The sequence below is a fragment of the Bifidobacterium sp. LH_512 genome (genome assembly GCF_056356435.1).
This window is the reverse complement of record NZ_JBKEUE010000001.1, coordinates 518,682-634,024: the sequence shown is the minus strand read 5'-3', so window position 1 is coordinate 634,024 and position 115,343 is coordinate 518,682. Positions and strand designations below refer to the sequence as shown.

Below are 115,343 nucleotides of genomic sequence, written 5' to 3'. Positions count from 1 at the left end.
ACGGCCGGCGCGCAGCTTGCCGCCGAGCTCGTCTCCTGCGATTTCAAGCAGGCCGCGTTCCAATGCCGTGGCTTCGTCCTCATCGTCTTCAATCGGCGCAAAGACACCGCTGTCCACACGACGCTGCAATTCGTCAAGCGCATCTTCCATGCGCTGCAATTCGTCGTCGGTCAGCAGGCCTGCGCGGCCCAACGCGCGGGCGTGCGCGCGAGAGCCGGCGATATCGTCATCGGCCAAGCGCCAATCGAATTGGGTGGATTTCGACAGCTTCGCCAGTTCGGGCGATGGACCGGAGGAGAAACGGCCTCCCCACAGCGCGAGATGTTCTTGTGTTTGCTCTTCGTTGCCTGTATTGCTCATACGTCATACTGTACGGGCCGGCATTGTCATGAAGCGAATCGGTCTCATTGTTCGTGCGCGGCGAATCGTTCCATGATGGCGTCGACGGCATTGACCATATCGTCGACAATGCGCTGGTTTTCCGGATTGGCGTCCAATAATTGCATGCCGGTCAAAGTCAGACTATTGGTTATCGCGATTCCCATATCGGCATGTTCCGGCGATAGCGCATTCCACGGCTGGCGCAGCATGCCGTCCAATGCGCGATACATCCATTTGAGATGATCCTGCGATTGTTCGGAAGACAGATCCTGCATCATCAACCGCATCAGCCACCCGTGCCCGTGCAGGGCGGATTGTTCGAGATTGATGCGAACCCATGCGTGGATGCGGTCACGCGGATCGTCAAGCCCTTCCATCGATTCTTCAAGGGCGGCGGTCCACTGCGGCATATGCTGATCAATAACCAGCCCCTTGAGTTCATTCACCGAAGACACATAGCGGTATATCGAATTGCGGGCGATACCTGCACGCTTGCTGACGGCAGCGGCGGTTAACACGCCGTCTTCCGAACGAAGAATATCGCTGGCTGCGGCAATCAGATCGTTGGTGATTCGTTCACGATGCTCTTTTACGGTCGCTTCTTCGATTTTCGGCATATCTGCACTCCCCTCTGTCACGCCATGTCCAACGATAGCGACACACTGTCTCATATGTTAAGGACATGGCGTCTCTAACCTGCTGGGCCCGTGTCGGGAACCGGTTGCACGTCAATCAGGCATCCCGGCGCCACCGCGGCAGGCTCACGGCAATTCAGAGAACGCCGCCACGCCAGAAACGGAGTGTCTGCTTATGCCAGAAGTCACGCAGCCCATCGGAAACGAACTTGGGCACAATACCATAAGCAACGGCAAAGCGCCATGGGGTGCATTGTGGATGCTTGCGGCCGGCCTTGCCTTGATCATCATCGACAGCTCCATCGTCAACGTTTCCCTGCCCGCCATTATCGACAGCCTCGGCATCGATCTGACCGACGCGCAGTGGGTGAACACGCTGTACAACATCGTTCTCGCGGCATTGCTGCTCCCCTTCGGCCATTCGGGTGATGTGCGCGGCCGCAAACGCTTTTTCGAAAGCGGAATCATCATATTCGCCTTCGGCTCGACGCTCGCCGCGGCATCGACCACCGCCGGAATGCTGCTCGCCGCACGCGCTGTTCAAGGCGTCGGCGCAGCAATGATCATGCCATCGACATTGTCCACCATTTCCGCTTCCTTCCGCGGCAAAGATCGAGCAGCCGCCTTCGGCGTGTGGGGCGCGGTGATGTCGGGCGCCGCGGCAGTCGGGCCATTGCTGGGCGGCGTGCTGACCACATACGCTTCCTGGCATTGGATCTTCCTGATCAGCTTGCCGTTGGGACTGCTTGTATTCCTTGCCGGCCTGCGTTTCGTTCCGGAAACGCGGCGCACTCATAGCGCTGCGGACGCAACCGCACAGCGCACCCGCGGCGATGTTCTCGGTGCGCTTCTTTCCGTTGCGGCTTCGGCCCTGCTGATGTTCGGCCTTATCGAAGGTGAAAGCCTGGGATGGTGGACACAGAAGACCACGTTTGCCATCGCCGGCCTGGCATGGCCGACGTCTTGGCCGTCGGCCGCTCCGCTGGCAATCGCCGCCGGCATTGTTTGCGCCATCGCATTTGCAGCGCACGAATCGCATCGCATCGCATCCGGCAAAACGCCGATGTTGGATGTCACCCTGTTCCGCATTCCCACATTCGCATGGGGCAATCTCACCGCTACGGCCGTGGCGGCCGGGCAGTTCGCTTTGATTTTCGCCCTGCCTCTGTTCATGGTCAACGCCGCAGACCTTTCCTCGTTCACGGCGGGACTGATTCTGGCGGCCATGGCGATCGGTGCTCTTATTTCCGGCGGCTCCGCGCGTTTTCTTGCGGCGCGCCTCGGCATCAGCAATACCGTGCTGGTCGGATTGCTGTTGGAAATCGTCGGCGCAATCGCAGCGATACCGCTGCTGCAATCTCATGTGAACATGCCGCTAATGGTCACCACGCTGATTATCTACGGAGTCGGTTTGGGATTGGCTTCCGCGCAGTTGACCAGCATCATTCTGTCCGACGTGCCGATTCGACAGTCCGGAGAAGCATCGGCCACGCAGTCCACGGTTCGTCAGCTGGGGTCCGCTCTTGGTGCGGCCATTTCGGGAACCGTCCTGGCCATTGCCGCCAATGTCGCGCTGCCGAAGCGTCTTGAAACACTACAGCTGCCGTCAGACAGCGTTGATTCATTGGCGACGGCGGTTTCGTCATCCGCCGGAAGCGCAATCGGTGCCATGCGCAACGGCCAAGTACCGGACGAATTGGTCAGCGCACTGGCCGCGGGATTCTCCGACGCCTCGAGATGGACCGTCGGCATCGCCGTCGTCATGCTGGCACTGGGATTCGTCGGAGCGTGCATCGTCGCCCGGTACACCAAGCATGTACACACGGAACAGGATCATCACGCATAGGTCTTTCGAATCCCCGCTCCTTAGCAACGGTTTGCGGAGAGCGTAAAAAACAGACTCCACAAACCGTTGTACGCAAACCCTCTGCATACAAAACCGCTGTATACAGAGAAATGCGAAGGTAATGTTTGTCGGGGCATGTGTGTGCACCGACAGAATCCGTACCAACAAAATCCATACCGACAAAAATGGGGTGCGACGAGTACTCGTCACACCCCGACGCGCTTTATTGGGACAAAGCGTTGAATGTTTATGCGATAACTGCCGTTATTACTCGACGGTGTTGTCCGGCACTTCGATGGCGTTGCCGAACTTGACGTCGCGAGCGGCCGCGACCTTGCTCGGCAGGCCGTAGATTTCGATGAAGCCGTTGGAAGCGTTCTGGTCGAATGCATCGCCGGAATCATAAGTGGCAAGGTTGTAGTCGTACAGCGAGGACTCGGAACGACGTCCGACCACGACTGCGCGGCCACCGTGCAGCACCATGCGGATTTCACCGGACACATACTGCTGGGTGTCTTCGATGAAGGCATTGAGGGACTTGACGGCCGGAGAGAACCACTGCGCATCGTAGACCAGCTCGGCCCAACGCTTGTCGATATCACGCTTGATGCGATGCTGCTCACGCTCCAAGCAGAAGTTTTCCAGCTCCTGGTGGGCGGCAATCAGCGCGATGGCGCCCGGAGCCTCATACAACTCACGGGACTTGATGCCAACCAGACGATCTTCAATCAAGTCGACACGACCAATGCCTTGAGCGCCGGCACGACGGTTCATTTCTTCGATGGCCTGCAGCGGGGTCACATCACGGCCGTCGATACGAACCGGCACGCCCTGCTTGAATTCGATGATGACCTCATCTTCGACCGGCGGGAAGGCCGGATCGTCGGTGTAAGAGTAGCAATCCTTGGTCGGAGCATTCCACGGATCCTCAAGGAAACCGGTTTCGATGGCGCGCCCCCACACGTTCTGGTCGATGGAGAACGGGCTCTTCTCAGTCTGGACGATCGGCAGCTTATGCTCGTTCGCATAGGCGATTTCCACGTCGCGGGTCAGCGACAGATCGCGAATCGGGCTGATGGCCTTCAGATTCGGGTCGATGGACTGGATGGACACTTCGAAACGAACCTGATCGTTGCCCTTGCCAGTGCAGCCATGCGCAATCGTGTCAGCACCGAACTGGTGTGCGGCGCGCACAAGATGCTTGGTGATCAACGGGCGAGAGATGGCGGAAACCAGCGGATACACGCCTTCGTACATGGCGTTCGCCTTCAATGCCATCATGCAGTATTCATCTGCGAATTCGTCGCGGGCGTCCACCACATAGGCCTCGACGGCACCGCAGTCCAGTGCGCGCTGCTTGATGGTCTCCAGGCTTTCGCCGCCCTGTCCAACATCAAGGGACACTGCAACAACGTCCTTGCCGGTGCGATCCTTCAGGTACGGGATGGCCACCGAAGTGTCCAAACCACCGGAATACGCCAGAACGATACGATTCTTTTCGCTCATGGTCAACCTTTCTTCAAGTCTGATATTCATCAGTATATGCAGATCTATGTATATTTATGCATTTATATCAGCGCAGCGTGTCGCATATGCGTCTATTCTTTTGTCACCAATCGCAAAAGCCATTCAGAACGCGACTTCGCCGTATCATCATCAGCGCAAATGATCATCACCGTATCATCGCCGGCGATAGTCCCCAACACGCCTTCGATTGGCTGCTTATCGATAACGCTGCCCACATATTGCGCGGCGCCGGACGGCGTATGTACGACGATGAGATTGCGGGCGAATGCCACTGACGTCATAAGACCGGACAGCACACGCGATATCTGTTGCTCGGCCTTGCCCGTCCCGTCCATCGGCATCGAAGCCGCTGCGGGATGCGATGCGGCGTGGGCTCCCTCCGAAGCCCCTACCGCATATGCCAACGTGCCATCCGCCAAGCGGGTTTTCGCCGCGCGAAGCTCATCCAGGTCACGACTCAACGTCGCCTGCGTCACCTCAATGCCTTGCGAAGAAAGAATCTCGGACAATTGCGATTGCGAGGTGATGACATGTGTCAACAGCGCCTGTTCGACGGCGCTAAGCCTGGCCGCCCTTGTGGACGGCCTTTGCAATGATGACGAAGCGTCAAACACATCCGTCATGTCAGACCAGCAAGCTTTCATCGCCACGCTGCTGGCCAATCAGCCAAGTCAGCAGCGCCTTCTGCGCATGCAGACGGTTCTCCGCTTCATCCCACACCACGGACTGCGGACCATCAATCACCGAAGAGGTGACCTCCTTGCCACGGTATGCGGGCAGGCAATGTTGGAACAACGCATCCGGCTTGGCCAGCGCCATCAATTCGTCATTGACCTGATACGGCCAGAACGGCTTAGAACGAATGGCATATTCGGCTTCCTCGCCCATCGAGACCCACGTGTCGGTGAACACGCAGTCGGCACCGGCGACGGCTTCCTTCGGGTCGGTGGTGACCAGAATGGACCCGCCGTTCTCGGAGGCGATCGCCTCGGCGTCGGCGACAATGGCCGGATCGGGCAGATAACCGTTCGGGCCTGCCACGCGCACATGCATGCCGGCAACGGCACCACCGAGCAGATACGAGTTGGACATGTTGTTCGCCGCATCACCCAGATAGGCGATGGTCATGCCCTTCAGAGCGTCGACGCCGCCGCGGAACTGCGCGATCGTCAGGAAGTCGGCCAGAATCTGGCAAGGATGGAATTCATCGGTCAGCGCATTAACTACCGGCACGGTGGAATACTTCGCCATTTCCTCGACACGATCCTGGCCGAAGGTACGCCATACGATGCCATAGGCCATACGGGTCAACACACGCGCGGTGTCCGCGACCGGTTCGCCACGGCCCAACTGGGAGCCGGACTTATCGATAACCAGCGGATAGCCACCCAGTTCAGCCACACCGATGGAAAAACTGGAACGGGTACGGGTGCTCGGCTTGTCGAAAATCACTGCAACACCCTGCGGGCCTGCGAAGGGCTGGTGATAGAAGCGGTTTTCGCGGAACTTCATGCCGAGTTCGAGAATCTGCTTCTGTTCCTCGTGGTTCACATCATCGTCGCGCAACATGTGACGCAGTTGTCCGGCCATAGTGTCTCCTTTATCAAACAAAAATTCAGTCGTCGGGATCAGTCATTCTTCAGGTCTTCGGGGATGCCGGCAAGAATTGCGATGGCATCGGAGACGTCCTGTTCGGTGACGTTCAGCGGCGGCGCGATGCGCAGCGCACTCGGGGCCACGGCATTGACGATCAGACCGTGTTCCAGAGCCCATTCCATTGCGGCATGCGCACATGGATGGCTCAGCTCGATGGCGTCCAGCAGACCACGGCCACGCACGGACTTGAACAGCGGCTTGTTCAATGCCATGATGCCATCACGCAGCTGCTGGCCTCGGGCTTCGGCGTTGGCAACCAAATTCTCGCGTTCAATCACGCCGATGGTGGCCATGCCGGCAACAGCGCCCAACGGATTGCCGGCGAAGGTCGAACCATGCGAGCCCGGCGTATACAGTGCGGAAAGTCCAGCGCCGAAGGAAATCATGCCGCCCATCGGGAAGCCGCCAGCGACGCCCTTGGCGAAAGTGACGATATCCGGAGTCACGCCACCGGACAGATCTTCACGCTGAAAGGCAAACCATTTACCGGTACGGCCCATGCCTGTCTGCACTTCATCGAAGATGAGCAGCGCATTGTTCACATCGCACATATGACGCGCTTGTCGCACGAATTCGGCGCCGACCGGCTGCACGCCGGCTTCACCCTGGATGAGTTCCATAATGACCGCGGCGACCGGGCCTTTGCCGTAAGGTCCCTGACCGGTCTGCGCGAAGGCGTCGAACAGGGCCTCGGAGTCCCCTGCTTCCACGAATTCGATATTCGGTACAAGCGGCTCGAACTTCATACGGATCGCCGGTTTCCATGTGGCCGACAGCGCACCCATGGTACGGCCATGGAAGCCGTGCGTCAGCGCGATGATCCGCGCGGGCTTGCCACCCATCGACGGACTGGCGCCGTCAAGCGTGCGGCCGTACAGCTTGGCAAGCTTCAGAGCGGCCTCATTGCCTTCGGCTCCGGAGTTGCCGAAGTACACGCGGGAGCCTTCCGGAGCGCCGGACAATTCGATCAGCTTGGCGGCCAGTTCGATTTGCGGCTCGGAGGCGAAATAATTGCTCACATGGGCGACTTTCGCAGCCTGCTCACTTACCGCCTTCACCCAATCCGGATGCGCATAACCAATGGAGTTCACCGCGATTCCGGCAAGGAAATCGAGGTATTCGTTACCGTCGACGTCCCAAATACGGCATCCTTGGCCGTGATCCATGACGCGTAGCGGCGTACCGAACACATTCATATGCACCTGGGAGTACTCCCCCAGCCACTTGGAATCCTCCGGACCCAAGTTTTCCAGTTTTTCAGCGCTCATACGAACTCCTCATTTCAATACCGTCTTCGGGCACCACCATGGTGCCGATACCGGCGGTGGTGAAAATCTCGTTCAGAATGGAATGCGGCTTGCGGCCGTCGATGATATGCGCCTGAGGCACGCCACCGTCAAGGGCGCGTACGCAGGCCTCCATCTTGGGGCGCATGCCGGTTTCCAGATCAGGCAGCATTTCCCTCAGCGCTTCCACGCCGATGCGGCCGATCAGGGAATTACGATCCGGCCAATCGGCGTACAAACCTTCGATATCAGTCAGCACGATCAGTTTGCTGGCGCCAAGAGCGGCGGCAAGAGCTGCCGCTGCCGAATCAGCGTTGACGTTCAGCACCTCGGTGGCGTCTTCCTCGTTCGGCGCCACGGAGGACACAACGGGAATGCGTCCGGCGCTGATCAGATCCTCGACGGCGGACGCATCGACGCTGACGACGTCGCCCACCAAACCGATATCGGTCGGCTTGCCGTCGATAATCGGTCGACGCTGCATTGCGGAGAACAATGCGCCATCCTCACCGGACAAACCGACCGCGAACGGGCCGTGTGCATTGATCAGGCCAACCAGTTCACGGGATACCTTGCCGGTCAGCACCATACGAACCACGTCCATGGCTTCCGGCGTGGTGACGCGCAATCCGCCTTTGAACTCGGACTTAATGCCCAAAGCCTTCAGCATGTGGGAAATCTGCGGACCACCGCCATGCACGACCACCGGATGCAGACCGACCTGGCGCAGGAACACCATGTCTTCGGCGAAGCACTGCTTCAGACGCTCATCGACCATCGCGTTGCCGCCGTATTTGATGACGATGCGCTGGCCTGCAAACTGCTCCAGCCACGGAAGTGCTTCAATAAGCACTTCCGCCTTCTGATCGGCCCTCAAATCGGTATGTACATCCAGATGGTAGCCAGGACCCTTCAATTCAGCCATTCCACTCAGCTTTCGTAATCAGCATTAATATGCACATATTCATGCGTCAGATCATCGGTCCACACCGTCGCCTCCGCATCACCCGCATGAAGGTCGACATCGATGCCGACCTCACGCGGCGTCATGTCGACTTCACTGCGATCGCGTCCAGGCTTGCCTCCGTCGCAAATACGCACACCGTTCACGTCGACGGTCACATCGTTCGGATCGTAAGGGGCAACGGTCTCGTCAACGGTGCCCAGCGAGCTGACGATGCGCCCCCAATTCGGATCGTTTCCGGAAATGGCGCACTTGAGCAGATTCGAAGCGGCGATGGCACGGCCGCAAGCCAATGCGGCGGCTTCGGTGGTGGCACCTGTAACAGTGATGCGCACGTCATGGCTCGAGCCTTCGCCGTCACCGATAATCTGACGTGCGAGGCTGGCGCAGGCCTTCTGCACAAACGCATTGAATTCGTCAGGGTCCGGTTCCACTCCGGAGGCACCGGAAGCCATCAGCAGCACAGTGTCATTGGTGGACATGCAGCCGTCCACATCGATTCGGTTGAACGACATTTCCGTGCCGTTGGCCAAAGCGGCCTGAATCTGGCCGGCGCTCACCACGGCATCCGTAGTGATGACGCACAACATGGTGGCCAACTGCGGGGCGATCATGCCGGACCCCTTCACCATACCGCCGATACGGTAGCCATTGCCTTCAAGAGCAACCGTCTTCGGCTTGGTGTCCGTGGTCATAATGGCGTAAGACGCATCGACACCGGCCTGTTCACCGTCGCTCAGCGCATCATATGCGGCTTTCGCTCCTGCCAGCACATTGTCAAGCGGCAGCAACTCGCCGATCAGACCTGTGGAGCACACGGCAACCGACTGCTCGTCGACGCCCAGCAGACCGGCCACGGCCTGGGCCGTTGCTTCAGACTGCGCGTAACCCGCACGGCCGGTACATGCATTGGCACCGCCGGAATTCAAAATAACAGCCTTGGCATGGCCGTCGGCCACCGCCTTACGGCTCCACTGCACAGGAGCCGCGCAAAAACGATTGGAAGTGAACACTCCGGCGACCACGTCAAGAGGACCATTATTGACGACCAGCGCCAAATCCTTCTTGTCTTCAACGGCGGAAATGCCGGCGGCAACACCAGCAGCCGAGAATCCTTGTGCAAACGTTACGCTCACGGCGCCACTCCAATCTTCGTCAATCCCGCATCTTCGGGAAGTCCCAACGCAATATTCAACGACTGCACTGCCTGGCCTGCCGTGCCACGGTTCAGATTGTCGATTGCGGCGAACGCCAGCAGACGGCCGGCCTTGTGGTCCACGACCACCTGCAGATGTGCCGCATTCGATCCGATGATATTGGCTGTCGCAGGCAGCGTTCCGGCAGGAAGCACGACCATGAAGTCCTGGCCTGCGTATGCCTTTTCCCATACCGAATGAATATCCTCATCGCTCATCGCCAAGGCCTTGTCGGTCATCTTGGCAGACACGCAAGCAAGGATGCCACGGGCCATAGGAGCCAGAATCGGAGTGAAGCCCATCGTGAAACGTGAAGCTTCAGCGGCTTCAAGACCTGCCGCATGAGCGAAATTCTGCAGGATTTCCGGAATATGGCGATGCGTGCCGCCGACCGAATACGGCACAGCGGAGCCAAGCGCCTCCGCAGCCAGCAGGTTGGCGCGTTTCAGATTCTTGCCCGCACCCGAATATCCGACAACCAGATCGGCCACGATATCGGTCGGTTCGATCAGTCCCTCGGCCACCGCCGGCTGCATCGCCAGCGTCGTTGCCGTGACATTGCATCCCGGCCCGGCAATGCGCTTGGCGCCGGGCAAAGCCTCACGCTGACGAATGTATTCGCCGTCGGCGTTCTTCCCGACGATAAGCTCCGGCATGCCGTACGTCCAATGCGGATAGAAGTCGCCGCCATAGAATTCGTCCCACGCGGACTGTTCTTCCAAGCGATGGTCTGCGCCAAGATCCACCACGATGGCGTCGTCGTCCAATTGCGCGGCCAAAGCGCCGGATGCACCGTGCGGCAATGCCAAGATAATAACGTCGTGTCCGTTCAGCGTTTCCGCAGTAGTGTCTTCCACCACCATATCGGCGAGCTGCGGAATATGCGGCATATGCTTGCCCAGCTTCTCCCCCACTGAGGAATGGCCTGCCACGCAGGTCACCTCGAAGTCTGGATGGGCGGCGAGTATGCGGAGCGCTTCTCCCCCCGCATACCCGGTCGCACCTGCCACGGCTACCGTGTATTTGGCCATCTCATGCCTCTTCCTGATTTCGGCGCATGACCATCATGCGCTTCAAGAACCATTTGAAGTATACATGATATGCAATACATTGCATAACTATGCAATGTCAAAAATGGACATAAGCATCACACAGGCCTGAGCAGCGGCAGACCTATGCATATGGCGTTACGTCTATTCAGCTATGCGCTGATTGACGAATCCGACGGGGTTCCGCCTTGCAGAGTCTGCACCGTATCGAACACCAGATCCGATGTGGATACGCCGTTCACCATCATCCAGATGATCGCGATGGTGTACAGGATGTTGATGATGATTGCCGCAATGGCCAATCCGCGGCCTTTCATATGAAAAACCTTGATGCGCCACAGCGATACCGCACCGAACAATGCCGGCAATACGGGAACAGGCAGGAACAGCGCAAAGATGAATGACAAAATCCCGTAGGAATCCCAGTGTCCATACATCGGATTTTGTGCGGGGTCGTCAAGATCGATGGGACCTTGCGGGCCGAAGACGACCGGTCCGTTCGCAGGATTGTGCGGCTGCTGGCGCTGTGACGGCTGAGCACCGTAAGACGGCTGGCCATACGGTTGTTGACCGTACGGATTCTGCGGACCGTTCTGACCGACATACGGACCGCCATATGGCTGACCGTACGCCCCACCTTGAGGTTGAGCATACTGCGGCATAGCCGGATTATTGTTCGGTTGTTCGCTGGTCGTCGAAGTCTGGGGCTCTTCGGGCCGACCATACTTGTACGGATCATATCCGACAGGATACTGGCTTGACCGTGCGCCATATTCCAAGGTGTCGTGCTGTCCATATTCCGGCATTGTCGGCTGAGGCGTACCGGTCCGCCCACCCTGTTCGGAATTGAAACGAGCCGGAGCGGCATCAGCTCCTTGCTCGGTTTGCTGCGAGGCGTTCTGCTGATACTGCTTCGGCTCATTCATAATATTTTTCCTTATCAGTCGAGTTGACCGGCGTCAGGCGCGCAGCTGCGCGTTAAGACGTTCGGCCGCTTGGTCGACGATGCGCTGGCGAATCGCTTCGCTGTCTTCTCCGGACAGCGTCTTATCCGGCGAACGGAAGGTGACGGCGAAGGCAAGGGACTTCAGCCCTTCTCCAAGCTGCTCACCGGTGAACACATCGAACAATTCGATGCTTTCAAGGGCATCGCCCGCGGCGTCCACGATTACCTGCTGCAGCTCCTGAGCGGTGACGCCATCGGTGACGGTGAACGCCAGATCCTGCTTGACGGGCGGGAAGGTGGAAATCGGACGGGCCTGAACCGGTTTGCCGGACAGGGTGGCGAACAGTGCGGTCAGATTCAGTTCGAAAGCGGCGCTGTGTGCGGGGAAGCCCAATGCTTCATTGACGTGCGGATGCAGTTCGCCAACCATGCCGACGAACACGCCCGCCGCCATAACACGGGCCGCGCGTCCCGGATGCCACTGCGCCGGAACATCTTCGGCAGCAGGCTGGTCAAGCTCGATGTCCGCACCCAAACGTTCGGCCACACGACGAACTGCTTCGACGGCGTCGCTCCAGTCAACGGCACGACGCTCACCCATCCAGCCGCTGTCAACGGCATTGCCGGTCAGGATGCCCGCAACATGCAGCGGCTGTTCCGGAAGACCCGCGTCCAGCGCGGCGAGCTGTTCGTCGGTCGGACGCACGCCGCCCGGCAATGCCGGAATGGCCGGGGATTCAGGATCCCACAGATAGACGTGGCCAAGCTCGTACAGCGACACGTTTTCCATACCGCGGCGCAGGTTGCGCTGCACGGTCTGCGCCAAAGTCGGCAGAATGGAACGACGCAGGAACGGACGGTCGCCGGCCAACGGATTGGCGATTTCCACGCTGACACGCTTCGTGGCTTCCGGATCATACGCAAAATTGCGATAATCCTCGTCACCGACGAACGGATAGCTCAGCGTTTCCACCAAACCGTATTCAGCCAACTCGTCGGCGACACGACGCTTGCGCAGCTGATCGGGGGTCAAACCGACCATGCCTTCGGTCGGAGCGGCCGGCACGGTGGTCGGGATCTCGTCGTAGCCAACCAGACGAGCCACTTCTTCGACCAAGTCGCACGGCTCGTTCAGGTCAGGACGCCACGTCGGCGCCGTGACGGAGAACTCACCGTTGCCGCCACCGGCCACAGAGCAGCCGATATCCGTCAGAATCTCGTTGATACGGTTCAGATCCGTATCAAGACCCGCAACGCGAGCCACTTCGCTGCCTTTGAAATGAATCGGACGACGAGCCACGGTGTTGTTCACATCGGTCGGCGTGAAGGAAGGCTCGCCGTTGCCGTACTTGACCAGCAGGTCAGCAGCCATTTGTGCGGCCGCCGGCTGCAGCTGATTGTCAACGCCACGCTCGAAACGACGGGACGCTTCGGACGGAATCTTGTGACGACGTGCGGAACGTGCGATGGAAACCTGATCGAAATGCGCGGATTCAAGCAGAATGTTACGTGTTTCTGCAGTGACTTCGCCGTACAGGCCGCCCATGACACCGGCGATACCGATGACGCGGGAGCCTCGCTCACCGTTCGGGGAATCAGTGATCAGCAGATCTTCGACGTTCAGCTCATGATTCTTGCCGTCCAACGTGGTCAGCGTCTCGCCCTCGTGGGCACGACGGACCACGATCGGACCTTCGATCTTGTCGAGATCATAGGCATGCATCGGCTGGCCGAGATCCATCATCACGTAATTGGTCACATCAACGGCCAGAGACAGCGAACGCATGCCGGCACGGATCAGACGGCGGCGCATCCAATTCGGGGTCTTCGCCGACGGGTCGAAGCCACGCACTGCACGCGCATAGTAGCGATCGCAGCCGATGACGCCATGAATCGGATTGTCGTCTTCGATGATCACTTCGATATCGCCCTGAGCGCCGGCCGCGCTTTCGATGACCGGAGCTTTCTCATTTAGTCCGGGCACCGGGTCGGTGAATGCGGCGCCGGTCGAATGATGGTATTCACGGCACACACCACGGTAGGAGAACGCATAGCCGCGGTCCGGAGTGATGTTGATTTCCAGCAGCGGCTCATCCAAATGCAGCAGGTGCATGGCATCCTGACCCGGTTTCAGCGCAACGTATTCCTCCGGGGTGAAGCCGTATTCACGCAGCAGGATGATGCCGTCATGGCTGTCACCCAAGCCCAGTTCACGTTCGGAAGCGCACATGCCATTGGAGATGTGACCGTAGGTCTTGCGCGGTTCGATCTTGAAATCGCCCGGCAACACGGCGCCCGGCAAGGTCACGACGACCTTCTCACCGGCGGCCATGTTCGGCGCGCCGCAGATGATGCCGCGAGGCACCTTATTGCCGTTTTCGTCGACCTCATTGTATTCGTCGCCGACATCGACATGGCACCAGTTGATGATCTTGCCGTTCTTCTGCGGTTCCGGCGTGGCGTCGACGACGTAGCCGACGACGATCGGACCGGTCACCTGGGAGGTGTGGATCTCTTCCTCCTCGAGGCCGACCTTCACCAAATCCTTGGCAAGCTGTTCATAAGTCAGGCCTTCAGGAACCTCGACATGGTCCTTGAGCCAGTCAATATCTACCATTGGCATGGGTCAATCACTCCCCCATCACAAACTGTTCGCTGAATCGCACGTCGCCTTCGACCAGGTCGTGCATGTCGTTGATGTCATGGCGCAGCAGCAGCGTGCGTTCCACCCCGACACCGAATGCGAAGCCGGTGTACACTTCCGGGTCAAGGCCGGCGGACTTCAGCACATTCGGGTTGACCATGCCGCAGCCGCCCCATTCGATCCAACCAGGACCGCCCTTCTTGTCGGGGAACCACAGGTCGAGCTCGGCGCTCGGCTCGGTGAACGGGAAGTAGCTGGGGCGCAGACGGCTCTTGGCTTCCGGACCGAACATGGCGACGGCAAGCTTGTCGAGCACACCCTTCAAATCGGCCATGGTCAGATGCTTGTCGACCGCAAGCGCCTCGACCTGATGGAACACCGGCGTATGGGTGGCATCAAGTTCATCGGTGCGGAACACTCGACCCGGACATGCGATATACAGCGGCACGCCGCGGGTGATCAACGCACGCACCTGATCGGACGAGGTCTGGGTACGCACCACCATGTTGGAGCCGACAAAGCCCGCAGCATCCTTGGCCTGATTGCCCTTGACGTAGAAGGTATCCTGCATCTGGCGTGCCGGATGGTCGGGGCCGAAGTTCAACGCATCGAAGTTGTACCATTCGGTTTCCACTTCGGGACCGTCGGAAATCTGCCAGCCCATCGAAATGAAGAAGTCTTCGACGTTTTCCATCACCTTGGACAGCGGATGGCGTGCACCAAGCGGCTTGCGGCGAACCGGAAGCGTCATGTCAACGGTTTCGGCGGCCAATGCGCGCGCTTCTTCCGCTTCCTTGACCTGCGCTTCCTTGGTGCCGTATGCACGACCGAAATCGGCACGCAGCTTGCCCATAAGCTTTCCGACTTCCTTCTTGAGGTCGGGGGCGAGCGCGCCGATGGCCTTGCTGGCCTGCGTCATCGCGGAATCCGCGCCGGCGTATTGCGTTTTAATGGCTTTCAATTCCTCCATGCTGGAGGCGTTTTCGATTTTCGCGATGCCTTCAGCGACCGCAGCGGTCACTGCTTCGGCGTCGAATACCGTACCTTCTGCCACGAGATACCTTTCCTGTTTCCGTTTGGCTGACGCGTGAAATCGCGTAATTCCAACGTTTACCGGTTTCACATTCTCCCAATATGACTAGACATGGCCATGCTGAGCAGCATGATAGCCGCGCTGGTGCCAAGGTTAAGTGATTCGGCTTTGCCATAAATCGGAATGGAGACGATTCGATTGGTTTTGTCCAAGATTTCGGCAGGCAGACCGCGCGCCTCATTGCCAAAGAGCACAATGCGTCCTTTGCGCAGCGCCTCATCGTCGGCCAGCACGTCAGGCAGGCTTTCCGGCTGGCGTGTTTCCGTGCCGTATACGTCGGCGGCGTAAACGTCGCACTGGCGGTTTTTGGCCCAGGCGAAGAATTCGTCCGTATCCATGCTGATAACAGGCAAATGGAACAGGGAGCCCGCGGTGGAGCGGATGACCTTGGGATTCAGGACGTCGACGCAGTCGTCCACGAAAACGACGGCGTCGCAGCCGGCGGCATCCGCCGATCGAATGACGGTGCCTGCATTGCCGGGGTCTCGCACCTGCCAGAATGCGGCGACGCTGATTGCCTGCTCATCATCACGGTCGGAAGTGATGTCGGAAGTCTCGTCGCTCATATCACGACGCAGTGTTTCGATGTCGCCGACGGCGACGACACCTTGCGCATCAGTGCTGATTTTCGCGATGACGTCGGCGGTGGCCTTATGCACATAGATGCCGGATTGCATGGCCTTGCCGGCGAGCTGCGCGACGACGGCGTTGATGAATGGGGCGTCATCGGAACGGTCGGCGACGGCGACATACAGATCGCTTACGATATCAGGATGCCACGTGAGGGCTTCGCGCACTGATTGCGGCCCTTCGATGAGGAAACGTCCGGAGCGTTCGCGCGCCTTGCGTGATGCAAGATCCGCCGCACGCCGAATGCGTTCGGCCTTCGGATTGGCTAAGACTGTCGATTGGATAGGCATAAGTCAGTAGCCTAACACCGCCCGGTCGTCATCGGCCCAATGCACAACGGTCTTCAAGAAAGTTTCCAGTTTCATATCGGGATTCTTTGAGGGCATTCCTCCACAAGCTTCAGACTCGCATTCTTATCATCAACATGGATAGGGGCCGCGCCGCTTCGATCATGGCCCGAATATCCGAACTGTTCAACACGTATCTTTTCCATATGAGGGGCCACACATATGTTCGTCATCAGCAATGCCTTGCGGAGCGTTATACGCGACAAAGGACGCAACATACTGATCATCATCATCGCCATCATCGCGACCGCAGCGACCATCGGTCTCGCCATCCGACAGGCCGCGCAGACCGCACGGGACACCGGTTTGGAGAATACGACGATCAGCGCGCAGATCAGTTTGGACCGCAGCGCTCTGATCGGTCAGTCGCGAGACCAAAACACAGGCGACGCTGGGACGAAGGATACAGCCCCGGATTTCGATGCCATGCGCAGTGCGTTAAGCGACAAAGAACTTACACTCAGTGATTACGAAATGTATGCGAAGGCATCCGACGCCGTAGAGTCCACGTATTACACGGAAACCACGGCATTGAATGGCACGGATTCCTTCCAGCCCGTTTCCGATTCCTCTTCGTCATCGTCAAGCGGTTCTTCCGACGCTGACACCGGCGACACGGATCAGCAGAACATGCCGGAAGGCATGCCGTCCGGCGGCATGAGCGGCGGCGCAGGCGGTGCATGATGATGACCTCCGGCGATTTTTCGTTGGTCGGCTTCTCTTCCGACGAAGCGGTGGCCAATGCGTCCAATGGCAGCTTCTCCATGGATTCCGGCGAAGTGCTCACCTATGACGACGCCGACGCGGGCAATGTCATCATCACGTCGACGCTCGCCGATTTCAACGGCCTTTCCGTCGGCGACACCATCGACGTGAAATCCGTCAGCGACGATGCGGACACGTATCAGCTCACCGTCGTCGGCATCTACGAGAACGACACCGAATCGAACGCCACGATGAGCGGACCCATGGCATCCACCTCCTCCGATCCGGCCAACGCAATTTACACATCCATTGCAACCCTTACGAAACTGGGATTGGATGCCGACGACACCATCACGACGACGGATGGCAACGGCAACGAAACGACCGGCGCCGCGGCGCAACTTTCCTACACCTATGTGTTCGCCGACAAGGATTCCTATGAGGCCTTCGCCGACGATGTGAAGGCCGCCGGACTTGACGATTCATACACTGTATCCTCAGCCGATATTGAAGCGTATGAATCCAGCCTTGTTCCGCTCGATAATCTTTCGCAATTCGCATTGACGCTGTTGCTTATCGTTTTGGCGGTCGGCGCTGTCGTACTGGTTGTGATCACCTTGTTCAACGTTCGCGAGCGCAAGTATGAGGTCGGCGTGTTGACCGCCATCGGTGTGCGTAAGGCCAAGGTCGCGGCGCAATTCACGATTGAGCTGCTGACGGTTACGGTTATCGGCTTGATTGTGGGCGCGATCATCGGCGCGGCGGCATCCGTGCCGGTATCGAATCAGCTGCTTGCCGCTCAGGTGGAGCAACAGCAGACGCAGCAGACCGATCAGATGGCGCAGTTCGGTCGTGAGATGCAGCAGCCTGGTGGCGGCGAAGCTTCTTCGGTGAATGCGACCGTCAATTTGGGGGTTGTCGGGCAATTGCTGCTGATTGGTTTGGCGTTGACGCTGGTTGCGGCATTGGTGGCGATTATTTTCGTCATGCGATATGAACCGCTGCAGATTCTCGCCGACCGGTCCTGAACGGTGAACGACATACGATCATTCGTTTCAGATTCAGATTGAGTTTCAGATATATCAATGAAGGACGTATCATGACAGCTTCCATCCAATCCGTTTCCGTTGGCGACGTGCAGAATTCGACCGCGAACCATGACAACGGCAATGCGATTTTGCAATTGCGTGATGTCAGCTACGCCTATACGAAAGGCGGCAAACGTGTTTTGCAGCATATCAATCACGATTTTCACTCGGGTGTCGTGCATGCGATTACCGGCCCGTCGGGCGCAGGCAAGACGACGCTGCTGTCGCTGATCAGCGGACTTACCACGCCCACCGAGGGGCAGGTGCTGTATGGCGGCGAGGATTTGTCGAAACGTAATCGCTATGACTATCGCAGCCACGATATCGGCGTGATTTTCCAAAGTTTCAACCTGCTGCCCGGCTTGACGGTCGCCGAAAACATCATTCTTTCTATGGATGCTTCCGGTAAGCATTTCGACCGCCCGAAGCGTGACATTGCGGCGGATATGCTGCCCAAGTGCATTTGCCGACTGAATATGCCAACGAACGCATTCTGCATTTGTCTGGCGGCGAGCAGCAGCGCGTCGCCATCGCGCGAGCCTTGAGCTACAACCCGTCGATCATTGTGGCGGATGAGCCTACCGGCAATCTTGATTTGGCCACGCAGGACGACATCATGAGTATTTTCCGTGATTTGGCGCACCGACAGAATCGCTGCGTCATCATCGTCACGCACAGTCCTGAAGTGGCGGCGGCATCCGATGAAGTGTTCGAATTGGCGCCGCTGCACAGGCATCGTCAATAATCGGCATTCAATATAATCTGCGCATTGACGCCTCATATCAATGCGACGCCAATGCACGTGCGGGGCGGCCACACATAAATTGTGGCCGCCCCGCACGTGCGTACCGATCTGAATCCCCCTACCACATCAGCATTGAGTAAATCATGCGCCAAATGGTGCGAAAGTCCCCCAATATACGGCACACAGCAATGCAACAACAGGTATTGCAAGGCATCCTGCAAGGAACAGCCAATCACGCTGCCCGACCACGCTGATGCGCGCATGCGAGCGCGGGCCGGTGCCGCCGAATCCGCGGGCTTCCATTGCCGTGGCCAATGTCGTCGAACGACGGATCGACAGCACCAGCAGTGCGAAAACCTGTGGGAAGAACGCCTTGATTTTGCTGTCGTCGCCAAGGCCACGTGAACGTCGTGAGGCGGTCAGGGCCGTCCAATCGTCTTGAAGCACGCTGAACAGTCGCATGCCGGCGAGTCCGCCGTAGACGAAGCGGTCAGGCAGACGCAGCACCTGGCTGAACGAATCGGCCAAATCGGTGGCGTCCAATCCCAACATCATGATGATGGCCGGTATGCCAATGGCAAGAATACGAAGTCCCGTGGCAAGCGCCAATTGTGCGGAACGGTCGGTAATCAGGATCAATCCCCACTGCCACCACACGTCACCGCCGGATTTACCGTACAGCAGCACCGCCAATGCGGAGCTGGGCGCGCCGATGAACACCGGCCATGTGGAGCGTAGTATGCGCCACGGGGTGAATCGCAACGCCATAAGCAATACCAGTTCGATTGCCAACGCCACCGATGCGGATACGACGTCAAGGCTGAGCAGCATTGGCAGCGATACCATGAATGCGCCGATCAGGCGGAACGATGGATTGATGGAAGCCAGTAACGGCGAACGGCTGGCGGCTTTAGGGTCTTCCTTACGTTCGTTGACGGAACTGACCGACAATGCCATGCTATTTGCCGTCTCGTCCATGGTCGCTTCGGCACGGGCATGCTCGTCATGCCATTCGGCTGCGGCCTGTTCCGGCAGCAGTTCGACGACTCGTGCGCCCAACGCCGTGACCAGATCTCGATCATGGGTGACGACGACGATGCTGACGCCATCGCTGCGAAGACTGTGGATCAGACGCACGATCTGCATCCAGGTGCGGCGGTCCTGACCGAAGGTCGGCTCATCCAAAATCAATACGCGCGGGGCCGCCGCCAAAGCGGAAGCCACGGTAAGGCGACGCTTTTCGCCGCCGGACAGCGTGTACGGATTCGTATTGGCATACTGGCTTAAGCGGAAACGCTTCAGCAGTTCCGTGGCTCGGTCGCGCGCTTCCTGCTCCCCCACGCCTGCGCGCAGGGGACCCAGCATCACTTCGTCCATAACGCTTCCGCATGCGAATTGATGCTCCGGGTTCTGGAATACGTAGGAGATACGGGAGGCCAGCTGCGTCGACTTCCAATTGATTGGCTCGTCGCCATCCGCGCCGATCGACAGCGACGCACCGGCATGCACATGACCGGCGACAGGCTCCAGCAAACCGGCAAGAGTCAACGACAATGTGGATTTTCCGGCGCCGTTCGCACCCACCAATGCGGTTATCTGGCCGGGATGAAAATCAAGATTGATATGTTCGGCAATGGCCTGCCCGTTGCGCCCTATGGATAGGCCGTCGACACTTAACACGGATTTGCCCGTACCTGTGGCCGGCGAATATTCGGGCTCGTCATCCGTACGAATGCGCGTGATGTCGTCTTCAGAACGACGGTAACGGTCCGGCACCCAGATGCCAAGTTCGGCGAAGTCCAAGGACGAATCATTGAACACTTCATCCGGCGTGCCGTCCGCCACGACCACGGTGCGTTGGAATCCGCTGCGGTCGACTTCCTCCTCGTCGCCTTCTTGGGATACGCGCGCGGTCTGCTGGTTTTCGGTCTGCAAGCCCAATACGATAACGCGGTCGATCATACCGATCCACGGACCCGCACGATGCTCGACCAACACCATCGTCGAATGCTGACGTTCAAGCACGTCACGCACCGCGCCCACCACCTGGTCGACGCCTTGCGGGTCAAGATTCGCGGTCGGCTCATCCAACAGCAGCACGCCTGGACGCATGGCAAGCGCTCCGGCCAAGGCCAGACGCTGCATCTGGCCACCGCTTAGATGCATGACGGAACGATGAAGCTGCACGCCGTGAAGTCCGACCGCGTTCATCGAATCGTCCACACGACGCCAAATCTCTTCGCGTTCGACATTGAGATTTTCCGGACCGAACGCCACGTTATCGCCCAAACGTTGGAAAATCGCCTGAGCATCCGGATCTTGCAACACCAAACCGACGCGTCCACGAGCCTGATGCACGTCGACGCCGTCCACCAGCACGCGACCTTCGGTGACGCCACCGTCAGCATCGATCAATGTTTGCGTGCCTTGTGAAGAGACGGTGGCCTGCTCGGCGTATTCCGCAGTGCCAAGCAGGCCGGCCGCACCGGCAAGAATGGTTGATTTTCCAATGCCTGAAGCTCCTAATAACAGCACGCGCTGCCCAGCTTCAATGGTGAGGTTCAGACCACGTACCGAAAACTGTTTTCGTGAAGCGTGTCGGTAGCCCCAATTCTTGAAACTCAAGGTTGCGTTATCAGACATTATTCCCCTTCAATCCTTTGCTTGCCGGTATGCCGCGTAATCAATCGAATAAACAGGGCTGAAATATCAGCGTTCGCGAATTTCCCGTCCGGATGCGAAAGCGTCAAGCGCGCCGGTTTTGGCGATGCCGATATACAGATACCACATCAGCAGACCGGCGAATACAGCGCCCGAAGCGATTGTGGTCAGCAGATACACGACGCCATAGCTGCCGGTCAGGTCGATGGCCTGCAGGTTGGTGAAGAAGGAGTACCCCCAGCATCCGATGCCGGACACTGCGCCGGAAAGCACGATCACCGGCAGATTCCACTTCTTGTACAGGAAGGCGAGCAATACGATTTCAGCGAACAGGCCCTGAATAAGTGCGATCATGAACGTTCCTGCGCCGCCCCACTGGTTGCCCAGCAACGCTTCCAACACGCCTGCGACCACTTCGGCGTATACCGCCGCGCCCGGCTTGCGTACGATAACCGCGGCCAAGGGGCCGGCGAACAGCCACATACCGTTGAATACGCCCGCCAGACCGGGAACGATCAGTTCCAAAGCGCTCCATGGTGCGGTGGTGATAATCGCCCACAGCCAATAGATCAGCGCCGAAGCCACACCGATCACGGATGCCACGGCGATATCCACAACGCGCCACTTCATGGAAATTTGTGCAGACATAATGCCTAGTGCCTTTCGTTTCGGTTCACAGGCATCGCACCCGTGAACATCTTCATTGAAGGCACGGGAAAAGAGAGACGTCCGTGCGCCAGCATTATCTGGTTTCACGTTCAATCGGTCGAGGTTTCCCTCATCTCAGCCGCATTCCGATCAGCATTCGGCATGCAGCCCCCGTGTCCATCCCAGCACTATAAAAAGGCCCTATGACATGTTGAGGGCGGCCGATTATTCGGCCGCCCTCAACATGTCATAGGGGAATCCGAAGCGCGGAATGCGAAACTACTTGGCAAGCTTGGCCAGCAGCAGGGCCTCGGTGACGATGTTCTTCTTCAGTCCCGGCAGGCTCAACGACTCGTTCGGGCTGTGCGCGTTCGCCTTCGGATCTTCCGGACCGGTGACCAGTACCTGCGCGTCCGGGAAGATGCGCTGCAGTTCCGGAATGAACGGGATGGAACCGCCTTCGCCCTTGTTGATCGGGGCGACGCCGAATGCTTCCTCCATGGCTTCAAGCGCGTCCTTCGTGGCTTCCGCGCTCGGGTCCATGGCCCAGCCCATGCCGTTCTCGCCCGGCTCGACGCTCACTTCGGCGCCGAACGGCGCATGTTCGATCAGGAACTTGGTCAACGCGGCCTGAGCCTCTTCCGGGCGCTGGTTCGGAGCGGTGCGCAGCGACAGGCGGAACGCGGTCTCCGGACTGACCACGTTGAAGGAGCCTTCCACCGGCTGAGCGTCGAATCCGATGACGGTGACGGAAGGCTTGGTCCACAGGCGTGCGGCCAAGGAACCGGTGCCGGCCAGACGATAGCCGTCGACGATGCCCGCGTCGGCACGTACGGTTGCCTCGTCCAGGTCCTGCTGCAAGCCACCGATCGGCTCTTCCGCGGCGACGCCCGGAACGGCCAGATCGCCGTTCTCGTCATACATGGAGGCGATCAGCATGGCCGCCAGCGTGTTCGCGTCGAGGATCGGACCGCCGTACTGGCCGGAATGCACCGGATGATGTAGCACTTTGACGTGAACATCGACACAGGTGTTGCCGCGCAATGACGTGGTCAGGCTCGGAATTTCCGGGGCCCAGTTGCCCGAATCGGCGACGATGATCACGTCGGAATCGAATTCGTCGCGATGTTCTTCGATGAACGGGATGAAGCTCGGCGAGCCCATTTCCTCCTCGCCCTCGATGAACACCTTGATGTTGACGCCCAAGTCGTCGCCCAACGCCTTCAAAGCGCCGGAGTGAATGGCGATGCCGCCGCCATCGTCGGCGGCGCCACGACCATAGAGACGGGTGTCGATTTCGGTGCCAACGAACGGGTCGGTGTTCCATTCGGCCGGATCCGGAACCGGCTGCACGTCATGATGCGCATACAGCAATACGGTCGGAGCGTTCGAATCGACGATCTTAGAGCCGATCACTTCCCAGGCGCCCGGGGTACCATCCTCATTGCGGGCCTGCGCGACGGTGGCGTCCACGCCGACCTTGCGCAGCTCTTCCGCCACGAATTCCGCGGAACGCTTCATATGCTCGCCGGTGATGCCGTGCGCGGAAATCGACTGCATCGCGATCTTGCGGTTGAGCAGGTCTACGATACGGTTCCAATCTTCCTCGACACGGGAGCGGATCTCGTCGGTAGTCACGACTGCCATATCTCTCCTTTTAACCATGTGACATCCAAATAGCGGTCACAAGCAAATACGTGTATCAACAAGCCATTGTACGGCCTATCGCCATACGCGGCAGGCCTTTGAGCGTCGCATTGACCGTCGTATGAACCGGTCATGAAGCGTCTAGGCATCACCGTACCCTCTATGGCATGAATCTGTTTAAGAAGGAAGACAAGGCACAGGAGCCCATCGAACAGGCGACCTCGCAAGCCTCCGGCAAGGGACACCCCACCCCGAAGCGCAAGCAGGCTCAGGAAGCCGGACTGCGTCCGCTGGTGCCTAAAGACCGTCAAGCCAGCGCGAAGGCGGCCAAGCAGCGTCGCCGCGAACGGGAAAACGCTGAATACGACGCAATGCAGCGTGGCGATATTTCCCACATGCCCAAGGCGGAACGTTTGCCGTGGCGTATCTATATTCGCGATTACGTCGATGCACGTTTCAACATCGCCGAATTCTTCCTTCCCGTCGCCTTCGTCATTATGATCTGCGCGATGATTACGATGACGATTGCGCCAGGAATCGGCATGATCATGACGCTTCTCCTGTACGTTTATCTGATCGTGGCCGTGATCGACGTGTTCGTCATGTGGCACAAGCTCAAGAAGAAGCTGATCGAAAAGTTCGGCGAGAAGGCCGTTGCCAAGGGCATGCGCTCCGGTTCCTATGCATGGAGCCGCGCCATTCAGCTGCGTCGTTGGCGTCTGCCGAAGCCTCGCGACCCCAAGCGTGGCCACTGGCCGGAGTGATCCACAGCACGTGTATCACGTGTGTCACACATCTCTTACATCCAAGGAGCGCCGTCAGCGAAATGCCGACGGCGCTCCTTTTCGTATCATGGACTCATCCAAATCGTCATGACGGTACTGTTATGACGAAACAAGAGCCAGCAGACCCCCAAACCTTCATATCAGCACTGATATGACAGTTCGGGAGACGGCCTGCGCTGTATTATGGGGACAGCTTAATCAACGGCGAGGAGGCGAATATGCAGCAACAATTCGACATCGCAATCATCGGAGCAGGGCCTGGCGGCTATTCCACGGCATTACGCGCCGCCGAACTGGGCAAAAGCGTGGCCCTGATTGAGCGCGACGCCACACTGGGCGGCACCTGCCTTAATCGCGGCTGCATTCCGTCGAAGGCCCTGATCACGGCAACGCATGCCGCCGATATCATCCGATACAGCGACACATTCGGCATCGAAGCCTCCATCACATCCATCGATTTCGGCAAATTGCGCGACTATCGCGTCGGCGTCGTCTTGACCATGACCAAAGGCCTCGCCTCACTTGTTTCCGCACGCGGCATCTGCGTTTTCCGTGGAAACGCCGCCCTCGACGCGCAACACGTCATCCATGTGACGCCTTCCGAAGGTAACGACGAAGTCTACCGATTCGACAAACCGGAAAAGCCGCAATCGCTCGGCGAGACCGTCGACATCATCGCCGATGACATCATCCTCGCAACAGGTTCAAGACCACGCCCGATTCCTGGCGAACCGTTCCGCGGCGCAATCATCGACTCCACGCAAGCGTTGGAAGCGGATACCTTCCCCGACAGCGCTGTCATCATCGGCGCAGGTGCCATCGCCGTTGAATTCGCGTCCATGTGGAATGCCGCAGGCTGCGAAGTGACATTGCTGATTCGCAAAGACCGCGTGCTGTCCGGCTGGGATCGCCGCACGGGCGTCGCGTTGACGCGCGAATTGAAAAAGAAAGGCGTCAATATCGTTACGAATACTCGTATCACGTCGATTGACACCGGCGATAATCTTGGCGTCACCGTGCATTACACGCGCGAAGGCGAAAACGGTGAATCCAGCGTGACCGGCGTCGTCGCGCTCGCCGCGATCGGACGCGATCCGAATACAGACGCCGCATGGTTCGACGAAGCGAATATCGAACGCGACGTGCACGGACTGGTGCCGACGGACGCCTATGGCCGTACCAATATCGATCACGTGTGGGCGCTTGGCGATATCACGCCCGGACCGGCGCTGGCGCATCGCGCATTCGAGCAAGGCATCGTCATCGCCGAAACCATCGCGGGACTCGCCCCTCGCCCTGTCGACAACAACACCGTTCCAGGCATCGTATTCAGCACACCGGAAGCTGCCACGGTCGGACTGACGATCGATCAGGCAAAGGCACGTGGAAACATCATCAACGCAAAGGAAACGGTGTATCCGATGCTATCGAACGCACGCATCATGATGAGCGGCACCGGCGGCTCGATGTCGGTGGTCAGCGGGGAAAAAACAGACCGTCCAGGCATACCTGTGGTACTTGGCGTGCATACCGTCGCGCCGACCGCAAGCGATCTAATCGCCGAAGCGCAACAAGTCGTCGGCAATGCGATTCCTCTTGCCGATGCGGCCCGTCTGATTCACGCACACCCCACCTTCGGAGAAACTTTCGGAGAAGCGCTACTTAAAGCGGACGGACGCCCGCTGCATACGAGATAACGACAAACGGCACAATAAAGCCGGTATTGCTGATAGACTAGCGCTCAGTGTGTTTAACCGCGTCAATCAAGTGAGGAAGCATGGCAGAGAAGGAAGAGAAACCGAAGAAGCAGCGTCTCATCAAGCAGATCATTCAGGTCTACAAGTACACGCACGAATCGGATAAGCAGCTGCCTTGGCTGCTGGCCGTCGCAGGCTTCGTCCCGATTGTCGTGGGCATTGTTTTGGGCATTGTGTTCCACTGGTCGTGGTTCACCTGGATTCTCACAATGATCACTTTCATTCTGATCGGCGCGTTGCTGGCAACAATTACGTTGACAAATCGCGCAGACAAGGTCGGCTATGCCAAGCTTGAAGGCCGCCCGGGCGCCGCCGTCAGCGTATTGGGCAATATCAGCAAAGCCGGCTATACCTTCCCGCAGGAACCGGTCTGGGTCGATCCGAAAACTAAGGACGTCATCTGGCGTGGCACCGGCTTCAACGGCATCTATCTGCTTGGCGAAGGCGATTATGGCCGACTCGCCCATGCAATGGATCGTCAGGAACAGCGTATCAAGGGCGTGACCGCAGGCTCCTCCATTCCGATCTACCGCATTTATGTCGGCACCGGCGACAAGCAGGTGCGTCTGCAGAAGCTTCGCAAGACCGTGCTCAAGTGCAAGTCGTATGAGCCCACTCATCACAAGAACAGGATCATGGCCACCATTCATCCCAAGCAACGTTTCCTGCTGACCAAGATGGAACTCGACACGCTGAACGGCCGCCTGCGCACGTTGCAAAACAAGAACGGCTTGGGCATTCCGAAGGGCATCGACCCGAATCGTCCGCAGAAAATCAGCCGTCGTGCCATGCGTGGACGTTAAAAAAAACTCAGCATACGGGCGCGGCATCAATCGTATGAACAATGATTTAACGCCTGTAAAACCTTGAAAAAGCCCCTTTTCGGGGCTTTTTTCGTACTCGCAACACCTGTGTTACCAATATCACGAAACATTCTCGTAACCCAAACCGCGAATGGGCGAAACGCATTTCTCTACACTTGAAGCTCGTAAGTTACTTTCTTCATGGAAATCACATGGAAAGGAGCGGTCCCGTGACTGCACTGGAAACCAAGGCCGATGCCGAGGCCCTCATCAACAAGGAAGGCGTGGAATACGTCTCCGTTCAATTCACCGATCTGATCGGCGTGCAGCAGCACTTCAACGTGCCGGCCAGCGAATTCCTGAAGGACGCCTTCGATGACGGCATGGCTTTCGACGGTTCCTCCGTGGAAGGCTTCCAGGCCATCAACGAGTCCGATATGAAGCTCATCCCGGACGTCACCACCGCCTACATCGACCCGTTCCGCAAGCACAAGACCTTGAACGTCTCCTTCTCCGTCGTCGACCCGCTGACCGATGAGCCGTATTCACGCGATCCGCGCCAGGTCGCGGCCAAGGCCGAGGCCTATCTGAAGTCCACCGGCATCGCCGACACCGCCTACTTCGCTCCGGAAGCTGAGTTCTTCCTGTTCGACAAGGTCCGTTTCGAAAACTCCATGCAGCGTTCCTTCTACGAGGTCGATTCCATCGAAGCCCCGTGGAACTCCGGCCGTGACGTCGAAGATGACGGCACCGCGAACATCGGCTTCAAGAACCGTGTCAAGCGCGGCTACTTCCCGTTACCGCCGCTCGACCACACCCAGGACCTGCGCGACGACATGGTCGCCAATCTGCAGAAGGTCGGCCTGGTACTCGAACGCGCGCACCATGAGGTCGGCGCCGCGGGCCAGGAAGAGATCAACTACCGCTTCAACTCCCTGCAGCATGCAGGCGACGATCTGATGAAGTACAAGTACGTCGTCCATGAGACCGCCGCTCAGGCCGGCAAGGCCGCGACCTTCATGCCGAAGCCGATCGCGGGCGACAACGGCACCGGCATGCACTGCCATCAGTCCCTGTGGAAGGACGGCAAGCCGCTGTTCTTCGATGAGAAGAACTACGGCGGCCTGTCCGACACGGCACGCTGGTACATCGGCGGTCTGATCAAGCACTCCTCCTCCGTGCTGGCCTTCACCAACCCGTCGCTGAACTCCTACCATCGTCTGGTTCCGGGCTTCGAAGCCCCGGTCAACCTGGTGTATTCGGCCCGTAATCGTTCCGCAGCAATCCGCATCCCGCTGGCCGGCACCTCCCCGGCCGCCAAGCGCATCGAATTCCGCGCTCCGGACCCGTCCTGCAACCCGTTCCTGGCATTCTCCGCTCAGCTGATGGCCGGCCTGGACGGCATCCTGAACCACATCGAACCTCCGGCACCGATCGACAAGGATCTTTACGAGCTGCCGCCGGAAGAGCATGCCGGTATCAAGCAAGTCCCGAGCTCCCTGGCCGAGGCCATGGACGCGCTGGAAGCCGATCACGACTTCCTGACCGCCGGCGACGTGTTCACCGATGACCTGATCGAGACCTGGATCGGTCTTAAGCGCGGCGAGATCGACCAGGCCCGTCTGTGCCCGACCCCGCTGGAATACGAGTTGTATTTCCACATCTGACCTATAAGGCTGTTTTTCCTTGAAATTAAGCCATTTTTAACTTCAAGGGTAGCCAAACGGTAGCCGAAGGTATGCAAGAAGACCCCGGATTTTTCCGGGGTCTTCTTGCGTTTCAGCACCAATCGGATGGCAGAGCCTTTACATATTCATCGAGGTCCGTCCGGCGAATGCGAATCGTGGAAGTATCGGCATAGCAGCACGGCAAAAGTCCTGCCTTGATTTGCGCTCGAATCACCTTGGCTGGAATACCCGACAATGCCGCCGCTTGCGGAACAGTCAAGGTGAGCAGGTCGCGCAACGGTACATCGTACATCACAGGACCTCACCGCCCTTCCAATCCCGGAAAAACGGCCTGCTTGTATACGACGTCCCGCACGCTCAATACGTCATTGATTGATTCAACCATCTGTGATGCGGAAGAGCCCAGAGGGATAGCGACTCCCCTAGTTACCAACCGACGCAAAGACTGTGGCAGCGCCGCTGCCGTAACAATAACGACCCTAGACCAAGACGCCCAGCAACTACGCCCGTACCCCTGAGCCACCTGCAACGGAGCACCCGAAGCGACACGAAACGCGGCCTGTATACTGGAGTCAGACCAAACGCTGGAAATCAACAGAACGGTATCCGTATCCGCAGTCACATGCGGCTGAGCAGCTAACGTCATATCCCACTCGCCCCACCGGAAACCGCACTCGTCCAGACAATTACGGACAACCCACTCCAAGATTTCCGGCTTGAATGACAATCTATCCGACGTCCGCTCGCAGGTAACCAGTAGCACATCCACGTCACGCTTATGCGGACGCTTTGACGCATGCACAGACAGCAGACGTTCCAAGGGCATGGCAAAATCCTTGGCATACATGCTCAAGGTGGGATCGCTCCAAATATCGTCCATGGTTTTGCCGGATTTGACGGCCTCCATCAACGCCGACCAGCGTAAGTCGCGCTTGGACAGGCTATCCGCATCTATATCACGCTCATCTTTGCGTGGATTGGCCATCAGCGGTTCACCGTCGTAGACAGGCTGCACCACCGTTTCGCCTTTCCCGGCGAAACGACCTCGTTTATTGAGGTAATCGTCAAGGTCCTGCACCGTGCCTTTGGCAACCTCGATATCGGCAGTCGGCCACAGGCGACAAACGGTTTCCGCCTTCCCGCCATTCCGCCCGGTAAAAGACAGCACGATATGAATATGGTCGGTATGTTCCTCTGAACCCCGCTCATAGCACACACCGACACCGCGCGACTTTCGAAGTTCGCCCTTCTTGTTTCTTACGCAGTGGTCAACCGCCCATTGCACGATTTCCTCCGGTGTCTTCCCTGCGCATTCTGCAAGATTTTTTTGCGGATTGTTTTGCGTGATGAACCATGCATGGACGCCTTGTCCCGGACGCAAGCCATTGCGGCGTTCGACGGCCTTCACTATCTTCGCCAAAGAAGACTCCGCGCCCATTGAGGCGCCTGCATCCAATACATTCCCCGGAAGCGTGGCACCCGCTTTCTCGGCATCGTTCGTTCCATTTGTTGTAGTCTCCGTATCGGTCGCATCGCCTGCAACAATCATGTCGGCCATGGCCGTATCCTTCCTGCGGCCCGCACATGCCCATCCTTTGACAGGCGACCTCTGTGCTGTCCGCAGCAGGCCCTATGCGTCCAAGTTGACGCGCCCTGAAAAATCAAGGAAAATGCATCATTTTTTGTTCGTCATTTTTTGAATGACACGGGAATGTAGGTATAAAGCCAATTTCAGAGTAATTTCAGAGTAAAAACGGAAAAATGCTGGAATGCGGGGTAATATCCGGTCCGCCAAGGCGGACCGCCCGCATTCCCACCTAATCAGATACGCCCACGCAGAACAGCGGAAGAGAGAGGGGCGGAAGCCTTCGATTGTACGGTTGTCAAAGAGGCCGTCAACGTGCCCACGCCTACGGTCGCGGCTAATGCCGCGAGTCCGCTTACGCGGACCGTGTTCACGCTGACGGCCTCTTTGACAGCCTACGGAACGTTGCCCGTTCCGCCCCCTCCTCCTTCAAATCCCTCTTTGCCCTATCGGGCCGCGACTACGATTCGTCACTTCCACCGAGTAGAGAATCGATCACCGATTCAGGCAGATGATCGAATTGGACGTACTCCAATCCCCCACCATCGGACGTGCCCACGGCCAGTCCTTTAGCCGCGAAAGGGATATCGACCGGAGACGGCCCATCGTCGGGAATAACGCCCAAGGCCGCGCGAGCCATGTCTGACGTCGACACGCGGAAACAGTAACGTTTAGCCATTTCATCACGCAAGCTCGAAGGCATGGCATCAATCGTCGGCTTTTGCGTCGCGCAAACGACCGCGACACAGGCGGACCTACCCTTCTTGATTATGTCCGTGAGCAGCCTGACGAATTCGGCCTGCAATTCCTTCGATTCCTTAGAGACCGCCCCCGTATAGGACTGCACCTCATCAATCACCATCACGACAAGCTTCAAATCACTCCGCCCATAAACATGCCATCCATTGCTGTCCCCATATCTTTGCCGATTCGTTTGCAACCGTTCCTTCATGAGAGCGTGAATTGACCGCAGCATGTCCAGCGATTCGGCGAAACCATCGTCATTGCTCCATCGTTTGCAAACAGGTTGAGCCCATTTAAGATCTTCGCCACCCTTACCGTCCAACACATACACGTCAGCCAAATCAGGCCGAGCGATCAGAGCGGACAAGATGATATTGACAGCATTCGTTTTGCCCATGCCCGGCTGCCCCGCGAGAAGAATTCCGGCGACGCCAGAAAAATCCAGCCAAGCATCACCAGACAGAACACGTCCGACACGGATAGATACGTGACCACCGTCCGCATCGATACGCCCCAAAGCTTCAGGCAATTCATCCAATACACGAGGAACGCGCAGCGAATCCAACCGTGGCACGTCATACAAACGGATAATCCATCCGGTACTCCCAGTACGCTCGATTTCATAATCCATCGCATGCCAATAAGACAGTGATTCCCGTACGGCTTTACGCACCCGTTCATCGGTCACACCGTATGCATCGAGGTCAAGAATCTCCACCTGATCGGGCCATTCATACACCTCATAGTTCACAGGGACAGCATCAGCTGAATCGTGCACCAAACCGGATTCACGCAGCCATTTGTTGCCTCGACGTCGAGCCTTCCTCTTCCGATAACGCAGCAAATCACCCCAGACCGGCAGTACCCACCGTGCGACAGTACGAGCCGACCCATCAGAAGAACATAATGCAAACGCGAGCAAAGCCAACAAGCAGCCAGCAAGTAGCAGCAAAGACCGCCAACTGGCATCCGCGAGCCCGACAATAAAACCAGCAACCAGCAACCATATGACGGTAATCGCGCATGCAATCACACAACGCGCAACAGCAGACAGCAAAGAATGAGAAGAATCATTGCGACGCATAATAAAATCCTTCAAAGAATGGGGACGAACAAAACGCCCGTCCCCTGTGTTTAACGAACCCTTTATAAAGCAGCCTCATCAATCGAATCGGCGCGGAAGGTCAGCCCAGAACGCCCATTGTCCAGGTGATAATCAGACGCCACAAGGTTCACAAAAGCAACAGAATCATCCTGAACAAGCGGAGGCTCCGCAGGAGACGGAATCGTGATGTTCACGAATTCCGAGCGACCAACCGGCGGCCGCCGAAGCACACGAACAACCCACAACGGCATACCGGTTTGACGATCACGCCGCTGCGTTCCATCAGCGGAAACCTTCGCCTGCACAGATTCAACGCGCAAAGCGCCGAAACGGGCTACATCTACGGGAACAGAAGCCATAATGGCCACCAACCTTTCATGAGGGAGCTTGGGCCAATCCCAAACTGCTAATCCGTCCCTATGCAACGGCGCACGCGCAAAAAAAACGAGAAACCAATCAGACAAATAAAAAAAGCGGCGCGTCTTACGACGCGCCGCTACACAAAGCGAACGGACTAATCCGTCATTTCACGGTATCGCCTGAACAGTACCTCCAACCGTTCATCTTCCGAACGACAAGGATTGGAAGCGCCAAAAGCGACGTCCACGACCTTGTCCAACGCTTCATGGGCCTTACGCAAATCGACCGGCATGTAGTCGGGGTCGTACAGGTCGGCTAATGATTGGCCGGGATGATTCGCGCGGGCTGACAACACAGCTTTTCCTGCTTCAATGATTTTGGTGCGCATGGCATCATCCACGGCAGGAAGCGGAAGCATATTCCAAACGACCGTGTTCGAGAAACCCGGATCACTTTTCAGCCTTCCTCCAACAGCTTTTTGCCATGCCATAAACATTGCAGACTCGATGACAGCGAAATTAAAACCGTCAGGATCGATACAGGTGTAAATCTTATTTCCCGCAATGATGTCAGGTCTATACCAATCACACGTCGTATATTCTCTTTTTCCGCTAAAGAAAGCGGGTATCGCAAGATAATGATTTTCAGGCTGATGATTCTCCCCAAGGCTCTGTCACAACAAATGGTTGATTTTTGACGAAATAGTAAGAAACAGTACCACCGAAGGAGGTAATTGGATATGCCTACTATCAAAGACGCATTAGATATTATCGGTAAGTTGACTGTCGCAGAGCAGGAAAGCCTTAAAACAATGCTTTTAAGTCCTGCCTTTGTAAAGTCTTTGAATATTGAAGATTTCGTAGCAAAGGAACGCTTTGCAAATGGTCGTGTATGCCCTCTTTGTGGCTGTATCCATGTGGTTCGCAATGGTCATCGTAAAGATGGCACACAGCGATATGTATGTAAGGATTGTGGCAAGTCCTTCGTGATTGCTACGAACTCCATTGTGTCTGGTACAAGAAAAGACTTGTCCGTGTGGGAGCAGTACATTGATTGTATGATGAATGGCTTATCCATTCGTAAGACTGCTGTTGCTTGTGGGATTCACAGAAACACCGCATTCCTTTGGAGACACAAGATTTTGGATGCACTTCAGAATATGGCAGACGATGTTACCCTTGACGGCATTATTGAGGCTGACGAAACTTTTTTCGCCATCTCGTACAAGGGCAATCATAGCAAGAGTAAGACATTTGCTATGCCACGCAAGGCTCATAAGCGTGGTCATTCTACACATATCAGAGGCTTGTCCCAAGAAAAGGTATGTGTTCCTTGTGCGGTTAATAGGAATGGCTTGTCTATCTCCAAGATTACGAATACTGGTAGAGTTTCTACAAGAGATTTACATCATATTTATGATGGTAGGATTAAGACCAATTCCACTCTTGTTACGGACAAGATGAACTCCTATGTGAGATTTACAAATGCCAATGGCATTGACCTTGTGCAGTTAAAGACTGGCAAAGCCAAGAAAGGCATTTATAATATCCAACATATCAATAGCTACCATAGCCAGCTAAAGAGGTTTATGCGTGGCTTTAACGGTGTTTCTACCAAGTATCTGAACAACTATCTTGTGTGGAATAACCTTGTAAATTACGCCAAAGAAAGCGACATGGAGAAAAGGAACATCTTCTTAACTTTTGTTTTGGCAACATTGAAAACTGCTAAATGCAGAGATTTATCAAACAGACCAGCAGTTCCTCTGGTCGCCTAATTAGAATTTGTGGAGATGATAAGATGGTCAATATAACAGATGTAAAACAGATTCTTCAATTTGCAATAGATGCGGAGATTAAAGTCTTTCTTGATGGTGGCTGGGGTGTAGATGCTCTTCTTGGATATCAGTCAAGAGCCCATAATGATATTGACATTTTTGTAGAAAAGAACGATTATCAGAACTTTATAGAAATAATGAAAGCTAATGGCTTTTATGAGATTAAGATGGAATATACAACATTGAACCATACTGTATGGGAAGATTTGAAAAACAGAATTATTGATTTGCATTGTTTTGAATATACGGACGAAGGTGAAATTCTTTATGATGGGGATTGTTTTCCGGTAGAAACTTTTTCGGGTAAAGGAAGAATTGAGGAAATAGAGGTTTCCTGTATTGAACCATATAGTCAAGTAATGTTCCATCTGGGATACGAGTTTGATGAAAATGATGCACATGATGTGAAGTTATTGTGTGAGACATTTCATATCGAAATTCCAAATGAGTATAGATAACTGCAAATAACAGTTTGTAGGGGAGTTCTGATACTCCCCTATAAAAATGGCTATTTATCAACTGTTTGTTGTGACATAGCCCTCCCCAAAAAGCCACGGAGTAGCAGCATGCTCACGGGTGGCTTTTCGTGTTGAAGATTCCCGAAATTCCTTGATTTCCGCCACTCGTTTACTGATAATTTTAGATCGACGCATATCCCCCGGCTCCGCATCAACCAACCACAGACACCAACGGTCGATACCGTTAATGAGTTCCTTTCCCATACGGAACGGACGCACATACCGAGCCGCAACCGGATCGGACATGACCTCATGATAAGCATCGCGATCATCAATCAGCAGATTCCCGCCATCCAACGGCATAGAACCGAATTTCGTCAGATTCAGCATCGGCGACAACGGACCGGTCTTCTGGCTCCGCGCCTCCACGAACACGTCGGGAGCGTCCAGCAGATAGCCGTTGATATGAGACGGCCGCGTTTCCACGGGTTCACCGTTGATGTCATCATACTCATACAATGCGGGCGCGCCTGTGCCTCTGTCAAAGCCGATGATGACGACGTGCACGTTCGCGTTATCCGTGGTCTGCGCGTCCCAGCGGAACGTGCGGTGAGCGAACCGGATACGCCATCCCCGTTCCGTCACATGCTTGAATAGCGGGGCGACCTGCTGGCCCTGGGTGATGCTGTTCGTGGATACGAACGCGAATTGCGCGGGGGGATTCCCGTCAAGGAAATCCAGAGCCTTGAAATACCATCCGGCCACATAATCCAGCGAGCCTCCGGCCTTGCCGCACACCAGTTCCATATCATCCTTGACCTGCTGTGTGCGCTGCTGATGGCCGATGAACGGCGGGTTGCCCATCACATACGAGCATTCATCGCCCGGCAGCAGTTCGTTCCAATCGTATTGCAGGGCGTTCGCCTGCACGATGTTGCCGGAGTCATGCAACGGCAGATGCGGCAAGGTCTGGCCGGCCACGGCCTCGGTATCGTCCAACGCCTGCTGTTCGGCGATCCACAACGCCGTCCTTGCCACGGACACGGCGAAATCGTTGATCTCGATGCCGTGGAACTGGTCGATGCGCACCTTCACCAATGAGCCCGCGTCCGTGTCCTGACCAAAGTCCATGTAGCCCTGGCCGTTCAGACGGTCGGCGATCACGCGGTTCTCCAACGCGCGAAGCTGGAGGAATGTCTCGGTCAGGAAGTTGCCCGAGCCGCAGGCCGGGTCGAGGAACTTCAGGCCGGCCAGCTTGTCCTGGAACTTCGCCAACCGATTGGCGCGGGCCTGATGGCCGAGCGACGTATCGTTCTCGATCGCGGTCAGTTCGGCCGTCAGATCGTTCAGGAACAGAGGGTCGATCAGACGGTGGATGTTCTTCACCGTCGTATAGTGCATGCCGCCCTTGCGCCGCTGGTCATGAGACAGGGCCTCCTCCATCAACGAGCCGAAGATGACCGGGCTGATGTCCTTCCAAGAGAAATGCTCGCCCGCATGAATCAACGCGCGCCGGATTTCCTCAGTAAACTGCGGAATCTCGATGGCATCGCGGAACAGGCCACCGTTCACGTACGGGAATCGCGCCAGTTCCTCTTCCAGATAAGGGTCTCGGTCGACGGGCGCGGTGTCCAACACCTTGAACAGATCGATGACCGCGCGGCGCAGGTGCGCCGCGTCATACGACTTCACGTAATCGCTGAACGCGTCCGTCGGGAACAGGCCCGCGTCCTCCGCGTACAGGGCGAACACCATGCGGACGGTCAGCACGGCCAGACTGTGATGCGACTGCGGATTGTCCGGATCAGCATACTGTGCAGCCAATGCATTATGCAGTTCGGCCACCAGCAGACCAGCATGTTCGGAGAGCTTCTGCTGGACGACAAGACGGGAATGTTCGGCGCTGAAGATCCGATGGAACGTGCCGATATGGTCGCCGAGCTCGCTCAGCGTGAACTCGTCGATGGGCGCGCCCGTGGCACGCGGATCTCGGTCGAGATCGTAGAAGCGGAAGCGGTCGAAGTTGCAGGTGCACAATACGGCTGGTTTCAGCGAGAACGGCAGGGAGTCCGCATAGCGCAACGCCTGTTGCACGGGAGTGACCGGCGTACCTTGACGAATCTCCGGCTTGTCCAAATCAATGCCGGCGCTCTTTTGTTCGACAAGCAGACGTGCCTCGGGGAACAGCACGTCGATGTAGCCGTTGCCCACGGTCTTGTACTCAAACAGCGTATGATTGATGGCATCTTTTTGATTCAACACGTTCTGAACTAAATCAAGCCAAAAACGTTGGGTCTCCTGCTTCTCGTCGCCATGCCCCCGCCACTGCTCGATGAACGACCACACCTTCGTCCGCTGTTCCACAACACTCATGGACCAATCATCTCACAGGTCGCACCGATTCCTCTAAATTCGCCGACTTCAACGCCAGCAGCGTTTCAATCCCGTTGACGGCCTTGGATGCATCAGCCGTACCAACATGCGTGTATACCCGGTTGGTAACGTTGATGTCGCTGTGCCCCATGATGGACTCACGCACCTTGTCGCTCATTCCCAACTGGGCCATCGCCGTCGCCGCCGTGTGCCGGGCGGAATGAGGAACGTAAGCGTCCGGCAGCCCGACACGTCGCAGCGCCTTCTTCCACGCCCGCGTCTCGATCATACGATTCAGTGGCGTTCCATCCGACTGAACGAAAACCAGATCATCGGGCTTTATCCGTCCAGTACCCTTGACGTACCGCCCCAGCTCAACCGACAACGATTCGGGCAATGGAATCACGCGACGCCCCGCATTCGTCTTAGGCGGTACCAAATAAGCCTTGCCCGCCACATGCCGGACACCGAGCGAACTGGGAATGTCCCGCATGTCTTTCACGTTGTTATAGACCTTCAGCTGCCATTCGACCACGATACATACCACGTTATCGATCAGCTGGATTTCGGAAATCGTCAACCCAAGACGCTCCCCCTGTCTCATGCCCGTCTCATAGGCAAGCCGCCACATCAAATGCCACATGGCATCGTCCTCGGCATTAATGAGCTGTCCCGCCTGAGCCGGCGTCAGAATCTTGCGCTCCGCATGCACGACGCGCGGAGCTTCGGCGCGGTCGCATGGGTTCGATTCGACGATTCCCTCCTTCACGGCATCGTCAAGGGCCTTGTGCAACGTTCGCCATGCGCTGCCCGCCGTCGCGCTGCTCCGGGGTTTTCTCGGCGGATCACACGTGTCATCGCCCTTGGTGATGTACTCCTCCATCATCCGGAAGTGCTTTGGTTCCAGCTTGCCCAATCGCACACCCCCGATCGCGGGCTTGATCAACGCCTCGACAACGCTCCTATATGTCGCCAGCGTCGAAGGACGTAAACGAGGTTTGACGATCTCGTCCAGCCACCTGTCCAGCCAATCCTTCAAGTATGGCGTCGTCTGACTCGGCATACGGCCGGAACGCTCATACTCCAGCTTCTTGTCCTTCAACCGTTTCAACGCTATGGCCTTAGTGCGCCCACGCGCCACCAGACGACGCCGCTTCCCCGTCGCCGGATCCGGAGGTAGCTCACACGTCGCCCGGTACCCTCCACTGCGTTCCGGGTAAACGCTGCCGCTTCCATGTGTTCTTCGTGCCATACGATCAGAATATTCCTTAGGGTAGCCAAAACGGTAGCCAATAATAGCAATCTAAAGAAATCTAAAGCCGTCTATAGCCACCTATGAAACATCTCAAAATCGGCTTAATAAAGCCATTTTTCGCATAATACCAACATTCCATCGGAACATAGTTAATCAGATTCCACATCTGAGCCTGCAATAGCTAGAGCGCAATAAGATGACGTCCCCCGGAAACCGGGGGACGTCATCTTATATCCGCTGGCGTTCGGCCCAAGCCGTCCGCTCCGAACTAGGCGAACTGGGAATTGTACAAGCGGGCATAGGCGCCATTGGCGCCCAGCAACTCGTGATGCGTTCCTTGTTCGATGATCGTGCCGTGATCCATGACCAGAATCAGATCGGCATCCACGATCGTGGACAGGCGGTGCGCGATGACGAAACTGGTCCGGCCATGCATCAGCGCATCCATTGCCTTGCCGATTTCCTGTTCGGTATGCGTGTCCACGGACGATGTGGCCTCGTCCAGAATCAGGATCTTCGGATCGCACAGAATGACGCGGGCGATCGTCAGCAACTGCCGTTGGCCCTGACTGATGTTTTCCGCATCGTTCGACAATCTGGTGTCGTAACCATCAGGCAATGTACGTACGAAATAGTCGACGCGGGCCATCTTCGCCGCAGCGATGATCTCCTCACGCGTGGCGTCCGGACGCCCGTAGGCGATGTTCTCGGCTATGGTGCCGTCGAATAGCCACGCGTCTTGCAGCACCATGCCGAATTCGCCACGCAGTTCTGTGCGGTTCATCCGCCGTGTGTCGACGCCGTCAAGCAGAATCCGCCCACCGTCGATCTCGTAGAACCGCATGAGCAGATTGATCAACGTGGTCTTGCCCGCACCCGTGGCTCCGACGATTGCGGTGCGATGCCCCGGTTCGGCGGTGAACGAAACGTCCTTCATCAGAGGATGTTCGGGATCGTAACCGAATTTGACATGCGAGAAATCGACACGGCCACGCATCGGCTCGGGTGCGTGCACGGGTTCGGCCGGTTCGGGTTCGATCTCCTCCTCGTCCAGGATGTCGAAGACACGTTCGACCGAGGCCAACGCAGACTGCAGGTTGTTGATGGTGAACGACATCTGCGTCAAAGGCTCCGAAGCCTGGTTGATGTATTGGAAAAAGGCTTGGAACACACCCACGCTGAGCTGCCCGGCGGCCAGCATCAGACCGGCCATCACCGCGATGACCACCTGCGAGAGACGAACGATCAGACGAATCGCGGGGTTGATCGCATTGGTCATGAAATCCACACGACGTGTCGCGTCCGCCACGTCCTGCGTAGCCCGATGGATACGCGCCGAACTGGAGTCTTCCCGGTTGAAGGCACGGATGATCGAACGGCCCGAATATGCCTCTTCCACATGTCCGGTGAGGATGCCGACCGCACGCTGACGCTCAGCGGCCAGCACCAAGGTCTTGGACGCCACGAACCGTGTTACGAAAGTCGATCCGACGGCAAATACGAGGAATATCAAAGCCAGCCATACATTGATCGTTATCATCAATATGACGGCGCCGGTCACCTGGCCGACGGCCACGAGCAGATGCAGCAGACCGGTCTGCAGCACTTCGCTCATCTTGTCGAGGTCGTTGGTGATGCGACTGATGATGCGACCCGGCTGATGCGCATCGTAATACTTGAGCGGAAGCCTGGTGAGTTTCTCCCCAAGCCGATTGCGCAGAATCAGATTGATGCGTTCGGCGAAGCTGGCCATCACGAAGGTCTGTGTCGAGTAGAACGCCCATTGCAACGTATACAGCACGAACAGGCCCAGGCATTGCATACCGCCGTTGTGCCAGGTGATGCGGAACGCTTCGCCGTTGCGCCAGGCGGCTTGGATTTCATTCCAGATCAGATCGATCAGATACGCGGTATACATTGGTCCGATCAATGTGACACCGACATACAGCACGATGCTGACGCACACGACGAAGATACGCCAGTGCTGCGATTTGGCCACGTTCCAAAGACGACGCACGGTGGCTTTAAGATCGCGCGGAACTTCCAGTTCCTCTTCGTCGTCGTGGATCGGCGTTGCGGTTGCATCACTCATCGAGTCACCTCCATCTGCTGTTCGCCGGTTTGTTCGCCACCGGCCGGTCGGTCTGTCGAGCCGGATGATTCCGTCGGCATCTGCGAGCGCGCGATCTCCTGATAGGTCGGGCAGACGCGCATGAGTTCCTCATGCGTGCCGCGCCCCTGTACTTTGCCGTCCGCCAATACGATGATCTGATCGGCGTTGACGATCGTGCTCACACGCTGGGCGATGATGAGCATGGCCGCATCTTTCATTTCATCTGCCAATGCGCGTCGCAGCGCCGCATCGGTGGCGAAATCAAGTGCGGAGAAAGAGTCGTCGAAGATATACAGGTCGGCCTTCTTCACCAATGCCCGGGCGATGGCGAGCCGCTGCCGCTGGCCACCGGAGAAGTTCGTGCCGCCTTGCGCCACGCGTGCTTCCAGTTTGTCGGGCAGCTCGTGCACGAACGAGCCTTGTGCCACGTCGAGCGCGTGCCATAGTTCCTCGTCGGTGGCGTCAGGGTTGCCGTAGCGCAGGTTCTCGGCGATGGTGCCGGAGAACAGCCATGCCTTCTGCGGCACGTAGGAGATTCGTTCGCGTAGTTCGTGTTGAGTCATGTCTTTGACGTTGCGTCCGTGTACAAGCACACGACCGTCGGTTGCATCGATCAGGCGCAGCATCAGACGCGCGATTGTTGATTTGCCGGAACCTGTCGGACCGATGATGGCTGTGGTCTGACCACGACGGCATGAGAACGTGAGATCCTGCAGCGTGTCTTCGGCGCCGTCCGCGAAGCGGAAGGTGAGGTGATTGAAGCATATGACTTTCTCGTTCGCAACCGGCCGGCCGTCGTCGGTCTGTCCGTTCCACGCCGACGCGGCCCCGCTGTCGGACGCGGTATCGGGAAGACCGTCCTCGATCGAGGGCTTATGGTCGATGACCTCTTGTGCGCGGCCGAGGCAGATGAAGGAACGCGGCAGCATGAACATCACGAAACCGGCCATCATGATATAGAAAAGAATCAGGATGGCATATTCGATCAATGCCGTGATGTCGCCTATCTGCATCGCATGCGCACCCACGCGATCGCCGCCGATCCAGATGACGACGACGATGACGATGTTGATGAAGAAGAACGAAAGACTGTCCAATCCGGCGAACATCAGATTCACCTTGATGGCGCTGTCGGCATAGTCGGAGAATGTTCCGCCCATGCGTTTGCGCTCGTAGCCGTCGCGTCCAAATGCGCGGATGACACGGATTCCGGTTATGTTTTCGCGCAGTACGGTGTTCATGCGGTCGATGAATCGTTGCAGCCTGTCGAAGATTGGGACGGCTTTGCGTACCACGAATACGGTGACCAGTACGACGACCGCTACGGTGAGCAACAGCACCCAACCCATCGTCATGTCGATCGCGAATGACAGTGCGATGCCCATCACGCAGATGATTGGCACGGGGACGAGCATCTGTAGGCTCATCATCAGCGTCTGCTGGATGACGTTGACGTCGTTCAGCGTACGTGTGATCATCGAGCCGGTGCCGAACTCCTTGAAATCGCCGTCAGCATAGCGCAGCGTCGAATCATAGATGGCATTGCGGATGTCGCGTCCCACGTTGGCGCATAATTTGGCACACAGATAGCTGCCGCCCAGCGCGCCGGCGCCGGAAAGCACGGTGACGACGAGCATCAGGATGCCGGTGGAGACGATATGGTCGACGCCGCCTTCGGTGGCGCCGATGTTGATCATCGAGGCGAGAATGGTCGGGATGAACAGTGCGCCCGCCACGTCAAGCAATAGTGCGAATACCGTTGCGGCCGCCAGTGCTTTATATGGTTTGAGGAATCGTAATAACAGTACCACGGCGTGGTTTCTCCTTCCCTTGTTCGTCCTTATTCATCGTTGTGCAATCGTTGTTATTCGTGGCGGTTGCCACCGCTGCTAGCGTTCATCGCATTGTTCAGCAGGTGCGCATAGCGGTCGATCAACGTGAACATCATGTCCCGCTCCTGTTCGTCGAGATCGGTGAGCGCCTGCTTCTCCATTTCCATCGCCGGATCGATGTGGGTTTGCGCGAACCGCGCACCGTCTTCGGTCAGATCGACCTGTTTCTCCCTTCGGCTGCCGGCCGCGTAGCCGACTGCGATCAGCCCGCGTTCCTCGAGCTGTCGGAGCGTGGACGATACGGTTTGTCTGCTGTACAGCCAGATCTGCGACAATTCGTTCTGCGGCATCGCGTTGCCGGCTTCGCGCAGGGCGTACAGTATCCAGAACGCACAGTCGGACAGGCCGCTTCGACGGGCGATTTCGTGATATACCCGGTCGATGCCCTTCCAGGAACGATTGAAACGTTCCAGCAGTATCGAAGCGTTATCGGTCATGGCTCCTCCTCCACAGTCGTTCAGCAATGCCACGAATGCCCAGACACTGCACGGCCGCCGAATATGGGACAGGCCACGCATCCTGATGACACGCGACTTTGTCAAAATTCAGACAATCCTATATTAGGATAATCCGATTTCGGACAATATCAACACGACAATGACGGCATCCGGGTGACTCACGCATTCGACTGCGATTGAACTTTCAAACCCCATCCCCATGCACCGCCGATATTCGTCCATCAGCGTCGCATTACCTGCCGCAAAAACCATTCGTCATGGCTGACCAGCACAAGGGCGCCCGGAAAATCGGCAAGGCATGCGGCCAACGCCTGTTTCGACGACAGATCCAGATGATTGGTCGGCTCATCCATGATGATGAGCTGCGGATTGTCAACCACACCCAGAGCCAGCAGCAGCTTGCGGCTCTCCCCCGGCGACGGCGCCCCTCCGGCAAGCAGCCGGTCCGAATCGGCGTTCAATCGGGCGTACGCACTCAACACCGCGGCGCGAGCTTCGGAAGAAAGCGCGGCCAGACGATCCAGCGCGGCGGAAACCGTCGCATCGTCCAGACATTGCCCGATCGTCAAAGTCGGCACGTCATCCGGCATGGCGGCTTCCAATGCGCGTATCACAGTGGTCTTGCCCGATCCGTTCGGACCCATCATGCCGATATGGTCGGTTGGGCCGACACTTAATGCAGGAATCTTGATGCCGGCAGTGGCGGTGTCGAGACCGGCCTGCGTATCGGCGCCCATCGCCTTCACCTGCCACATCATCCCGTCGATTTGCAATGACGACGACGCCGATTGCAGGCAGTCGGCGGATTCCTGCGATATGACGCCATCACCGCCGAATATCAATATGCCCGGCCCTATGCGCACCAGTTCGCGGCGTCTGCTGAGCCTCGCATCCAGCCAGATCGTGCCGTCATAGCGTTTCGCCGCAACCGTGATGCCGGCGGCTTTGCTTTTCGCTGCGGCCACGCGGGCATCCATCTGCGCGTACGCGCGCGACGCCGCCCCATCCACGCTGGTAGCCTTCGCAAGATGGCGCCGGCCGATTGCATCATGGTCTTTCGCGTTGATATGAGAACCCGACGTCATACTCGAATTCGCATGCTGCACGTTTTGGAAACGTTGCGCCTGCACCGCCTGAAGCCTTCCGACTTCAGATTTGGCGGTGGCCAGCATCTTATTGTCACGTGCGGCCGCGGCTTCAATCTGCGCCGCCGACTGCGTGTACCCGCCGGAATACGTGTTGACGACGGTGATATTGCGCGTGCCGACATGCCGTCGCTCAAAGACGACGCATCTCCTGCATGTCTCGTCGATAAGCGTGACGTCATGTGATATGACGATGCCGATGCCGTGATATTGGCGCATCGCTGCGATGATGGCGTCGCATGCGCGGGCATCGACATGATTCGTCGGCTCATCCAAAACGAGCAGGTCAGGCTGCATTGCCATCGCACAGGCGAGCTGCACGCGTTTCGCTTCGCCTCCCGACAGGCTTTCATAACGGTAAAGCCAGGTGTCATCGATGCGCAGCGCGTTCCGTACGGCCATGGCATACGGCGACCAATCTGAAGCGAAATCGTCGATGGTATCCGATTTGGCCGTCGTCTCCTGCGCGCAGTATGCGCTGACAAGCGTTCCCGGCGCAGGACCGATATTGCCTCGATCAGCCTTGAGCTTCCCGAGTGCGATGTTGATGAGCGTGGTTTTGCCGATGCCGTTATCGCCGAGAACGGCCGTCCATCCGGCGGGGAAGGTCGCCGAAACGTGTTCGAAAAGCGGTTCGGGAGATTCCGGATAGGTATAGGCGATATCGGATAGCGTCAGCATATTGGATGCCTTTCATACAAGGCGCACTGCTGTTGTGGTATGCATCTGATACGAACGACGAATACGGAACCGTATGTCGGGCCCTGAAGGCAACGCGCGGCAGTGCGCTCCGGCGCGCACGGTTCTGCCGACGGTATTCGTCGCCTTTCAGATAAGCACTATCCGCTGCCCTTTCTCGTGCGTCCTCCTTGGCATATGGGGAGAACGATTCCGCTCTATGTAAGAGGATACCATCAAACCGGTGCCATCGCCACGGAAACGCCTTGCACGAGAAACGTCCGCGGTTGATCGCACGACAACATGCAACGGCAAGGTACCATCGATGGACGAAGAGTTGTGAAATCTTGCGGAGGACACCATGCATCTAAGGCAGTATCGCCCGTCGGATTGCAATGAGATCATCGAGCTGTTCCGGACGACGGTCCATGCCATCAACGCGAAGGACTACACGACAGAGCAATTGGACGCCTGGGCCCCTCGGAACATCGACATGGGCCAATGGAACAGGTCCTTTCTGGAGCATCACACCATCGTGGCTTTGGACGACGACGAGGACCCGACCATTATCGGCTTCGGGTATATGGCCGCCAACGGATATCTGGACCGGCTGTACGTCCATGCGGCGCATCAAGGCGAAGGAATCGCCACCGCGATTTGCGACGAGCTGGAGCAACGCTGCGGTGGCGTCATCACCACGCATGCATCCATCGGCGCGAAACCGTTTTTCGAACATCGCGGATATAAGACGATACGCGCACAGGAAGTGATGCGGCGAGATGTGACGCTGACCAACTACGTCATGGAAAAGAAACGGCATATCACGCCGACATCATAGGGAAAACGTCGTACGGCAACGGCAGACGTACGAAAAATGGCGGGCCGTTCACGAAAAACAGCCCGCCATCATCGTTGTAATGCCATCGGCGTATTCAATCGTTCGAAGACGTTCCGGAGACACCCGCGTCCTATGATGCGATGACGCTCACTGGACAACGCCGGTCAGCGATGTTCCATGGTCTTATGCGCGTACGGCACGGCCGGATTCGAAGCGGTCGAGCGCACCGGTGCGAGCGATGACCAAGTGCAGATACCACATCAGGACGCCGGCGAGCACCGCACCGGAGACGATGGACGTGCCCAGATAGATGGAGGCGCGCAACGCGCCCCAGCCCGGATTGGTGAGCCAGTAGTAGATGCCGCACCCGATTCCGGACAACGCGCCGGACAGTACGGTGACGGGAAAGTTCCACTTGCGATATGCGAATACAAGGAATGCGAGTTCGGCTCCGACACCCTGCATGATGCCGACGACCAGGGATCCGCCGACGCCCCACTGGTTGCCCAGCGTCAGTTCCAGCAGCGCCGCGATGGTCTCCGCGAACAACGCAGCACCCGGACGACGCACGATGATTGCAGCCAAGGGGCCGGCGAACAGCCAGAATGCGTTCAGCAGGCCTTCGAAGCCAGGGGTCACCGCTTCGAACAGCGCGAGCGGCGCACCGCAGACGATATCCCACCACCAGAACACCACGCCGGATGCGACGGCGATGACGGCGGTGACCACGATATCGACCACACGCCATTTACGGGAATGCGCGACTGCGTTTTTTACGGTTTGCGACATGATATGTGCCTTTCCTCTTCGTTCAAGGCACGGGAAGAGAGACTCCGTATACCGGAATTGCCCGGTCACGTTCATACGGTCGAAGCGTTCGCTTCCTCTCAACCCTTTCGAGCTCCCGTGTCATCGTCACACTGTATACCGTGATGCGCATATTGCAAATTCGACATGGCAAGACCACGCCGCCCGACATAAGACCAGTTCGCCGTCATGCCGCATTCCGTCTGGTGTCAGCCCATGATTCACGGTAGGGTGGTGTGCATTGAAGGAGGTTGTATGGGCGACGTACGTCTGATTGAGCAAGCGATCCGTGAACGGCTGGGCAGGGTCATCGATCCGGAATTGGGCCGTTCCATCACCGATTTGGGCATGGTGCCCAGCATCGCAATCACGCCGACCAACGACGCCGCCGGCAATGAGGCCTATGACGTGACGGTGCACGTCGAGCTGACCGTGGAAGGATGTCCACTGTCACAGACGATCGCACAACAAATCGAGCAGGCCGTGACCACCTATCCGGATGCGACGTTGACGCCGCATATTGAGATTTCGTCGATGAGTCAGGACAAATTGGCTGATCTGGTGGGGCGTTTGAAGGCGGAACGCCATCAGAATCCGTTTACGAAACCGGGCGTCAAAACGCGTATTTTCGCCATCGCCTCCGGCAAGGGCGGCGTGGGCAAGTCGTCGGTGACCGCGAATTTGGCTGCGACGTTCGCCGCGCTGGGCTTGGATACCGCGGTCATCGACGCCGATATCTACGGCTTTTCGATCCCCCGCCTGTTCGGTGTGCATTCACAGCCGACGAATCTCAACGGCATGCTGATGCCGGTGACGGCGTGGGGCGTGAAGATGATTTCAATCGGCATGTTCGCGGGCGCGGATCGCGCGATCCTCTGGCGAGGCCCACGCCTGCAGCGTTCGCTGGAGCAATTCCTGTCTGACGTATGGTGGGGCGAGCCGGACGTGCTGCTGCTCGATTTGGCGCCCGGCACCGGCGATATGGCGATTTCGGTGGCGCAGGCGCTGCCGAATGCGGAATTGGTGGTGGTGACGACGCCGCAGCCTTCCGCTTCCGATATTGCGGTGCGTTCCGGTTTGGTGGCCTTGCAGGTGCCGATGCATGTGCGTGGCGTCGTCGAGAACATGAGCTATTTCGAGCATAAGGGCGAACGATTGGAGATTTTCGGCGCTGGCGGCGGACAGCGTGTTTCCGATCAGTTGACGCATGCATTGGGCTATGACGTGCCGTTGATGGCGCAGCTGCCGTTGGAACCGCAGCTGCGTGAAACAGGCGAAGCGGGCCGTCCTGCAGTGTTGACTGCGGAGGGCGCGCTTCGCACCGATGGATTAGGGCGTACGTTTAAAGCGCTGGCTGAACGTCTGATGCAGCGTCCGAATCGTCCGGCGCATCCGACTCAGGCGTAGGGTCGCCGGTTTCCAGCAATCGTTTGAAGGCGTCTTCGTCAAGTACGGGGACGCCTAATTCTTCGGCCTTTGTAACCTTAGAGCCGGCGTTCGCACCGACGACGACCCAATCGGTTTTCCTGCTGACCGATCCTGCAGCCTTGCCGCCACGCAGCATAATCGCCTCTTTGGCGGAATCTCGCGAAAAATCAACCAGCGTGCCGGTGACGACAACGGTTTTGCCGGCTAGTGTCTGCGGCAGATCACTGGCTTCGGCTTCTCCGACCCCCACTCCGGCGGCCTTCCATGCGGCAAGCACGTCCGCACGCCAATCCCCCGGCGTGTGTGCCGCGGCGAACCAACCGGCCACGGATTCGGCGATTTCCGGCCCGATGCCGTCGATCTGCGAGAGCTCTTCGACACTAGCGTGTTCAATGGCTTCCAATGAACCGAATGCGGTGGCAATCAGGCGCGCGGTGGGCGGGCCAAGCCTGCGAATCGACAATGCTACGAGCACGCGCCACAAGTCGACATGCCGTGCCTTGTCCATTTCGTCCAGCATTTTGCGCGTGTTTTCCCCCGGCCTGACATACACGGGCTGTACGCTGACGCTGCCGTCACGTGAAGTTTTGCGTAGTTCATCGATGACCACGGCGTCCGCAGGCACTTCATAATCCTGATATCCTTCACGCTTTGCGTCATCGGAGGTACGCACTCCAGCTTTTTTCGCTTTGGTGGCCGCAGTCCAGAATGCCGGAACGCGATGCCACAGGCCGGAGCCGCCGATACGTTTGCGTGCCTTGTGCTTACGCCCGTCCGCACCGATACGCTCCTGCACTTCAATGATTGATGATTCGCGCCATACATACACGTCTTTGAGATCATCGGCCGTCAACGTGAACAGGCCCGCTTCGCTGGACAGCACGGGTGTTTGCGGCGCCGGCAATTGCAGTCCGGCAACCGGCTCGTACGGCTCAGGCTCCTCACCGGGGGCCACCAGAATTTCAGTACGGTTCGGATCATAGGTTTCCACGCTTGCCGGACGGTTTTCCTCCGGATTGGTCAACGCGATGGCTGATTGGTCGCCCAAATGCTCGATATCGAAGGCTTTGCGCGATGCCAAGTTGATAATGCGTTCGGTCAGCTGCGCCGGGCAGGATTCGACATTCAGGCAGCGAATATCCTTATCTCCTTCTTTTGCAGGAGCCAAAACGGCGCCGCAGGACGGGCAGTTCGTCGGCATGACGAATTCGCGCAGCTTGTCTTCTCGACCCTTGCGACGTTCCAATACAGGACCTACCAGTTCGGGAATCACATCGCCGGCCTTACGCACGATGACGGTGTCGCCGATAAGCACACCCTTGCGCGCCACTTCAAACGGATTATGCAAGGTGGTACGCGCGACGGTGGAGCCTGCGACGTAGACAGGCTTCAGCACGGCGACCGGCGTGACACGACCAGTACGCCCCACCTGCACGGTGATGTCAAGCAGTTCAGTGTTGACTTCTTCCGGCGGATACTTGTAAGCGATCGCCCAACGAGGGGCGCGCGATGTGGCGCCGAGCGAGCGCTGCAATGCCAGATCGTCGACTTTGATGACGATGCCGTCAAGAGCATGTTCGATGTCGCCGCGATGTTCGCCGTAATAGTCGATCATGTCGAGCACTTCGGCGAAGGATTGCACGGTGCGATTATGCGGAGAAACGGGCACTCCCCACTTTTCGTACAATGCGTAGGCTTCGGACTGGTCGTTGATTTCGTCGTGTCCTTCACGGCCCGCTCCCCACCGTAGGGAGCCGATGCCGTGCGCATAGAAGCTGAGTCGACGCGTTGCGGTGATGCGCGGATCCTTTTGACGAAGCGATCCTGCGGCGGCATTGCGCGGATTAGCGAAAGGCACGCGTCCGGCGTCTTCATTGGCTTCGTTCAATGCGTGGAAATCATCCCAACGCATGAACACTTCGCCGCGAATTTCCACGAATTCGGGAATATCTTCGGCGGGCCCCTGCAAATTTTGCGGAATGGACGCAATGGTGCGCACATTCAAGGTGATGTCTTCGCCGGTGACGCCGTCGCCACGCGTCAGACCTTGTTCGAGCACGCCGTTGCGGTAGATCAGGTTCAACGCGAGTCCGTCGATTTTCACTTCGCACGACATGGGCATCGGCTTGGATTCCGGCCAGTCAAGATCGCGCAGCACGGAATCATACCAGGCTCGCAATTCCTCCAATGAGAACACGTCGTCAAGGCTCATCATGCGCGAGGGATGCGCCACCGACACGAAAACATTGGAAAATGTTCCGCCGACACGATGTGTGGGTGACTGCGGCGTATCAAGTGAGGGAAAAGCCCGCTCTAACGATTGCAGGCAACGCAGGCGTGCATCGTAGGCGGCATCCGACGACACCGGCACGTCGTCGATATAGTAGGCGATCTGATCTGATTCGACCCATGCGGCGATGCGCGCCCACAGGCGTGCCGCCGCTTCGGCCGAAAGACCGTTCACGTCAAGGCGATCAAGTTTCATCGCATCGGCGTCGTTGGCCTGCAATCCAGCGATCCACGCATCGGAGCCGACGTTTTCATCCTGCTGAACGACCGCGGGCGTGTCGTCCGTCGCGTCGAAATTCCACGCCAACTGTTCGGATTGGGCGTCATGCTTCGATGCCATTGATTCCTCCACTCACCTGATGTGGCCACACGTTCATACGACCACACGTATGCCGATTAATTGTTCAACGACCGCAGGAACTGCGATTGCACCACGTCGGTGCCATCATGCGCGTTGTCGTGAATACGCGATGAAGCGACGGTAAGCGTACGTGCCGGCACGAACATGCCTTCATCCACACAGACATGCGCAGCGTCGTCGACGATGGCGGAAACCTCGGAATCCGGCCACACCGGTAGATCGTTGTGATGCAATACCAGCATCGCTTCCTGCGGATTCGAAGGCACGTCGATGCATTGCGATTCAGCGCGGGCGAGCAGTTCCTGCAATTCCGATTCCAGCATGGCAATACGCCCGGGGGCGATATGATCGCACATGATATAGGATGCGGCGGCGATGTCGAACTGGTCGCGCATCCATGACGAATAGGCGAATCGATAATAGGCGTATGCGGCATCGTCGCGGTCCAATGCGACACGCAATGCGTTCAGGCAGGCCGCTCCGGCGGAATTCCAATCCTCGCTGCGCGCCAGTTGGACGGCGAGTTTCAGATGCGATAGCGGATAGGACGGCGCGTATGAGACCATCGCGTTCAAATGCTTCAGCGCCGCCTGCGGCCCCTTCAATTGCGCCAGCAGATCCGCCAATTCCATATGCGCGTAGAACAGGTTATCCGGAATGATGACGGTGAGCTCGTCTTCGGTCGCGAACAGGTGATTGTAGACCACACGTTCGGCGTACGAGTTGAAGTATCGTGGCACGCCGGGATTCGTTTCGAAGGTGTGATCGAGTGTTTCCACAACGCTTTCCATATGTTCGATTGAAGCGTCCAATTGTCCGGAGAACAGCAGGTCGCGGGCCTTCAATCGGTCGGCGTCGAGGTCGTCGGACATGTGGAATGTGAAATCTGGCATATCCGCGCCGTCGATCAGTGCGCTGGTGACTTGGGGTGCCAATTCCGTCAATTCGGGATCGGCGATGGAATTGATGACGTTCATCGCCTGCTGGGCTTTTTCGGCTGAAGACATCGTGCCGTCGGCGGCAAGACGATGGAATTCACCCGTCGCGCGTTGCAGCAGGTCGGCGCGTTGAATCGACAGGCCCATCGCTTCCGACGTTCCCAGAACAGCTGCGGTTTCGCCGGAAAAACGCTGTTCCGATAATTCCGGCTCTTCTTGGGACCCGGCTGGGGAGAAACGATTGTCACGCAATTCGAATTGCGATTCCACCGGCTGCAATGCGCCATGTTCGTCCAATCGCAGGGTCGCGTTGAATGCGTGATATGCGGCCATGGGCTCGTTCAAACCATGTGTGCTGATGTAATCAAGGAATTCGTCGCGCGTAAACGTCACCGATACGATATTGCGCACGGTCGGATTACGGTGGAAGGCCGCCAGCGGATCGTCGTCACCGTCGTTTTCGACTGTGACGTTTTCGGCGGCGTCTGTAGTATGCGCGCCATCATGATTGATTGCATCAGTATCAGACTGCGTGCCTGAAGCGGCAGAATCTTCGCCATTCGACGAAGGCGCGGCGAATGACGTTTCGTCAAATTCGAAATCGCGCATCAAATCTTCGAAATTTCGATTGACTTCGCTCATATCCTGCGTGCCATCGGCGGAGGCTGATGCAGAAGATGATGTGGAAGGTGACGGCGACGGCGTCATATCGGCGACGCCTCGTACAGGCGGCAACGCCGTCTTCGTCGGGTCGCCATGCAGATCGCCATCCTTCGGATCCGCTTTGCCGCCGGTGAAACCGATATCGCCGGCATGCATGCGTTCGAAAGCGCTTAAGGCTTCACTCATCAACTTGGAAATCGCACTGTCTTGTTCGGCGACGGCTTCTTCCAAGCCGATGGAATCAACATGTATCGACACTTTGGCAACGTCTTTGCTGGCGCCGAATGCCAACGCCGCCATCATCATGCCGACGCGCAGATTGTAATCCGTACACATCGCCGCACGCTCATCATCCGAATACGTGGTCCATGTGCGCCGTGTTTCATCGTAATGGCTGGACGGCATCACCGAAACACCCGCAGCGGTGAAGCCGACTGCGACTTCACCTTGGCTCAGATTGGAACGGAATTCGACATCATAGCGGAACGGCAGACGCAGACTGCGCAACAGCAACGCCATGGTCTGGCGATACACCCATTCACTGCGGCTATACGACGATTCCAAATCAGCGGCATCCGTTTGATGCGCCGATTTCACGATTTGTGCAGGATTCGCCGAACCGTCGTCGCCCTCCGTCCAAGTTCCGGTGGCGATACGTCCCGCGATCATGCGCGCAGTACGCGTCAATTCAGATACCGCGTCCAATTCACGATTCGCAGACGGCATCGACAGTCCGTCCGGCGACGGGGACGCGGCCAACGGCTCGTCTTCAAAACGCGGCAGCGCAATCAACGCCGGATGTTCCAGTAAGGCCGCATCAATCTGCGCGGCCTGCGCACGCGTCACGGTATCTTCAGTAGGTTGCAGGCCAAGGCGCGCATTATGTTCCAGCCACGAGCTCACGGCAGAAAAACGGTTCAGATTACCTTCGATACGCAACGCCTTCAACGCCGGATCAAACGGCATTGACGAATCCCAAGAGAAGAAATAACTGCCCGAATAGCTGGAAGTATACAAATGCATCGGTTCAGCGCCATGCACCGCTTCCAGACCGGGCGTCTGATCCAACGCGCCCGCCTCACGCATCAGATCGGCGAAATGGTCTTCCAAACCGGAAGCGCGCATGCCATGCGCACGGGCGGCCATGGAATCGCGGACAGAACGGCGAATCGCACCCATCGGCGCTTCACGGTTCAGACGGCGGAAAATATTGCCCGAGCCGAAACCGATCAGCAGGCCATTCATTTGCGGAAGCATGTATACGGCGAAAAACGCAATCGCGATCGCATCACGATATTCCAAATCGTAACGCATCGACTTGGGCAGGTCGGCACGCATCTGCTCCAACGTGTACCGATTGCCGCGCTTCAGCCAGGAAGCCAGCCAAATCATACGGCCGTTAGTGTCACGGCCGGCGACGCCGCCCTGTATCGCTCTCACAGCTCGCGACGGTTTCGTCGCGGACTTCGCAGATGTTTGCATGAGCGACTTCGCGGACGACTTCGACGCCGCGGCTGCGGCATCATTTCGTCCGGTTTCGCTGCGTGCAGACTTCGAGGAATGTCGCTGCACGTGCTCGTTGCCGGACGCCACCAAACGTGTGTCATCCGGCAACGACAATTCATCTTCTTTGGCGAAAATAAAACGCGGCTCCCGCCCTTGTACGTCCATCAGTGGATCGGAGCCGACGAAAACGCGTCCTTTGCTATCGGCGAGCGCAATCTGTGAAAAATGCCTGTCGTCCGCGAATACGCCGAGAGAGAACGCCTGTCCTTTGGTTTGCGGTAGCTGCGCCCAGCCAAGGCGGATTTTTCCGGGGACTCCTTCGAACTCATCGAAGGCGCGACGTTTGACCAGCGGCGTCAGCGCGATGGAATGTTTCGCCAGCGCGCTTGCGAAGTCGTCGGATGAATGCAGGGCCGCTTCGAATGGGTTTGCAGAGCCGTTTTGCGGCGTTTCTCGGTGCAGAATCGTATTCAGCATCTGCCTTACGCCGCGAACAAGTCGGTCCGTCGCGGCGGCTTTGTCGGAGGAACGGTCAGGCTTGTTTGATTGCGATGTGGTGTGAGGCATATTGTCATCATACCTTGTAAGCGTTCACATGGTATAGGCGTATGAGGCGCACTCCTTATACATGTGCGTCATACATGTTTCCCGCGCCGCCCATCGCGCAACCGCTTATGCCATGCAGTGCCTAGAATGAATCGCGTGATTTCTTCCCGACAGCGTCTTAAGGCCCGCCGCCGTCTTTGCATCGGCTGGATTGTCGCAATTGCGATGATTCTGCTGCTTGAATGCGGCGTGTTCAACATGCCGTTCTGGTCGTCCCTCGCGGCAAGCACCGATTCTGCCGCCGCGTCCAATGTGCTGGGGCCAGGGTTGAAGCGTCTTGACAACGGCTTGTTACAGGTGACCGATCCGATCGAAGCGTATCTGCAGGTGCAGGCGGACGGAACATCGTCGTTTATTCGCATTGATGCGGTACGGGACAGCACCACCGGCAACGCCCACGACGATATGCCTGCAAATGAGCAGTCTGCAATACGTACGACGTTGTCTGTGCGTGCCGATGGCGATGGCGATTCCGGCCTGATCCAGTCGATTTCATTGGGAAGCCCCCGTTCTTTGTATTTGCGCTGCAAGGCTTCCAATACTGTTCGCTTATGGTTGCTGGCGCCTGCGGGCACAATACTGCCGATTGCGGCCGTACGCGCGAATGTGCAGGTGCCTTTTTCGCTCAGTCCGCTGCGTATCGGCATCATGCTGGCTTTCGTCGTACTGCTGGTATTGTGGCGTCCCGGGTCCCGTCTGTGGCGTATTACGCTCGATCCTTCGAATCGCCGCCAGCGTCTGGCATTCGCCGCAATGCTGTCGCCTTTTGCCGTCGCGTCGCTGGCCATCTTCATCTGGCAGGCGCACACGGCCACTCCGCTGTCATTCCATGCGCCGGGTTCATATACCTACGATTTCGATCAGTATGCGCATGTGGCCGACGCGCTGCTGCACGGCCATGCCTGGTTGGATCTGCCGATGCCGGATGAACTTGCCGAAGCCTCCAATCCGTATGACCCGCGGGTACGCGATGTGTTGCTCGCCGATGGCGTAACTCCCATCTACTGGGATTATGTGATGTATGACGGCCACTGGTATTCGTACTTCGGCGTGATTCCTGCGGTGCTGTTGTATATGCCGTATCAGGCGATCACTTCATTATGGGCCGATGGCGGACTGATGCTGCCGACCGGCGCCGCAATGCAGATCCTGCTGTTCGCGTTCCTTACGTTCGGTCTGCTGCTGGTAATCCGTCTGGCACGCATCATCGACGGCACCACGTCGTTGGCGGCCACGTCGATGCTGTGCGTACTGTTTTTGCTGGGCGCCAATATGCCGTATCTCGTGTTCCGCACGAATTTCTATTCCGTGCCGATTGTCGCCTCCCTGACGTTGACGTCGTTGGGGCTGTGGTTTTGGCTGGGCGCGGTGACGCCGCGCACCCGTAGACGCGGCATGTGGCGGATCGGCGACGCTTCCGCATTGTCGCTGCCGCACATGGCGGCAGGTTCGCTGTGCATCGCCGCGAATCTCGGGTGCCGTCCGACCTTCGCCATCGCCTCGTTATTGGCGTTTCCGATATTCCGCACGCATATCGTCGCACTGCTGCGGGCAATTCGAAACCGTTCCGTCTCGGCCAGGCACGCCTTGGCCGTGCCTGCGGCGATGCTGGTCCCCGCGATTCTCGTGGTGTTGCCGTTGCTGGCCTATAACATGGCGCGTTTCGGATCCCTCTTCCAATTCGGCAATGATTATCAGATCACCGTTTCCGATATGACGGTCAATCGGCAGACGGCGTCGAATTTTCTGGTGACCGTCGGATACTATCTGCTGCTGCCGCTGCATTTCACCGACCGCTTCCCCTTTCTGGCGCTCTCCCCCACGCCATTGCCGCAATGGGGCTTCGCGGAACCTGTCGTCGGCGGATTTTTCGTCATGCTGCCGCTTGCGTTGGCGGCGTTCGCGGTGATTCCGCGCCGCAGTTGTTTTGTGCACCGTCAATGGCGATATTTCGCGATTGTCTGCTTGTTGCTGGGATTGTTCCTGCTTGCCTTCGACACGCATGAGGGTGGTTTGGGATGGCGTTATATGGCGGATTTCGGTTGGCTGATCGTTCTTGCGGCGTTTTCGCCGATTCTGGTGGCGCTCAATGGTGGGAAGACGGCACTGCGGTCACGTGCACGTATGGTGACGGCGCTCTTGCTGATGCTTTCGCTATTGCTGGTGATGGCATCGTCATTCGTGATCGGACGCAGCGATTCGCTGCTGCAGAACAATCCGACGCTGTACCATGACGTGAGAGCCTGGTTCTCGCTTCTATGAGGCCGCCATTGCCGTGCCTTCCAGCATGATGTAAGCCTTTATGCAGGATCGAGCAGTTTCCCAGGAACCGACGGCCCTATAATGTCGCTCGTTAATCATGTGTTCACCTTGAAATGAGGAAAGTTGGGAAAAACGACATCATCCACCTCGCGCAACCAGGTAATTCGTTGGGTCAGCGTATTCGTTGCCTTGGCGGTGGTCCTGGGTGCTGCGGCGTTCTCGTTCGGTGACATCGGAACCGCCATCGGGCAAAGCCGCGTCAAGAGTCTAAATGCCCGGATCGAAAACGTGTATACAACGGAGTATCAGGAAGAGGCTGACAGCAGGCTGGCCGAAGAGCGCGATTCAAAGGAACGTACGCTGGACGATATCTTCGTAGCGGAAAACCCGTACGGCACGAACACGACGTCGCTGTATGTGTATTTCAATACCGATGATCCCGCCTCGGTGTCGTACACCGTGTCGGCGGACGGCTATCCGGATTTCACGCGTACCGCCTATCAGGATGAGGAATATCAGACGGAGCATGAATTCACCGTTCTCGGTCTGATTCCTGATAAGAAGAACACGATCACATTCACCGTAACCGATGAGGACGGGGACGAGAAGACCGCTTCCATTGAACGTACCGGCACACCCCTGCTGGGCGTCGAGGAAGTGCAGCTGGAACAGACCAAGGTTCCCGAGGAAGGCACCGATCTCGGCGATGGCCTGTATGCGGTCCTCGGCAACGACAGCGACGATCAGGACTTCATGTTCTACTATGACGTCAACGGGGTCCTGCGAGGCGAGATTCCGGTGCTGTATTATCGTTCGCACCGCCTATTGTTCGATGACGACGGTCTGATGTGGTTCTCCGCCTCCACAGAGGATATGGTGGGCATGAATCGTTTGGGCAAGTTGGAAAAGATCTACAACCTAGGCGACCAGTTCATCCTGCACCATGACTACACGTTCGACAATGACGGCGACATCGTGCTGCTCGGCACCGATCTGGCACGTTCCGACCACGCCGTGCAGGATCAGGTGGTCAAGCTCGACGTCGAGACCGGCGAGGTGTCGTTGTTGCTCGACTTTGGCGATATGTTCCCCGATTACAAGCAGTCCACAGACCATGCCGGCATCGATGAATCCGATCTGTCCGCTTCGGGACGCTGGGATTGGCTGCACTGCAACACCGTCCAGATGCTCCCGGACGGTTCCGCGTTGTTCTCGGCCCGTGAGACGTCGACGATCATCAAGGTGGACGATCTGGAGACGGACCCGACGCTTGACTATATGATCGGAGAGCCGAGCGTATGGGACGGCACCGAATACCAGGACGCGTTCCTGACTAAGGACGGCGACTTCCCTGATACGGGCGGCCAGCATTCCATCACGTACGATCCCGACGATTCCCTGCCGGACGGCCAGTATTACCTGTATATGTTCGACAACAACTACGGTTATGCCATGACAAGGTCGGACTTCGACTGGAATGTCATCGACGGCATCGTCACCGACACGTCGGATTCGGATGCGACATCGCAGTTCCGCAAATATCTGATTGACGAAGACGCCGGGACATACACCGAAATCGACCAGTTCGACGTGCCATTCTCCGCGTTTGTCAGTTCCGTACAGGAGCTGGACGACGGCCATATTCTCATCGATTCGGGCGGCAAGGGCCTGTTCGGCCAGTACGACACCGACGGTGATCTGTTGGTGCAGTATTACATGGAACCGAACACGTCATACATCTACCGCGTGTATTCCTACGATTTCGACGGATTCTATTTCGCCTGAAAACCGCCGAAAACATACTGAAATTCCGTACATGGCCTTGCTGATGGCGCGCCTATCAGCAAGGCCATCTTGTATGGTCTCGGGTTATGGTTCATGTTGCCGTTCAGATTACGGCCGGATTATGGCCGGGCCGGCCTATACCTTGGCCCGATTACAGTAGTGCTCTATGACCGTGCATTTTTCTTCCCGCGTTGATATCAGCGACCCCAATCCCATCGCTTTGGCCGAAGCAGAGGCGAAGCGGCAGGGCATCGTTCTCGGCAAGCTCAACGATTCGAATCCGACCAAGCACGGGCTGGCTCCGGCAATGATGCCCGGACCGTACGCAGCCGACCCGCGCGGCCCTCGTGAGGCCCGAGAAGCGTTGGCGCGATTCCTGAATAATCCGATCGGCTTCCCCTCCTCCAATCCTGTATCGCCGGATGATCTGTACATTCTTAGTTCGACTTCGCAAGCATATTCCTGGCTGATCAAACTGCTGTGCGATTCGGGCGATGCCGTGCTGGCTCCCAAACCCGGCTATCCGCTGATCGAATCAATCACGCAATTGGAATGTGTGAACACCATCAACTATCAGCTGCAATTCGATGGATCCTGGTATATCGACGTCGCGGAATTGCGTGGCATTCTCGATTCCCCCGCCGGCCGACGCGTGCGCGCGCTCATCCTCATCAATCCGAATAATCCGACCGGCTCATACGTCAAGCCGCAGGAGCGTGACGACATCGTCGCACTGTGCCGCGAGCATGGCATCGTCATCATCACTGATGAAGTGTTTTTTGATTATGATTTGGAACCTTTCGACGGCAATGCGCGTTTAGCCGGGGAAACGGGCGTGCTCACATTCGCGTTGGACGGGTTTTCCAAAATGCTGGCGGCGCCGCATGCGAAAGTCGGTTGGATTCAGGTTTCCGGCCCGGCCGAGGATGTTGTTGAGGCGAAGCGTCGTCTGGATGTGATCGCCGACGACTATCTGCCGATGAGCGATCTGATCGCCGATAGGATTCCCGATATGCTGAATATCGCGCCGGAACAGACTGCTTTGGTGCGGCAGCGTACACATGGCAATCTGCAATTACTGCATCAACTGCTTGACTGTAATCCGCATGGTTATACGAATGTGCTGCGCGTGGAAGGCGGATGGAGTGTGCTGTTGCACGTGCCGTCCGTCATCGACGAAAACGAGCTGGTGCTTCGTCTGATTAAAACACAGGGGCTTACCGGACAGCCCGGATATTTCTTCGATATGACGTCGAATGGCTATCTGGCGGTATCGCTGCTGCCTGAACCAGGCGTATTCGAAAGCGGCATTCGAGCGCTGCTTGATACCGTTACCGTGATGGTCGACGAAACGATCGTCTGAAAGCGCGGCCTATTCGGCTTGTCGTCCGCCGCGCTTTCGTCTACGCCTTCATCTGCGTTTTTGCCGCTTCAAACGCGCGGCGGACAAGCTCGTCATAAAAGGCCGCAGCCTCTTCGGGTTTGCCGTCGAACACGATCGCATGATCGTCGACCACCAGCACGCGGTCAATCGCATACTCCGGACGTCGAATCAGATCGATGTCATGCGTCGCGAAAATCACCTGCTTGTCATACGTGAACAGGGCTTTCGCCACTTTCGCCGAATCGATTTCGTCCAATCCTTTGGTAGGCTCATCGGCGACGATGGCCGCAGGAGACACGCTTAACGCGGCGGCAATCGCCAGCAAATGGCGTTTCAACGAATCCAATGCGGAAGCCGGCTGTCGTGCGACATCCGACAGGCCGAAATGCGCGAACAGATTGCCGATGATCGCCATACGTTCGCTATCCGGTATTTTTCGTGTCTTTAACGACGCATCAACTGCAGCGCCGATGTCTTTCGCCTGATAGTAGCTATTCGGAATCTCCTCGCGGCGCACGCGGCCAACGATTTCTTCAATGCGCTTGTTCTGTCTCTTAACGCTCGGATCAAGCGTCTCGCCATCGGCAATCACATGCACACTGCCCGTCGTCGCTTGCAATGCGCCGTCCAGAAGCTTCAGCAATGTCGTTTTACCGGCGCCGTTCAAACCGATCACGGCCACGCGGCGGTCCTGCGGCGTAATCGTCAGCGTGGTGGGGCGAAGGCCGATATTGCCGTCTTCGTAGGTGTAGCCGGCCTCACGCATTTCGAATACGACGGATGACGGCAGCGGCGCGGCTTTGCCGCCGAACAGCGATGTGAAGATCCCCATGAGCGCCATTGTAATGAGTGAATATTGGAAAACTGCGGAACGCTACGGAGGTCGTTCCGCAGTTTTCAATTCGCTTATATGCCGAAACGATCAGATTTGCCGATCAGGACTGTTTGGTGCTTGCATAATACGCGGCGCCGATGATGCCGGCCTCGTTATGCAGTTTCGCGGGAACGATCGGAGTCTTGATGTCGATGTGCGGCAGGAACTTCTCAGACATACGGCTCACGCCGCCGCCGACGACGAACAGTTCCGGGCTGAAATACATTTCCATCAGGCTGTAATACTTGGTCAGACGCTTCGCCCAACGCTTGTAGCCCATGTCGAGATTCTCACGCACAGCGGAGGACGCGTACTTTTCAGCGTCGCCCTTGCCCTTGCGCAGTTCGATGTGCCCGAGTTCGGTGTTCGGAATCAGCACACCGTTATAGATCAAAGCAGTGCCGATGCCGGTGCCGAGCGTCGTGGCGATAACCAGGCCGTCCTGGCCTTTTGCGGCACCATACTGCTGTTCGGCAAGGCCGGCGGCGTCAGCATCGTTCACCACGGTGACCGGACGGCCGCACGCCTCAGAGAAGACTTCAGTAACGTCCACGCCAATCCAGGACTGGTCCAGGTTCGCCATGAAGTCAAGCTTCTTGCCGGGCTTGATTGGTGCCGGGAAGGCGATGCCGACCGGAACATCCGCGGGGACTTCGAAATGTTCGAGCTGCTGGCGCACGATATCGCCGACGGCCTGCGGTGTGGAAACCTTCGGAGTCAGAATCTTAAGACGCGGCTCCGCGAATTCACCTTTTTCAAGATTGACCGGTGCGGCCTTAATGCCCGAACCGCCGATATCAACGCCGAACGCCTGTGCAGTTTCAATCATCTTTGAATTCTCCTCGTAGATGGTTTGAAGGTGGAACGAACCAGTACTCGCCATGTTATCTCGAATACCTCATAATTCACGCATTACCATCCACGTTTTGCATACGATTGCAGTGACGCCGGCGACGGATGGCGGCGCTCTGTGAAGTCATCCCCGGTCATACTTGCTGAAAATGCCATCGAATATGCCGCGAAATACAAGCATGTCGGACGATAATGGTGGCATGACACAACATACACAACTGATTGATGCCGTCGCCATTCGTACTGCGGTGCGCGATTATGATGCGGACCCGATTGATGATGATCAGATTCGTCAGCTTTCCATGACCATTGACGCGGTGAATACGCTGTCCGGACTGTCCATGCAGTTCGTCACGGACAAACCACAGGTGTTCGCCGATGCGAATGCTTCCGGACATTTGCATAATGCCGCCAATTACATCGCCGTCATCGGCCCGAAGAACGATGACGAGGCCAAAGAACAGGCCGGCTTTTATGCCGAACGCATTGTATTGACGGCCACGCAACGAGGCCTGGGCACGCTATGGGTCGGCGGAAGCTGGGATCCTGTCGAAGCGGCTAAATACTGCCGCATCAGTGGCAAGCAGGAATTGTATGTCGGCATTATTGTGGGACTGCCGCATAATCATCTTTCCCGCGCATCGCAAAGCTTTGAGGAGCTGTGCGAATATCAGCACACGCATCGCGCCAGCAAGTCCTTCGAAGAATTCACTGCGGGCATGAGCGATGCCGAGCGCGCTGCCGCGCCGGAATGGTTCCGTGCCGGCGTCGAAGCAGCGATGAAGGCGCCGAGCGCAATGAATCGCCAGCCAATCCTCTTCACCTATGACGCCGCCACCGATACGGCCACCGCCAGTATCGACCCCGCCGTCGAATCCCGTTATACATATAACGATCTGGGCATCGCCAAACTGCATTTCCAAATCGGCGCAGGCCAAGGCAGTTGGACGTGGGGCGACGAAGGACGCTTCACCCGCGGCTGAACCAAAGGCTAAACCAGCGGCGGCATCGGTTTCCAATTCGGATCGTGCAACAGCTTGCGCGAATCCCACCACCCCTTGGCGATCTGCACCAGTCCGGTGCGTACGTGTTCACGGTCCACCATCACGAGCCGGATTACTTCCTTCGCGGCGGTGGCGGCCGTGCCAAGCGCGAACAGCAGCGGGCGGTAATCGCCGTACGTCATGAAATAGCGGGCCATATAGCCGCGGTTACGCATGATGTGGTAACGGTTCATATCGGAGGTGGAATTCAGCTGCCGCAATCCGGCGATGTCCCAATTGCCGATTTCACGTGTACGACGGAGAATCACATCCGGCACGACGATCGGATTCGTGACCTTACTGGCACGGTAGCCGTACATGGTGTCGTCCCAGTAAATGAAGAAACGCGGATCGGGCAGGCCGATCTTTTCGACGACATTGCGCCGGAACAGGCCGCCTTCGAAGCACAGCGTATCCATCACGCGATAACCGGCCGGGCCAAAAGCGGCGGGCGCAATCGGGTTCGGGATACCCAACGGAATGATGAAATCGTACTGCCAATAGAATGGGCCGCCGTCGAAGTCGTAGCGGCTTCCCTGAATCACGTCATGTCGATCGGTCCACTTCGCAAGACGTTCGATCGCCTCCGGCAGCACTGCGACGTCGTCGTCCATCACCCAGAACCATTCGGCGCCCAATTCGTATGCTTTGGCCACGCCTGCGGAGAAGCCGCCGGCGCCGCCGAGATTGTCGGCCTGCGGCGCATAGACGACACGGTCCTCGCCGCCTTCGGCATCGGTCTCCGCTTTGCCCCACCGCATGGCAAGCCTGCCGGAAAGCTCGCCAACCATGGCCTTCGTTTCATCGCTGGCCTCATTGTCGACGATGATGATGCGCCAAGGCACGACGGTCAGCTTCTGGAACGATTCGAACAATGTGGCGAGCAGTTGCTGACGCTTGTAGGTCACGACGACGATCGCCAGTTTGTCAATGGTCTTCTGTGCGGCATGCTTTTCACTCATGCCCACCATTCTTGCACTCTCCCTTGATTGACGCGAGACGCGCACAATCGGCGCTCAATCGGCTCACAGTCGGCAAGGCATGACTGTCCATAGCATGGTCGCACACGATTCTCCGTATCACGCCGCCGGCTATGTTTGTCCTGCTACACCGGTAGAGATGAACGAGTAAGTTTCAGGGAAGGTGCAATTCCTTACTGGCGGTGATGTTGACGGCCGACGTCCATAACGGCCCAAGACAAAGCCCGCGAGCTGCCATGGCGGCCGATTCGGTGAGATTCCGAAGCCAACGGTCACAGTCCGGATGGAAGAAACGGAGCTCTATATGAGCATGCTTTCGCATAATCAGAATCATTCCACTACTGGCATTTCCACCGCTTCCTCAACCGGTTCGCGCCCGGATTCTTTGCATTCCACAGGCGTCGCCGATTCCGGTCGCTGGTCCACCCGTCGTATCGCCATCTACGCGCTGTTCACCGCTTTGGCGATGGCGTTGAGCTTTGTGGAACTGCCGCTGATCCCCGGCATTCCGTGGCTAAAGTACGACCCGTCCGGCATCGTCAGTCTGATCGCCGGTTTCGCGTTCGGTCCCTCCGCCGCCGCGATCGTGAGCGTTCTCGGCTTCCTGCCACATGTATTCATTGATCCGTGGGGTACTCTGATGGCCGTTGTGGTCGCGTTGGCGTTGTCCGTGCCGGCCGCGCTGATCTACCGCCGTTCGAAGACGCGCCGCAATGCGGTTATCGCCATTCTCGTCGGCGCCGTGGCCGCATTGGCCGCTGCGATCCTCGGCAATCTGCTGGTGACGCCGATCTATGCGCATATGACGATCGCACAGGTCGCCGCTTTGATCGTGCCGGCTTTGCTGCCGTTCAATATTGCGAAATTCGCGCTGCATGGCGTGATCACATTCCTGATCTACAAGCCGGTCACCCGCCTGCTTGACCGCTAGAAACTGGAATAGCTGGAATATTCAATCAGGGAGTTGTGATGCCTGCTGCTGGCTGCGCTGGCCGTTCTGATTGCGTGGCGTCGCTGCATCATATTCGATTCAGCTATGATGGCGGCGCCACTTGGGCGCTTGATGATGTCGACATTGACGTTCATGACGGCGAATTCGTATGTTTGGCGGGTCAGAATGGTTCGGGCAAATCGACGTTGGCAAGGCTGATCGCAGGATTGGCCGCTCCGGATTCGGGTGACGTGTCGCTGATGGGACGTGTTGTTTTTGATGACGCTTGCGCCCATTCTGATGCGTATCGTGATGCGCGCAAACATATTGGTGCGGTGTTTCAGAATCCTCGCGATCAGATCGTCACCACGGTGGTTGAGGATGATGTGGCGTTCGGTCCGGAAAATCTTGGCATCGAACGCGATGATATCGGCCGTCGCATCGATTCTGCGTTGGATGCCGTCGACATGGGAGATCGTCGTGCCGCCGATCCGACGCGGATGAGCGGCGGCCAGCAGCAACGCATCGCCATTGCCGGCATGCTGGCGATGGATTCGCGTATGCTGGTGTTGGATGAGCCGACGGCGATGCTCGATCCGCATGCTCGACGTGATTTCATGGGATTGCTGTCTGATTTGCGTGCGCGCGGTACGACGATAGTTCTGGTCACGCATCATGCGGACGAATTGGATGCCGCCGATCGCATCGTGAGACTGTGTAATGGTCATATCGTGCCGAACGATGCGGCGTCGGCGCATGGCTCGTCCTCTGATTGCGGCGTCATCGCAAGTGGCGTTGCCGCACCCGATATCGCAGACGACACCGCGAACGACGATGCGCATCGCGCCGCGCAACACAACGTAGTCGATGCGATGCCGGCCGGCTCGGCTTCGCAAGCATCCGCCCCGCAAATATCCGCATCGCAAAAGGACGGCACGGCATCCGATCGATCGGCGCCGCCGACCGCACTGTCGTTCCGCCATGTCGCATTCCAATATCCGGATACCGCTTATCCGGTATTTGAAGATGTCTCTTTTGATGTCGAAGCCGGCGAAATCGTCGCATTGATGGGCGTCAACGGCGCGGGCAAAAGCACGATCGCACGCCTTGCCTGTGCATTGGCAGCGCCTTCCGCAGGCGGCATCACCGTTGCCGGCATCGCCGTGGCCCGCGAGCGTCGCAGACTGCTTCCATTTTCTCGTCATCCGCATGTCGAGACGCTGAACAAGCGCGAACGCAAGCGGCTGCGTCGTGAAATCGGTTTCGTCATGCAGCATCCGGAACGGCAGCTGTTCGCACAGACCGTTGCACAGGATGTGGCATACGGTCCGACCAATCAGGGATTGTCCGAAACCGAAGTGCAAGAGCGAGTGGCCGATGCGCTGCAACTGCTGCGCATCGAGCATTTGGCGGAACGTTCGCCGTTCTCGCTTTCCGGCGGACAGCGTCGGCTGGTCGCCGTCGCCGGCGTGGTCGCATGCGGGCCGCGCGTGCTCGTATTGGACGAACCTACCGCAAGTTTGGATGCGGCCGCGGCCTCCCGCGTGCGTTCGTTGATTACGCGACTTGCAGCACGCGGCGTCGCAGTGCTCATCATCACGCACGCGCAGGAGGAGGCCGATCTGGCGGATCGCGTGATTCGGTTAGGCGATGTCTCCGACGATGGCCTTGCATCTGAAAATGTCGTCATCAGCGCCGCCGACGTCATCGATCCGAACGGCAATGCCGACATTCCCAACGATTCCACGGCATCCGGCAACGCCGCGACAGATGCCGGCACCATACAAGCGTCAAGAGTCTCCCCCACCCGTCCCGCACAGCAGCCCGACAAAGCAATCCCGCCGCTTGCCCGCATCGACGCACGTGTGAAAACGCCGGTCGTGCTGGCATTGATGCTTGCCATGTTCGCGGTGTCTTCCGCACCGCAACTGCTGCTCGGCCTTGCGATGACGTTTCTGGCGACCGTGCTTTCCGGCATCGGCGTGAAACGTCTGCTGCGCTCCACGCATATGGTTCTGGCAGTGCTGGTAATCGTCGGCCTGCTGAATGTGCTGTTTGTTCATACCGGCAATGTGCTGGCGCGACTGGGCCCGTTGATGGTTACCGATGACGGTGTCGCCACCGCAGTACTGTATGCCGTGCGCTTCGCATTGGTGATCGTTTTGGGCGCGGTGTTCCTGTATTCGACGACGCCGACCGCAATGACGGACGCCTTCGAAGCGTTGTTGTCCCCGCTGCGTCGTTTCGGCTGGCATACGCAGGAACTGGCGCTGGTATTGAGTCTGGCATTGCGATTCCTGCCGGATCTTACGTCGGAGGCACACGCGGTGATGGATGCACAGGCCGCTCGCGGAGGAGACATCGAAAGCGGGTCTCCGATGCGACGCGCCCGCGCGATGGCCGCCGTCGTAGTGCCGGTATTCGCCGGAACATTGCGTCACGTCGACGGCCTGGCCTTGGCGTTGGATGCGCGCTGCTATGAAGAGGGACTGCAACGAACCCATTGGCGAATCGCCCGTATCGCCACGCCAGAAATCCTGCTGATTGCAAGCGGCCTCGCCTATGTAACGCTGCTGCTGGCACTACCAATGTTGTGACGTCTGGCTTACAGACGTCAGCTGTTCAGGACGGCAACACCGTTCCATGATCCGCTCCAACGATTAACGACGGAATGCGGAGGCCAAAACGCCCATGGCCTCCGTGGGTCTGCCCTTCTGCGACGGTTTGTGGAGGTCATCCCCACCTTGGCCTCCGCATTCAGTCGCAAAATGACTGATTCGCGACGGTTTGCGGAGACTAGAACGTCCGTAGCCTCCGCATTCCGTCGCAGATTCCATTCCGCGGCAGTCCACAAAGAGAACCACATCTTCTGATTGCAGGTATCGCAGATTGAATCTACGCAGAACAGGGCGACTGTTAGGACGCGGCAGTTCGATATATCTAACATTACATATGAGGTTAGGTATTTATAACTTTTTACATATGTCTCATGTTAGAATTGTCTAACAAACAGTATAATGTTAGCTTTAGCTAACACTTCTTGAATATGTCACACAACCGGAAGAAGCAAATGTTTTCCAGCAATATCAGATCATTGCGGCAACTTACCGTCGCCATACGTGATGCCCGAATTATCAAAAACCTCACACAAGCCGAATTAGCCGAGCAAACCGGGCTGACCAGACCATGGATCAACCAATTCGAGCAAGGGAAAATTGCAAACGCAAGCATTACAAAAGTATTGGCCTTATGCAATGCTCTCGACGTCACCATCACTATCTCCTACGCCGCAACGAATAATGACAACAGCAAAAATGAAAACACTTCCCACCAAAGCGGCTCTCTTCAAGATGCAGACAAAACCAATACCACACATCGACCCCCCACAAACAAAACACTTGAAAATCCGAATTCCGCTATCCAGCAATCAATCGCAGCCTTCACCAGCGCACTCTCGGAAAGCGCATTACAGCAATATGCGGCGATTCTTGCCAATTTTTCGAGAACAAATCCCCCGCTTATGCCTGCATCAACAACAGACTCCGATTCTTCGCTGAATAAATCTTCACTGAACAAGGGCGACAACAATGCCGAACATTAAATCGCTCGACGTACTGCTTGAAGGCCACCATATTGGCACGCTGTATGAAGATGCTTCCGGAAAACACACATTCACCTACAATCTCTCCGCTTCCAATTCCGATTTGGCACAGTTATCATTATCCATGCCACGTCGTGTCGAACCATGGACCGGACTTCCGGTTGAAGCGTATATTGACGGCGTACTGCCCGACTCTGCAGATGTTCGGCAAAGAATCGCCCGACAATACGGGGTCAATGCCCGGAATCCATTTTCTTTACTCACAGCCGTTGGCCTTGACTGCAGCGGCGCAGTCCAATTTGTTGCGTCTCAACAAAAAGATTTGTTGCCGCAAAGCAGCATTGTTCCCCTCACCGAAGAGCAAGTGGGAGAACGCCTCAAAAATTTGGCTAATAATAGGCAAGCATCGTGGCAAAATACCGGCGAACACTGGTCTCTCAATGGCGCGCAGGATAAGATTGCACTGCGCCACACTAATGACCAGTGGTATTCAGCCGAAGGTTCCGCGGCCACAACACATATCATCAAACCAGGCATATATGAACTGCACGAACACGCATTCAATGAATATCTATGCTTGAAAACAGCGAAAAAGCTCGCCCTGCCCGTTGCACAAACGTATTATCAAGTATTCGGCCAGACACCGGCACTTGTCAGCGAACGATGGGATCGTTTAATCGACAATTCAACCAACCCAGCAACTGTACGACGCTTGCACCAGGAAGATTTTTGCCAGGCGATGGGCGTGATGACCGATCAGAAATATCAGTCTGACGGAGGTCCTGGAGCCGTCGACATCGTGCATTTCATGCGCTCAAACGGCTTCTCCGAACATGATGTAGTCACTTTTTTCAATGCCATGATTTTCAATTTCCTGATTGCGGGCTCCGACGCGCACGCCCGCAATTATGCGATTCTTGAGCCCAACGGAAAGCAACCGTCCCTCGCTCCTCTATATGACATTGCCTCAATGTTTGCATATAACACGCAACGCAAAGACCGCAAACTGGCTATGCGTATCGGCAGTGAATATCATTGGGAGCGTATTGAAATCAAACATTGGCAACAATTCGCCAAACAATGCGGAGGCCCACAAGACTGGAATACGATCAAAGCCGGACTCTACATCCTTGCCTTGTACACGCCCTTGGCTTTCATGCAGGCTGCGAATGAGGCATTACAACAAGTGCAATCCCTGCCGAACGCTAACGGCGAAAGTCAGGAGAATAAAAAACAACTTGTCAATCGCATATCTGCGGGTATTACAGCACAAAGTCAACGTGTTCTGACGTGGTTTGCGGAATGAGTGCAGCCCTTTCCCCTGCGTTATGTTATAGGACAACGGTTTAGCGACGGTTTGCGGAGGCCGTCCTCACCTTGGCCTCCGCATTCAGTCACAAATCCGCCCTTTTGCGACGGTTTGCGGAGACTAGAACGCCCGTAGCCTCCACGTTCCGTCGCAAAAACAAACAATCGGGGAAAACAATCAGCAGTATCAGCGCTGATCCCATTCGGCCTTCCACGCGTAATGCTGGTCGTAGGCGCTGGCCCAGAACATGTATTCGTTCTGCACGCCGGTGATGAAGATGTCGATGAGTTCCTGCTTGCGCTCCTCGCTCAGATCTGCGGTCAAACGCTCGATGTGTTCGATCAGCCATACGGAGCACTGCCAGAATTCGTCGGTCTTATACATGTCAACCCAGCTCTTGTATGGGTTGGAGTCCAGCGTATCGGCGAATTCGGCGGCCAGACGCTGGCCGTAATCCGCATACACCCACGCGCACGGCAGGACTGCGACCAGAATGTCGACCAGTTCCTTCTCATAGGCGATGGCAAGGATGTTCGACGTGTAGGCGCGGGCGAACATCGACTGCTTCACGTCCGTCATCTCCTCTTCGCTCACACCATACGATGCCATGTACTTGCGGTGCACGGAGGATTCGACGCTGAAGATGTTGTTCTGCACGTTGACCATGAATTGCATGACTTCCAGGTCGCTGGTCTTGGTGGTGGCCAGCGCGTGCACCTTGGCGTACTCATTCAGATAGCGGTAGTCCTGCAGCAGGTAGAAAGCGAATTTTTCGCGCGGCAGCGTGCCTTCGCCCAGTTCGCGCAGGAAAGGCTGGCGGTAACCGTCTTCCCAGACGAGGTCGGCGGCTTCGCGCATGCGACGCGCGAACGGCGGCAGACTATTCAGTGTGATCGGACCTTGGAAAGCCGCTTCGTCGGCGGAAGATGCGTTTTCGGATGTTGTCACGGACTGCGATTCAGCCATGATGCTCCCTTCGTAGGTGTTAGCCTTACAGGTTCCAAGGGTCAGGCCTTCGACCTTTCTCAACCCGCCGTTCGGGTTCCCCTGCATGAACGTCGCCATTATGGCACGCCGTCATGACGCATGATCTGCCATATATATCCGTCATATATATATATAAGAAAAAGCCTGTCGAAATGACGATTCGCGCATTTCGACAGGCCGTCAATATCAATCGCAACAATCAGATGCAGATGTCGATTTCAATCAGTGACCAGCAAGAGACAATCAACACCATGTGATCCACGCAGCTACATCACGATCATCTATCTGTTGCTGACTTCAATGAATTTCTCCAGCGTCTCCATGGCGGCGCCGGAATCGATGGTCCGCGCGGCCAAAGCGATGCCGTCGGCGATGCTATCGGCTTTGCCTCCGATGTACAGGGAAGCGCCGGCGTTCATCAGCACCGCATTGCGGCGAGCGCCCTGCTCCCCCGCCAGCACGGATCGTGTGATGGCGGCGTTCTCCTGCGGCGTGCCGCCGACCAGGTCTTCTCGTGTGCAGCGTGGCAGGCCGAAGCCCTCCGGTGCGATCACGTATGAGCGGAATTCGCCATCGTTGATTTCGCATACCGCGGTGGGCGCGCTCATGGAGATTTCGTCGAGCTTGTCACGTCCGTACACCACCATGCCGCGTTTGACGCCTAGGTTGGACAGCACTCTGGCCAGTGGTTCGACCAGGTATTCGTCGTAGACGCCAAGAAGCTGCATGGTCGGCGTCGCCGGATTGGTAAGCGGTCCCAGAATGTTGAACACGGTGCGGAAGCCGAGCTCCTTACGGATGGCGCCGACGTATTTCATTGATGTGTGGTACTTCTGCGCGAAGAAGAAGCACATGCCGACTTCGTTCAGCAGTTCGACGCAGCGTTGTGGATCCTGGTCGATGTTCACGCCCAACGCTTCCAGGCAGTCGGCCGTGCCGCATAGCGAGGAGGCCGCGCGATTGCCGTGTTTGGCGACTTTCATGCCGGCCGCGGCGATCACCAGCGCCGACGTGGTGGAGATGTTGAAGCTGTGCGCGTTGTCGCCGCCGGTGCCGACGATTTCAAAAATCGGCATGCCAAGGTCGACTGTGGTGGCGTGGGCGCGCATTGCGGCGGCGCAGCCGGAGATTTCGTCGATGGTTTCGGCGCGCGTGCTTTTGGTGGACAGTGCCGCCAGGAATGCGGCGTTCTGCGTGGGCGTGGTTTCGCCGCTCATGATCTCGTTCATGACGGTGTATGCCTCGTCATAGGTGAGGTCCTGCTTGTCGACGATTTTTACGATGGCTTCCTTGATCATGATCATGCCTCCTTGATGAAGTTGTTCAGCATTGCCGGTCCTTCCGGCGTGAGAATGGATTCCGGATGGAACTGCACGCCGTAGACGGGCAGTTCCTTGTGTCGTACGGCCATGATTTCGCCGTCGTCGGCGATGCCGGTTACGACGAGGTTTTCGGGAAGGCTGGCCGGGTCGACGGCGAGTGAATGGTATCGGGCGACCGGTGTGACCCGGTTGCAGCCTCGCAGCAGCACATTCGCATCATCGTCGGCGAATGTTGTCATTGATTGCTTGCCGTGCATGAGATGCTTCGCGTAGGTGATGCTGGCACCATATGCCAGGCAGATGGCCTGGTGTCCGAGGCATACGCCGAGGATCGGCGTGGTTGTGCCGAGTTCGCGTGCCACGTCGACGATGATTCCCGCGTCTTCCGGGCGGCCGGGGCCAGGCGAAAGTACGATGCGGTCGGGATGCAGGGAGGCGACTTCGGCGACGGTGAGTTCGTCGTTGCGTACGACGGTGATGTCGGAGTCAATGGAGCCGATGAGTTGGACGAGATTGTAGGTGAAGCTGTCGTAGCTGTCGATGAGCAGTATCATGCCGCCTCCTTGTCTTCGGCTGCGTGCGATGCCGTTTCGACTACCGGCAACGCCGTTTCGTTTGTACGCAGCGCCGCGGTGACGGCGGCCGCTTTGTTGATGCATTCGCGGTATTCGTTTTCGGCGATGGAGTCGGCGACGATGCCTGCGCCGCTGCGCACGTATACGGTACCGTTTTTCGCATAGGCGAGGCGGATGGCGATGCAGGTGTCCATGTTGCCGGTCAGGTCGATGTATCCGATGGCGCCGCCGTAGATGCCGCGCGGCGCTTGTTCGAGTTCGGCGATGAGCTGGCAGGCGCGGATCTTCGGCGCGCCCGATAATGTGCCCGCCGGCAGCACCGCTTCGATGGCGTCCAGTGCGTCGCGGTCCTCACGTAGGCGTCCGCGCACGGTGGATCCGATGTGCATGACGTGCGAGAAGCGTTCGATGTCGCGCAGGCGTTCGACTTCGACCGATCCGTAGTCGCAGACTTTGCCCAGGTCGTTGCGCCCCAGGTCGACGAGCATGTTGTGTTCGGCGAGTTCTTTGGGATCGCCCAACAGTTCCTGTTCCAGCGCTCGGTCTTCCGTGTCGCTGTGCCCGCGTGGCCTGGTGCCGGCGAGCGGGAAGGTGCGTAGTTCGCCGTTTTCCAGTTTGCCGAGCGTTTCCGGCGATGCTCCCGCGATTTCGACGTCGTCGCCGCTGAAATAGAACATGTAGGGCGAAGGATTGATGTCGCGCAATGCGCGGTATGTGCCGAGCAGGTTGCCGGTGAAGGGCGCGCTTAATCGGTTCGAGAGGACGATTTGAAAGATGTCTCCTTCTTTGATGTGCCGTTTGGCGCGTTCGACCATGGCGCAGAATCGTGTTTCGTTGAATAGCGGCGTCATCGGCCCTGTCAGCCGGCCGGTTTCGCTGTTATTGCGATTGTCGTTTGATGATGTCCCTTCGATGGTGCGCAAGAATTCGGCGATGCCTTCCAGTTTGCTGCAGGCGTCGGCATATGCCGCTTCGCCACCGTGCAACGTCATATTGGAAATCAGTATGATTGTCTGGCGCTCATGGTCGAAGGCGATGACCTGGTCGAAGAGCATCAGGTCGACGTCGCGGAAGACGTCGCCGTCGCCGGCTGCGCGGGGCACGGTCGGTTCGGCGTAGGAAATGTAGTCGTAGGAGAAGTATCCGACAAGGCCGCCGGTGAAGGACGGCATGCCCGCGATGCGCGGGCTGCGTCGTGCGGTGAGGATCTCGCGGATGTGTTCGGACGGGTTGTTCGTCGGGAAGGTGGCGTCGTCGACGGTCATGACGCCATCGACGCAATGCAGCGACAGTGACGGATCGTAGCCGATGAACGAATACCGCCCGTTGACCCCGTGTTCGGCTGATTCGAGCAGGAAGCAATGTGATGATGCGCGTTTGAGTGCGGAAATCACGTCAAGGGGCGCAAGTCGCCCTGCGGGGATTTCGCAGCTGACCGGCAGCACGTCGTATCGCCCGTCGGCGGCACAGCGTTCGACTTCGTCTAGAGTTGGTGTGAGCTCCATGGCATGGCCTTTCTGAATCGTTGTTCAGCGTTGCCATCATGGATGCTGCGCATGCGACGTCCCTGACAGCTTCGCTGCTTGTCAAGGACGAAATCGACGAACATATGCGGCGAATGATTACGCCGGATATGCGCCGCTTCCGCGGTGCCACCTTGTTTTCACGGCATGACCCGTGCTCTTAGCGAGATACCTTCATATCCCCGGCAACTGACGTATGCCTTCACGTTATGGCTTACTTTACGAGGTGCGCCCACGCGCTCCTCATATTTGGACCATACCCTCGGCGGCCCCATATGCAACGGTTCGTTTCCCGCCTGATTCTCAGCATCGCAGGCTCTCTGTAGGGGCGTTGTCGTCACCATCTCCGCTTCAACGGTTTGTTTGAGTTATGGGTTCAACGTAACCAGACAAGTCGCCGGACGACCGCACCGTGTCCGCATGTTGGACAATTCGCCGTCGTATTGTTCCGCCGATCCGGTTCCGGCCCCGCGCACATGTGAATGCCTTACGGTACAGTGGGAAGACTGATATTGAAGTTATCGACGTGAAATACCACTCCCCTTACATGTAAGGACATGATTGTTATGGCATTGACCAAGAAGCAGATCAAGCAGCTGCGCGGCCTCGGCCAGCACCTCAACCCGCTGATCCAGGTCGGCAAAAACGACCTGACCGACGCGGCCGTCAAGCAGGCTGACGAAACGATCGAAAAGCGCGAGCTCATCAAGTGCATGGTGTTGGACGGTTCCGGCCTGACCGCCAAGGAAGCCTCCGCGGAGCTGGCCGAACGCCTGAATGCCGAAGTCGTGCAGGTCATCGGCAACCGTTTCGTAATCTACCGTCGCTCCCGCCGCGACGACGTGGAGCACATCCAGCTCGTGCGCGAGTAATCGGCACGCGAAGCGGCACCACAGCAGCATACGAAAAAGCGCCCGCATGACGACGGGCGCTTTTTCGTATGTGAATCCGCTTAAGAACCTCACCGCACTACCGTGGGCTTACAACAGCACCGACGGCCGCGATGGCCGCCGGGATCCGGCAAAGGCTCATTCGCCTTCCGCGCCGAAGGCGATGCCCTCGTCACGCCAGCCCAGACCGACCAGATGCAGGCGCTCCGTCCGGCTCGCCGTGTAGAAATGCTCCCCGCTGTTCGTGTTGTACAGGCGGTACAGCGCGACCGTGTCCGGCTCGAACGACACTGCGACCGTATGCGCGGCGCGCACATCCCTGAACGTGTACTCACCCACCGCGCCCACGCTCACGCCGTCCACCAGCACGTCCGCGACCCGATACCCCTCGTCCGGCGTGAACGAGAACGTCCGGTCCGCTCCCTCGCGCACGCGCACGCTTCCGGACGGGAACACCGAACCATGCTCGCCAGCCGTGGCCGTGACCGTGTAGTACGAGTAGCTCGGCGGCTGCGGCCGTTCGACGACGGTCAGGAATCCGAGATCGCTTGTCTTCGAACCCGCTTCGTTGCTCACCACGCAGCGGTATCGATTGCCGCTCATGGCCGTTGTGGTCTGCCCCATGTCATAGGTGCCGCTCTTCGCACCGTCAATATCGTCCCAGTTTTCCCCGCCATCGGTGCTTTGCTGTCATTGATAGGTCATCGTTCCGTTCCCTATGGCGGTGACGCTAAAAGTGGCGGGCCCCCTCGGTCACGGTCACGTCTTCCGGCCCCGTGATAACGGGGACGCCAATAATCGTACCGCCCACCTCACTAATCAAAGTGCCTTTGTTGACGATGGTGCCGCTGTTAGTCAGCTTGCCATTACTGTTCAGAGAGGCCCCCTCCGGGATGGTCAGGGTTTCGTCCTCGCCGATCGTCAAGTCCTCCTGCAAAGTCACATCGCCGTACACGGTGCCTTCCCGTGTCGTCAAAGACGATGCCATCACCTGATGGCGTGGGGGTTTCGCCCGATATAGCTTCAATCCCGTTTTCCGCTCGCACAATAGCATTGTTACCGACGGTCAGACTGGTGGTGCTGGCAGTCCTGCTATTTACAATAAACCGTATCCCAGCACGACTTGTGCCTGTACCGACGCTGGCGGTCAGGCTGCCGCCATTGACTTCAAGGGAGAGCCGGGGGAGCTGGTGGCGTACGCGCTGGACTGTATACAGACGCCGGCAGCATAGTCATTCTTGGCGTTGATCGTGACGGCGGAATTTTCGATTCTCAGGGAGGCGTTGCCTCTTCCGCTTTTCACAGATATTCCATAGCTGCCTGTGGCGATAACGGTCAGACTTCCGCTTTCGCTGGCATCGCCGCCATTTTTGATGAAAAGGGAGGCATCCTGGCCTACCAGATAATTTCCGGCTTCTGCTTCCACATAAATCCCACGGTAGCCCCGGATGGTATTCTCGCCAATCAGCTCGATTGTCAGGGAAACCGATTGACCGTCACTGCACAGAGCATATATCCCGGCGCCATAAGGCGAATATGGATTATAGGCACCGTCATCAATCGTCGCCCCGCTTAAGGTCAGGGCGGCGGTGTTTGGGTCGTATTTGACAGTCCAATTCCCGTTTGCGCTGGATTGTGTTAACGCCCCATTGCCATCTGTGGTCCAGTAGGTGATATCACTGTCACTTCTAACCTGCTGATTTCCCACCCAAAGCGTATCAGGCGCATCATCCTCCGCCGCCAACGCCGTTGCGGGCGCGAAGAACAGCATCATGCACAGGCCGACAAGCGCCGCGAATATCCGTTTTCTCACAAGAATCCCCTTTCCATATACTTCCTCTCGACATGGCAGGCACACGGACAACGCAAAAAGGGGCGGGTTTCCCCGTGCGAACGCACGGGGAAACCCGCCCCCGAAAAGAAAAAGCGGGACGTCAGAACGCGAAAAGGACAGACTTATCCCTGTCTGCCTGTCCTGGACATACCGCGGGAAAGCATCATGTCAAATCCGCCTTGCCGCGACGCTGCCAGCCACACATCCGGCGCACGACATCGCACGCCGAATACCCCCTGTATACCGGAAGACATCACCAAAAGCAAGGGATATTCACGGTTCATCCAATACCGGTAGAAGTCAAAAGATGTAGTCATCGCGTTTATGACAGCAGCTCCAGCAGACCTTCACGAGTCAACGCTCCGACCGAGCCTGCTGCGCCGTCGACACCCATATCGCTGAAGTCAGTGAATTGGCGTGCCAGATCGCTTTTCGCCTCCTGAAGACGCACGATTCGCTCTTCGATGGTGTCTTTGGCGACAATACGGTATACGGTGACATCCTGCGTCTGACCGATGCGATGAGCACGATCCGTGGCCTGGTTCTGCGCGGCCTCGTTCCACCACGGGTCGGCGTGAATCACCACGGATGCGCCGACCAGGTTCAATCCCGTGTTGCCGGCCTTCAACGAAATCAAGAACACCGGCGTGGTGTCGGCGTTGAATTCGTCGACCAATTCCACGCGTTTGCGCTTCGCGGTCTGGCCTGTGATGCTGTAATATTTGACGCCATGCGCGGTAAGGCGAGCGCCGATCAGGTCGAGGAACGACGTGAATTGAGAGAAGATCAGCACTTTCTTGCCGGCGTCGATGCAGTTGTTGACGAGTTCTTCAATGGCGACGATTTTCGCTGACGCCTCCTTGGCATTCGCGTAGACGAGGCGCGAATCGCAGCAGATTTCGCGCAGTTTCGTCAATTCCGCCAGAATACGCAGTTTGCCGGTGTTGAGATCCACGTCTTTTGTTTTGTCGACGATGATTTTGAGCCGCTGCTCGTGCGCCGCATACAGTTTGCGCTGTTCGCCTTCAAGGCCAACGGTGACGACGGTTTCCGTTTTATCGGGCAGCTCGGTCAGCACGTCGGCTTTCAGACGGCGTTTGATGAACAGCCCAACGATGGCACGCAATTTGCCGACCATTACGGATTGTTCGTCGCCGGGCGCCAGGATGGGCTGCTCGTAGCGTTCGCGGAATTTCGTATATGTGCCGAGCAGTCCCGGCGTCAGGAAGTCGAATATGCTCCACAGTTCGCTCAACCGGTTTTCGATCGGGGTGCCGGTCAATGCGAAACGGTGCTCCGAATGCACCCGCTTCACTGCTTTGGCGAGTTTGGTCGCATGATTCTTGATGTATTGCGCCTCGTCCAGCACCATAACGTCGAAATCGCAACCGTCATAATCGTCGATGTCGCGTCGCAGCAGGTCGTAGGAGGTGATGACGATATCCGGAATTTCCGAGCCAACAGCAAGCGCAGCGGGCATACGCTTCCCTGTAGCCTCACCAGAATGCGCGCCAGAATCCTCACCGAGATCCTCGCTGATTTTTCCACTGAAATCCTGCGCAAGCTTCAACATGTCCAATACCGCGCGGCGTTCCGCCTTTGTGCCGGCAATTGTCACCGCTTTCAATCCGGGCGTGAATTTCGCGCATTCCGCAGCCCAGTTGTATACCAATGACGCCGGGCATACGATCAATGAAACCTTATGTACATCATCTGCGAGCGCGGCGCGGTATTGCAGCAACGTCAATGTTTGCAAGGATTTGCCCAAGCCCATTTCGTCGGCCAGTATGCCGCCGAAGCCCTTGTCGCATAAGGTCGCCATCCATTGGAAGCCTTCCTTCTGGTATGGCCGCAGAATGCCTCGCAAGGATTCGGGCACGTCGTATCGCATGAGATCAATGATTTTCAGATCGCCGACATAGTCGATGAACGATGCGCTTTTGTTCGCGTCGCCCACTTCAGCGTCCAAGAGGAACGCGCGGTATGCGGGCGCCGTGATATTGCCAGCGTTCAATTCGCGTTCGCTTAAGTCAAGATCCTGTGCGACGCGATCCAATTCGCTGACGTCCACGTTGTCCATGTCGAGGAAGCGCCCGTCGCGCAGACGATGGTAGCGTCGACGTTGCCTGTAGCTGGCCAAAACCGAGCCGACTTCATCCGCGGGCACTTCGTCGGCGATGGGCGATATTTCGACCAGATTGCCTTCAATGGACAATCCGACTTTCACACTGGTCGGATTTGTAGTAAGCAGTCCGCCGAAGGCTGGCGTCGAATATACTTCGCCGATTTCACGCAACATGGCGACGCCTTGGGTCAGGAGCAGCAGCACGCCGTCTTCGTTGTTTTCCTTCAATACGGCCGGCTTCCCCGGCTGTAATACGGGGAACAGTTGACGCACCAGTTCCACGGCCTGTTGTTCCGCGTCGCGATCGCGTACGATGAGGCTGGCCCTGTTGGTGGAATCGGGGTTCGCGGACCCGTGAATCCCGTCCGCATCGGGGATCAGCTGGAAGGAATGCTGCCCGTATTTCGCGGCCACTTCGCAGGTGATGCGGTCATACGTGCGGTCCAAATAGAATGCGATGGTGCAGTGCTGCGTACGGTCGACGGCCAATGATTGCGGCAGGTGCATGCCGATATCGGCTTTGGCGAGTTTGGGCAGCATGGTGCGTGTGAACATGACCCAGTCGTCGGATTCGATGAATACGCCGTCCGGGTCGCCGTTGCACAGCATGGTCAGAATCGGTTCGGCGACTGCGATGGCGGTGTCGCTGCGGAACAGGGCGGGCCTGCCTTCGGTCGCCGGGGTTGAGGCGAGAAGGAACATGCAGTCACGGCCCGTGATGGCGGTGTAGATTATGGTGCTGCAGCGGATGATTGCGCCTTCGCTCGCGCCGCGCTGTTGTCGTTCGACGGTGAAGTCGAATGGTGGGCGATCTTCGATGATTGATACCGGCTGAGCTTTGAGGGACGCGCCTTCGATGGCTATGTTGATTTCCCCCGTCTGCGCCCACAAGTCGACGAGTTCTGCGGTTTCCGCGTTGCTGAGCGCCATGTCTCGGGCTGCGTTGGCCGATGGGTAGTACGAGTATGAGGATCCCATTTGCCGTGATTCCAAGGCGCGCTGCAGCAATGCGAGCAGTTGCCGTGATTTGCCGTCGAACATGTCGGGCCGGTGGACGAACGTCAGCTTCTGCCCATGGGATTGATACGCCTCGCTGCGTACGTCGGAAAGAAGATTGGCGATGCTTTTAATGGTGTATGTCGTTTTGCCATGCCCGATGCTCAATCGCAGCGACCATGCGCGCTGGCCTAACATCAATGCGGGAATCAAGGTCACGCTGCCGGGCAATACCGGTTCCGTCGGAGCGGCGGCGCCTCGCGAGGCGTTTTCCAGATATCGCGAAAAATCACGGGCTCGAGAGCCGTGCTGCTGGTCGGCCACATACTGCTTTGCGTAGGTGAGACGTTTGAGCATGTCCAATTGGCGGTCGGTTTCCGCTTGACGCATCTGATTATCGACACGCTACATGTAGGAGCGCAGTTCACGTGGCGTCCCAGCCAGCGGACGGTAGCCTTGGAAAATCTCAGGATGCGCCATGAAGATCAGCGCGACGGCGACGACGTGCTTGCAGATTCCACTGTATCGCGAACCGGAAGATCCTCCCTCGTCATATGAGGGTACCCCGTATACGGCACCGCCGTCGTCATCGAAATCGTCGTAATCAATGTCGTAACCGTCATCGTTGAATTCCTGGGAGTTGTCCTCATACGCGTTCCAACTGCGCGCGATATGGATCTTTCTTGACCCGAAGCCGCCGCTGTCGGCGAAGGCGGGGCACGTGCAGTGGCGGGCCAACACCAATCTGTCGCTGGCATCAATCGTCAGGCTCACCGAATACACGTCATGCGACGACGTGCCACGCATTCTCATCGACAGGTTCAAACGGGATTCGCCATTCCCGCGCAGACAGGTGGCACCGATCACGCACTTGCGCCATTGCGCCAGAATGGATTGCGCCCGGTCATACACTTTCAGTGAACATTCGCTGAATACCGCGTCATCCAGCCATGCGAAACCCGAATCCCTCGTATCACGCCCGTATGCCGTCACGCTCGCCGCCTTTCATGCCGGGTCCCCATTGCAACTCCCACCTATGGTATCCAAATCCCATAGCGACGCGGCATGGTATACACGACCTTCACGCGGCGACGCTCCTTCGCCGACCTTATACTTGAGGGCATGACTGATTCTTTTGCCATTCGTAATGTTTCCAACGCCAACGGTTCCGCTTTCGTCAGCGACTATGGCGCACACGTGCTGCAGTGGGCTCCCACCGGCCAGGCTCCGGTGCTGTGGCAGCCGAAAACCGTGGCGTTGAAGGCCGGCGCCGCGATGCGCGCCGGTGTGCCTGTGGTGTTCCCCTGGTTCAACGGCGGTTATGAGAACGGCTCCACCGCCGCGAAGAAGCCGAAGCATGGTCTTGGCCGTATCAGCTTCTGGCAGTTGGATGAAACCGCTTCCACCGATTCGCATCTGCGATATGTTCTGGATTCCTCGCAGCTCGATCCAACCGTGCTCGATCAGATCACGTCGGGCCCGGGTGCGAATTTCCGCGCGGTCTACGACGTCGAAGTCGGCGGCGAGCTGACCATGGCGTTGACGGTGTTCAATGATGCGGACGCTCCCCTGACGTATGAGGCCGCATTGCACACGTATCTTCACGTCGGCGACATCGCCGATGTCACACTGGCCGGCCTGCAGGGCACGCGCTATCTTGATACGACGCGCGAAGGTTTCCCGGAATGCGTGCAGGATGATGAGCTGCTTGCCTTCGACGGCATGGTTGATTACATCTACTATGCGGCCGACGCTTCGGTCGAAGTGCGTGATGCCTCGTTGAACCGTGTGATCGCCGTCAAGAATTCCGACGCTCCGCAGACCGTCGTATGGAATCCGGGCGAGCAGCTTGGCAATGCGCTAGGCGACCTGGAAGCGGGCGAATGGCGTGGCTTCGTGTGCGTGGAGGCCGCAGCGAACCGCGATCGGTCCATCACCATCGCCCCACATGAATCGCATACAATCAGCCAAACGCTGTCGCTGCGTTGATATCAGTGATATTGCGCTGATTTGAAAATACAAAAGAGCTGGCCCACCGCATGGCGATGGACCAGCTTTTTTCATATGCGTATTGTCGTGTGATTATCTGGATTCGATGTCGACAATCGCGTTTTCGATATCGCGCAGACGATTACGCAATGCGGATTCGATATCTACGCCGGCCCGATGTGCGGCACGAATTGCCGTGATCACGGCGTCGGCATACTGCGATTCAGGATCATCGGACGACGGCATGTCGAAGGCCGCTTCCAATTCGTTGCGACGCGGCGACTTGGCGACGCGGGACACGACCTTCGCGGTGCGAGGCAGTGCACCCTGCGCACGCGAAATACCTTCCAGCACCGAAGAGCGACGCTTCTCCTTCTGCTTCGCCTGTTCCCACAGAGCCAAAGTTTCCTCGGCATTCTTCGGGCTTTCCGGGTCTTCCACGTCATCAGGCGTGAAAATATGCGGGTGGCGTGTGATGAGCTTGTTCACCAAGCGGTCGCACACTTCATCGATATTGAACGGATCCTGATCGTCATGCGAGCAGACCTGCGCCTGGAAGACGGACTGCAGCAGCATGTCGCCAAGCTCCTCGCGCATATTGTCACGGTCGTCGCATTCCAATGCGTCGATGTATTCGTAGGTCTCCTCCAGCAAAGGCTTGACCAGAGAACGGTTCGTCTGCTTGGCATCCCACGGGCACCCGCCCGGCTCGTGCAGAATCTTCACGATGGCCCTTACACGGTCCAACGCGGAAACGGCCTCAACAACGGGCGTGAGTTTCGAACAATGTTCAAAACCTTCAGGCAATGCATAGTCATCATGTGCGGCAACAGTCATACGGTCATTCTCACCACACACGTGGACGCCGACGACATCGCATCATCGCGTCGCAACGAATCGCATCCGCGGAATGAGATTGCTCGGCCTGGTCATCGTCGCGCATCATCGGAGGCCGTCGCCGTAGCGGATTTCTTCGACGCCGCCTCATGCGCGTCAATGGCCTGCCGTAAATAGTCACGGTCCTTTGATTTGAGACGAGGCACGAATTTGCTGATGATCGAATCACGGCCGCGATATTTGATGTACAGAAACCCGAATATGCAGAAAACGACCGCACCGATGAAATTCACGATAAGGTCCTCCATCGTATCGTACAAGCCGATGTCAAGATAGCCGCCGAGACCCAGATCCCGCCCGTTGACGGTCACGTCAGTGATGCCGTCAATGGTGACGATGTTGTTCGCATGCTCCGGATCCAGCGTCACCGTGGAAATCGAATGGATGACCGTGTCCTTCTGCATGTCAAGACCGAACATGCGGTCCATCGTGAATTCGTAGAATTCCCACAGCACGCCGATCGTCATCGAAAAACAGAACGAAATGATCGCCAGAAGCCACGGAGACAATTCGAATTTGACTTTCTCGCTGCGGCTGAGCAGGTCCACCAGCGAAAAACCGATCGCCGCCATCAGGAAACCGTTCAACGTGTGCAGGATCGTATCCCAGAACGGGAAGCTTTCGTAAAACGCGCTGATTTCACCCAGAATCTCCGCCGAAAAAATAAACAGCAGCACGACCACTTCCAACACCGACGGGAATTCTATGCGGAAGGTCACCTGCACGAAGCTCGGCATAATCAGCAGCACCAGCGTCAACAGGCACAGAAACACGCTTTCGTAATTGCCGTTGAGAAACTGCAATACCAGCGTCAACAGCACCAGCACACGCAACACCACGTATACGGCGAATGAGCTTTTATGCTCGCGAATCTCCATGCCTACGGCATGCGCCATCACATGCCAACGCTCACCAAACGAAGGACGACTATCTCTCATACCACCATTTTATTGCCGTGGGAGACACTCATCCACGCGATTTCGTCTGGGCACGAGTCGCCTTCAACGCCGACTGCACACCTTTGACGGCGATGATCGCCAGCCATGCGGCGAACAGCAGCGAGCCGGTACGCGGCGAAATCATGCCGGCAATCCACGTGCCAAGCGGCGCTGTTATGGCAGCGCACACACCGATGGTCAGAACGCGCCCCAATTGCACAAGCCCACGCTTCCAATTAGTGATGCTACCGGAAATCGCACCGGGCACCATCACCAGCAACGATGTGCCGCGCGCCAGCAGATCTCCCGCACCGAACAGGAGCGACAGGGCCGGCATCATGATCGCACCGCCGCCGACGCCCAAAATACCCGACATCGTGCCGACGAATACTCCCAGCACAATCAATGACAACCCCGACAAAGGATGAAGAACAATCCGTCCGTCACGCAGCGGGGTGAACGTCAGCTGCTGCACGATGACGCACATCAGGAACGCCACCCAGATCCATCGCAGCATGGCCTCCGGCAGACGGCTCAACAGCAGGCTGCCAATCTGGCTGCCGACGACTACGCCAAGGGCCAGCAGCACGGCAGACGCCCAATCGACGTTGCCTTCCATTGCGTAGGAGACGACGCCGGCCAGAGAAGTCGGCACGATGACCGCCAAGGAAGTCGCAGCGGCCTGTCGCTGGTTCAAGCCCAACCATATCAAGGCCGGCACGATGATCGTGCCGCCTCCGATGCCGAACAGGCCCGACAGGACGCCGCAGGCGAGACCGACCGCCACCGACAGCAGCAGCCCGCGTCTCCCCCTATCGAAGGTGCCGCCCGACGCTCGCATCATGGCCGATTCGACGTCTGACGCCGCGCATTCATCATTCGCATCATCATTTCGCATACGGGGCACTATAGGCGTTCTCCCCCGACGAAACGCACACGGCTCCGGCATCATCGCACATACGATCGGCGGCCACGGTCCTCAGGCGCAATCCTCATCTATGATGGGAAACATGACAGAACATGATGATGCGACCTCGTCTCTTACCGAAAATCCCAGACGTCTTGAGGCCGGCATGAAGGCTCCCGGTTTTTCGCTCCCCTGTGACGAAGGCGGCGAAATCTCGCTGACGTCGTTGCATGGACAGCGTGTGGTGCTGTATTTCTATCCTGCGGCGATGACGCCGGGCTGCACCACGGAAGCCTGCGATTTTCGAGACAACATCGCCCGGCTGCTTGCACTGGGCTATCGGGTGATCGGCGTTTCGAAGGATTCCGTTGCCAAACTCGCCGCATTCCGCGAGCGTGACCGGATTCCGTTCCCGCTGCTTTCCGACGAGGATCTGCATGCGCACCGCCTGTATGGCGCATACGGGGAACGGAATCTGTACGGTCGCAGGCATGTCGGTCCGATTCGTTCGACGTTCGTCATCGATGAGAACGGCGTCATCGCTCTTGCACGATATAACGTACGGGCGAAGGGCCATGTGGATTCGCTGCTGAAGCGGCTGGCCTCCTAGAAGCGGCTCAGCGGCGGGCGCGCCACACGCACAGCGACACACCGGCAAGGGCCAACAGCGTTGCGGTGCCCGCGGTTACTGCGATGATAGGCGAACCCGTTTCGGCCAATTCCCCGTCGTCCCGGCCATCGGAGGACGGAATCCGTGACTGTGCGTCGTCGGATACCGCCGCGATGAGAGGATCCTCGTCTGTAGCAATGCCGGACAGGCACTGCTTCAACTCGGTCTCCTTATACCATGTGGAGCCTTCTGCGACCGGGATGCAGGAATCATTGAAGGCGATTTCGTTCTCGTTGTACAACATGCGCACGATCGGGGTATACGCCTTACCGGTTTCCGGGTCGATGCCGTCTTTTGCGTACACGTCCCATTGGATGTTGGCGGCCATCGGCGTGACGGATTCGCCACGCCAATCGTTGTCCGCGTAGTTGTATACATCGCTGTCCGCAACGGGATTCAGCACAGCAGGCGCTTGGGTGTCGGAGCCCGGCAGCTTCAGCAGCGCGGCGAATGGCATGATGGTTTCCGCATGAGCGAAACGGAAGGTCGCGACGGTGTCGCCACCGGTCATACGCTCATCGATTGAATTGAAGAAGTCGTCGAGCAATGGCTGCGCAATGCGGTAGGTCTCGTCCTGCCCGGCGTAGCTCGGTCCTTTTTCATAGAAGTCTTCGGAATCAAGAATCCAAGCGAAAACATTGCCGTCCTCGGCAGAAAGGTTTTCGAAATACTGGTCGAAGTCGAAGCCATGTGCGTCGTTGTTTTCCTCCTGCATGTCCGCTGCGATGATATACAGGTTGTACAGGTCCATCGCGGCGTCCACCACGGATGTGATCTTCTTGCCGGTTTCTCCGCATGCGTCGGCGTCCTGCGCCGGATCTGCACCAGGCGCGCAATTGACGATGGATTCCTGCGTTTCATCGTCAAGACCGTCTTCGTTGTCGTCTTTTTCGCCTGTGGTGGTGTTGTACCAGCTGTAGGTGCCATCATCGATCTTGTTCAGGAAATCCTCGGTGAAGATCTGCTTGAGCAGATCATAGGAAGCGGTCTGAGACGCCTGTACGTTCTCGATGTAGTCCTCCGCATTGGCGATGGTTTCGTCGCCATCGATGAAATCCTCGTAGCGTTTGGCGATGTCATACGCCTCACCGGTTTTCTCGGTGCCGTCCGGATTCTCCGTCTTGTGGAAATACAGCGTATTCGGACTCTTCTGGAATGGGGCGGCGGCATCTGAGCCGGCCGCATCGGTCGGCGTCACGAAGGAGTCCGATAGATCGTTGTCCGATGCAGCGTCAAAACCGATCTTAAAGTTTTCACCGGACTCGGTGGCTCGGGCTTCGCCGGAGGATTCGTACGCAATGGTGCCGCCTTCTGCGGCTGCGGCATCGAACAGGGCCTTGTTGCGGTTGTATGCGCGTTCCCCGATGCCCTGATGCTGGGTTGCGCCCTGCCCGGTGAGCATACCGTAGCCGTTTTCGACGTTCGCCGCGGTAATGGCATCCAGGTTATCTATGAATGTCCGTTCGGCCTCTTCGCTGACGAATCCGTCATTGTCGGCAGCGGTCCGCGCCATAAGCCTGAGCAGTGCGTCATACTTGTAGCTCGACAGGCCTCGGGAGCCATGACGGGCGAGCATTTCGGTATAGACGGGTTCATATCCCGCAGGGGCCGCAGAATATCCGGCAAGAGTAGCGGCGCTCGGCGTAACGTACGGCTGTTTGCTGCTGTAGTAGGTGCCGTTCACGGCCGCGACGCCGGGCAGCGTGATCGTCGCCATCACGGCAATGGTCACGATGCCGGACAGTCCGGCAGCGATTGAGGCATGTATACGCGATGTTCTCATGGATGTTCCTCTCCTCCGTGTGATTCCCAGATTCGCCGCAAGGGCAATGGCATATGCATGCACAGAGATATATCAACACGGTGAATCCGGAAACACATGCACACGAACGGGAAATGAACGAAAGCGGAACTCTGGGTATGCGAAGCCGGATGCACATTCATGGGACACGATATGCACCCGGCTTGAATGTCATGGGATTGCCGACATCGATTCCATGCGTCGATATGGTTCCCGCCCGATGTCAGTTGGTGCCGATACTCATGGTTTCCGGCAGCGTGCTGCCGCCGTCGATGACCATCTGGGCGCCGGTGATGTAGCTGGCTTCGTCGGATCCGAGGAAGGCGAACAGTTCGCCGACTTCGGTCGGCTTGGCAAGGCGCTTCATCGGCACGCCGACGGCGATGTCGTTGATGGCGCTTTCCGGATCTTCCGGATTGGATTCGACGGCCATCTTTTCGACCATCGGGGTGCGGGCGTAACCCAGCTGCGAACAATTGACGCGGATGCCACGATCGGCGTATTCAACGGCAAGACACTTGGTCAGGCCGACCAACGCGGCCTTGGTCATCGCATATGCGGCTTCGCCTGCGTCGGCGACGATGTCGCCGGTGACGGAGGATGCGATGACGATGGCGCCGCCCTTGTTCTCCAGCAGATACGGGATGACGGCCTGGCAGGTGTTCCACACGCCCTTGATGTTGACGTCGATATGGAAGTCACGCATTTCGTCGGTCATTTCCTCGAATGGCGCAAGACGGCAGACGCCGGCGTTGCAACATGCGATGTTTACTGTGCCGAAAGCCTCGACGGTTTTCTTGGCGGCTTCGATCGTCTGCGCCTTGTCGGCCACATTGGCCACGCAGGTGATGATTTCCGCTCCCTCATACATGCCGCGGATGCGATCGGCAGTCTTTTCGACGTCTGGGGACAGATCGACCATGCAGATTTTTGCGCCGTACTTCACATATGTTTCGGCGATGCCTTCGCCGAGGCCTGCTGCGGCACCGGTGATGAGGGCGACCTTGCCTTCGAGCTTGGGCTGGACCATGATGTTTTCTCCTTTACTGGGATGATGGTTGTAGGGGGTGGGCGATGCAACGGCGAAACGCCCAAGTGTTGTGCCGTGCTTTCTTTCGTTGCCCGGCAGATGGCTGCCCGTCAGGCGCTGGCCCGAATCCGCAAAAGCTAGAACTCGGTCTCGCCGTCAGGGGTTTCGATGACGACCTTGGTCTTCTTCCAACGTACGAGCACCATCCAAGCCCAGATGGCCACACCGACGCCAAGGTAGACGCCGAAGGAGATCCACGAGCCGGCGCCTTGGCCGAGCGTGCAGAAGAAAGCGATGGCGATCATGATGACCATGGCGAGGATGCGGAATGCGTCGCCGCCCTTCACCACGTTCTTGTTGCCCTTGTACCATTCGGGATGCTTGTGGTGAATGCGAATGGCGGAAACCGTCGTCAGCGCATAGGCGCAGGCGCAGCCGAACGACATCAGATTGAAGAAATCGTTCATGAAGCTGCCGGCGTTCTGCAACAGAATGAAAATCAGGCTGATGCACAACAGGAAGATGTTCGGCAGAATCGGCTGCTGATGCTTGTTGACCTTGGTGAAGGCCTGTGGCAGGAAGTTCTTCTTGCCCATCGAGTACAACATGCGCACGGTGGACATCCAGAAGCCCAGGATCGACGCGGTCATACCCATCAGGATGGAGATGAGGCCGTAGGCGACCGGCCAGAACTTCCAGCCGAGGATGTTCTCCATGGCAGTGATGGTCATGAAGCCGTTGGCGGCGTCACCGGCGAGCAGATCGCTGACGGGCGCGAGACCGGCCACACAGAAGAAGAACACCGTGTAGATCGCGCCGCAGGTGAGCACGGAACCACAGATGGCCGCCTTGGTGTTGTTAGTCGGGAAATCGCCCTCCTCAACCATTTGCGGAACGGTTTCAAAACCGAAATACGGCGTGATCAGCAGGGCCATGCCGATGATCCACGCCGGGATGCCCAGTGAGGAATCCAGCGAGGAGAAGTCGAACAGTTTGGCGACATTGCTGAAGCTCCAGTGTCCGGAGGTCAGGATCAACACCGCGGTGATCAGCGTGGTGATGATGTTGGCGAACAGGCAGGTGGCCTGCGCCTTGACGAGCACTTGGATATCCTGCAGGCTCATCAGGAACACGGCGACGAGTATGACGATGCCGATGATGACTATGGTCTGGAAACTCAGATCCAGATTGAACAGCTTGCTCAGATAGGTGGAGATGGCCATGACGACGGCCGGCGGTACCGATATCCAAGCCGCCATGATCAGCCATGAGGCCAAGAAGCCGATGTGCTTGTTAAAGCCTACTGTGTTATAGATCAGTTCGCCGCCTGCGGTTTTGAACAATGGCGAGATTTCGCTATACACCAATGCGACGGGCAGAATGGCGACCGTCATCAAAGCAAACGCCAGGAACGTTCCCGCGCCACAATAGCTGAAGAACACCGAATCCCAGTAGCTCACATATGTGAAAATCGATCCGGTCGCAACGGTGTATACGAAAATCAGCTTCAGGCTTTTCTGCAGGCCCTTATTGGATGTTTGTTGCGGATTATCAGACATACATGCCTCCTTCCTCTTCAATGAGTAGATGGCAGATCGAACGCGGCGACGTTGCCGCTCGTGTCTTACCGACAGCATGTGATACTAGTCAATTGAATTTATCTACGCAAATCCATCACATTTTCGTCTCGACAATATGCGAAGGCGCCGGCGGCATATACCACTGGCGCCTTTGCATATCGGTCATCCGACAAGGTTCATCAATTGCTGGCCGGCCGCATATGCCCTGACATTGGCCAAGGCAATACCGATGATGCGTTCCGGCGTTTGGGCCATATGATTGCCACCCGCGACATGCGGCGTGATCAGACAGCGCGGTTCATTCCACAGCGGATGGCCGGACGGCAACGGTTCGGGATTGGTGACGTCCAATCCAGCCCCATGCAATCGTTCTTCACGCAAAGCGACGCATAATGCGCCAAGGTCGATGGTGTCTCCGCGGCCCGCGTTCATGACGACCGCATCGTTCTTCAGCATCATAATCCGCCGAGAATCCAGCATATTATGCGTTTCAGGCGCCGACGGCACGCACATCGCCACAACGTCGGCCTTCGGCAGCAGCATGTCCAGATCGTCGAATCCATACATGTCATCGATTCCGTCGGCAGGCTTGGAAGCGTTGCGGCGGATGCCGAACGTAGTCATGCCGACCGCCTTGCACAACGTTGCGAAATGCGAGCCGATATCACCTGTTCCGATGATTAACGCGGTCTTGCCGGATGGGCTTAGTGCGATGCCTTCGTCAATCCAGGCATCCTTCATCTGATTGCGAGCATATTGTGGAATGTTACGCATCAGCGACCACATCATCGCGAACATGTGTTCCGAAACGCTTTGGCCATATGCACCGCTCGCGTTGGTCAGCATGATGCCCCGCCTCATGATGCCGGCGCGACGATACGCATCGACGCCGGCGCTCCATGTCTGCAGCCATTCAAGCCGTGGATAGTCCGCACAGGTTTCCACGGGAATGTTGCCCACGATCGCGGTCGCCGACGCTTTCAGATCATCGGAAACGACGGCCTTCCATGACATGTCGCCACGCCGCGCTTCGTCACCGACAAATTCCTGCGGCACATTCCTGGCGGCGCGTGTGAACGCGGCGCGCTCGTCCGAGGTGAGCGGCAGACAGTTGACGATCAGTTTGTGAGCATTGTCGATTCCCATGCGGACCACCTTAAAGCGCGCTATCGATTTTTCCGTGCGGCGCGCATGCGGAAGGCCACAATCAGGGAAACAAGCGCAATCAGACAGATCACGGTCATTGCGGTGAACGTCCATGCACCGCCGACGGCCGTGGCGTGGCGGAAGCTTTCGCTCCCCTCTTCGCCGGAACCGGCCTGGGCCACCGACAGAATCGTGGAGAACAACGTCATGCCTGCGGCACCGCCGAACTGCATGCACGTGTTGAACACCGCGTTGCCGTCCGGCGTGAATTCTCGCACGACTCCGCTCAGCGCGCTGGTCATGATGTTGGAAAAGCCCAACGCGTAGAACAGGCCGAAGATGAAATAGAATCCGGCCAATATAACATCATTCAAGTGCATGGAGAACACCAGCAGCAGAATCGGACCTACCAAGGCCACGGTGAATGAGGCGGTGATCGGACGAGCGGCGCCGAAACGGTCGTACATCATACCGCCCAATGGTGCGAAGAACGCGCCGATCAGCGCGCCCGGAAGCACCAACGCCCCGGCGAGGAACGCATCCGTACCGAGCGAAAGCTGCGCAAGATTCGTAATCACATAACCGAAGCCAATGCCGACCATCGGCAGAATCGTGTACGGCAGCAGATGCAGCAGCACAACGCGGTCACGCAGCCAGCCCAAGCGAATCAGCGGCGAGAACGAACGATGTGACGAATAGCCGAAGAACAACAACGCTGCGACGCCGATTACCAGACTGACGATCGAGATAATCCACGCGCTGGCGCTGGGAGCGTCCGACACCATGGCGCTGACGGCCACGCCAAGCTGGTTGAGGAACATCACCAGTCCGGACAACGCCAGCACAATCGACACGAACTGCAGCGGGTTCAGATTCGCGGCTTCGGTCGGACGCTTCTGTTCGATGCAACGCAAGCCAACCGGCAGGGAAATCAGCAGGATGATCGGAATGACGATGACGAAAATCGCACGCCACGGCAACACGCTGGCCACTGCTCCGCCAACGGTCGGGCCGATTGCCGGAGCCACGGTGATCACCAATGATCCGACACCCATCAGGCGTCCAACCTTGGAACGCGGCGACTGTTCCAGAATGATATTCATCATCAGCGGTGACGCCATGCCCGAGCCGATGCCCTGAATCACGCGGGCTGCCAAAATAATCGGGAACGCCTGGCCCACAATCATGATCAGCGAGCCGGCGACCGCCAATGCAAGCGCAGCCAGGAAGATGCTCTTCAGCTTGAATCGACGCTTCAAATACGATGACAGCGGCATCGTCGCGGCGACGGACAGCAGGTAGATCGTGGTAATCCACTGCACCGTGGCAGTGTCCACGTTGAATTCCTGCATCAGCTGCGGAAACAATACGGTCATCACCGTTTCGGTCAGAATACCGATGAAAGCAAGGGAACCGACGGCGATAATCGCGCCAATCAGTTTGCCCGGAATATGTTCGTCACCCTGCTGATCGGCGACGGTCTGTTCAATGGTGCGAGTTTGACTCATCGAATTCACTCACCAATCAATCCGAGTTCCTTGAGCTTGTTCGTCAGCTCCGGATTGGTGGGCTCGACGAAAATAGTGCCGTCGGCAAAACGAATCACCGGGATATGCTTCTGACCGCTGATCTCCTCGGCGCGAGCGGCGGCACCCTCCTCATGCTCGATATCATGATGGCCGTATTCCACGCCATAGCGTTCAAACACCTGCTGCGCACGGCGGCAATCCCCACACCACTGGGCTCCATAGAATTCAATACCGGAATCAGACATTTTTCCTCCTCGTCGCATCACACATCGCATATATGCACATAAACAAGTCGACTGCGGGCTCAACCTGCGCGTAACGCTGCAGGCAAGCCTCCCGCGTCGAGTAACATTACGGCAAAATTCGGATTCGCATAAGTCGCGCTCGGTGCACCACGCCGAATTTTGCGCATGGCAATGCTACCGGGAGGCCTGCCCCATTGACCGTTATGAATGTCCCGTGAACGTGTGGCGAATCGCTGGAAAACACCTATTCAGCAGCGCGCGGCGTCGACGAACGCCTTGAAGATCATACGGCTGCGACGATCGACCTTATGCAGGAATTCCGGATGCCACTGCATTGCCCACAGGAAACGTGATTCGGGACGATACAACGCTTCGATGACGCCGTCATCGGCGGTCGCCATAACTTCCAATCCTTCACCGACCTGTTTGACGGCCTGATGATGGTAGCTGTTGACAGCGATGCGATCCCCTTCGCCGGCCTGTTCCATCAACTCGGCCAAAGGAGTGCCGGACTGCAGCGTCACCTCATGGCCAAGCAGATCGTACGGCGGATTCGGCATATGATGCTCCACATCACTGGGATATTCGCTCGGTAGATCATGCCACAGGTTGCCGTCGAACGCCACATTGATCAACTGCATGCCACGGCAGATGCCGAGAACAGCCTTGTCCGCGCGAATCGCCTCGTTCAGCAGCTTCGGCTCCATGCGGTCACGCTCCGGGCAGAGCTCCGGATTGCCGGCCAAATACTCCGCCGTGGCATCCTCGCCGTACAGAGCCGGGGCCACATCCTGACCGCCGGTGAACAGAACGCCGTCGCACATGGCGACCAGCTGTTCGATGCGCTTATCGTCATCGGTCAGCGGCAGCATAATCGGAGTGCCGCCCGCTTCCACGATGCCGTCCATGTATCCTGGCAGCATCCACAGGCTTTCCTTGGCGTAGTCGACCAGCGGCACAATGCCGATCAGCGGCATGCGTTCCATGGTATTTTCGCTCATGCGAGGCTCCCTCTGTAATATCGGCTTTTCGACGGTGCGATGTCGCGCGTCTGCTCATACGATACCGGAATATGCTGCAGCCGACTCGCCGTGCATTGTTTCAGCCGTGTCGCCCACCTTGTGCGGATTGCCTGCCATTCGTGGACTGGCCGTTCGGCGCGGGTCTTCCGTTTTCCAGCTGGCCTTGTGCTCCGATTTCGCTTCCCCGTTCTTCACTGTGCACGATTGCACGGATACGTTCCAGACGCGGTTTCAGCTCATGCTCATAGCCGCGGTCGTTCGGATGATAGTATTCGCGCCCCACCAATTCGTCCGGCATGTACTGCTGCGGAGCGACCGCTCCCGGCCAGTCATGCGCATACCGGTATCCTTCATGATTGCCCCAGCTTTTCATCAGCGCGGTCGGCGCGTTGCGCAAATGCAGCGGCACCTGGCCGATCAGGCCGGCATCAACGTCCGCGAGCGCCGCATTGATGGCGTTGTAGCTTGCGTTTGATTTGGGCGCGGTGGCGACGGCGATGGTCGCTTCGCCTAAAATAAGTCGCGCTTCAGGCATGCCGACAAGCGCCACGGCTTGTGCCGCCGCAACGGTGACCTGTAAGATTTGCGGTGCCGCCATACCGACTTCTTCGGCTGCTGCGATCATGATGCGCCTTGCGATGAAGCGCGGGTCTTCGCCGGCACGCAGCATTCTGGCCAAATAATGCAGTGCGGCGTCGGGGTCGGAGCCGCGCATGGATTTGATGAATGCAGAGATGACGTCGTAGTGGTCGTCGCCGTCTTTGTCGTAGCGTACGGTGGCCGCATCCATGACTTGGGCGACGATTTCGGACGTGATGATGGGCCTGCGAGCGCCTTTTTTGCGTTCTTTGTCGCCGGTGACTGCACCGGCGGCCGCTTCGAGTATGGTCAGGGCTTTGCGCGCGTCACCGCCTGACATGCGAATGATGTCGTCGATTGCGGCGTCGTCTGCGCGGATTTCGTCTTTTAGGCCACGCTTGTCGGCAAGGGCTCGTTCAATCAGTGTTTTGAGGTTGCCAGGCTCCAATGATTCGAGTTTGACGACCACCGATCGACTCAGCAGTGGTTTGATGACGGAAAAGCTTGGATTTTCCGTGGTTGCCGCGATGAAGGTGACATCACGGTTTTCCACGCTGGGCAGCAGCGCGTCCTGCTGTGTTTTGGAGAAGCGGTGCACTTCGTCGATGAAGAGGACGGTTTCCTTGCCTTGTGCGACAAGACGTTCATGGGCGCGCGCGAGCACGTCGCGTACATCTTTGACGCCGGAAGTGACGGCGGAGAGTTCTTCGAATACACGGCCGGATTGTTTGGCGACGATGTAGGCCAACGTGGTTTTGCCGACGCCGGGAGGACCAAACAGGATGATCGAGCTTGGCGCGGTCAATGATCCCTTCGAAGCGGGATTGGCAAGACGGCGCAATGGCGAGCCTTCGCCGAGCACGCGATGCTGGCCCTCCACTTCGTCCAAAGTGGAGGGTCTCATGCGTACGGCCAGCGGACGCGTCATATCGTCGGGCGCGTCACTGGCTTCGAACAAATCCTCAGTCATACCGACCATCCTACTCCATGTCGAACGCTTGTTCGAAGCCAGTGTTTGCTGATTTTTGACGAATAATCGTCAGTGCGTTACTTCGTAATCGAAGAACACGACTTCGCCGGTTTCCTGCGTGGTGTCCAGATCGACGACGGCCGTAATCGCCCAGTTATGGTCACCGTCGGAGTCGTCGATAATCTGACGTACCTTCCAGCTGTGTTCACTCTGCTCGTTACGGTCGTCAAGAATGAACAGTTCACCGCTGCGGGCCTTGGCGTCGACGTTCACATATTCGTGCTCGTCGTAATAATCGTCGAGCACGTCTTCCCATTCGTGCACGCCATAGCCCCAATCCTTGTCGAGAGCACCCAATTCTTCAGGACGGTCGAGGTCCATAAGCTGCACACGACGGAACATGGCGTTGCGCACCAGCACGGTCAGACCGCGACGGTCTTCGACCACCGTGTTCTTCGCCGCTGGAGCAGCCAGGTTCGCCGCATCCTCGGAAGCGGACGTATCACCGGCGTTCTCCCATTCGTCGACCAGGCTCGAATCGATGGAGCGTACGACCACACGCAGCCAGGAAATGATGTCGCGCAGACGTTCGTCGCGTTTCTCCACCGGCACGGTTCGGGCCAGAGCACGGTAGGCGTCGGACAGGTAGCGTAGCAGCGTGCCCTCGGAACGGGCGATGTTGTAGCGCGCGATGTATCCGGTGAAGTCGGACGCCGTCTCCACCATGTCACGCACCACCGATTTGGGACTCAGCCAATAATCGTTCGCCCACGGCACATCGTGCCGATACCGCGTGAACGCGGCATCCAACATGTCTTCAAGCGGCTTGGGATACGTGATCTCCTGCAGACGCTCCATACGCTCGTCGTAGTCGATGCCCTCATCCTTCATGGCGGACACGGCGGCATCGCGCGCCTGACGTTCCTGCGCCTTCAGCACCTGCTTGGGATCCTCCAGCGTGGATTCCACCATGGAAATCACGTCAAGCGCGTAGGTTTCCGACTCCGGATCCAGCAATTCAAGAGCCGCCAACAGGAACGGGCTCAACGGCTGGTCGAGAGCGAAATCCTGAGGCACATCCATCGTCAGGAAATAATCCTTGCCACCGTCGTTGCGGTCCTCCGTTTCAATCACGTTTGTGTCGAACAGCGTCTGGAAGATCTCATCCGCACGTGCATGCAGGCGTTCCTTCTGTTCAGGCGTCTGCGCGGAATCATCAATCAGCCTGTCCACTCGCCAACGGGCGTCGCCGCCCTGCTGCACTTCGTTCAGTACCATCGAATGCGTGATGCGCATATGCGGCGTCAAGGTTTCCGGGGCCGCGTCGATCAGCTTGTCGAACGTGTTCTGATTCCACGTGACGAAACCTTCTGGTGCCTTCTTGCGCTTCACCTTCTTCAGTTTCTTCGGATCGTTGCCCGCTTTGGCGAGCGCCTTTGCGTTCTCGATCTCGTACTCCGGTGCCTCGGCGATCACCAGGCCTTCCGTGTCAAAACCCATACGACCTGCACGACCGGCGATCTGATGGAATTCGCGGGCGCGCAAACGACGCATCTTCACTCCGTCGAATTTCGTCAACGCCGTCAACGCCACCGAATGGATCGGCACGTTAATGCCCACGCCCAGCGTGTCCGTGCCGCAGATCACCGGCAGCAAACCCTGTTGCGCCAATTGTTCGACCAGTCGACGGTAACGCGGCAGCATGCCGGCGTGATGAATGCCGACGCCGGTACGCAGAAGACGCTGCAGGATTTTGCCGAATGCGGTCGTGAATTTCGTGCCCCTCATCGCCTCCGCAATCGCGGCGCGCTGTTCCTTGCTGGAGACACCCGTGCTTGCGAGCGCCTGTGCCGTCTCCAACGCGGCATCCTGAGAGAAATGCACGACATAGATCGGCGTCTCACCCTTGTTGAACGACAGTTCCACCGTCTTTTCAAGCGGATCCGACGTATACTCGTACGTCAACGGCACCGGACGCGGCGCATCGGCGATGATGTCGACGTCCGTATCCGTCATATCCTCCAACTTGTCGGCTATCGCATCGACATTGCCTAAAGTGGCGCTCATCAACAGAAATTGCGTATCTGGCAGCGTCAGCAGCGGCACCTGCCATGCCCAGCCTCGTTCGGAATCACCGTAGTAATGGAATTCGTCCATTGCCACACAGCCGACATCGGCATGCCGGCCTTCGCGCAACGCCTGATTGGCAAGGATCTCGGCAGTACAGCAGATAATCGGCGCGTCCGCGTTGATATGCGTGTCCCCCGTGATCATGCCTACATAATCACGGCCGAACACTTCAACCAAATCGAAGAATTTCTCCGACACCAGCGCTTTGATCGGAGCAGTGTAGTACGAACGTCGGCCTGTGCACAACGCCGCGAAATGCATGCCCAGCGCCACCAATGATTTGCCTGAGCCCGTCGGAGTGTTCAGAATCACATGGTCGCCGGCGAGCAGGTCCATGATGGCCTCCTCCTGATGCGGCCATGGTTCCACGCCTTTGACATCCGCCACCCATGAGAAGAAACGCTCATAGATCTCGTCCGTGTCAATGTTGCGTTCGCCGTCATCCCATCGGGGCGCCAATGCTCCGAGCGAGCCATACGTTCCGGCCGCTTCCGCCTGTGTTCCGTTGTTCTTCGTTTCCTCTGCCATGATGTCGAGTGTAGCCGAGACTCCCTATTGGGCCGCCGCTCCCGCTACCGCCGCTCCTCGCGCAGGCGGCGTCTGACTGCGTCGGGATCGATGTCGGAATCAAGAGGAGGCCACGCCATATGCATGTTCCGTAAAACGCCGAGCAACAGTTCGGAGACAACGGCGCGAGAATACCAACGATTATCCGCGGGCACGAGATACCATGGCGCGGTCTCGGTGCTGGTACGTTCGAAGACCTCCTGCCATGCCGCCATGTAATCATCCCAACGTTCACGCGCATCCAAATCGCTGGCGTCGAATTTCCAATGCTTTGTCGGATCGTCCAGGCGAGCGAGGAAATGTTTTTTCTGCTCATCGCGGCTTATGACAAGGAATATTTTGATGATGGCGCATCCGTCGGCGGCCAGCTTGGCTTCGAACCGGTTGATTTCGTCGTAGCGCGCCCGCCATACCCGCTCCGGCAAGGTGCCGTAGACGTGCGGCATCACGATGTCCTCATAGTGGGAGCGATCGAATACCGCAATCCATCCCGGATCGGGCAACTCGCGGCGAATCCTCCACAAGTAGTCGTGGGCGCGTTCCTCTTCGGACGGCCTGCCGAATCCATGATAGTGAATGCCCATCGGATCGCCTTGATGAAACACATGCCGTACGATGCCGCCTTTGCCGGAAGCATCCATGCCCTGCAGGACGATCAGCAGACGGCGTCTCGAACCATGCGCGCCGTTGGCGTAGAGCAGATGCTGATAATCGGCAAGCTGCGCCGAGCTCGCTTCCATGAAGCGTTCCGCATCCTCCCGACTGCCGTCGAAACACGATGTGGACGCACCGTCCACATCGGACAGACGTCGGGACGGGTTGTATCGCAGATACTCGGCGGGATTCCTCTTCCACACTGTGCTCGACATGTCATGCTCCTTCGCGTCGCCGTGTGTCTGCCTATCATACCCGTCAATCGGCGGATATACGGCACGTGACGACGGCATGCGATATGCAAGGACAACATGCAGAAGACGAGGCCGGTGTTCCCGTCCTCGCCTTCTGCATGAATCCGCCGATACCCCATGACGGACCGGCTACAGCCATCCGTTCACCGAACGTGGTGATGCATTGCCACATGCCGGCGACTGCCTGGTTCTATTCGCGCGCCCCGTTCTCGCCGTCGGAGTCGGATTCCTTGTCCTCGCTGAATTTGAACAGGTCCGGGATTTCCGGCAATTCCATCGGCTTATGTTCCACCTGGCTTTCCGGATGAGTTTCATCATAGCCCTGCACGTAACGGGTACGACGCCACTGGTGAATCGACGCATTCGTACCGCGGTGATGCACATGATACTGACGAGGCGTACCGCCAAGCGGCATCTCCTGCATTTCCTTAGCTACGGCAATCTGATTGACGTTCGACGGATCCATGATGGCAATCGGCGCAACCGGTTCAGGTTCGGCAGGTGCCGCAGTACGCTGCTGCATACGGGACGGCAGCCACTCAGCCAGACGCGACAACAGCCAGCAGGCCACAAAGTAGATCACCGCCGCCATCACCAGCGTCTGCAGAATATTGAAATACATGGACCCCAGTCGGCGCGACTCCTGCAACAGGTCCGTATACATGATGATCGAGCCGAGTGCGGTGTCCTTCAGCACGACCACCAGCTGCGTGACGGCCGCCGGCAGCATTGCGTACACGGCCTGCGGCACTTCGATCTGCATCAGCGACTGCGTTTCGGTCAGGCCCAAAGCCAACGAGGCTTCGCGCTGGCCGTTCGGCAGATTGCCGACGCCGGAACGCACCAACTCGGCGACGACCGAACCGTTATACAGCACCAACGCCAGCACGACGGCCCAATAGGACGAATCGCTTAAGCCAGCGAAGGCGAACCAACGCCAGAAGAAAATCATCATCAGCAGCACCGGCACCGCACGGCAGAATTCGACGATCACCGCGGAAACGGCGCGCAGCAACGCATTCGGCAGCAGACGTCCAATGCCGAACAGCAGACCGAACATCACAGCGCCGGCCACAGCAAGAACGGTCGCCTTCACCGTCATCCACAAGCCGGGAAGGTAAAAATCAGTCCACGCTTCTTTTTCCAACGCGGGCTTCCACAGCTCCCAGCTCAACTGGTTCTCGCCTTCCGGCGGATTATGCAGGCGCATCAGCACCGCAACCATCACCAAAGCGAAGATAATGCCGGCCACCCAATTGAAAATACGAATCAGACGACGACCCTTCGGACCGGGCTGATCAAAAAGAATCAAGCTTTCATTGCTTGCCATCGCACGTCACCTCCTCACCGCAAGCTTGTTGGACAGATACGTCGTCAGCATGCCGATCGGAATAATCAGAATGACGTAGCCGAACGCGAAAATCAGGAAGATTGAGATAATCACATCCGGACGGAATTCAATCATTTCGCTCATCAGCGACGATGTTTCCGTCGACACCGACGCGGCCGCGGCAACCGTGGAGTTCTTCAGCAAAGCGATCAGCGTATTGCCCAAAGGCGCGACCGAGCCGCGGAAAGCCTGCGGCAAAATGATTTGCGATGCCGACTGCATGAAGCTTAAGCCCAGTGCGCGCGCGGCTTCGGCCTGGCCGAGCGGCACAGTGTTGATGCCGCTTCGCAGGGACTCGCATACGAACGACGCCGTGTACAAGCTCAGGCCCGTGACGGCAAGCCAGAAGAAATTCGTGGTGAATGTGTCGGAGAATCCCAGTTTCAGCTGCGCATACACACCCAGCACCATGAACACCATGATGATGGTCAACGGCAAATTCTTGAACAGTTCCACATAAGCGCTGGCCACTGCACGCAACGATGAAATCGGGCTGATGCGCATCATCACCAGGACTACGCCGAGAATCATCGAAAACAGCGCAGACCACAGCGTCAATTCAATATTGACGAGGAACGCGCCGGGAACATCATATTCACTGAATAGTTCAACGAAGGATTCCATCACTTCTCCCCTTCGGTCGGCGTCGGAGGATTGTACTCCTCGTTCGGCTCGTAATCGGTGCCTTCCGTATTGTCGGTGATGGCGCGACGCCACGAGCCGTCTTCGATCATCTGCTCGATCGCATGGTTGATCTTTGCGGCGAATTTGGTATCGCCCTTCTTGATGCCGACACCGTAATATTCCTGCGTGAACGGTTCGCCGACGACCTCAAGCTTGCCGCGGGAAGCGGAAGCAAGGCCCGCCAGGATGATGTCATCGGTGGTGACGGCGTCCACGATGCCCGAGAACAACGCCGTAGCGCATTCCGCATAACCAGGCTGTTCCATCAGCTGCACTTCGGAAGCGAATTTCTCCTTGACCGTGGCTGCCGACGTCGAACCGGTCACCGAGCACAAGCGCTTGCCGTTCAGGTCTTCCGGCCCCTTGATGGAGTCGTCTCCCTTGCGCACCAGCAGATCCTGACCTGCGACAAAGTATGGCCCGGCGAAGGACACGGCCTTTTTGCGTTCGTCGGTAATCGAATAGGTGGCGAGAATCATGTCCACATCCCCGTTCTGCAGCATGGCTTCACGCTGCTTGGACGGAGCTTCCTTCCAAATGATCTCGTCTTCGGAATACCCCAGTTCACGGGCGATGTATTTGGCAACGTCCACGTCAAAACCAACGTAGGTGCCTGATTTCTTAAAGCCCAGGCCCGGCTGGTCGAATTTGATGCCGATGCGAATTTTTCCGGCCTCATCCTCCGACCCGCATCCGGCCAGGGAGATCGCACACGCCATGGCGCATACGCCGGCAAGCGCACGTTTCAACACTTTCATGCTTTTGACTCCGTTCCTTGCTTCTCCTCTTTCCACCGCCATCAATGCGTCAGAATCTTCGACAGGAAGTCCTTGGCACGGTCGGTCTTCGGGTTTTCGAAGAAGTCCTCCGGCGTGCTCTGTTCCAGGATGCGGCCGTCGGCCATGAACACGATCTTGTCGGCGACCTTGCGCGCGAATCCCATTTCGTGGGTAACGCAGAGCATCGTCATGCCTTCATGGGCGAGTTCAACCATAACGTCGAGCACTTCATTGACCATTTCCGGATCCAATGCGGAGGTGGGCTCGTCGAACAGCATGACCTTGGGCTGCATGGCCAGTGCGCGTGCGATGGCGACGCGCTGCTGCTGACCGCCCGAAAGCTGGGACGGCATTTTGGACGCCTGGGAATCGACGCCGACGCGGGCCAGCAAATCCATGGCAAGGTCTTCGGCTGCTTTCTTGTCCATATGGCGGACCTTGATCGGAGCCAGCGTCACGTTTTCCAGAATGGTTTTGTTGGCGAACAGGTTGAAGGACTGAAACACCATGCCCACTTCCGCACGCAGATTGGCAAGTTCCTTGCCTTCCTGCGGAAGCGGCTTGCCATCGATGCGAATATCGCCGGAATCAATCGTTTCCAGGCGATTGATGGTGCGGCACATCGTGGATTTGCCGGAGCCGGACGGGCCGACAATAACCAGCACTTCACCGCGGTTGACGGTCAGGTTGATGTCTTTGAGCACATGCAAGTCGCCATAGTGCTTTTCAACATGGGTGAGTTCCACCAGAGGGTGGCCTGCGGACTGAGTTCCCGGAATCAACGGCTTTTTGGCCCGTTCGGTATTGCGTTCTTCTGTCTTTTCTTCCATAAAAAGCGAGTATAACCGTAACTCGTTACCTCAAAACCGATGCATTCCATAAAAAACAATGACAAATTAAAACGAATGAGGCCTCCCCGTAACGGGGAGGCCTCATTCAATCAGACTGTGTCACTGCCAACGGTATTGGCGTTATCGCCGCCTGTTAGCAACTCGGTATCAGTCCTCGTCTTCTTCCGGATCGTAATCGACACCGGTTTCAGCGCGCTGCTCGGCAGAGATCGGGGCCGGGGCACCGGTCAGCGGATCGCGGCCGCCGCCAGCCTTCGGGAAGGCGATGACGTCGCGAATGGAATCGGCGCCAGCCAGAATGGCCGCGGCGCGATCCCAGCCAAGGGCGATACCGGCATGCGGCGGAGCGCCGTACTTGAAGGCCTCAAGTAGGAAGCCGAACTTGTCAGCAGCCTCTTCTTCGGTAATGCCCAGCACATCAAGCACACGGTCCTGAATGTCATCGCGATGGATACGCACGGAACCGCCGCCCATTTCGTTGCCGTTGCAGACGATGTCGTAAGCGTCGGACATGGCGTGTTCCGGATCCTTGTCGAAGGTGTCCAGCCAATCCTTGGACGGCATGGTGAACGGGTGATGCATGGAGGTCCACTTGGAGTGGCCGACAGCCACATCGTCGTCTTCCGGATCATCGGTCGGCTTGAACAGCGGGAAGTCGACAACCCACGTGAACGCGAATTCGTTCGGCTTGAGCAGGCCGGCGCGATCGGCTAGTTCAACGCGCACGGCGCCCAGCAGCGTCTGGGCGGACTCACGACGGCCGGCGGCGAAGAACACGGCATCGCCTTCCTCAGCGCCAACGGCTTCCATCAGGCCGCTGCGTTCCTCTTCGGACAGGTTCTTGGCGACGGGGCCCTTCAGCTCGCCGTTCTCACCGAAGACCACATAGGCAAGGCCCTTGGCGCCACGCTGCTTGGCCCAATCCTGCCAAGCGTCGAACTGACGGCGAGGAGTCGCGGCGCCGCCCTTGAACACGACGGCACCGACATATTCAGCCTGGAATACACGGAACGGGGTGTTCTTGAAATAGTCGGTCAGTTCAACCAGCGGGTTGCCGAAGCGCAGATCCGGCTTGTCGGAGCCATACTTATCCATAGCCTCCTTCCAAGTGATGCGCTGGATCGGCAGCTGGATCTCATAGCCGGCGGACTTCCAGATGGCGGCGATGACCTTTTCGGCCATGGCCATCACATCTTCCTGGTCGACGAAGGCCATTTCCATATCGAGCTGGGTGAATTCCGGCTGGCGGTCGGCACGGAAGTCCTCGTCACGGTAGCAGCGGGCCAGCTGGTAGTAGCGTTCCACGCCGGAGACCATCAGCAGTTGCTTGAGCAGCTGCGGGGACTGCGGCAGGGCATACCAGGATCCCGGCACCAGACGGGCCGGCACCACGAAGTCACGCGCGCCTTCCGGCGTGGACTTGATCATCGTAGGGGTTTCGACCTCGGTGAAGCCCATCTCGTCCAAAGCGGCGCGGGCGGCCTTGGTCATTTCGGAGCGCAGTTTCAGGTTGCGCTGCATGGAAGGACGGCGCAGGTCAAGGTATCGATACTTCAGACGAACGTCCTCGCCCGGCAGTTTGTTCTCGGATTCGTTTTCCAAAGCGGTGGAGACCTGGAACGGCAATGCGTCGGACTTGGCCAGCACTTCGATGCTTTCGGCGACGACCTCGATCTTACCGGTGGCCAGGTGTTCGTTCTCGTTGCCTTCCGGACGCAGACGGACCTCGCCGACAATGCGCACGACGAATTCAGAGCGCAGCGGACGCGCCATCTCCTCGTCGTAGATCACGACCTGCACCAAGCCGGTGGCGTCGCGAAGATCGACGAAGGCCACACCACCGTGGTCACGACGACGATCAACCCAACCGGCAAGCGTCACCTTCTGACCGACCAGTTCTTCGGTCACTTCGGTGGCATGATGTGTTCTGTAAGCCGTCTGGCTCATGCTTCCTCTTTTTCTTCCGTTTTCGATATCAACCGATGATGTTCTCCGCAGCCTGTCTCAGGCTTCGACGGTAACGGTTTGCCGGGCAACCAGAGTATCCGGTTCCCAAGACCGTACATCCGCGACCTGCTGGTCGCCGGTGACGATGTTCTTCACTTCATCCGAAGCGTTCTCGTCGTTCGCGTCTGCAGGGAACCACACATACGGGATGCCCAGCTTGTCGGCATACTTAATCTGTTTGCCCAACTTGGCGGCGGTCGGTGCCACATCGGCGGCGATGCCACGTTCACGCAGCTGGTTGGCGATGAGGTTGGAAGCGGAGCGATCCCCCTCATTCCACACGGCCACCATTACCACGGCCGGGGAAACGCGATTCGCATGGGCGCCGGCGGTGTGCAGCATATACGACACCAGACGGGACAGGCCGATGGACAGGCCCACACCCGGGTACTTGCGGCTGCCCTGCGTCGCCAGATTATCGTATCGGCCTCCAGAGCAGATTGATCCCAGTGAGGCCGCACCGTCAAGGAACGTCTCATACACCGAACCGGTGTAGTAATCCAAACCACGGGCGATCTTCAAATCGGCAATCACAGCGCCCGGACGGATGCGCGCGGCATCATCAACAATCATCGCCAATGTATCCAAGCCCTGACGCGCCAGCTGATAAGCGTCACCATCCTGCGCAATGCCGTGCTTGGCGCACAAATCATCAAACTTCTGTGCCAATTCGGCTCCGTCGGCGGCGATCAGCTCCGCCAATTCAAGGCAAGCACGAGCCTGAGCCTCGTCAGCGCCACACTCTTCAACCAGCAGCTTCGCCACTTCATCGGCGCCGATCTTGTCAAGCTTGTCGATTTCACGCAACACGCCTTCGATGTCTTCGAGACCAAGGCCACGATAGAAGCCTTCAGACAACTTGCGGTTATTCGCATGCACTGTCGCCTTCGGCAAACCGAACTCGCGCAGACGTTCCAATGCGGACACCATCACCAACGGCAATTCGACTTCGTAATGATCCGGCAGATCACCATTGCCGATCACATCGATATCAGCCTGTACAAACTCGCGGAAACGGCCTTCCTGCGGACGCTCGCCACGCCAAACCTTCTGAATCTGCCAACGCTTGAACGGGAAAGCCAAATCGCCTGAATGCTCGACGACATACCGGCTCAGCGGCACAGTCAAATCGAAATGCAGGCCAAGCCGATCCTCCACCGGCGTGTCGGATTCCCGTCCGACTTCCTGCAAACGAGACAGCAAGTAGATCTCCTTGCTGGTCTCCCCCTTCTTCAGCAGACTAGAGCCCTGCTCTACTGCACGAGTCTCAATGCCAATGAAGCCATTGAGCTCGAATACCTCTCGGAGCGTGTCGATAACACGCTGCTCCACAACACGTTCAGAGGGGAGCCACTCTGGAAATCCTGAAATAGATGCGCCTTTTGCCACGATTCTCTATAATAAATGAGGTTGCGGAAAACACTGTGCGTCATTCGGGGTATTCAACACCATGATTTCCCGGTTTCGACACGTGCTTTACCCGCTTCCTCTCCACCACATGAAGCTGAAGGAGCTGGCCATGGCCGACGAGACCGTCACCCCCAAGAACATTGAAAATACAACCATGCAGGCAACGACGCCCGCCACACAGGAACCGGCCCCGGCACCAAGTCCGGCCACGATGAAGCCGCATGCCCCTTCCCCGGCCGCCTTCGCGAAGAAGGCTCCGCAACATGTTGCCGCACCGGCCGCCACAGCGGGCTATTCCGACGCCGGTGTGAAGGCTGCTGAAGCTTTCGGGCGTGTCGACGACAACGGCACCGTGTTCGTCAAGGAAGGTGACACCGAACGTGAAGTCGGACAGTTCCCAGATGTCTCCAAGGAAGAGGCACTGGCACTGTATGCACGCCGCTATCTGGACATCAAGGGCAAGCTCGACCTGTTCGCAAACCGTCTGAAGGCCGACAACATCAAGCCGCGCGAAATCGAAGAATCCATCAAGACACTGACCGATGAACTGCAGGCACCGGCCGTCGTGGGTGATTTGGCCGCGCTGAAGGCACAGTTCGAAACACTGAAGGCCGAGGGCGACGTCCGTCGTGCACAGATCGCACAGGCTCGCAAGGAAGCCGTGGCCAAGGCTATGGCAGAACGTACTGAAATCGTCGAGAAGGCCGAAGCTCTGGCCGCTTCTCTGGGCGACGGCACCAACTGGCGTTCCACCGCCGACAAGTTCCGTAACCTCTTCGAGCAGTGGCAGGAGCATCAGCGCACCACCGTCCGCATCGACAAAGCTGATGCGGATGCTCTGTGGAAGCGTTTCTCCACCGCCCGCACCACGTTCAACCAAGCCCGCCGCAAGTGGGCGCAGGCTCGAGACAACGAACGCAACGCCGCTAAGGAGGTCAAGGAAGCGATTATCGCCGAAGCCAACGAAATCAAGGATTCCACCTCTTGGGTTGAGACTTCCCGCAAGTTCAACGAGCTGATGGACCGCTGGAAGCATGCAGGTCGTGCCGGTCGTAATCTGGATGACGAACTCTGGGCACGCTTCCGCGAAGCCGCCGACACGTTCTTCAACGCACGCCAGGCAGATCGCGACCAGATCTCCTCTTCCGAGAAGGAAAATCTGGCTAAGAAGGAAGCCCTGCTGGTCAAGGCCGAAGCTCTGGTGCCGGTAAAGGATGAGACGGCCGCAAAGCAGGCCCGTCAAGCTCTGGCCGCAATTCAGGAAGAATGGGATCAGATTGGCTACGTGCCGCGTGACGACATGCGTCGCATCGAAGGCCGTCTGGACGCCGTTGACAAGCAGATCAAGGCCGTTGAGGACGCCGTTTGGAAGCAGACCGACCCGGAAGCCGACGCCCGTAAGTCCAGCTTCGAAGAGCAGCTGACCACTCAGCTCGCCGAGCTCGAAGCCAAGATCACCGCCGAGTCCGACGCCAAGAAGAAGGCCAAGCTCGAAGCCGAAAAGGCTACCAAGGAGCAGTGGCTGAACGCCATCAAGTAAGGTCCTCTTCCTACGTGCACGGCAATATCACCTAAAGGGGTGGGGTTGCGAGTCTCTCAGGGATTCGCAACCCCACCCCTTTTTTCGTTTCCGTCCTCGCATCTCGCATCTCACACCTTGTACCTTGCATATTCCCGTCGCCGCGTCTCAATCCCTCCCTCGGCGACACCTCAATCCTTATGTATTCGCCGCAGTTTCTCTTTCGTCGCAACATCTCTCTCTGCACCTCACTTTTTCACAGCACCGTCAACTGCATGCCTCGCATTTCACCATTTCACGCTCTTTCTCGTATCGTCGCCAATTGCATGTCCCAAGTATTCCTGTTCCGCGCTCTTTTTTGCGTCGCCGATTCCGCACACCTTTATCCGGCGCCCCCCCCCCACATCTCATCACCATCACCATCACCTATTCCACACGCACAATGTGTCCCATTCCGATGCACATTGTGTAGGTGACACTCACACAATGTGCTAGTGCCACCTACACAATGTGCGTCACATCCCTTCCACACGCACATTGTGCGTCCGACCGACCTCCAACACACAATGTGTAAGTGACACCCACACAATGTGTATGTGGTACCGGCACAATTCGCGTGTGACAGTAACACATTGTGCGCCATCCATATGCACAATTTGCGTTACAAACCGCCCGCCACACAACACACACGGCAAATCAGAACATCCGCCCACACAATATGCGCGGCATCCCTCAGATCCCTGAAATAAAACCGACTCTCGGCACGCCTGCCAAATCCAGTTTCTTCTGCACCTGCGCAGGATTTTGCATCAGCTTCCGGAAACTGAAACGAACGATGGTGACCTTGCCGACCAGATTCAGATCGCTTTCCCGCTCCTTCTCCTTAAGGACAACGGAAACGGCATCCCCCCCCCCGGGTCATGGCCGGATTCTCATATTTTTCGCGCCCGTCCAATTCGCCGATAATGATGCCGCCACTGGCAGTCCGCCACAAATAGTCGACGCGCCGTCGTTCTCCGTTCACGGGATCGTCGAACCAAGCTTGCAGCTCCGGCTTTTCGTAGCCCCATAATTTCATGCATCCGCGTGCGATGGATTCACCACCGTTCTCGCTCAGTGCATCGGCATATTCAAACACTTCACGCGCTTCGCGGATTCCCTGACAGCGCTGGCGCAAAATAAGGAACTCATTCATACGTTCATGGGTGATTCCGTATTTTCGCATGGCGGTATCGCACATCGCCAACGCTTCAGGAAATGCCGCAAACCGAGCGACATCGAACATCGTCTGTAGCAATCCGGTTATCCGTATGTTTTCAAGGCAGTGCAGCTGCGGATCGGGAATATGGTGGAAAGAAAAGCATTCCGTATTGTGTGTGCGATTGCCTGATTGCTTTGCCACATGGATTCGCTTGTGTAGGCATTCGCTTGAAGTCAGCTCCCACACGACTGCAGCGGACACCCCACAGAATATCCATTGCGGATGCATTACTGAGGCCGCTCTGATCACGTGCATGATTCGTTCGCGATATTGCAGGGTCGCCCAGTATTCTTTTCTTGGAAAAAGCGCGGCATGGGCTGGCATGATGTTCCGCCGGCACGTCGGATGATGCTGTCGCGCTCCATTGTGCTGCGACTCCAGAAACAGCGCCGTTCCTTTCGGCCGCCTGCATGTTCCGTTCCAGCCGTCCAAGTTTTCCAGCTGGTTTGAACGCCCTTGTTGTTCTGTATGCATCGTCTCCATGCATGAACGATAGCGGAAAGCGGCATTTCGACTGCCTACTTTTAAAGGCTGTGGTCAAAGAGAATGTGTAGCCGGCGTGTCGCCGACAGGTTATGCACATTTTCATGTGATTCGGATACGAAAATGGCGTTTGCATCGAACATGCATTCGATGCAAACGCCATATGCTGGTTTGCCGATTAACCGCCGCTTATTCGGCGCTTTCGGCAGGCGTCGCTTCAGCAGACGCCGTTTCGCCGTCGGCGGCCTCTTCGGAAGTCGTCTTCGTCTCGGCTGCGTCAGCGGAATCAGCGGTCTCAACAGCGTCGGCCGGAGCGGCCTGAGCGACCTCGGCGTTTTCGAAAGCCTCACTCCTGAACGTGAATTCGCCCAGAATGCCTTCGCCTTCCGCGTCGACGATAATGCGCTGGCCATCTTCCAGCTCGCCCATGAGGATCTTTTCGGAAATCGTGTCCTCGATATCGCGCTGGATGACGCGACGCAACGGACGGGCGCCCAGCAGCGGGTCAAAGCCCTTCTGCGCAAGCAAATCCTTGGCGGCCGTGGTCAGTTCGAGCGACATATGGCGGTCGAACAGACGGCTGTCGAGCTGCTTGACATCCAGGTCGACGATCTGACGCACCTGTTCCTGATCGAGCTGCTTGAACACGATGATGTCGTCCAAACGATTCAGGAATTCCGGACGGAAGTGCTGCTTCAGTTCGGAAGACACCTGGTCCTTCATGCGCTGGTAGCTCGACTCGGTGTTCGTACCGAGGTTGAAGCCGGTGTTGGCGGCCTTGGCGATGTCGCGCGTACCGAGATTGGTGGTCAGGATGATGATGGTGTTCTTGAAGTCCACCTTACGTCCCTGACCGTCGGTCAAGTGACCATCATCCAGCACCTGCAGCAGCGTGTTGAAGATATCCGGATGGGCCTTTTCGATTTCGTCGAACAGCACGACGGAGAACGGCTTGCGACGCACCTTTTCGGTGAGCTCGCCTCCCTCTTCGTATCCGACGTATCCCGGAGGCGCACCGAACAGGCGCGACGCCGAATACTTTTCGGAGAATTCGGACATATCGACGCGAATCAGCGCGTCCTCGTCGTCAAACAGGAATTCGGCGAGCGTCTTGGCCAGTTCCGTCTTGCCGACGCCGGTCGGACCGGCGAAAATAAACGAACCGGACGGACGCTTCGGATCCTTCAAGCCGACGCGGGCGCGGCGAATCGAACGGGACAGGGCCGACACAGCCTCATCCTGGCCGATGACGCGCTTGTGCAGTTCGGCTTCCATGCCCAACAGCTTCTTGGACTCGGCCTGTGTGAGCTTGACGACCGGAATGCCCGTGTTCTGGGAGACGACCTGTGCGATCACATCCTCGTCCACGACCATTTTCACATCGGATTCGCCTTCACGCCAAGCGGATTCCTTCTGCTTGCGTTCGGCTTCCAGTTTCTCCTGACGGTCACGCAGTTCCGCAGCCTTTTCGAAGTCCTGGTCCTTGATGGCCTTGTCCTTCTCGTCGGCGACACGCGCGATCTTGCCGTCCAGATCCTTCAATTCCGGCGGCGCGGTCAGTCGCTTAATGCGCAGACGCGCACCAGCTTCATCGATCAGATCGATGGCCTTGTCGGGCAGATGACGGTCCTGCACATAGCGTGCCGAAAGTTCGGCCGCCGCCTGAAGCGCGGCATCGGTGATGGTCACACGATGGTGATTCTCGTAGCGTTCGCGCAAGCCCTTCAAAATTTCGATGGTTTCGGCGATGGTCGGCTCGTGCACCTGAATCGGTTGGAACCTGCGTTCCAAAGCCGCGTCCTTTTCAATGTACTTGCGGTACTCATCGGTGGTGGTGGCGCCGATGGTCTGCAGCTCACCACGCGCAAGCATCGGCTTCAGCATGTCGGAAGCGCCCAACGCGCCATCGGCGGAGCCAGCGCCGACAATGGTGTGGATTTCATCAATGAACAGCACGATATCGCCGCGTGTCTTGATTTCCTTGAGCACCTTCTTCAAACGCTCTTCGAAATCACCGCGGTAACGTGATCCTGCGACCATCGAGCCCAAATCAAGCGAATAGACCTGCTTGTCCTTCAGCGTCTCCGGCACGTCACCGGCATTGATCTTCTGCGCCAGGCCTTCGACGACAGCGGTTTTTCCGACGCCGGGATCGCCGATCAGCACAGGATTGTTCTTGGTGCGGCGCGACAGCACGACCATGACACGTTCGATTTCCTGCGTGCGACCGATGACCGGGTCAAGCTTGCCGGCAGCCGCTTCGGCGGTCAGATTGCGTCCGAACTGGTCGAGAATGGCGGATCCGCTCTGATTGCGCTTATCCTGCACGCCGCCGGCATTGGCCAATTCGCCCTTGCCGTCGGAGGATGCGGAACTGCCGCGAATCAGATCGATGGTGGCACTGCGCAATTCGCCCAGGTCCACATCCATCTTGATCAGCACCTGTGTGCCGACGCCTTCCCCTTCACGAATCAGGCCGAGCAGGATGTGCTCGGTTCCGATATAGCTATGCCCCAGTTGCAGCGCTTCACGCAGGCTCAATTCCAGCACTTGCCTTGCATGCGGAGTAAAGGGAATGTGGCCGGTAGGCGCGGCATTGCCCTTGCCGATCATCTCTTCGACCTGCTTGCGAGTATCGTCCAGCGACACACCCTTGGAGGAGAGCGCCTTTGCGGCAACGCCTTCCCCTTCACGAATCAGGCCGAGCAGCAGATGCTCGGTACCGATGTAGTTGTGCTGGAGGGCACGAGCTTCTTCCTGAGCCAGCACGATAACGCGCCGGGCACGGTCGGTAAACCGTTCGAACATGCTTGTCCTTCCAATTTTTCTATAATCTCCCAACACTTTACCGATTTGCGATGACGACCAGCGCGTCTTGTCCTGAAATTGCGCTGTAAACGCAACAAAAAGGCTATGCTGTGAGGTACAAGGCAAAGGAGATCATCATGTGCGATGCAGCTATTTCCTCCAACGTTCCGCTTGCCGACATCGTCGTTGGCGTCGACGGATCCGATGAATCGTTCGCAGCCCTTCGCTGGGCAGTGAAAGAAGCGTCGCTGACCGGGCAACATGTGAATGCAGTCTACGGATGGACGCCCTCGTGGGATATGGGCGCCGAGCCTGACACGGATGAGGCTTGGACGAAGATGCGCAATGATATCGCGCAGATGCTGCGGGAATGGGTTGGACAGGCCACTGAAGGACTTACCATCGATGATGGCAGCATCACGTTGACTTCGGTACGAGCTTCCGGTACGTCGGCATTGCTGCAGATCGGCAGGAATGCGCAGCAGATTGTCGTCGGACGCCGTTCTCTTGGCCGTGTTGCCCGATGGTTTACCGGCTCGTTGTCGCAGTCGTTGGCGCAGGCCGCTTCTGTGCCCGTTACGGTTGTGCGCATCCTTGACAGTGAGGAATCTTCCGTTCAGGATGCAATCGCAAATGCGCTGACACCTGGGGATGATGAGGTTCGTTTCGACCGGCCGACGGTATCGACACCGAAATCGCAGCGCCCTATCGTCGTCGGCATCGACGGCTCCCCTACAAGTCGCAACGCTTTGGATTTCGGCGTCGACCTTGCGATGCGCCATCATGCGCCGCTGCACGTGATGTTCTGCTGGCAGATGAAGGATTTGGGCACGGTCGACGGATATGAGAACGCCATCGCGCCTGTGCAGGTCGGCCAAGCGCAGGCTGAGAAGATGCTGAATGATCTGGTGAAGTCCGCGGCGCTGCCCGGAGACCTTGATGTGACGGCGAATGCTTTTCATATCCACGCAGCCAAAGGGCTCATCGCGGCTTCGCGCTACGCCCGGCATCTTGTTGTCGGTTCGCGCGGCCTTACCGGATCCGATGCACATTTCCTTGGCTCGGTATCGAAGCAGATTGTGAATTTCGCTGAATGCACGGTGACGGTCGTGCATTAGCACGCCGATATCGCCGCTTTTTGAATGCGATATAGCGAAGGGCGCTGCAGACTTTGGTTTGCAGCGCCCTTTCGTTTACATAGTATTAATGATTATCGGATGATTATTCAGCTGATTCGGTTTCCGAGTTTTCCGTTTCGCCGGATTCCTCGGATTCGTTAATGTCATCGCTTCCGATTTCTTTGGAATCGGCGTCGGCGACTTCATCTGATTTCTCAGATTCGGCCGATTCTTCAGATTCGGCCGAATCATCGGAATCATTCGTATCGTCGGAATCGTCAGATTCTTCTGCCTTCTCGGATTCTTCGGAATCTTCAATCGTTTCAGTCTCGTCTGTGTCATCCGATGCGTCGCCGGAGTCGTCAACATCGTCTGAATCATCCGAGGTATCAGCGTCACCGTCGCTTTCGGCAGCGTCTTGTCCGCTCAGATCAACGGTGGTTTCGACATCAGGCTGTGCATCGTCACTTTCATTGCCCGACGTTTCCTCGGACTCGTCATCCACCGTTGTATTAGCTGCGATATCAGCTTCGCTGGCCAGATCTTCGGCGTCGCTGTCGCGTTCGCCTTCCAACTGCTCGATCAACTCAACATCGTCACGTTCATCACGCGGCGACTGTGCGATGACATCAATATGCAAATCGTCGAATGCTGGCTTCGACTGAATCCACAGACGGGACGGCTCCGGCGGTTCGATCTCTGAATGTTCGCCGCAACCGTGATCCAACGACACCACGCGGCCATCGTCCGGACTCCACTTATTGGCGCAGACGCCGAACATCACGTTCAGCTCTCCTTGCAATGGAATGAAGAAACCGCAAGTCGAACAGGGGTTGCCTCCGGCGGTTTTGGTAGACAACGACTTCGGACCGCGCGGCCCTTCATACCAGCGTTTGGCGGTCTGTGCACGCCCCAAAGGGGTCATCACATGTCGGCGGGACAATGCGAATTCCTCAACCACGTCCGCCATATCCTCCGGCGAGGTCACGCCCTCAGGAGGTTCCGGAGGAACGAGCTTCCCTGATTCGTCGGTTGCTCCGACGGTTTTCAAAAAATCCGCGGATGTTTCGTCAGTGCGCGTATCGTCAGAATTCGTCTCATTGATTTTGGTATCGGAACCATCCTGCGATTGGGCAGAAGCATCAGACGAAGCGGCGGCATCAGCATCGTTCGCATCGGATTCGGATGACTCGTCATCATCCGACGACTGATTCTCGCTTGACTCTGTTTTCGTCTTCGTTTCCGTGGCCTTCGCATCAACATCCATGCCGGACTCTAATCGCGGATCATCGGGATCCGTGCCGATGGAATCGGTTACGGACAAATCGGACGGCTCCAAACGATCCTTCCAAGGAATCCATTCCGGAGGCAGCAGCGAACGATCGGTCGGCACCAATGATGATTCATTCACCGTCCAACGGTCAAGCTCGATGTCGTGATACAACGTCACCGACCATTGCCAGCCTTCATAGCCGCGAAGCAACGCTTCGAAACGGAAATCGGTGACGTTATCGCCCAGTTCAATGGCTTCGACGAAATCGCCGACGTGCTCGGTGTCATCGGCAGCGTCCAACGCAATCGCGCGGGCGATTGAACGAGGATCAAGGGTGCTATCGGCCATGAATCATTCCTGTACGTCGAAGTTGTCGGCCACCGCACGAAGCAACGTGGCCAGTTTCTGGCTTTCGGACTGCGAAGGGTAACGGTGGCGGCGCAGATGGTTGCCGGCGGAATCCAACAGCTTGATCAAATCTTCCACGATGGCTGCCATATCGTCCGGCTTGGGACGGGTGGCCTTCACCAAAGACGGCGTCGCCGCCACCAAGGTCAGGCCCATGGCCTGCGGTCCGCGGCGTCCTTCCACCACGGAATATTCGACTTTCGCCCCCTTACGCAGCGTTTTCACACCGACGGGCAAGGCAGTCGCCGGAAGAAAAACGTCTTTCCCGCCATCGCTTTCGATAAAGCCGTATCCCTTATTCGCATCAAACCAACGTACACGTCCGCTGGGCATCATTCACCTCACTGCTCTCAACGTTTCTCCACGGGCCCTTGCCCGTTTCTTGCATACAAACCGAACCTATAGTCTACCGCATGACGCGCACCATGTGTCGACATCACATGCTGGCATATCACGCAAGCTTGGTTTTTCGAGCACGTTTTTCAGCACGACGATCGGTTTTATCCGTCTGTACAGGCATTGGTTTCGGTTCCACCGGGGCGACCGGCAGCACAACCGTAAGGGTCAGACCCCCGCCGTCACTGCCTGAAGCACAGATAAAGCCTCGATGCGCTTTGACTACGGATTGCGCGATGGCCATGCCCAATCCCGTACCGCCCTTCTGGCGTGCACGCGAGGGATCGGCGGTGTAGAAGCGTTCGAAGATCTTGGAACGGGCTTCTGCCGGAACTCCGGGACCATGATCGCTGATGCGCACCACCGCGTAATTCATGCCGACCTGCATCGATTTGCCGACTTCAATCGCCTCAACCAGATGACGTATCGCACTCTCATCAGAAGGCATACGAGACAACGACTCCGGGCTGATCGAAGCCGGCAGCAGGCCGACGCCCACTTCCACAGGCGAATCCGTCGGAGTATAGCGATGAATGTTGCCGACGATATTCGTCACCACCTGACGCAGGCGTGACGCATCGCCCGTTAACGTGATAGGCGGCATATCCC

At 57.5% G+C, this 115,343-nt stretch carries 89 protein-coding genes, 4 pseudogenes and 2 riboswitches (2 of these 95 cut by a window edge); of the genes and pseudogenes, 25 read left to right on the top strand and 68 right to left on the bottom strand.

Annotated elements, in window-relative coordinates; all coding sequences use genetic code 11:
- Positions 1 to 360: the beginning of an argininosuccinate lyase gene (argH, locus tag AC1AWD_RS02720; RefSeq protein WP_476563501.1), read on the bottom strand. The gene continues 1,137 nt to the left of window position 1, outside the view; the window shows 360 of its 1,497 coding nt (coding positions 1-360); its start codon is at positions 358 to 360; its stop codon lies off the left edge, out of view.
- Between the two features lie 44 nt (positions 361 to 404).
- Positions 405 to 998 carry a TetR/AcrR family transcriptional regulator gene (locus tag AC1AWD_RS02715; RefSeq protein ID WP_476563500.1) on the bottom strand — a complete coding sequence of 198 codons (594 nt, stop codon included), beginning with the start codon at positions 996 to 998 and terminating at the stop codon, positions 405 to 407.
- 193 nt (positions 999 to 1,191) lie between these two features.
- Between AC1AWD_RS02715 and AC1AWD_RS02710 the strand changes: the two genes are divergently transcribed.
- On the top strand, positions 1,192 to 2,862 hold the full coding sequence (locus AC1AWD_RS02710) for an MFS transporter (protein WP_476563499.1): 1,671 nt from the start codon (positions 1,192 to 1,194) through the stop codon (positions 2,860 to 2,862).
- Positions 2,863 to 3,129: 267 nt separating this feature from the next.
- Here AC1AWD_RS02710 and AC1AWD_RS02705 read toward each other — a convergent pair whose 3' ends face one another.
- From AC1AWD_RS02705 to AC1AWD_RS02655, 11 genes are all read right to left on the bottom strand, one after another.
- Entirely contained in the window at positions 3,130 to 4,368 is a 1,239-nt protein-coding gene (locus AC1AWD_RS02705) for an argininosuccinate synthase (RefSeq protein WP_476563498.1), read from the bottom strand.
- A 92-nt stretch (positions 4,369 to 4,460) separates the two neighbouring features.
- Positions 4,461 to 5,012: an arginine repressor gene (locus tag AC1AWD_RS02700; RefSeq protein WP_476563497.1), complete on the bottom strand. Its 552-nt coding sequence runs from the start codon at positions 5,010 to 5,012 to the stop codon at positions 4,461 to 4,463.
- Position 5,013: 1 nt separating this feature from the next.
- Complete coding sequence (gene argF, locus AC1AWD_RS02695) at positions 5,014 to 5,979, bottom strand: ornithine carbamoyltransferase (protein ID WP_476563496.1); 966 nt, start codon at positions 5,977 to 5,979, stop codon at positions 5,014 to 5,016.
- A 38-nt stretch (positions 5,980 to 6,017) separates the two neighbouring features.
- Positions 6,018 to 7,313 (bottom strand): acetylornithine transaminase, encoded by a 1,296-nt coding sequence (locus AC1AWD_RS02690; protein ID WP_476563495.1) that lies wholly within the window; start codon positions 7,311 to 7,313, stop codon positions 6,018 to 6,020.
- Positions 7,303 to 8,256, bottom strand: coding sequence for an acetylglutamate kinase (gene argB / locus AC1AWD_RS02685; protein WP_476563494.1), 954 nt, complete (start codon positions 8,254 to 8,256; stop codon positions 7,303 to 7,305). The genes AC1AWD_RS02690 and argB overlap by 11 nt, the downstream gene beginning before the upstream one ends.
- A 5-nt stretch (positions 8,257 to 8,261) precedes the next feature.
- Complete coding sequence (gene argJ / locus AC1AWD_RS02680; protein ID WP_476563493.1) at positions 8,262 to 9,431, bottom strand: bifunctional glutamate N-acetyltransferase/amino-acid acetyltransferase ArgJ; 1,170 nt, start codon at positions 9,429 to 9,431, stop codon at positions 8,262 to 8,264.
- A complete protein-coding gene (gene argC / locus AC1AWD_RS02675) occupies positions 9,428 to 10,522 on the bottom strand; it encodes an N-acetyl-gamma-glutamyl-phosphate reductase (RefSeq protein ID WP_476563492.1) in 1,095 nt (364 codons plus the stop codon). The genes argJ and argC overlap by 4 nt, the downstream gene beginning before the upstream one ends.
- A 170-nt stretch (positions 10,523 to 10,692) precedes the next feature.
- Entirely contained in the window at positions 10,693 to 11,346 is a 654-nt protein-coding gene (locus AC1AWD_RS02670; protein WP_476564554.1) for a hypothetical protein, read from the bottom strand.
- Positions 11,347 to 11,499: 153 nt separating this feature from the next.
- Positions 11,500 to 14,109 carry a phenylalanine--tRNA ligase subunit beta gene (gene pheT, locus AC1AWD_RS02665; RefSeq protein ID WP_476563491.1) on the bottom strand — a complete coding sequence of 870 codons (2,610 nt, stop codon included), beginning with the start codon at positions 14,107 to 14,109 and terminating at the stop codon, positions 11,500 to 11,502.
- Positions 14,110 to 14,116: 7 nt separating this feature from the next.
- The gene (gene pheS, locus AC1AWD_RS02660) at positions 14,117 to 15,184 is read right to left on the bottom strand and encodes a phenylalanine--tRNA ligase subunit alpha (protein WP_476563490.1); all 1,068 of its coding nucleotides are present in this window, start codon (positions 15,182 to 15,184) and stop codon (positions 14,117 to 14,119) included.
- A 65-nt stretch (positions 15,185 to 15,249) separates the two neighbouring features.
- On the bottom strand, positions 15,250 to 16,143 hold the full coding sequence (locus AC1AWD_RS02655) for a TrmH family RNA methyltransferase (protein WP_476563489.1): 894 nt from the start codon (positions 16,141 to 16,143) through the stop codon (positions 15,250 to 15,252).
- Positions 16,144 to 16,362: 219 nt separating this feature from the next.
- Here AC1AWD_RS02655 and AC1AWD_RS02650 point away from each other — a divergent pair, with 219 nt between their 5' ends.
- The 3 genes and pseudogenes from AC1AWD_RS02650 (at position 16,363) to AC1AWD_RS02640 (ending at position 18,738) form a co-directional block, all read left to right on the top strand.
- Entirely contained in the window at positions 16,363 to 16,884 is a 522-nt protein-coding gene (locus AC1AWD_RS02650; protein WP_476563488.1) for a hypothetical protein, read from the top strand.
- Positions 16,881 to 17,933 carry an ABC transporter permease gene (locus AC1AWD_RS02645; RefSeq protein ID WP_476563487.1) on the top strand — a complete coding sequence of 351 codons (1,053 nt, stop codon included), beginning with the start codon at positions 16,881 to 16,883 and terminating at the stop codon, positions 17,931 to 17,933. Before AC1AWD_RS02650 ends, AC1AWD_RS02645 begins: the two co-directional genes overlap by 4 nt.
- Before the next feature lie 107 nt (positions 17,934 to 18,040).
- Positions 18,041 to 18,738 (top strand): annotated as a pseudogene (locus tag AC1AWD_RS02640) (ABC transporter ATP-binding protein).
- A 141-nt stretch (positions 18,739 to 18,879) separates the two neighbouring features.
- On the opposite strand, the gene AC1AWD_RS02635 reads toward AC1AWD_RS02640, so the two are convergent.
- From AC1AWD_RS02635 to AC1AWD_RS02625, 3 genes are all read right to left on the bottom strand, one after another.
- On the bottom strand, positions 18,880 to 21,381 hold the full coding sequence (locus tag AC1AWD_RS02635) for an ATP-binding cassette domain-containing protein (RefSeq protein ID WP_476563486.1): 2,502 nt from the start codon (positions 21,379 to 21,381) through the stop codon (positions 18,880 to 18,882).
- Positions 21,382 to 21,447: 66 nt separating this feature from the next.
- On the bottom strand, positions 21,448 to 22,047 hold the full coding sequence (locus AC1AWD_RS02630; protein ID WP_476563485.1) for an ECF transporter S component: 600 nt from the start codon (positions 22,045 to 22,047) through the stop codon (positions 21,448 to 21,450).
- Between the two features lie 279 nt (positions 22,048 to 22,326).
- On the bottom strand, positions 22,327 to 23,694 hold the full coding sequence (locus AC1AWD_RS02625; protein ID WP_476563484.1) for a M20/M25/M40 family metallo-hydrolase: 1,368 nt from the start codon (positions 23,692 to 23,694) through the stop codon (positions 22,327 to 22,329).
- Between the two features lie 167 nt (positions 23,695 to 23,861).
- Here AC1AWD_RS02625 and AC1AWD_RS02620 point away from each other — a divergent pair, with 167 nt between their 5' ends.
- From AC1AWD_RS02620 to glnA, 4 genes are all read left to right on the top strand, one after another.
- Positions 23,862 to 24,458 carry a DUF3043 domain-containing protein gene (locus AC1AWD_RS02620; RefSeq protein ID WP_476563483.1) on the top strand — a complete coding sequence of 199 codons (597 nt, stop codon included), beginning with the start codon at positions 23,862 to 23,864 and terminating at the stop codon, positions 24,456 to 24,458.
- 239 nt (positions 24,459 to 24,697) lie between these two features.
- Positions 24,698 to 26,176, top strand: coding sequence for a dihydrolipoyl dehydrogenase family protein (locus AC1AWD_RS02615; protein ID WP_476563482.1), 1,479 nt, complete (start codon positions 24,698 to 24,700; stop codon positions 26,174 to 26,176).
- Positions 26,177 to 26,256: 80 nt separating this feature from the next.
- On the top strand, positions 26,257 to 27,039 hold the full coding sequence (locus AC1AWD_RS02610) for a DUF4191 domain-containing protein (RefSeq protein WP_476563481.1): 783 nt from the start codon (positions 26,257 to 26,259) through the stop codon (positions 27,037 to 27,039).
- Between the two features lie 230 nt (positions 27,040 to 27,269).
- Positions 27,270 to 28,706 carry a type I glutamate--ammonia ligase gene (gene glnA, locus AC1AWD_RS02605; RefSeq protein ID WP_476563480.1) on the top strand — a complete coding sequence of 479 codons (1,437 nt, stop codon included), beginning with the start codon at positions 27,270 to 27,272 and terminating at the stop codon, positions 28,704 to 28,706.
- A gap of 112 nt (positions 28,707 to 28,818) precedes the next feature.
- Here glnA and AC1AWD_RS02600 read toward each other — a convergent pair whose 3' ends face one another.
- From AC1AWD_RS02600 to AC1AWD_RS02575, 6 genes and pseudogenes are all read right to left on the bottom strand, one after another.
- Positions 28,819 to 29,019, bottom strand: a complete 201-nt coding sequence (locus tag AC1AWD_RS02600; RefSeq protein WP_476563479.1) for a helix-turn-helix domain-containing protein — start codon at positions 29,017 to 29,019, stop codon at positions 28,819 to 28,821.
- Positions 29,020 to 29,028: 9 nt separating this feature from the next.
- On the bottom strand, positions 29,029 to 30,285 hold the full coding sequence (locus AC1AWD_RS02595) for a hypothetical protein (protein ID WP_476563478.1): 1,257 nt from the start codon (positions 30,283 to 30,285) through the stop codon (positions 29,029 to 29,031).
- A gap of 487 nt (positions 30,286 to 30,772) precedes the next feature.
- Positions 30,773 to 32,140: an AAA family ATPase gene (locus AC1AWD_RS02590; protein WP_476563477.1), complete on the bottom strand. Its 1,368-nt coding sequence runs from the start codon at positions 32,138 to 32,140 to the stop codon at positions 30,773 to 30,775.
- 62 nt (positions 32,141 to 32,202) lie between these two features.
- On the bottom strand, positions 32,203 to 32,625 hold the full coding sequence (locus AC1AWD_RS02585; protein ID WP_476563476.1) for a hypothetical protein: 423 nt from the start codon (positions 32,623 to 32,625) through the stop codon (positions 32,203 to 32,205).
- 50 nt (positions 32,626 to 32,675) lie between these two features.
- Positions 32,676 to 32,909 carry a type IIL restriction-modification enzyme MmeI gene (locus AC1AWD_RS02580; protein ID WP_476563475.1) on the bottom strand — a complete coding sequence of 78 codons (234 nt, stop codon included), beginning with the start codon at positions 32,907 to 32,909 and terminating at the stop codon, positions 32,676 to 32,678.
- Positions 32,910 to 32,933: 24 nt separating this feature from the next.
- A pseudogene (locus tag AC1AWD_RS02575) lies at positions 32,934 to 33,161 on the bottom strand (type IIL restriction-modification enzyme MmeI); the annotation flags it as partial.
- A gap of 99 nt (positions 33,162 to 33,260) precedes the next feature.
- Here AC1AWD_RS02575 and AC1AWD_RS02570 point away from each other — a divergent pair.
- Both AC1AWD_RS02570 and lnu(C) read left to right on the top strand, forming a co-directional pair.
- The gene (locus AC1AWD_RS02570; RefSeq protein ID WP_002837184.1) at positions 33,261 to 34,298 is read left to right on the top strand and encodes an IS1595-like element ISSag10 family transposase; all 1,038 of its coding nucleotides are present in this window, start codon (positions 33,261 to 33,263) and stop codon (positions 34,296 to 34,298) included.
- A gap of 23 nt (positions 34,299 to 34,321) precedes the next feature.
- On the top strand, positions 34,322 to 34,816 hold the full coding sequence (gene lnu(C), locus AC1AWD_RS02565; protein ID WP_002837187.1) for a lincosamide nucleotidyltransferase Lnu(C): 495 nt from the start codon (positions 34,322 to 34,324) through the stop codon (positions 34,814 to 34,816).
- 57 nt (positions 34,817 to 34,873) lie between these two features.
- Here the strand turns inward: lnu(C) and AC1AWD_RS02560 are convergent, their stop codons facing one another.
- The 6 genes from AC1AWD_RS02560 to AC1AWD_RS02535 all read right to left on the bottom strand — a co-directional run bounded on the left by AC1AWD_RS02560 (position 34,874) and on the right by AC1AWD_RS02535 (position 44,733).
- Positions 34,874 to 37,189 (bottom strand): DNA methyltransferase, encoded by a 2,316-nt coding sequence (locus tag AC1AWD_RS02560; RefSeq protein ID WP_476563474.1) that lies wholly within the window; start codon positions 37,187 to 37,189, stop codon positions 34,874 to 34,876.
- Positions 37,190 to 37,196: 7 nt separating this feature from the next.
- Positions 37,197 to 38,291: a site-specific integrase gene (locus AC1AWD_RS02555; RefSeq protein ID WP_476563473.1), complete on the bottom strand. Its 1,095-nt coding sequence runs from the start codon at positions 38,289 to 38,291 to the stop codon at positions 37,197 to 37,199.
- A 421-nt stretch (positions 38,292 to 38,712) separates the two neighbouring features.
- The gene (locus AC1AWD_RS02550; protein WP_476563472.1) at positions 38,713 to 40,536 is read right to left on the bottom strand and encodes an ABC transporter ATP-binding protein; all 1,824 of its coding nucleotides are present in this window, start codon (positions 40,534 to 40,536) and stop codon (positions 38,713 to 38,715) included.
- Positions 40,533 to 42,368 (bottom strand): ABC transporter ATP-binding protein, encoded by a 1,836-nt coding sequence (locus tag AC1AWD_RS02545; RefSeq protein ID WP_476563471.1) that lies wholly within the window; start codon positions 42,366 to 42,368, stop codon positions 40,533 to 40,535. The genes AC1AWD_RS02550 and AC1AWD_RS02545 overlap by 4 nt, the downstream gene beginning before the upstream one ends.
- A gap of 53 nt (positions 42,369 to 42,421) precedes the next feature.
- Entirely contained in the window at positions 42,422 to 42,886 is a 465-nt protein-coding gene (locus tag AC1AWD_RS02540; RefSeq protein ID WP_476563470.1) for a MarR family winged helix-turn-helix transcriptional regulator, read from the bottom strand.
- 242 nt (positions 42,887 to 43,128) lie between these two features.
- Entirely contained in the window at positions 43,129 to 44,733 is a 1,605-nt protein-coding gene (locus AC1AWD_RS02535) for an ATP-binding cassette domain-containing protein (RefSeq protein WP_476563469.1), read from the bottom strand.
- A gap of 358 nt (positions 44,734 to 45,091) precedes the next feature.
- On the opposite strand from AC1AWD_RS02535, the gene AC1AWD_RS02530 reads away from it, so the two are divergent.
- Positions 45,092 to 45,568 (top strand): GNAT family N-acetyltransferase, encoded by a 477-nt coding sequence (locus AC1AWD_RS02530; RefSeq protein WP_476563468.1) that lies wholly within the window; start codon positions 45,092 to 45,094, stop codon positions 45,566 to 45,568.
- 183 nt (positions 45,569 to 45,751) lie between these two features.
- Here AC1AWD_RS02530 and AC1AWD_RS02525 read toward each other — a convergent pair whose 3' ends face one another.
- A complete protein-coding gene (locus AC1AWD_RS02525) occupies positions 45,752 to 46,357 on the bottom strand; it encodes an ECF transporter S component (RefSeq protein ID WP_476563467.1) in 606 nt (201 codons plus the stop codon).
- A gap of 273 nt (positions 46,358 to 46,630) precedes the next feature.
- Between AC1AWD_RS02525 and AC1AWD_RS02520 the strand changes: the two genes are divergently transcribed.
- The gene (locus AC1AWD_RS02520) at positions 46,631 to 47,782 is read left to right on the top strand and encodes an Mrp/NBP35 family ATP-binding protein (RefSeq protein WP_476563466.1); all 1,152 of its coding nucleotides are present in this window, start codon (positions 46,631 to 46,633) and stop codon (positions 47,780 to 47,782) included.
- Here AC1AWD_RS02520 and ligA read toward each other — a convergent pair.
- Positions 47,718 to 50,432, bottom strand: a complete 2,715-nt coding sequence (ligA, locus tag AC1AWD_RS02515; RefSeq protein ID WP_476563465.1) for an NAD-dependent DNA ligase LigA — start codon at positions 50,430 to 50,432, stop codon at positions 47,718 to 47,720. The two genes, AC1AWD_RS02520 and ligA, sit on opposite strands and share 65 nt — an antisense overlap.
- 56 nt (positions 50,433 to 50,488) lie before the next feature.
- Positions 50,489 to 54,127, bottom strand: coding sequence for a tetratricopeptide repeat protein (locus AC1AWD_RS02510; RefSeq protein ID WP_476563464.1), 3,639 nt, complete (start codon positions 54,125 to 54,127; stop codon positions 50,489 to 50,491).
- A gap of 126 nt (positions 54,128 to 54,253) precedes the next feature.
- Between AC1AWD_RS02510 and AC1AWD_RS02505 the strand changes: the two genes are divergently transcribed.
- From AC1AWD_RS02505 to AC1AWD_RS02495, 3 genes are all read left to right on the top strand, one after another.
- Entirely contained in the window at positions 54,254 to 56,428 is a 2,175-nt protein-coding gene (locus AC1AWD_RS02505; RefSeq protein ID WP_476563463.1) for a hypothetical protein, read from the top strand.
- 189 nt (positions 56,429 to 56,617) lie between these two features.
- The gene (locus AC1AWD_RS02500; protein WP_476564552.1) at positions 56,618 to 58,213 is read left to right on the top strand and encodes an aryl-sulfate sulfotransferase; all 1,596 of its coding nucleotides are present in this window, start codon (positions 56,618 to 56,620) and stop codon (positions 58,211 to 58,213) included.
- A gap of 166 nt (positions 58,214 to 58,379) precedes the next feature.
- Entirely contained in the window at positions 58,380 to 59,576 is a 1,197-nt protein-coding gene (locus AC1AWD_RS02495; RefSeq protein ID WP_476563462.1) for a pyridoxal phosphate-dependent aminotransferase, read from the top strand.
- A 40-nt stretch (positions 59,577 to 59,616) separates the two neighbouring features.
- Here AC1AWD_RS02495 and AC1AWD_RS02490 read toward each other — a convergent pair whose 3' ends face one another.
- Together AC1AWD_RS02490 and ppgK are read right to left on the bottom strand one after the other, a co-directional pair.
- Positions 59,617 to 60,429, bottom strand: a complete 813-nt coding sequence (locus AC1AWD_RS02490) for an ATP-binding cassette domain-containing protein (RefSeq protein WP_476563461.1) — start codon at positions 60,427 to 60,429, stop codon at positions 59,617 to 59,619.
- A gap of 103 nt (positions 60,430 to 60,532) precedes the next feature.
- Positions 60,533 to 61,300 carry a polyphosphate--glucose phosphotransferase gene (gene ppgK, locus AC1AWD_RS02485; protein ID WP_476563460.1) on the bottom strand — a complete coding sequence of 256 codons (768 nt, stop codon included), beginning with the start codon at positions 61,298 to 61,300 and terminating at the stop codon, positions 60,533 to 60,535.
- 223 nt (positions 61,301 to 61,523) lie between these two features.
- Here ppgK and AC1AWD_RS02480 point away from each other — a divergent pair, with 223 nt between their 5' ends.
- A complete protein-coding gene (locus tag AC1AWD_RS02480; protein ID WP_476563459.1) occupies positions 61,524 to 62,306 on the top strand; it encodes a nitroreductase family protein in 783 nt (260 codons plus the stop codon).
- An 8-nt stretch (positions 62,307 to 62,314) separates the two neighbouring features.
- Here AC1AWD_RS02480 and AC1AWD_RS02475 read toward each other — a convergent pair whose 3' ends face one another.
- Positions 62,315 to 63,328: a glycosyltransferase family 2 protein gene (locus tag AC1AWD_RS02475; RefSeq protein ID WP_476563458.1), complete on the bottom strand. Its 1,014-nt coding sequence runs from the start codon at positions 63,326 to 63,328 to the stop codon at positions 62,315 to 62,317.
- Between the two features lie 164 nt (positions 63,329 to 63,492).
- Positions 63,493 to 63,645: riboswitch (FMN riboswitch) on the top strand.
- 11 nt (positions 63,646 to 63,656) lie between these two features.
- On the opposite strand from AC1AWD_RS02475, the gene AC1AWD_RS02470 reads away from it, so the two are divergent.
- From AC1AWD_RS02470 to AC1AWD_RS02455, 4 genes are all read left to right on the top strand, one after another.
- Positions 63,657 to 64,277 carry an ECF transporter S component gene (locus tag AC1AWD_RS02470; protein WP_476564551.1) on the top strand — a complete coding sequence of 207 codons (621 nt, stop codon included), beginning with the start codon at positions 63,657 to 63,659 and terminating at the stop codon, positions 64,275 to 64,277.
- Between the two features lie 38 nt (positions 64,278 to 64,315).
- A complete protein-coding gene (locus AC1AWD_RS02465; protein WP_476563457.1) occupies positions 64,316 to 66,874 on the top strand; it encodes an energy-coupling factor transporter ATPase in 2,559 nt (852 codons plus the stop codon).
- 449 nt (positions 66,875 to 67,323) lie between these two features.
- Positions 67,324 to 67,878 (top strand): helix-turn-helix domain-containing protein, encoded by a 555-nt coding sequence (locus tag AC1AWD_RS02460; RefSeq protein ID WP_476563456.1) that lies wholly within the window; start codon positions 67,324 to 67,326, stop codon positions 67,876 to 67,878.
- Positions 67,865 to 69,184, top strand: coding sequence for a type II toxin-antitoxin system HipA family toxin (locus AC1AWD_RS02455; protein ID WP_476563455.1), 1,320 nt, complete (start codon positions 67,865 to 67,867; stop codon positions 69,182 to 69,184). The genes AC1AWD_RS02460 and AC1AWD_RS02455 overlap by 14 nt, the downstream gene beginning before the upstream one ends.
- Before the next feature lie 189 nt (positions 69,185 to 69,373).
- Here the strand turns inward: AC1AWD_RS02455 and tenA are convergent, their stop codons facing one another.
- The 4 genes from tenA to AC1AWD_RS02435 form a co-directional block, all read right to left on the bottom strand.
- Positions 69,374 to 70,153, bottom strand: coding sequence for a thiaminase II (tenA, locus tag AC1AWD_RS02450; protein ID WP_476563454.1), 780 nt, complete (start codon positions 70,151 to 70,153; stop codon positions 69,374 to 69,376).
- Positions 70,142 to 70,246: riboswitch (TPP riboswitch) on the bottom strand. Its footprint overlaps the gene before it by 12 nt.
- A gap of 209 nt (positions 70,247 to 70,455) precedes the next feature.
- Entirely contained in the window at positions 70,456 to 71,478 is a 1,023-nt protein-coding gene (gene trpD, locus AC1AWD_RS02445) for an anthranilate phosphoribosyltransferase (RefSeq protein WP_476563453.1), read from the bottom strand.
- The gene (locus AC1AWD_RS02440; RefSeq protein WP_476563452.1) at positions 71,475 to 72,050 is read right to left on the bottom strand and encodes an anthranilate synthase component II; all 576 of its coding nucleotides are present in this window, start codon (positions 72,048 to 72,050) and stop codon (positions 71,475 to 71,477) included. Before AC1AWD_RS02440 ends, trpD begins: the two co-directional genes overlap by 4 nt.
- Positions 72,047 to 73,576 carry an anthranilate synthase component I family protein gene (locus AC1AWD_RS02435; protein WP_476563451.1) on the bottom strand — a complete coding sequence of 510 codons (1,530 nt, stop codon included), beginning with the start codon at positions 73,574 to 73,576 and terminating at the stop codon, positions 72,047 to 72,049. Before AC1AWD_RS02435 ends, AC1AWD_RS02440 begins: the two co-directional genes overlap by 4 nt.
- A 584-nt stretch (positions 73,577 to 74,160) precedes the next feature.
- Here AC1AWD_RS02435 and AC1AWD_RS02430 point away from each other — a divergent pair.
- A complete protein-coding gene (locus AC1AWD_RS02430; RefSeq protein WP_476563450.1) occupies positions 74,161 to 74,466 on the top strand; it encodes a YhbY family RNA-binding protein in 306 nt (101 codons plus the stop codon).
- Positions 74,467 to 74,622: 156 nt separating this feature from the next.
- On the opposite strand, the gene AC1AWD_RS02425 is transcribed toward AC1AWD_RS02430, so the two are convergent.
- The 6 genes and pseudogenes from AC1AWD_RS02425 to AC1AWD_RS02400 all read right to left on the bottom strand — a co-directional run bounded on the left by AC1AWD_RS02425 (position 74,623) and on the right by AC1AWD_RS02400 (position 80,432).
- Positions 74,623 to 75,087, bottom strand: a complete 465-nt coding sequence (locus AC1AWD_RS02425) for a hypothetical protein (RefSeq protein ID WP_476563449.1) — start codon at positions 75,085 to 75,087, stop codon at positions 74,623 to 74,625.
- Between the two features lie 127 nt (positions 75,088 to 75,214).
- The gene (locus AC1AWD_RS02420; RefSeq protein ID WP_476563448.1) at positions 75,215 to 75,472 is read right to left on the bottom strand and encodes a hypothetical protein; all 258 of its coding nucleotides are present in this window, start codon (positions 75,470 to 75,472) and stop codon (positions 75,215 to 75,217) included.
- A gap of 159 nt (positions 75,473 to 75,631) precedes the next feature.
- Positions 75,632 to 76,297 carry a hypothetical protein gene (locus tag AC1AWD_RS02415; RefSeq protein WP_476563447.1) on the bottom strand — a complete coding sequence of 222 codons (666 nt, stop codon included), beginning with the start codon at positions 76,295 to 76,297 and terminating at the stop codon, positions 75,632 to 75,634.
- Between the two features lie 343 nt (positions 76,298 to 76,640).
- A complete protein-coding gene (locus tag AC1AWD_RS02410) occupies positions 76,641 to 78,209 on the bottom strand; it encodes a DEAD/DEAH box helicase (protein WP_476564549.1) in 1,569 nt (522 codons plus the stop codon).
- Positions 78,204 to 79,373, bottom strand: a pseudogene (locus tag AC1AWD_RS02405) (SNF2 helicase associated domain-containing protein); the annotation flags it as partial. The pseudogene AC1AWD_RS02405 and the gene AC1AWD_RS02410, both read right to left, overlap by 6 nt.
- Before the next feature lie 471 nt (positions 79,374 to 79,844).
- Entirely contained in the window at positions 79,845 to 80,432 is a 588-nt protein-coding gene (locus AC1AWD_RS02400) for an SWIM zinc finger family protein (RefSeq protein WP_476563446.1), read from the bottom strand.
- Positions 80,433 to 80,561: 129 nt separating this feature from the next.
- On the opposite strand from AC1AWD_RS02400, the gene AC1AWD_RS02395 reads away from it, so the two are divergent.
- The gene (locus AC1AWD_RS02395) at positions 80,562 to 81,428 is read left to right on the top strand and encodes a D-hexose-6-phosphate mutarotase (RefSeq protein ID WP_476563445.1); all 867 of its coding nucleotides are present in this window, start codon (positions 80,562 to 80,564) and stop codon (positions 81,426 to 81,428) included.
- Positions 81,429 to 81,521: 93 nt separating this feature from the next.
- On the opposite strand, the gene AC1AWD_RS02390 is transcribed toward AC1AWD_RS02395, so the two are convergent.
- The 3 genes from AC1AWD_RS02390 to AC1AWD_RS02380 form a co-directional block, all read right to left on the bottom strand.
- Positions 81,522 to 82,265 (bottom strand): nucleoside triphosphate pyrophosphohydrolase, encoded by a 744-nt coding sequence (locus tag AC1AWD_RS02390; RefSeq protein WP_476563444.1) that lies wholly within the window; start codon positions 82,263 to 82,265, stop codon positions 81,522 to 81,524.
- 92 nt (positions 82,266 to 82,357) lie between these two features.
- Positions 82,358 to 83,263, bottom strand: coding sequence for a DUF2238 domain-containing protein (locus AC1AWD_RS02385; RefSeq protein WP_476563443.1), 906 nt, complete (start codon positions 83,261 to 83,263; stop codon positions 82,358 to 82,360).
- Between the two features lie 28 nt (positions 83,264 to 83,291).
- On the bottom strand, positions 83,292 to 84,107 hold the full coding sequence (locus AC1AWD_RS02380; RefSeq protein ID WP_476564547.1) for a sulfite exporter TauE/SafE family protein: 816 nt from the start codon (positions 84,105 to 84,107) through the stop codon (positions 83,292 to 83,294).
- 154 nt (positions 84,108 to 84,261) lie between these two features.
- Between AC1AWD_RS02380 and AC1AWD_RS02375 the strand changes: the two genes are divergently transcribed.
- Complete coding sequence (locus AC1AWD_RS02375) at positions 84,262 to 84,780, top strand: peroxiredoxin (protein WP_476563442.1); 519 nt, start codon at positions 84,262 to 84,264, stop codon at positions 84,778 to 84,780.
- 7 nt (positions 84,781 to 84,787) lie between these two features.
- Here the strand turns inward: AC1AWD_RS02375 and AC1AWD_RS02370 are convergent, their stop codons facing one another.
- The 16 genes and pseudogenes from AC1AWD_RS02370 to hisS form a co-directional block, all read right to left on the bottom strand.
- On the bottom strand, positions 84,788 to 86,623 hold the full coding sequence (locus AC1AWD_RS02370; RefSeq protein ID WP_476563441.1) for a histidine-type phosphatase: 1,836 nt from the start codon (positions 86,621 to 86,623) through the stop codon (positions 84,788 to 84,790).
- 241 nt (positions 86,624 to 86,864) lie between these two features.
- The gene (gene ucpA / locus AC1AWD_RS02365) at positions 86,865 to 87,671 is read right to left on the bottom strand and encodes an SDR family oxidoreductase UcpA (protein ID WP_476563440.1); all 807 of its coding nucleotides are present in this window, start codon (positions 87,669 to 87,671) and stop codon (positions 86,865 to 86,867) included.
- A gap of 137 nt (positions 87,672 to 87,808) precedes the next feature.
- On the bottom strand, positions 87,809 to 89,230 hold the full coding sequence (locus AC1AWD_RS02360) for an APC family permease (protein WP_476563439.1): 1,422 nt from the start codon (positions 89,228 to 89,230) through the stop codon (positions 87,809 to 87,811).
- A gap of 183 nt (positions 89,231 to 89,413) precedes the next feature.
- Positions 89,414 to 90,397: a D-2-hydroxyacid dehydrogenase gene (locus AC1AWD_RS02355; protein ID WP_476563438.1), complete on the bottom strand. Its 984-nt coding sequence runs from the start codon at positions 90,395 to 90,397 to the stop codon at positions 89,414 to 89,416.
- 20 nt (positions 90,398 to 90,417) lie between these two features.
- Entirely contained in the window at positions 90,418 to 91,905 is a 1,488-nt protein-coding gene (locus AC1AWD_RS02350; RefSeq protein WP_476563437.1) for an MFS transporter, read from the bottom strand.
- Positions 91,906 to 91,910: 5 nt separating this feature from the next.
- Positions 91,911 to 92,171 carry a glutaredoxin domain-containing protein gene (locus AC1AWD_RS02345; RefSeq protein WP_476563436.1) on the bottom strand — a complete coding sequence of 87 codons (261 nt, stop codon included), beginning with the start codon at positions 92,169 to 92,171 and terminating at the stop codon, positions 91,911 to 91,913.
- Between the two features lie 248 nt (positions 92,172 to 92,419).
- A complete protein-coding gene (locus AC1AWD_RS02340; protein ID WP_476564545.1) occupies positions 92,420 to 93,157 on the bottom strand; it encodes a gamma-glutamyl-gamma-aminobutyrate hydrolase family protein in 738 nt (245 codons plus the stop codon).
- A 115-nt stretch (positions 93,158 to 93,272) separates the two neighbouring features.
- Positions 93,273 to 94,742, bottom strand: a complete 1,470-nt coding sequence (locus AC1AWD_RS02335; protein WP_476563435.1) for a replication-associated recombination protein A — start codon at positions 94,740 to 94,742, stop codon at positions 93,273 to 93,275.
- Between the two features lie 69 nt (positions 94,743 to 94,811).
- The gene (locus AC1AWD_RS02330; RefSeq protein ID WP_476563434.1) at positions 94,812 to 97,400 is read right to left on the bottom strand and encodes a DEAD/DEAH box helicase; all 2,589 of its coding nucleotides are present in this window, start codon (positions 97,398 to 97,400) and stop codon (positions 94,812 to 94,814) included.
- Between the two features lie 44 nt (positions 97,401 to 97,444).
- A pseudogene (locus AC1AWD_RS02325) lies at positions 97,445 to 98,323 on the bottom strand (PPK2 family polyphosphate kinase); the annotation flags it as partial.
- 214 nt (positions 98,324 to 98,537) lie between these two features.
- Positions 98,538 to 99,677, bottom strand: coding sequence for an amino acid ABC transporter permease (locus AC1AWD_RS02320; protein ID WP_476563433.1), 1,140 nt, complete (start codon positions 99,675 to 99,677; stop codon positions 98,538 to 98,540).
- A gap of 6 nt (positions 99,678 to 99,683) precedes the next feature.
- On the bottom strand, positions 99,684 to 100,361 hold the full coding sequence (locus tag AC1AWD_RS02315; RefSeq protein WP_476563432.1) for an amino acid ABC transporter permease: 678 nt from the start codon (positions 100,359 to 100,361) through the stop codon (positions 99,684 to 99,686).
- Entirely contained in the window at positions 100,361 to 101,179 is an 819-nt protein-coding gene (locus tag AC1AWD_RS02310; protein ID WP_476563431.1) for a glutamate ABC transporter substrate-binding protein, read from the bottom strand. The genes AC1AWD_RS02315 and AC1AWD_RS02310 overlap by 1 nt, the downstream gene beginning before the upstream one ends.
- 41 nt (positions 101,180 to 101,220) lie before the next feature.
- The gene (locus tag AC1AWD_RS02305; protein ID WP_476563430.1) at positions 101,221 to 102,030 is read right to left on the bottom strand and encodes an amino acid ABC transporter ATP-binding protein; all 810 of its coding nucleotides are present in this window, start codon (positions 102,028 to 102,030) and stop codon (positions 101,221 to 101,223) included.
- A 168-nt stretch (positions 102,031 to 102,198) separates the two neighbouring features.
- Positions 102,199 to 103,998 carry an aspartate--tRNA ligase gene (aspS, locus tag AC1AWD_RS02300; RefSeq protein ID WP_476563429.1) on the bottom strand — a complete coding sequence of 600 codons (1,800 nt, stop codon included), beginning with the start codon at positions 103,996 to 103,998 and terminating at the stop codon, positions 102,199 to 102,201.
- 57 nt (positions 103,999 to 104,055) lie between these two features.
- The gene (gene hisS, locus AC1AWD_RS02295; protein WP_476563428.1) at positions 104,056 to 105,447 is read right to left on the bottom strand and encodes a histidine--tRNA ligase; all 1,392 of its coding nucleotides are present in this window, start codon (positions 105,445 to 105,447) and stop codon (positions 104,056 to 104,058) included.
- Between the two features lie 130 nt (positions 105,448 to 105,577).
- Between hisS and AC1AWD_RS02290 the strand changes: the two genes are divergently transcribed.
- Complete coding sequence (locus AC1AWD_RS02290) at positions 105,578 to 107,008, top strand: DUF349 domain-containing protein (protein ID WP_476564543.1); 1,431 nt, start codon at positions 105,578 to 105,580, stop codon at positions 107,006 to 107,008.
- Positions 107,009 to 107,870: 862 nt separating this feature from the next.
- Here AC1AWD_RS02290 and AC1AWD_RS02285 read toward each other — a convergent pair.
- Positions 107,871 to 108,731 carry a hypothetical protein gene (locus tag AC1AWD_RS02285; RefSeq protein WP_476563427.1) on the bottom strand — a complete coding sequence of 287 codons (861 nt, stop codon included), beginning with the start codon at positions 108,729 to 108,731 and terminating at the stop codon, positions 107,871 to 107,873.
- 189 nt (positions 108,732 to 108,920) lie between these two features.
- On the bottom strand, positions 108,921 to 111,539 hold the full coding sequence (locus AC1AWD_RS02280; RefSeq protein ID WP_476563426.1) for an ATP-dependent Clp protease ATP-binding subunit: 2,619 nt from the start codon (positions 111,537 to 111,539) through the stop codon (positions 108,921 to 108,923).
- A 137-nt stretch (positions 111,540 to 111,676) separates the two neighbouring features.
- Here AC1AWD_RS02280 and AC1AWD_RS02275 point away from each other — a divergent pair, with 137 nt between their 5' ends.
- The gene (locus AC1AWD_RS02275; RefSeq protein ID WP_476563425.1) at positions 111,677 to 112,657 is read left to right on the top strand and encodes a universal stress protein; all 981 of its coding nucleotides are present in this window, start codon (positions 111,677 to 111,679) and stop codon (positions 112,655 to 112,657) included.
- A 103-nt stretch (positions 112,658 to 112,760) separates the two neighbouring features.
- On the opposite strand, the gene AC1AWD_RS02270 is transcribed toward AC1AWD_RS02275, so the two are convergent.
- The 3 genes from AC1AWD_RS02270 to AC1AWD_RS02260 all read right to left on the bottom strand — a co-directional run.
- Positions 112,761 to 114,278, bottom strand: coding sequence for a DUF3027 domain-containing protein (locus tag AC1AWD_RS02270; protein WP_476563424.1), 1,518 nt, complete (start codon positions 114,276 to 114,278; stop codon positions 112,761 to 112,763).
- A 3-nt stretch (positions 114,279 to 114,281) separates the two neighbouring features.
- On the bottom strand, positions 114,282 to 114,671 hold the full coding sequence (locus tag AC1AWD_RS02265) for a cold-shock protein (protein ID WP_476563423.1): 390 nt from the start codon (positions 114,669 to 114,671) through the stop codon (positions 114,282 to 114,284).
- A gap of 118 nt (positions 114,672 to 114,789) precedes the next feature.
- Positions 114,790 to 115,343, bottom strand: partial view of a HAMP domain-containing sensor histidine kinase gene (locus tag AC1AWD_RS02260; RefSeq protein WP_476564541.1) — the 3' end only. It continues 1,231 nt past the right edge of the window; the window shows 554 of its 1,785 coding nt (coding positions 1,232-1,785); its start codon lies beyond the right edge, outside the window — the gene reads right to left on this strand; its stop codon occupies positions 114,790 to 114,792.

What these genes read in the sequence shown, in the direction of transcription:
- AC1AWD_RS02480 (WP_476563459.1), top strand. Translation starts at nt 61,524, where the DNA reads ATGACACAACATACACAACTGATTGATGCCGTCGCCATTCGTACTGCG.
- ucpA (WP_476563440.1), bottom strand. Translation starts at nt 87,671, where the DNA reads ATGGTCCAGCCCAAGCTCGAAGGCAAGGTCGCCCTCATCACCGGTGCC.
- AC1AWD_RS02475 (WP_476563458.1), bottom strand. Translation starts at nt 63,328, where the DNA reads ATGAGTGAAAAGCATGCCGCACAGAAGACCATTGACAAACTGGCGATC.
- AC1AWD_RS02280 (WP_476563426.1), bottom strand. Translation starts at nt 111,539, where the DNA reads ATGTTCGAACGGTTTACCGACCGTGCCCGGCGCGTTATCGTGCTGGCT.
- trpD (WP_476563453.1), bottom strand. Translation starts at nt 71,478, where the DNA reads ATGATCATGATCAAGGAAGCCATCGTAAAAATCGTCGACAAGCAGGAC.
- AC1AWD_RS02330 (WP_476563434.1), bottom strand. Translation starts at nt 97,400, where the DNA reads ATGGCAGAGGAAACGAAGAACAACGGAACACAGGCGGAAGCGGCCGGA.
- AC1AWD_RS02710 (WP_476563499.1), top strand. Translation starts at nt 1,192, where the DNA reads ATGCCAGAAGTCACGCAGCCCATCGGAAACGAACTTGGGCACAATACC.
- AC1AWD_RS02390 (WP_476563444.1), bottom strand. Translation starts at nt 82,265, where the DNA reads ATGACTGTTGCCGCACATGATGACTATGCATTGCCTGAAGGTTTTGAA.
- AC1AWD_RS02430 (WP_476563450.1), top strand. Translation starts at nt 74,161, where the DNA reads ATGGCATTGACCAAGAAGCAGATCAAGCAGCTGCGCGGCCTCGGCCAG.
- AC1AWD_RS02570 (WP_002837184.1), top strand. Translation starts at nt 33,261, where the DNA reads ATGCCTACTATCAAAGACGCATTAGATATTATCGGTAAGTTGACTGTC.
- AC1AWD_RS02615 (WP_476563482.1), top strand. Translation starts at nt 24,698, where the DNA reads ATGCAGCAACAATTCGACATCGCAATCATCGGAGCAGGGCCTGGCGGC.
- AC1AWD_RS02520 (WP_476563466.1), top strand. Translation starts at nt 46,631, where the DNA reads ATGGGCGACGTACGTCTGATTGAGCAAGCGATCCGTGAACGGCTGGGC.
- AC1AWD_RS02350 (WP_476563437.1), bottom strand. Translation starts at nt 91,905, where the DNA reads ATGAGTCAAACTCGCACCATTGAACAGACCGTCGCCGATCAGCAGGGT.
- AC1AWD_RS02355 (WP_476563438.1), bottom strand. Translation starts at nt 90,397, where the DNA reads ATGGGAATCGACAATGCTCACAAACTGATCGTCAACTGTCTGCCGCTC.
- AC1AWD_RS02610 (WP_476563481.1), top strand. Translation starts at nt 26,257, where the DNA reads ATGGCAGAGAAGGAAGAGAAACCGAAGAAGCAGCGTCTCATCAAGCAG.
- AC1AWD_RS02455 (WP_476563455.1), top strand. Translation starts at nt 67,865, where the DNA reads ATGCCGAACATTAAATCGCTCGACGTACTGCTTGAAGGCCACCATATT.
- AC1AWD_RS02440 (WP_476563452.1), bottom strand. Translation starts at nt 72,050, where the DNA reads ATGATACTGCTCATCGACAGCTACGACAGCTTCACCTACAATCTCGTC.
- AC1AWD_RS02700 (WP_476563497.1), bottom strand. Translation starts at nt 5,012, where the DNA reads ATGACGGATGTGTTTGACGCTTCGTCATCATTGCAAAGGCCGTCCACA.
- AC1AWD_RS02380 (WP_476564547.1), bottom strand. Translation starts at nt 84,107, where the DNA reads ATGATGCGAGCGTCGGGCGGCACCTTCGATAGGGGGAGACGCGGGCTG.
- AC1AWD_RS02670 (WP_476564554.1), bottom strand. Translation starts at nt 11,346, where the DNA reads ATGCCGGAATATGGACAGCACGACACCTTGGAATATGGCGCACGGTCA.
- AC1AWD_RS02460 (WP_476563456.1), top strand. Translation starts at nt 67,324, where the DNA reads ATGTCACACAACCGGAAGAAGCAAATGTTTTCCAGCAATATCAGATCA.
- argF (WP_476563496.1), bottom strand. Translation starts at nt 5,979, where the DNA reads ATGGCCGGACAACTGCGTCACATGTTGCGCGACGATGATGTGAACCAC.
- AC1AWD_RS02305 (WP_476563430.1), bottom strand. Translation starts at nt 102,030, where the DNA reads ATGGAAGAAAAGACAGAAGAACGCAATACCGAACGGGCCAAAAAGCCG.
- AC1AWD_RS02540 (WP_476563470.1), bottom strand. Translation starts at nt 42,886, where the DNA reads ATGACCGATAACGCTTCGATACTGCTGGAACGTTTCAATCGTTCCTGG.
- AC1AWD_RS02580 (WP_476563475.1), bottom strand. Translation starts at nt 32,909, where the DNA reads ATGCGCACCAAAATCATTGAAGCAGGAAAAGCTGTGTTGTCAGCCCGC.
- AC1AWD_RS02375 (WP_476563442.1), top strand. Translation starts at nt 84,262, where the DNA reads ATGATGGGAAACATGACAGAACATGATGATGCGACCTCGTCTCTTACC.
- AC1AWD_RS02715 (WP_476563500.1), bottom strand. Translation starts at nt 998, where the DNA reads ATGCCGAAAATCGAAGAAGCGACCGTAAAAGAGCATCGTGAACGAATC.
- AC1AWD_RS02595 (WP_476563478.1), bottom strand. Translation starts at nt 30,285, where the DNA reads ATGGCCGACATGATTGTTGCAGGCGATGCGACCGATACGGAGACTACA.
- ligA (WP_476563465.1), bottom strand. Translation starts at nt 50,432, where the DNA reads ATGGCATCGAAGCATGACGCCCAATCCGAACAGTTGGCGTGGAATTTC.
- AC1AWD_RS02315 (WP_476563432.1), bottom strand. Translation starts at nt 100,361, where the DNA reads ATGGAATCCTTCGTTGAACTATTCAGTGAATATGATGTTCCCGGCGCG.
- AC1AWD_RS02550 (WP_476563472.1), bottom strand. Translation starts at nt 40,536, where the DNA reads ATGAGTGATGCAACCGCAACGCCGATCCACGACGACGAAGAGGAACTG.
- AC1AWD_RS02645 (WP_476563487.1), top strand. Translation starts at nt 16,881, where the DNA reads ATGATGATGACCTCCGGCGATTTTTCGTTGGTCGGCTTCTCTTCCGAC.
- AC1AWD_RS02275 (WP_476563425.1), top strand. Translation starts at nt 111,677, where the DNA reads ATGTGCGATGCAGCTATTTCCTCCAACGTTCCGCTTGCCGACATCGTC.
- AC1AWD_RS02345 (WP_476563436.1), bottom strand. Translation starts at nt 92,171, where the DNA reads ATGTCTGATTCCGGTATTGAATTCTATGGAGCCCAGTGGTGTGGGGAT.
- AC1AWD_RS02370 (WP_476563441.1), bottom strand. Translation starts at nt 86,623, where the DNA reads ATGAGAACATCGCGTATACATGCCTCAATCGCTGCCGGACTGTCCGGC.
- argC (WP_476563492.1), bottom strand. Translation starts at nt 10,522, where the DNA reads ATGGCCAAATACACGGTAGCCGTGGCAGGTGCGACCGGGTATGCGGGG.
- AC1AWD_RS02335 (WP_476563435.1), bottom strand. Translation starts at nt 94,742, where the DNA reads ATGACTGAGGATTTGTTCGAAGCCAGTGACGCGCCCGACGATATGACG.
- AC1AWD_RS02635 (WP_476563486.1), bottom strand. Translation starts at nt 21,381, where the DNA reads ATGTCTGATAACGCAACCTTGAGTTTCAAGAATTGGGGCTACCGACAC.
- AC1AWD_RS02630 (WP_476563485.1), bottom strand. Translation starts at nt 22,047, where the DNA reads ATGTCTGCACAAATTTCCATGAAGTGGCGCGTTGTGGATATCGCCGTG.
- AC1AWD_RS02655 (WP_476563489.1), bottom strand. Translation starts at nt 16,143, where the DNA reads ATGCCTATCCAATCGACAGTCTTAGCCAATCCGAAGGCCGAACGCATT.
- AC1AWD_RS02620 (WP_476563483.1), top strand. Translation starts at nt 23,862, where the DNA reads ATGAATCTGTTTAAGAAGGAAGACAAGGCACAGGAGCCCATCGAACAG.
- AC1AWD_RS02600 (WP_476563479.1), bottom strand. Translation starts at nt 29,019, where the DNA reads ATGTACGATGTACCGTTGCGCGACCTGCTCACCTTGACTGTTCCGCAA.
- ppgK (WP_476563460.1), bottom strand. Translation starts at nt 61,300, where the DNA reads ATGATTGAAACTGCACAGGCGTTCGGCGTTGATATCGGCGGTTCGGGC.
- AC1AWD_RS02285 (WP_476563427.1), bottom strand. Translation starts at nt 108,731, where the DNA reads ATGGAGACGATGCATACAGAACAACAAGGGCGTTCAAACCAGCTGGAA.
- AC1AWD_RS02530 (WP_476563468.1), top strand. Translation starts at nt 45,092, where the DNA reads ATGCATCTAAGGCAGTATCGCCCGTCGGATTGCAATGAGATCATCGAG.
- AC1AWD_RS02690 (WP_476563495.1), bottom strand. Translation starts at nt 7,313, where the DNA reads ATGAGCGCTGAAAAACTGGAAAACTTGGGTCCGGAGGATTCCAAGTGG.
- AC1AWD_RS02270 (WP_476563424.1), bottom strand. Translation starts at nt 114,278, where the DNA reads ATGGCCGATAGCACCCTTGATCCTCGTTCAATCGCCCGCGCGATTGCG.
- AC1AWD_RS02505 (WP_476563463.1), top strand. Translation starts at nt 54,254, where the DNA reads ATGAATCGCGTGATTTCTTCCCGACAGCGTCTTAAGGCCCGCCGCCGT.
- AC1AWD_RS02465 (WP_476563457.1), top strand. Translation starts at nt 64,316, where the DNA reads ATGCCTGCTGCTGGCTGCGCTGGCCGTTCTGATTGCGTGGCGTCGCTG.
- AC1AWD_RS02385 (WP_476563443.1), bottom strand. Translation starts at nt 83,263, where the DNA reads ATGAGAGATAGTCGTCCTTCGTTTGGTGAGCGTTGGCATGTGATGGCG.
- AC1AWD_RS02360 (WP_476563439.1), bottom strand. Translation starts at nt 89,230, where the DNA reads ATGTCTGATAATCCGCAACAAACATCCAATAAGGGCCTGCAGAAAAGC.
- AC1AWD_RS02590 (WP_476563477.1), bottom strand. Translation starts at nt 32,140, where the DNA reads ATGCGTCGCAATGATTCTTCTCATTCTTTGCTGTCTGCTGTTGCGCGT.
- AC1AWD_RS02395 (WP_476563445.1), top strand. Translation starts at nt 80,562, where the DNA reads ATGACTGATTCTTTTGCCATTCGTAATGTTTCCAACGCCAACGGTTCC.
- pheT (WP_476563491.1), bottom strand. Translation starts at nt 14,109, where the DNA reads ATGCCAATGGTAGATATTGACTGGCTCAAGGACCATGTCGAGGTTCCT.
- aspS (WP_476563429.1), bottom strand. Translation starts at nt 103,998, where the DNA reads ATGAGCCAGACGGCTTACAGAACACATCATGCCACCGAAGTGACCGAA.
- AC1AWD_RS02650 (WP_476563488.1), top strand. Translation starts at nt 16,363, where the DNA reads ATGTTCGTCATCAGCAATGCCTTGCGGAGCGTTATACGCGACAAAGGA.
- AC1AWD_RS02310 (WP_476563431.1), bottom strand. Translation starts at nt 101,179, where the DNA reads ATGAAAGTGTTGAAACGTGCGCTTGCCGGCGTATGCGCCATGGCGTGT.
- AC1AWD_RS02525 (WP_476563467.1), bottom strand. Translation starts at nt 46,357, where the DNA reads ATGTCGCAAACCGTAAAAAACGCAGTCGCGCATTCCCGTAAATGGCGT.
- AC1AWD_RS02435 (WP_476563451.1), bottom strand. Translation starts at nt 73,576, where the DNA reads ATGGAGCTCACACCAACTCTAGACGAAGTCGAACGCTGTGCCGCCGAC.
- AC1AWD_RS02420 (WP_476563448.1), bottom strand. Translation starts at nt 75,472, where the DNA reads ATGGCATCGTCTTTGACGACACGGGAAGGCACCGTGTACGGCGATGTG.
- AC1AWD_RS02510 (WP_476563464.1), bottom strand. Translation starts at nt 54,127, where the DNA reads ATGCCTCACACCACATCGCAATCAAACAAGCCTGACCGTTCCTCCGAC.
- AC1AWD_RS02265 (WP_476563423.1), bottom strand. Translation starts at nt 114,671, where the DNA reads ATGCCCAGCGGACGTGTACGTTGGTTTGATGCGAATAAGGGATACGGC.
- AC1AWD_RS02410 (WP_476564549.1), bottom strand. Translation starts at nt 78,209, where the DNA reads ATGCGATACGACGTGCCCGAATCCTTGCGAGGCATTCTGCGGCCATAC.
- AC1AWD_RS02495 (WP_476563462.1), top strand. Translation starts at nt 58,380, where the DNA reads ATGACCGTGCATTTTTCTTCCCGCGTTGATATCAGCGACCCCAATCCC.
- AC1AWD_RS02560 (WP_476563474.1), bottom strand. Translation starts at nt 37,189, where the DNA reads ATGAGTGTTGTGGAACAGCGGACGAAGGTGTGGTCGTTCATCGAGCAG.
- AC1AWD_RS02470 (WP_476564551.1), top strand. Translation starts at nt 63,657, where the DNA reads ATGCTTTCGCATAATCAGAATCATTCCACTACTGGCATTTCCACCGCT.
- AC1AWD_RS02320 (WP_476563433.1), bottom strand. Translation starts at nt 99,677, where the DNA reads ATGGCAAGCAATGAAAGCTTGATTCTTTTTGATCAGCCCGGTCCGAAG.
- AC1AWD_RS02625 (WP_476563484.1), bottom strand. Translation starts at nt 23,694, where the DNA reads ATGGCAGTCGTGACTACCGACGAGATCCGCTCCCGTGTCGAGGAAGAT.
- AC1AWD_RS02290 (WP_476564543.1), top strand. Translation starts at nt 105,578, where the DNA reads ATGGCCGACGAGACCGTCACCCCCAAGAACATTGAAAATACAACCATG.
- AC1AWD_RS02535 (WP_476563469.1), bottom strand. Translation starts at nt 44,733, where the DNA reads ATGCTGACGCTATCCGATATCGCCTATACCTATCCGGAATCTCCCGAA.
- argB (WP_476563494.1), bottom strand. Translation starts at nt 8,256, where the DNA reads ATGGCTGAATTGAAGGGTCCTGGCTACCATCTGGATGTACATACCGAT.
- AC1AWD_RS02705 (WP_476563498.1), bottom strand. Translation starts at nt 4,368, where the DNA reads ATGAGCGAAAAGAATCGTATCGTTCTGGCGTATTCCGGTGGTTTGGAC.
- AC1AWD_RS02490 (WP_476563461.1), bottom strand. Translation starts at nt 60,429, where the DNA reads ATGGGGATCTTCACATCGCTGTTCGGCGGCAAAGCCGCGCCGCTGCCG.
- AC1AWD_RS02340 (WP_476564545.1), bottom strand. Translation starts at nt 93,157, where the DNA reads ATGGAACGCATGCCGCTGATCGGCATTGTGCCGCTGGTCGACTACGCC.
- tenA (WP_476563454.1), bottom strand. Translation starts at nt 70,153, where the DNA reads ATGGCTGAATCGCAGTCCGTGACAACATCCGAAAACGCATCTTCCGCC.
- AC1AWD_RS02425 (WP_476563449.1), bottom strand. Translation starts at nt 75,087, where the DNA reads ATGAGCGGCAATCGATACCGCTGCGTGGTGAGCAACGAAGCGGGTTCG.